The organism is Bordetella genomosp. 8 (assembly GCF_002119685.1).
Lineage (GTDB): Bacteria > Pseudomonadota > Gammaproteobacteria > Burkholderiales > Burkholderiaceae_B > Bordetella_C.
On the sequence record NZ_CP021108.1, the window covers coordinates 684,647 to 799,021 of the forward strand.

Annotated in this window: 99 protein-coding genes and 3 pseudogenes (2 of these 102 only partly in view); 42 read left to right on the forward strand and 60 right to left on the reverse strand. The window is 66.6% G+C overall.

The genetic code is table 11. The annotated features are described in order from the left end of the window. Positions 1–334 carry the start of a chaperonin GroEL gene (gene groL / locus CAL12_RS03100; protein ID WP_086063140.1) on the reverse strand. 1,310 nt of this gene lie to the left of the window's left edge, so 334 of the gene's 1,644 nt are visible here — the first part of the coding sequence; its start codon is at positions 332–334; the stop codon falls past the left edge of the window. 61 nt (positions 335–395) lie between these two features. Then, positions 396–683: a co-chaperone GroES gene (gene groES / locus CAL12_RS03105; RefSeq protein WP_086063141.1), complete on the reverse strand. Its 288-nt coding sequence runs from the start codon at positions 681–683 to the stop codon at positions 396–398. 319 nt (positions 684–1,002) lie between these two features. Here groES and CAL12_RS28710 point away from each other — a divergent pair, with 319 nt between their 5' ends. From CAL12_RS28710 to CAL12_RS03120, 3 genes are all read left to right on the forward strand, one after another. After that, positions 1,003–1,551, forward strand: coding sequence for a DUF4365 domain-containing protein (locus CAL12_RS28710; RefSeq protein ID WP_086063142.1), 549 nt, complete (start codon positions 1,003–1,005; stop codon positions 1,549–1,551). Then, the gene (locus CAL12_RS03115) at positions 1,548–2,699 is read left to right on the forward strand and encodes a hypothetical protein (RefSeq protein WP_086063143.1); all 1,152 of its coding nucleotides are present in this window, start codon (positions 1,548–1,550) and stop codon (positions 2,697–2,699) included. Before CAL12_RS28710 ends, CAL12_RS03115 begins: the two co-directional genes overlap by 4 nt. A gap of 85 nt (positions 2,700–2,784) precedes the next feature. Further along, positions 2,785–4,077, forward strand: coding sequence for an amidohydrolase family protein (locus CAL12_RS03120; protein ID WP_086063144.1), 1,293 nt, complete (start codon positions 2,785–2,787; stop codon positions 4,075–4,077). 110 nt (positions 4,078–4,187) lie between these two features. Here CAL12_RS03120 and CAL12_RS03125 read toward each other — a convergent pair whose 3' ends face one another. Further along, on the reverse strand, positions 4,188–4,916 hold the full coding sequence (locus CAL12_RS03125) for an IclR family transcriptional regulator (RefSeq protein ID WP_198298362.1): 729 nt from the start codon (positions 4,914–4,916) through the stop codon (positions 4,188–4,190). A 208-nt stretch (positions 4,917–5,124) separates the two neighbouring features. Here CAL12_RS03125 and CAL12_RS03130 point away from each other — a divergent pair, with 208 nt between their 5' ends. Further along, positions 5,125–5,967 (forward strand): TauD/TfdA dioxygenase family protein, encoded by an 843-nt coding sequence (locus CAL12_RS03130; protein WP_086063146.1) that lies wholly within the window; start codon positions 5,125–5,127, stop codon positions 5,965–5,967. A 74-nt stretch (positions 5,968–6,041) separates the two neighbouring features. Next, complete coding sequence (locus CAL12_RS03135; protein ID WP_086063147.1) at positions 6,042–7,034, forward strand: Bug family tripartite tricarboxylate transporter substrate binding protein; 993 nt, start codon at positions 6,042–6,044, stop codon at positions 7,032–7,034. A 61-nt stretch (positions 7,035–7,095) separates the two neighbouring features. Here CAL12_RS03135 and CAL12_RS03140 read toward each other — a convergent pair whose 3' ends face one another. From CAL12_RS03140 to uraD, 15 genes and pseudogenes are all read right to left on the reverse strand, one after another. Then, positions 7,096–8,115 (reverse strand): histone deacetylase family protein, encoded by a 1,020-nt coding sequence (locus CAL12_RS03140; RefSeq protein WP_086063148.1) that lies wholly within the window; start codon positions 8,113–8,115, stop codon positions 7,096–7,098. Between the two features lie 64 nt (positions 8,116–8,179). Beyond that, positions 8,180–8,884, reverse strand: coding sequence for a GntR family transcriptional regulator (locus CAL12_RS03145; protein WP_086063149.1), 705 nt, complete (start codon positions 8,882–8,884; stop codon positions 8,180–8,182). Beyond that, a complete protein-coding gene (locus CAL12_RS03150; RefSeq protein WP_086063150.1) occupies positions 8,881–9,924 on the reverse strand; it encodes a DMT family transporter in 1,044 nt (347 codons plus the stop codon). The genes CAL12_RS03145 and CAL12_RS03150 overlap by 4 nt, the downstream gene beginning before the upstream one ends. Position 9,925: 1 nt before the next feature. Beyond that, complete coding sequence (locus CAL12_RS03155; RefSeq protein ID WP_332459002.1) at positions 9,926–10,942, reverse strand: 2-hydroxyacid dehydrogenase; 1,017 nt, start codon at positions 10,940–10,942, stop codon at positions 9,926–9,928. Beyond that, on the reverse strand, positions 10,939–12,621 hold the full coding sequence (locus tag CAL12_RS03160; RefSeq protein ID WP_086063151.1) for an ABC transporter ATP-binding protein: 1,683 nt from the start codon (positions 12,619–12,621) through the stop codon (positions 10,939–10,941). Before CAL12_RS03160 ends, CAL12_RS03155 begins: the two co-directional genes overlap by 4 nt. After that, positions 12,618–13,460, reverse strand: coding sequence for an ABC transporter permease (locus CAL12_RS03165; RefSeq protein WP_086063152.1), 843 nt, complete (start codon positions 13,458–13,460; stop codon positions 12,618–12,620). Before CAL12_RS03165 ends, CAL12_RS03160 begins: the two co-directional genes overlap by 4 nt. Before the next feature lie 40 nt (positions 13,461–13,500). Continuing rightward, entirely contained in the window at positions 13,501–14,475 is a 975-nt protein-coding gene (locus CAL12_RS03170; RefSeq protein WP_086063153.1) for an ABC transporter permease, read from the reverse strand. 10 nt (positions 14,476–14,485) lie between these two features. Next, positions 14,486–16,051 (reverse strand): ABC transporter substrate-binding protein, encoded by a 1,566-nt coding sequence (locus CAL12_RS03175; protein ID WP_086063154.1) that lies wholly within the window; start codon positions 16,049–16,051, stop codon positions 14,486–14,488. 71 nt (positions 16,052–16,122) lie between these two features. Next, entirely contained in the window at positions 16,123–16,914 is a 792-nt protein-coding gene (locus tag CAL12_RS03180; protein ID WP_086063155.1) for a class II aldolase/adducin family protein, read from the reverse strand. Between the two features lie 204 nt (positions 16,915–17,118). Next, positions 17,119–17,940, reverse strand: a complete 822-nt coding sequence (locus tag CAL12_RS03185; RefSeq protein ID WP_086063156.1) for an ABC transporter permease — start codon at positions 17,938–17,940, stop codon at positions 17,119–17,121. After that, entirely contained in the window at positions 17,933–18,784 is an 852-nt protein-coding gene (locus CAL12_RS03190; protein ID WP_086063157.1) for an ABC transporter permease, read from the reverse strand. The genes CAL12_RS03185 and CAL12_RS03190 overlap by 8 nt, the downstream gene beginning before the upstream one ends. 9 nt (positions 18,785–18,793) lie before the next feature. Beyond that, positions 18,794–19,846, reverse strand: a complete 1,053-nt coding sequence (locus CAL12_RS03195; protein ID WP_157792871.1) for an ABC transporter substrate-binding protein — start codon at positions 19,844–19,846, stop codon at positions 18,794–18,796. Positions 19,847–19,885: 39 nt separating this feature from the next. Further along, the gene (locus CAL12_RS03200) at positions 19,886–20,965 is read right to left on the reverse strand and encodes an ABC transporter ATP-binding protein (protein ID WP_086063159.1); all 1,080 of its coding nucleotides are present in this window, start codon (positions 20,963–20,965) and stop codon (positions 19,886–19,888) included. Beyond that, entirely contained in the window at positions 20,966–21,319 is a 354-nt protein-coding gene (gene uraH / locus CAL12_RS28195; protein WP_198298458.1) for a hydroxyisourate hydrolase, read from the reverse strand. A 42-nt stretch (positions 21,320–21,361) separates the two neighbouring features. Beyond that, positions 21,362–21,850 (reverse strand): annotated as a pseudogene (uraD, locus tag CAL12_RS28200) (2-oxo-4-hydroxy-4-carboxy-5-ureidoimidazoline decarboxylase); the annotation flags it as partial. 105 nt (positions 21,851–21,955) lie between these two features. Between uraD and CAL12_RS03210 the strand changes: the two are divergent. Continuing rightward, positions 21,956–22,918, forward strand: a complete 963-nt coding sequence (locus CAL12_RS03210; RefSeq protein ID WP_198298363.1) for a LysR family transcriptional regulator — start codon at positions 21,956–21,958, stop codon at positions 22,916–22,918. Between the two features lie 46 nt (positions 22,919–22,964). On the opposite strand, the gene CAL12_RS03215 is transcribed toward CAL12_RS03210, so the two are convergent. The 6 genes from CAL12_RS03215 to CAL12_RS03240 all read right to left on the reverse strand — a co-directional run bounded on the left by CAL12_RS03215 (position 22,965) and on the right by CAL12_RS03240 (position 28,821). Then, entirely contained in the window at positions 22,965–23,843 is an 879-nt protein-coding gene (locus CAL12_RS03215) for a sugar phosphate isomerase/epimerase family protein (protein WP_086063162.1), read from the reverse strand. After that, positions 23,836–25,029 (reverse strand): dihydrodipicolinate synthase family protein, encoded by a 1,194-nt coding sequence (locus CAL12_RS03220; protein WP_086063163.1) that lies wholly within the window; start codon positions 25,027–25,029, stop codon positions 23,836–23,838. Before CAL12_RS03220 ends, CAL12_RS03215 begins: the two co-directional genes overlap by 8 nt. Continuing rightward, a complete protein-coding gene (locus CAL12_RS03225) occupies positions 25,026–25,856 on the reverse strand; it encodes a shikimate dehydrogenase family protein (protein ID WP_086063164.1) in 831 nt (276 codons plus the stop codon). Before CAL12_RS03225 ends, CAL12_RS03220 begins: the two co-directional genes overlap by 4 nt. Next, positions 25,853–27,457 carry an acyl CoA:acetate/3-ketoacid CoA transferase gene (locus CAL12_RS03230; protein WP_086063165.1) on the reverse strand — a complete coding sequence of 535 codons (1,605 nt, stop codon included), beginning with the start codon at positions 27,455–27,457 and terminating at the stop codon, positions 25,853–25,855. Before CAL12_RS03230 ends, CAL12_RS03225 begins: the two co-directional genes overlap by 4 nt. Positions 27,458–27,588: 131 nt before the next feature. Next, positions 27,589–28,260, reverse strand: a complete 672-nt coding sequence (locus CAL12_RS03235) for a TetR/AcrR family transcriptional regulator (protein ID WP_232464688.1) — start codon at positions 28,258–28,260, stop codon at positions 27,589–27,591. Positions 28,261–28,332: 72 nt separating this feature from the next. Further along, a complete protein-coding gene (locus tag CAL12_RS03240; RefSeq protein WP_086063167.1) occupies positions 28,333–28,821 on the reverse strand; it encodes a MaoC family dehydratase in 489 nt (162 codons plus the stop codon). A 110-nt stretch (positions 28,822–28,931) separates the two neighbouring features. Between CAL12_RS03240 and CAL12_RS03245 the strand changes: the two genes are divergently transcribed. The 5 genes from CAL12_RS03245 (at position 28,932) to CAL12_RS03265 (ending at position 33,774) form a co-directional block, all read left to right on the forward strand. Further along, positions 28,932–29,993 carry an ABC transporter ATP-binding protein gene (locus CAL12_RS03245; RefSeq protein WP_086063168.1) on the forward strand — a complete coding sequence of 354 codons (1,062 nt, stop codon included), beginning with the start codon at positions 28,932–28,934 and terminating at the stop codon, positions 29,991–29,993. Between the two features lie 135 nt (positions 29,994–30,128). After that, positions 30,129–31,379 carry an ABC transporter substrate-binding protein gene (locus tag CAL12_RS03250; protein ID WP_086063169.1) on the forward strand — a complete coding sequence of 417 codons (1,251 nt, stop codon included), beginning with the start codon at positions 30,129–30,131 and terminating at the stop codon, positions 31,377–31,379. A 60-nt stretch (positions 31,380–31,439) separates the two neighbouring features. Further along, positions 31,440–32,327, forward strand: a complete 888-nt coding sequence (locus CAL12_RS03255; protein ID WP_086063170.1) for a carbohydrate ABC transporter permease — start codon at positions 31,440–31,442, stop codon at positions 32,325–32,327. Then, a complete protein-coding gene (locus tag CAL12_RS03260) occupies positions 32,327–33,178 on the forward strand; it encodes a carbohydrate ABC transporter permease (protein ID WP_086063171.1) in 852 nt (283 codons plus the stop codon). The genes CAL12_RS03255 and CAL12_RS03260 overlap by 1 nt, the downstream gene beginning before the upstream one ends. A 140-nt stretch (positions 33,179–33,318) precedes the next feature. Beyond that, positions 33,319–33,774 (forward strand): YaiI/YqxD family protein, encoded by a 456-nt coding sequence (locus CAL12_RS03265; protein ID WP_086063172.1) that lies wholly within the window; start codon positions 33,319–33,321, stop codon positions 33,772–33,774. A gap of 122 nt (positions 33,775–33,896) precedes the next feature. Here the strand turns inward: CAL12_RS03265 and CAL12_RS03270 are convergent, their stop codons facing one another. The 6 genes from CAL12_RS03270 to CAL12_RS03295 are packed head-to-tail and all read right to left on the reverse strand — an operon-like array spanning position 33,897 to position 40,607. Continuing rightward, positions 33,897–34,733 (reverse strand): SRPBCC family protein, encoded by an 837-nt coding sequence (locus CAL12_RS03270; protein WP_198298364.1) that lies wholly within the window; start codon positions 34,731–34,733, stop codon positions 33,897–33,899. Positions 34,734–34,764: 31 nt separating this feature from the next. Next, entirely contained in the window at positions 34,765–37,194 is a 2,430-nt protein-coding gene (locus CAL12_RS03275; protein ID WP_086063173.1) for a xanthine dehydrogenase family protein molybdopterin-binding subunit, read from the reverse strand. After that, complete coding sequence (locus tag CAL12_RS03280) at positions 37,178–37,693, reverse strand: (2Fe-2S)-binding protein (protein ID WP_086063174.1); 516 nt, start codon at positions 37,691–37,693, stop codon at positions 37,178–37,180. Before CAL12_RS03280 ends, CAL12_RS03275 begins: the two co-directional genes overlap by 17 nt. Continuing rightward, positions 37,690–38,580, reverse strand: a complete 891-nt coding sequence (locus tag CAL12_RS03285) for an FAD binding domain-containing protein (protein ID WP_086063175.1) — start codon at positions 38,578–38,580, stop codon at positions 37,690–37,692. Before CAL12_RS03285 ends, CAL12_RS03280 begins: the two co-directional genes overlap by 4 nt. A gap of 9 nt (positions 38,581–38,589) precedes the next feature. Next, positions 38,590–39,585: an ABC transporter substrate-binding protein gene (locus tag CAL12_RS03290; RefSeq protein WP_086063176.1), complete on the reverse strand. Its 996-nt coding sequence runs from the start codon at positions 39,583–39,585 to the stop codon at positions 38,590–38,592. 41 nt (positions 39,586–39,626) lie between these two features. Next, on the reverse strand, positions 39,627–40,607 hold the full coding sequence (locus CAL12_RS03295; RefSeq protein WP_086063177.1) for a tripartite tricarboxylate transporter substrate binding protein: 981 nt from the start codon (positions 40,605–40,607) through the stop codon (positions 39,627–39,629). 231 nt (positions 40,608–40,838) lie between these two features. Here CAL12_RS03295 and CAL12_RS03300 point away from each other — a divergent pair, with 231 nt between their 5' ends. The 11 genes from CAL12_RS03300 to CAL12_RS03350 all read left to right on the forward strand — a co-directional run bounded on the left by CAL12_RS03300 (position 40,839) and on the right by CAL12_RS03350 (position 53,343). Beyond that, positions 40,839–41,702, forward strand: a complete 864-nt coding sequence (locus CAL12_RS03300) for a helix-turn-helix domain-containing protein (protein WP_086063178.1) — start codon at positions 40,839–40,841, stop codon at positions 41,700–41,702. A 105-nt stretch (positions 41,703–41,807) separates the two neighbouring features. Continuing rightward, positions 41,808–44,894: a xanthine dehydrogenase family protein molybdopterin-binding subunit gene (locus CAL12_RS03305; protein WP_232464689.1), complete on the forward strand. Its 3,087-nt coding sequence runs from the start codon at positions 41,808–41,810 to the stop codon at positions 44,892–44,894. After that, positions 44,891–45,709, forward strand: a complete 819-nt coding sequence (locus CAL12_RS03310) for an FAD binding domain-containing protein (RefSeq protein WP_086063180.1) — start codon at positions 44,891–44,893, stop codon at positions 45,707–45,709. The genes CAL12_RS03305 and CAL12_RS03310 overlap by 4 nt, the downstream gene beginning before the upstream one ends. Beyond that, on the forward strand, positions 45,706–46,314 hold the full coding sequence (locus CAL12_RS03315) for a (2Fe-2S)-binding protein (protein ID WP_086063181.1): 609 nt from the start codon (positions 45,706–45,708) through the stop codon (positions 46,312–46,314). The genes CAL12_RS03310 and CAL12_RS03315 overlap by 4 nt, the downstream gene beginning before the upstream one ends. Further along, positions 46,307–47,842, forward strand: coding sequence for an AMP-binding protein (locus CAL12_RS03320; protein WP_086063182.1), 1,536 nt, complete (start codon positions 46,307–46,309; stop codon positions 47,840–47,842). Before CAL12_RS03315 ends, CAL12_RS03320 begins: the two co-directional genes overlap by 8 nt. Before the next feature lie 41 nt (positions 47,843–47,883). Beyond that, positions 47,884–48,690 (forward strand): enoyl-CoA hydratase/isomerase family protein, encoded by an 807-nt coding sequence (locus CAL12_RS03325; RefSeq protein WP_086063183.1) that lies wholly within the window; start codon positions 47,884–47,886, stop codon positions 48,688–48,690. A 98-nt stretch (positions 48,691–48,788) separates the two neighbouring features. Continuing rightward, positions 48,789–49,979: an ABC transporter substrate-binding protein gene (locus CAL12_RS03330; RefSeq protein ID WP_198298365.1), complete on the forward strand. Its 1,191-nt coding sequence runs from the start codon at positions 48,789–48,791 to the stop codon at positions 49,977–49,979. A 21-nt stretch (positions 49,980–50,000) separates the two neighbouring features. Next, a complete protein-coding gene (locus CAL12_RS03335) occupies positions 50,001–50,894 on the forward strand; it encodes a branched-chain amino acid ABC transporter permease (protein ID WP_086063184.1) in 894 nt (297 codons plus the stop codon). Next, positions 50,887–51,867, forward strand: coding sequence for a branched-chain amino acid ABC transporter permease (locus CAL12_RS03340; RefSeq protein ID WP_086063185.1), 981 nt, complete (start codon positions 50,887–50,889; stop codon positions 51,865–51,867). The genes CAL12_RS03335 and CAL12_RS03340 overlap by 8 nt, the downstream gene beginning before the upstream one ends. Next, on the forward strand, positions 51,864–52,643 hold the full coding sequence (locus CAL12_RS03345; RefSeq protein ID WP_086063186.1) for an ABC transporter ATP-binding protein: 780 nt from the start codon (positions 51,864–51,866) through the stop codon (positions 52,641–52,643). Before CAL12_RS03340 ends, CAL12_RS03345 begins: the two co-directional genes overlap by 4 nt. Continuing rightward, complete coding sequence (locus CAL12_RS03350; RefSeq protein WP_086063187.1) at positions 52,636–53,343, forward strand: ABC transporter ATP-binding protein; 708 nt, start codon at positions 52,636–52,638, stop codon at positions 53,341–53,343. Before CAL12_RS03345 ends, CAL12_RS03350 begins: the two co-directional genes overlap by 8 nt. 82 nt (positions 53,344–53,425) lie before the next feature. Here CAL12_RS03350 and CAL12_RS03355 read toward each other — a convergent pair whose 3' ends face one another. The 3 genes from CAL12_RS03355 to CAL12_RS03365 form a co-directional block, all read right to left on the reverse strand. Continuing rightward, positions 53,426–54,661 (reverse strand): YbfB/YjiJ family MFS transporter, encoded by a 1,236-nt coding sequence (locus CAL12_RS03355; protein WP_232464690.1) that lies wholly within the window; start codon positions 54,659–54,661, stop codon positions 53,426–53,428. A gap of 154 nt (positions 54,662–54,815) precedes the next feature. Beyond that, positions 54,816–55,772, reverse strand: a complete 957-nt coding sequence (locus CAL12_RS03360) for a tripartite tricarboxylate transporter substrate binding protein (RefSeq protein ID WP_086063189.1) — start codon at positions 55,770–55,772, stop codon at positions 54,816–54,818. Positions 55,773–55,845: 73 nt separating this feature from the next. After that, positions 55,846–57,009, reverse strand: coding sequence for a TauD/TfdA family dioxygenase (locus tag CAL12_RS03365; protein WP_086063190.1), 1,164 nt, complete (start codon positions 57,007–57,009; stop codon positions 55,846–55,848). Between the two features lie 180 nt (positions 57,010–57,189). On the opposite strand from CAL12_RS03365, the gene CAL12_RS03370 reads away from it, so the two are divergent. Beyond that, positions 57,190–58,083: a LysR family transcriptional regulator gene (locus CAL12_RS03370; RefSeq protein WP_086063191.1), complete on the forward strand. Its 894-nt coding sequence runs from the start codon at positions 57,190–57,192 to the stop codon at positions 58,081–58,083. On the opposite strand, the gene CAL12_RS03375 is transcribed toward CAL12_RS03370, so the two are convergent. Genes CAL12_RS03375 through CAL12_RS03385 form a run of 3 tightly spaced genes read right to left on the reverse strand, consistent with a single transcriptional unit; the run spans position 58,080 to position 60,874 of the window. Continuing rightward, a complete protein-coding gene (locus CAL12_RS03375) occupies positions 58,080–59,018 on the reverse strand; it encodes a polysaccharide deacetylase family protein (RefSeq protein WP_086063192.1) in 939 nt (312 codons plus the stop codon). The two genes, CAL12_RS03370 and CAL12_RS03375, sit on opposite strands and share 4 nt — an antisense overlap. A 10-nt stretch (positions 59,019–59,028) precedes the next feature. Next, complete coding sequence (locus CAL12_RS03380) at positions 59,029–59,514, reverse strand: ureidoglycolate lyase (protein WP_086063193.1); 486 nt, start codon at positions 59,512–59,514, stop codon at positions 59,029–59,031. Next, positions 59,483–60,874 (reverse strand): MFS transporter, encoded by a 1,392-nt coding sequence (locus tag CAL12_RS03385; RefSeq protein WP_198298366.1) that lies wholly within the window; start codon positions 60,872–60,874, stop codon positions 59,483–59,485. Before CAL12_RS03385 ends, CAL12_RS03380 begins: the two co-directional genes overlap by 32 nt. Before the next feature lie 165 nt (positions 60,875–61,039). Between CAL12_RS03385 and CAL12_RS03390 the strand changes: the two genes are divergently transcribed. Beyond that, a complete protein-coding gene (locus tag CAL12_RS03390) occupies positions 61,040–61,792 on the forward strand; it encodes an IclR family transcriptional regulator (protein ID WP_198298367.1) in 753 nt (250 codons plus the stop codon). A gap of 25 nt (positions 61,793–61,817) precedes the next feature. Here CAL12_RS03390 and CAL12_RS03395 read toward each other — a convergent pair whose 3' ends face one another. Both CAL12_RS03395 and CAL12_RS03400 read right to left on the reverse strand, forming a co-directional pair. Further along, positions 61,818–62,513, reverse strand: a complete 696-nt coding sequence (locus CAL12_RS03395) for a substrate-binding domain-containing protein (RefSeq protein ID WP_086067653.1) — start codon at positions 62,511–62,513, stop codon at positions 61,818–61,820. A gap of 21 nt (positions 62,514–62,534) precedes the next feature. Continuing rightward, entirely contained in the window at positions 62,535–63,497 is a 963-nt protein-coding gene (locus CAL12_RS03400; protein ID WP_232464816.1) for a GlxA family transcriptional regulator, read from the reverse strand. Between the two features lie 200 nt (positions 63,498–63,697). Here CAL12_RS03400 and CAL12_RS03405 point away from each other — a divergent pair, with 200 nt between their 5' ends. Further along, positions 63,698–64,579, forward strand: a complete 882-nt coding sequence (locus CAL12_RS03405; RefSeq protein ID WP_086063196.1) for an NmrA family NAD(P)-binding protein — start codon at positions 63,698–63,700, stop codon at positions 64,577–64,579. Positions 64,580–64,617: 38 nt separating this feature from the next. On the opposite strand, the gene CAL12_RS03410 is transcribed toward CAL12_RS03405, so the two are convergent. Then, the gene (locus CAL12_RS03410) at positions 64,618–65,529 is read right to left on the reverse strand and encodes a LysR family transcriptional regulator (protein WP_086063197.1); all 912 of its coding nucleotides are present in this window, start codon (positions 65,527–65,529) and stop codon (positions 64,618–64,620) included. Positions 65,530–65,689: 160 nt separating this feature from the next. On the opposite strand from CAL12_RS03410, the gene CAL12_RS03415 reads away from it, so the two are divergent. From CAL12_RS03415 to CAL12_RS03425, 3 genes are all read left to right on the forward strand, one after another. Next, positions 65,690–67,123 carry an MmgE/PrpD family protein gene (locus CAL12_RS03415; RefSeq protein WP_086063198.1) on the forward strand — a complete coding sequence of 478 codons (1,434 nt, stop codon included), beginning with the start codon at positions 65,690–65,692 and terminating at the stop codon, positions 67,121–67,123. After that, entirely contained in the window at positions 67,120–68,127 is a 1,008-nt protein-coding gene (locus tag CAL12_RS03420) for a Bug family tripartite tricarboxylate transporter substrate binding protein (RefSeq protein WP_086063199.1), read from the forward strand. The genes CAL12_RS03415 and CAL12_RS03420 overlap by 4 nt, the downstream gene beginning before the upstream one ends. Positions 68,128–68,201: 74 nt before the next feature. After that, positions 68,202–69,845 carry an amidase gene (locus tag CAL12_RS03425; protein WP_232464691.1) on the forward strand — a complete coding sequence of 548 codons (1,644 nt, stop codon included), beginning with the start codon at positions 68,202–68,204 and terminating at the stop codon, positions 69,843–69,845. 15 nt (positions 69,846–69,860) lie between these two features. Here the strand turns inward: CAL12_RS03425 and CAL12_RS28000 are convergent, their stop codons facing one another. Beyond that, on the reverse strand, positions 69,861–76,592 hold the full coding sequence (locus tag CAL12_RS28000; protein WP_157792872.1) for an autotransporter outer membrane beta-barrel domain-containing protein: 6,732 nt from the start codon (positions 76,590–76,592) through the stop codon (positions 69,861–69,863). Positions 76,593–76,800: 208 nt separating this feature from the next. Continuing rightward, positions 76,801–83,658: an autotransporter outer membrane beta-barrel domain-containing protein gene (locus CAL12_RS03435; protein ID WP_157792873.1), complete on the reverse strand. Its 6,858-nt coding sequence runs from the start codon at positions 83,656–83,658 to the stop codon at positions 76,801–76,803. Between the two features lie 543 nt (positions 83,659–84,201). Here CAL12_RS03435 and CAL12_RS03440 point away from each other — a divergent pair. The 6 genes from CAL12_RS03440 (at position 84,202) to CAL12_RS03465 (ending at position 89,425) form a co-directional block, all read left to right on the forward strand. Next, a complete protein-coding gene (locus tag CAL12_RS03440) occupies positions 84,202–85,089 on the forward strand; it encodes a LysR family transcriptional regulator (RefSeq protein WP_086063202.1) in 888 nt (295 codons plus the stop codon). Between the two features lie 98 nt (positions 85,090–85,187). Next, on the forward strand, positions 85,188–86,168 hold the full coding sequence (locus CAL12_RS03445) for a Bug family tripartite tricarboxylate transporter substrate binding protein (protein ID WP_086063203.1): 981 nt from the start codon (positions 85,188–85,190) through the stop codon (positions 86,166–86,168). A 9-nt stretch (positions 86,169–86,177) separates the two neighbouring features. Further along, positions 86,178–87,308: an NAD(P)/FAD-dependent oxidoreductase gene (locus CAL12_RS03450; RefSeq protein WP_086063204.1), complete on the forward strand. Its 1,131-nt coding sequence runs from the start codon at positions 86,178–86,180 to the stop codon at positions 87,306–87,308. After that, positions 87,298–87,642 carry a (2Fe-2S)-binding protein gene (locus CAL12_RS03455; protein WP_086063205.1) on the forward strand — a complete coding sequence of 115 codons (345 nt, stop codon included), beginning with the start codon at positions 87,298–87,300 and terminating at the stop codon, positions 87,640–87,642. The genes CAL12_RS03450 and CAL12_RS03455 overlap by 11 nt, the downstream gene beginning before the upstream one ends. Before the next feature lies 1 nt (position 87,643). Further along, positions 87,644–89,035: an NAD(P)/FAD-dependent oxidoreductase gene (locus CAL12_RS03460; RefSeq protein ID WP_086063206.1), complete on the forward strand. Its 1,392-nt coding sequence runs from the start codon at positions 87,644–87,646 to the stop codon at positions 89,033–89,035. Between the two features lie 30 nt (positions 89,036–89,065). Then, complete coding sequence (locus tag CAL12_RS03465) at positions 89,066–89,425, forward strand: RidA family protein (RefSeq protein ID WP_086063207.1); 360 nt, start codon at positions 89,066–89,068, stop codon at positions 89,423–89,425. A 16-nt stretch (positions 89,426–89,441) separates the two neighbouring features. On the opposite strand, the gene CAL12_RS03470 is transcribed toward CAL12_RS03465, so the two are convergent. Further along, on the reverse strand, positions 89,442–90,806 hold the full coding sequence (locus CAL12_RS03470) for an MFS transporter (RefSeq protein WP_232464692.1): 1,365 nt from the start codon (positions 90,804–90,806) through the stop codon (positions 89,442–89,444). A 224-nt stretch (positions 90,807–91,030) separates the two neighbouring features. Between CAL12_RS03470 and CAL12_RS03475 the strand changes: the two genes are divergently transcribed. Next, on the forward strand, positions 91,031–91,969 hold the full coding sequence (locus CAL12_RS03475; protein ID WP_086063209.1) for a LysR family transcriptional regulator: 939 nt from the start codon (positions 91,031–91,033) through the stop codon (positions 91,967–91,969). Positions 91,970–91,992: 23 nt separating this feature from the next. On the opposite strand, the gene CAL12_RS03480 is transcribed toward CAL12_RS03475, so the two are convergent. The 10 genes and pseudogenes from CAL12_RS03480 to CAL12_RS03520 form a co-directional block, all read right to left on the reverse strand. After that, entirely contained in the window at positions 91,993–92,787 is a 795-nt protein-coding gene (locus CAL12_RS03480) for an SDR family NAD(P)-dependent oxidoreductase (protein WP_086063210.1), read from the reverse strand. Between the two features lie 9 nt (positions 92,788–92,796). Next, a complete protein-coding gene (locus CAL12_RS03485; RefSeq protein ID WP_086063211.1) occupies positions 92,797–93,552 on the reverse strand; it encodes an SDR family NAD(P)-dependent oxidoreductase in 756 nt (251 codons plus the stop codon). Positions 93,553–93,562: 10 nt separating this feature from the next. Continuing rightward, positions 93,563–93,997: an ester cyclase gene (locus CAL12_RS03490; protein ID WP_086063212.1), complete on the reverse strand. Its 435-nt coding sequence runs from the start codon at positions 93,995–93,997 to the stop codon at positions 93,563–93,565. Between the two features lie 37 nt (positions 93,998–94,034). Further along, positions 94,035–95,015, reverse strand: coding sequence for a Bug family tripartite tricarboxylate transporter substrate binding protein (locus tag CAL12_RS03495; RefSeq protein ID WP_086063213.1), 981 nt, complete (start codon positions 95,013–95,015; stop codon positions 94,035–94,037). Positions 95,016–95,140: 125 nt separating this feature from the next. Further along, positions 95,141–95,647, reverse strand: coding sequence for a 2,4'-dihydroxyacetophenone dioxygenase family protein (locus CAL12_RS03500; protein ID WP_086063214.1), 507 nt, complete (start codon positions 95,645–95,647; stop codon positions 95,141–95,143). Between the two features lie 73 nt (positions 95,648–95,720). Then, positions 95,721–96,788, reverse strand: coding sequence for a LacI family DNA-binding transcriptional regulator (locus CAL12_RS03505; protein ID WP_232464693.1), 1,068 nt, complete (start codon positions 96,786–96,788; stop codon positions 95,721–95,723). 112 nt (positions 96,789–96,900) lie between these two features. After that, complete coding sequence (locus CAL12_RS03510; protein WP_086063216.1) at positions 96,901–97,449, reverse strand: VOC family protein; 549 nt, start codon at positions 97,447–97,449, stop codon at positions 96,901–96,903. Between the two features lie 164 nt (positions 97,450–97,613). After that, positions 97,614–97,979 carry a GNAT family N-acetyltransferase gene (locus CAL12_RS28380; protein ID WP_332459322.1) on the reverse strand — a complete coding sequence of 122 codons (366 nt, stop codon included), beginning with the start codon at positions 97,977–97,979 and terminating at the stop codon, positions 97,614–97,616. Positions 97,980–98,129: 150 nt separating this feature from the next. After that, a pseudogene (locus tag CAL12_RS28385) lies at positions 98,130–98,651 on the reverse strand (GNAT family N-acetyltransferase); the annotation flags it as partial. 1 nt (position 98,652) lies between these two features. Then, the gene (locus CAL12_RS03520; protein ID WP_086063218.1) at positions 98,653–99,225 is read right to left on the reverse strand and encodes a helix-turn-helix domain-containing protein; all 573 of its coding nucleotides are present in this window, start codon (positions 99,223–99,225) and stop codon (positions 98,653–98,655) included. A 78-nt stretch (positions 99,226–99,303) separates the two neighbouring features. On the opposite strand from CAL12_RS03520, the gene CAL12_RS03525 reads away from it, so the two are divergent. The 4 genes from CAL12_RS03525 to CAL12_RS03540 all read left to right on the forward strand — a co-directional run bounded on the left by CAL12_RS03525 (position 99,304) and on the right by CAL12_RS03540 (position 101,771). Next, a complete protein-coding gene (locus tag CAL12_RS03525) occupies positions 99,304–99,711 on the forward strand; it encodes an NUDIX domain-containing protein (RefSeq protein ID WP_157792874.1) in 408 nt (135 codons plus the stop codon). A gap of 174 nt (positions 99,712–99,885) precedes the next feature. Beyond that, the gene (locus CAL12_RS03530; RefSeq protein WP_086063220.1) at positions 99,886–100,449 is read left to right on the forward strand and encodes an isochorismatase family protein; all 564 of its coding nucleotides are present in this window, start codon (positions 99,886–99,888) and stop codon (positions 100,447–100,449) included. 279 nt (positions 100,450–100,728) lie between these two features. Continuing rightward, positions 100,729–101,208, forward strand: coding sequence for a hypothetical protein (locus tag CAL12_RS03535; RefSeq protein ID WP_420042750.1), 480 nt, complete (start codon positions 100,729–100,731; stop codon positions 101,206–101,208). Beyond that, the gene (locus tag CAL12_RS03540; RefSeq protein WP_232464694.1) at positions 101,160–101,771 is read left to right on the forward strand and encodes a hypothetical protein; all 612 of its coding nucleotides are present in this window, start codon (positions 101,160–101,162) and stop codon (positions 101,769–101,771) included. Before CAL12_RS03535 ends, CAL12_RS03540 begins: the two co-directional genes overlap by 49 nt. A 12-nt stretch (positions 101,772–101,783) precedes the next feature. Here CAL12_RS03540 and CAL12_RS03545 read toward each other — a convergent pair whose 3' ends face one another. From CAL12_RS03545 to CAL12_RS03565, 5 genes and pseudogenes are all read right to left on the reverse strand, one after another. Further along, a complete protein-coding gene (locus CAL12_RS03545; protein WP_086067656.1) occupies positions 101,784–102,275 on the reverse strand; it encodes a hypothetical protein in 492 nt (163 codons plus the stop codon). A 92-nt stretch (positions 102,276–102,367) separates the two neighbouring features. Further along, positions 102,368–103,360 carry a zinc-dependent alcohol dehydrogenase family protein gene (locus tag CAL12_RS03550; RefSeq protein ID WP_086063221.1) on the reverse strand — a complete coding sequence of 331 codons (993 nt, stop codon included), beginning with the start codon at positions 103,358–103,360 and terminating at the stop codon, positions 102,368–102,370. 121 nt (positions 103,361–103,481) lie between these two features. Then, the gene (locus CAL12_RS03555) at positions 103,482–104,870 is read right to left on the reverse strand and encodes a tripartite tricarboxylate transporter permease (RefSeq protein WP_086063222.1); all 1,389 of its coding nucleotides are present in this window, start codon (positions 104,868–104,870) and stop codon (positions 103,482–103,484) included. Continuing rightward, the gene (locus CAL12_RS03560) at positions 104,867–105,361 is read right to left on the reverse strand and encodes a hypothetical protein (protein WP_086063223.1); all 495 of its coding nucleotides are present in this window, start codon (positions 105,359–105,361) and stop codon (positions 104,867–104,869) included. The genes CAL12_RS03555 and CAL12_RS03560 overlap by 4 nt, the downstream gene beginning before the upstream one ends. Positions 105,362–105,409: 48 nt before the next feature. Beyond that, positions 105,410–106,720 (reverse strand): annotated as a pseudogene (locus CAL12_RS03565) (hydroxymethylglutaryl-CoA reductase, degradative); the annotation flags it as partial. Between the two features lie 114 nt (positions 106,721–106,834). Between CAL12_RS03565 and CAL12_RS03570 the strand changes: the two are divergent. Next, positions 106,835–108,289: an aminotransferase-like domain-containing protein gene (locus CAL12_RS03570; RefSeq protein ID WP_086063225.1), complete on the forward strand. Its 1,455-nt coding sequence runs from the start codon at positions 106,835–106,837 to the stop codon at positions 108,287–108,289. Between the two features lie 23 nt (positions 108,290–108,312). Here CAL12_RS03570 and dbpA read toward each other — a convergent pair whose 3' ends face one another. Further along, positions 108,313–109,701 carry an ATP-dependent RNA helicase DbpA gene (gene dbpA, locus CAL12_RS03575; RefSeq protein WP_086063226.1) on the reverse strand — a complete coding sequence of 463 codons (1,389 nt, stop codon included), beginning with the start codon at positions 109,699–109,701 and terminating at the stop codon, positions 108,313–108,315. Between the two features lie 3 nt (positions 109,702–109,704). Continuing rightward, on the reverse strand, positions 109,705–111,618 hold the full coding sequence (locus CAL12_RS03580; protein ID WP_198298368.1) for a B12-binding domain-containing radical SAM protein: 1,914 nt from the start codon (positions 111,616–111,618) through the stop codon (positions 109,705–109,707). An 87-nt stretch (positions 111,619–111,705) separates the two neighbouring features. On the opposite strand from CAL12_RS03580, the gene CAL12_RS03585 reads away from it, so the two are divergent. Next, complete coding sequence (locus CAL12_RS03585; RefSeq protein WP_086063227.1) at positions 111,706–112,452, forward strand: TerC family protein; 747 nt, start codon at positions 111,706–111,708, stop codon at positions 112,450–112,452. Positions 112,453–112,476: 24 nt separating this feature from the next. Here the strand turns inward: CAL12_RS03585 and CAL12_RS03590 are convergent, their stop codons facing one another. Beyond that, entirely contained in the window at positions 112,477–113,232 is a 756-nt protein-coding gene (locus CAL12_RS03590; protein WP_198298369.1) for a class I SAM-dependent methyltransferase, read from the reverse strand. Positions 113,233–113,485: 253 nt separating this feature from the next. On the opposite strand from CAL12_RS03590, the gene CAL12_RS03595 reads away from it, so the two are divergent. Further along, positions 113,486–114,375 carry the 5' portion of a Bug family tripartite tricarboxylate transporter substrate binding protein gene (locus CAL12_RS03595; protein WP_086063229.1) on the forward strand. It continues 85 nt past the right edge of the window, so only the first 890 of its 975 coding nucleotides appear in the window; it begins with the start codon at positions 113,486–113,488; its stop codon lies beyond the right edge, outside the window.

The window sequence follows — 114,375 nt, forward strand, 5'->3', positions numbered from 1 at the left end:
TGAAGCCGGCGGCCACGTACTTCAGGCCTTCCTGGACGATGGCCTGGGCCAGCACGGTGGCGGTCGTGGTGCCGTCACCGGCGTTGTCGGAGGTCTTGGAGGCAACGTCCTTGACCAGTTGCGCGCCGATGTTCTCGAACTTGTCCTTCAGTTCGATTTCCTTGGCGACGGACACGCCGTCCTTGGTCACGGTCGGGGCGCCGAAGGAGCGCTCCAGCACGACGTTGCGGCCCTTGGGGCCCAGGGTGGTTTTGACAGCGTTGGCGAGGACATTCACGCCACGGACGATGCGCACACGGGCGTCATCGGCGAACAGGACTTGCTTGGCAGCCATAGTGGTTCCTTACTGGAATTCTGTGGGAATTCTGTCGAATTCGGTATTCGGGACGGGGGAATTACTGGATCACGGCGAGGATTTCTTCCTCGCGGATGACGAGCAGCTCTTCGCCATCGACCTTGACGGTCTGGCCGGAATACTTGCCGAAGAGCACCTTGTCACCGGCCTTCAGGTCAACCGGCAGCACCTTGCCGTCTTCCGTGCGCTTGCCGGGACCGACGGCGACGACTTCGCCTTGGTCAGGTTTTTCGGCCGCGCTGTCGGGGATGACGATGCCCGAGGCGGTTTTGCGCTCGTTGTCCAGGCGTTTGACGATCACGCGATCATTCAAAGGACGCAGGGCCATGAAGAACTCCTGTATTCAGTACGATGTGGGGTTGTCTCTAGGGACCGGCCAGAGGCTGTGTTAGCACTCATTGGCGGCGAGTGCTAATTATAGGGGCGGTTGGTTTGGCTTCAAGAGCGAGGTGGTCTGCTGTTACAAATATGTTGTGCTGGGTGTCTGCCGGCTTACAGGGGCGGATGGGAGGTCTGATCTTTGACGGGTTACAGCTGCCGCGCGATGCTTCCAGATAAGCTGCCGGCGACCTTTCCCCAGGATCCCAGCGCGACCGATAGCCCATGGCGTCCTGCTTGTATGATTCCAACCATATAGATCTGCACCCATGCGGCCCCTCAGCCCTGAAAACATCGTAGCTGAACTGAGCTATGCCTATCTACATGCGGTCGCCTCACACGCGGCTGTGGCGTGCGTGGCGGCGGGGCGTCACGAAGACAACGCCGGGGTGGACGCAAAGCTTACCGGTTGGGGGCCATTCCCGAACGGAGGGTACAGGAACGAGGTCGACATCAAGATTCAGCTCAAGGCAACGGCTCGCGAGCCGGCAATCGTAGGCAACTGCTTGTCGTACAGCTTGCACGGCATCGCCCAATACGATGATCTCCGCACTGCAGCTGTTTGCACGCCTCGCATCCTTGTGGTTTTGTTTCTTCCACCGACGCATGCCGAATGGCTGTCCCATTCAGATAAGGCGCTTTCTTTACGAAAGTGCGCATACTGGGTCAGCTTGCGCGGAGCCCCAGCGTCCGAGAACAGATCGACACAGACCGTTTATCTGCCCACGTCACAGAGATTCGATCCGGCGGGCCTGGTCGCCTTGATGGCGCGGCTATCAAGGAACGATATTCCGCTCTATCAAGGGGCAGAAGCATGACGTCAGATTGGACGGTCGGTCCTACAGACCTGCGGGATTATCTCAAGGCGCATGGCTGGTCTTTGCTCGAGGTCGCGCTATCGGACCGGTTATATGTGCTGCAAAATGGCCGCTATCCGCAGCGTCAGCTTGTTTTCCCAATGGATACGACAGCGCCGGATTACCGTGAGTCTGTCCGCATCGTCCTCGAAAAGCTTGCGGAGATGACTGGCCAGCATCCAGACCCTCTCCTTTCCAGCATTCGAGTATTGAAGGATGACGTCCTTCGCCTCAGGGTGTCCTTTGACGGAAACGATAGCGCGCTACCCCTGAGCTTTGCCGGCGCATTGGTGCAGAACACTGAAAAGCTGTTGAAGGCGGCCACGTGTACCGTCCTGAGACCCCGCCCGCATCACCCACGTTTGTCGCTGAGTGAGGCTTCCCAGCTTATTGAGAAAGCCAAGTTCCAGCAGACGGAGCAGGGCAGTTTCATTCTGAAGGTCGCATGCCCGCTCGATGCGTTGGAGGGGCAAGGTGGTTTGGAACTCGACGATACGAATCCGCCCTTCGTGCGGAATGTGACGCTTGCTTTGCAGCAAGCCATGTTCAAACTGAGAACGGCTATTGAATCCGATACTCTGGATTCGCTCGTGGACGATCTGAAAACGGACCCGGCCCCTATCATTTCTTCGAATTTATGTGAGGCAATCGCCGGAATGCATGACGAGTCGATCGATAATTCGGTCGAGTTCAGTTTCGACTGGTCTGTGCTGCATGCAGTTCCGACGCACATCTCCACAGGAACGATACGGATCCAGCGCGACTATTTTTCGCGTATTGAGGAAGTGCGCCGCGAGTTGCGCGCTGTCGACCTGGTGGTGGCGGATACATTTATCGGTACTGTCGAAAGACTCGATGGGTCGGTGGAGGCTGATGGCCGCCGTTCAGGAGATGTGATCCTCGCGGTACTTCTTCCCGATGAGGGAGAAACCATCAGGGTGAAGACCATGCTTAGCGCGGATGATTACGAAAAGGCCATCACCGCGCATAAAGTCAACGGTACGTACGTCCGCGTGACAGGTCGATTGCAGCCGGGACGGCAGCCACGCCAGATGACTCATGTGACCCAATTTCAGTTGTTGTCTCAGCGGACGGATGATGTCCGTTGACAGTGAATCCGCCGGCCGCTTGGGAATGCGCGGCCAGATCAGCTGATCTTGCGACCAGCACCGCGCTTCCGAGGAGTGCCACCGCATGCTTGATACCATCCTGAGAGACTGCAGCCTGCCGGATGGCCGTACCGGTATCGATATCGGTATCGTGGACGGGCGCATCGCGGCAGTGCAGCCGCACTTGCAGGCGCAAGCCGCGCGCGTGGTGGACGCCGCCGGCCAGTTGGTCAGCCCGCCGTTCGTCGATGCGCACTTCCACATGGACTCGACGCTGTCGTACGGCCTGCCACGCGTGAACGGCTCCGGCACGCTGCTGGAAGGCATCGCACTATGGGGCGAATTGAAGCCCCTGCTCAGCCAGGATGCGCTGGTGGACAGGGCGTTGACCTATTGCGACTGGGCCGTGGCCAAGGGCCTGTTGGCCATACGCAGCCACGTCGACGTTTGCGATCCGCGCTTGCTGGCGGTGGAGGCGCTGCTGCACGTACGCGAACTGGTGCGGCCTTACCTCGACTTGCAACTGGTGGCGTTCCCGCAGGACGGCGTGCTGCGGGCGCCGGACGCGCTGGGAAACCTGGAACGGGCACTGGATATGGGCGTCGACGTGGTGGGGGGCATCCCGCATTTCGAACGCACCATGCAGGACGGCGCGGAATCGGTACGGATACTCTGCGAACTCGCGGCGGAGCGGGGGCTGCGCGTGGACATGCACTGCGACGAAAGCGACGATCCGCTGTCGCGCCATATCGAAACGCTGGCTTTCCATACGCAGCGCCTGGGTTTGCAGGGGCGCGTGGCGGGGTCTCACCTGACGTCCATGCATTCGATGGACAACTACTACGTCTCGAAGCTGCTGCCTCTGATACGGGAGGCTGGCGTCGCGGCCATTGCCAATCCGCTCATCAACATTACGCTGCAGGGTCGCCACGACACCTATCCCAAGCGGCGCGGCATGACGCGCGTACCTGAACTGCTCGAGGCCGGCGTCCCGGTGGCCTTCGGCCACGATTGCGTCATGGATCCCTGGTACGGCCTGGGCAGTGCCGACATGCTCGAAGTCGCCCACATGGGACTGCATGTGGCGCAGATGACGGGGCAGGCGGCAATGCGCGCATGTTTCACCGCGGTCACGGATACACCAGCGCGCATCCTGGGCCTGGACGACCTGGGCATCGCGCCCGGCAAGCGGGCCGACCTGGTGCTGCTGCAGGCGCGCGACCCGGTGGAAGCCATACGCCTGCGCGCCACGCGGCTGCTGGTGATGCGGGCGGGCAATGTCATTGCGACGACACCGCCGGCGACCACGTCGCTGTTTGTACAGGGCCGCCCAGGAGCCGTGACATTCCAGTTGCCGCCACGCGACACGACGTCCTGATCCCTGGCCAGAGGGTGGATCAGCGCGGCTGCGACGGCAGTCCGCGGTCAGGAACGGCCGCGCCAGGCGCTGCCCGCGGCTCGCGCACCGCCGGTCGGTGCTGTGCCCCTTCAGCGCAGCTGCGTCACCCTCTTGCAGAGCGCCGCGACGGCGCGGCCGATGGCCTGTTCGTTGTCGATGATGCGCTCCGTGGGGCCCGCCACGACGATGGCGTAGGGCTCGCCATTGATCCATACATAGCCGCCGATGGAGGCGACGCCCGACTGGTAGCCGCCTACCGACAGATACCACCCGCGCGCCTTGCCCTCGGCCACCGCCTTTTTCAGCTTCGCCGGGCTGGTGATGGTGTTGGCCGAGTATTTGGTCAGATCGAGTTCGTCGATCAAGGCATCCCGTTCGTCATCGGGCATGGCCGCGAGCAGGCATTGGCCCGCCGCGCCGATATGCAGCTGGCGCTTTTCCCCGACGGAGGCGGCGTAACGCAAGGGTTGGTCTGACTCGACCACCTCGACGTAGTGCGACAGATGGCCTTCGCGTTTGGCAAGGTACACCGTCTCGCCGGTGGTCTCGCGCAGGCCATGCAGCAGGGATCCCATGCTGGATAGCAGGGGATCGTTCTCCGTGATGATGCGCGCCTCATTGAAGATGCGCCGCGTCGGGTAGTAGTCCTTGCCGTCGTTCAGGCGATACAGGTACCCGTTGCTCTCCAGAGTCTTCAGCAAAGCCAGGCAGCTGGACTTGGGAAGCTCCAGCCGCTTGCTGACCAGGGACAGCGGCACCGGCTGCCGCAATTCCGCGAACAACTGGAAGATCTGCACGACGCGGCGTGCGCTTTTCACGTCGGTCTCGGAGGGGTTTCTCATAACACTCCCTGAAGTCGCGGGATTCTAAAGCACATTGCGGACCGCGATCATGATGGGTATTATTCGTTCATATACAAGAATAGTCGTTCATGTATATGAACAGAAGGCTTTAGCACCGATGCCGAAACGGTTCGTCCGAAACCGTCGCGCACACCCTATCCAACCACCGATGAGACGAGGTCCCATGTATTCCCACATCCAAGTTCGACCCCTTTCGGGCGCGCTGGGCGCCGAGGTTTTCGGCGCGAGCCTGGCAGGCGAGATGCCGCAGGCCACGATCGCCGAGATCAAGCGCGCGTTCAACGAGTACCAGGTCATTTTCTTCCGCGACCAGGAAGCGTCGGATCACGATCTGGCCCGCTTTGCCCGCCACTTCGGCGATCTGGCCGTGCTGCCTCCGCATCGGCAGCACCCCGGCCAGTTTCCCGAACTGCTGGTCATCGACAAGAAGCCCGACACCGGCCTGGTTTTCGGCTGGGAATGGCACTCCGATACCACGCACCTGGAAGTTCCCCCGCTGGGGTCGGTGCTGGCCGCGCGGCAGCTGCCGCCGGTGGGTGGCGACACCATGTTCGCCAACCAATACATGGCCTATGACACCCTGTCCGACGCCATGAAGGCGATGCTGGACGGCGTCAAGGCGGTTCATTCCAACAGCCGCATCCTGGCCTCGCTGGAAGTGGACGATGTACTTGCGCCGGGGCAGGGCCTGGGCAACAAGGACGGCACCATGTCGGCCGTGCATCCCGTGGTTCGTACCCATCCCGACACCGGCCGCAAGGCGCTCTTCGTCAACAAGATGCATACCGAACGGTTCGAAGGCATGACCCTGGCCGAGAGCCAGCCCCTGCTGAATTACCTGTACGAGCACAGCACGCGGCCCGAGTTCACCTGCCGCTTCCGCTGGGAGCCGGGCTCGATCGCCTTCTGGGACAACCGCTGTTGCCAGCATCTGGCGCTAGACGACTATCCCGGCCAGCGCCGGCTGATGCACCGCGTCCAGATCCGCGGTACGCGTCCCGTCTAAGCACGACTGCCGGCACAGGCAGATGGCCGCGCATCGTCGCGGCCGCCAGAAAAACGAGAACCACGGAGGAACAAATGAAGAGACTGAATTTGCGTCCGGCGTCACGCCGGGCTTCCTGTATGGCGACACTGCTGGGGCTGGCGGCCCTGGCGACCGGCACCGACGCCACGGCGGGTGGCTATCCCGACGAACCCATACGCATGGTCGTCCCCTATGCCCCCGCCGGCGGTACGGATGAACTCGGCCGGCTGCTGGCCCAGAAAGCGTCCGCCGCGCTCGGGCAGCCCGTCATCGTGGAGAACCGTCCCGGCGCCGACGGCATGATAGGCACGGCTTACGTGGCGCAGGCCAAGCCCAACGGCTACACCGTGGCCTTCGTGTCTAGCGGCCATGCCGTCAATCCCACCCTGTACAAGAACATAAGCTTCGATACCGTAAAGGATTTGCGCTGCGTGACACAGACCGCGGTGCAGCAGATCGTGCTGGTCGTCACGCCGTCCCTGCCGGTGCGCAGCGTCAAGGAACTGATCGACTACGGCAAGCGCCATCCCAACTCGCTGTACTTCGGCACGTCCTCCAAGGCGTCGCAACTGCCGATGGAGTTGTTCGCCAGGATGACCGGCCTGAAGCTGACCGCCGTACCCTACAAGGGGTCGGGGCCGGCGCTGACCGATATGATCGCGGGGCGAGTACAGATGGGCTTCATTGCCGCCGCGTCGGCAATCCCATACATCAAGTCCGGGCATCTGCGCGCGTTGGCCATCGGCGATGACCACCGCTCTCCTTCGCTGCCCGACCTTCCCACCGTCGCGGAAGCGGGCGTGCCGGGCTTCCAGGCCAACCTGTGGTCCGGCATGTTCGTTCCCAACGGCACGCCGGCATCGGTGATCAACCGTCTGAACGAGGTGTTGGTGAAGGTGGTCAAGGACCCCGCCTTCGCGAAGACCATGGAAGACCATGGCTTCGAACCCGCCGGCACGACGCCCGCGCAGTGCGACGCCTTCATCGTGAAGGAGATCGCCAAGTGGGCGACGGTGGCCAAGGACGCGGGGATCGTCGCCGAATAGGACCGGTCAGCGCACCTGCTTCTTGGCGTCGTGCGCGACCGATATGGCTTCCCGGGTCGAATCAGCCGCCCTGCAACCCCCCGAAGAATCGCGTCGCGTTCGATTCCAGTCCCTCGATGTAGTAGCCGCCTTCCTGCACCACCAGGGTGGGCAGCTTCAGCGCGGCTACTTCGCGGCCCAGCCGCTCGAAGCCGTTCTCGGTGACCGCCACCTTGGCCTGCGGATCCTTTTCGAATATGTCGAAGCCCAGGGATAGCACCAGCACGTCGGGCTGGAAGAGTTCTATCGCGCGCCGGGCCTGGGCCAGGCGGTCGAAGAATACCGACTCGGGCGACCCATGCGGCATGGGCAGGTTGATGTTGTAGCCGTAGCCCTCGCCTTCACCGCGTTCGTCCTCGAAGCCGGCGACGGCGGGATAGAAATTTTGCGGATCGCCGTGGATGGACACGTAGAGCACGTCGCTGCGGGTGTAGAAGATTTCCTGGATGCCCTGGCCATGATGCATGTCGGTATCCAGGATCGCCACCTTGGGATACTTCGCCGTCAGGTGTTGCGCGGCGATGGCGGCATTGTTCAGGTAGCAGAAGCCGCCCGCGGCGTCCCACCGTGCATGGTGGCCGGGCGGACGGCAGATGGCGTAGGCGTGCCGATCCCCCGCGATCAGGGATTTTGCGCCCGCGATCGCGCATTGCGCGGACCAATAGGCTGAATGCCAGGTGTGCTCGCCAACCGGGCAGCTGCCATCGGCCAGGTATCGCCCGGCCTGCGCCAGCACGCCGCGCAGCGGATTGCGATCGCGCACGAAGATGGTGGACATGACTTCGTCGCCCCAGTCCTCCGGCATCTGCTTCCATTGCTGGTGCACGGATTGCAGGAAGCGCAGGTACTCCAGCGAGTGGACCGCGGCGATCGCCCCACCGCCATGATCCGCGGGCGCCAGCACATCGAAGCCCAGCTTGCGCGAGGCGCCGACCAGGCCGTCCAGGCGGGACGGGATCTCCTGAGGGTCGCGCATTTTGCCGCGCGAGAAATAGGTGCGGGGATGATGCAGTTTCTGGTCTTCGTGGAAATAGGCTTTCATGTTCGCGTGTCCTTATACGGTGTCCTTGTCCCGTGTCCCTACGGCGTGTCCTTGTTCCGCGGCCTTATGCCGGGATTCCATGTTTTTCCTGATAAAGCGCACGCACATGCAGCCGCGCGTCTTCCAGGTGCAGGCGCATCGCCGCGGATACCGCGACGACGTCTCGGCGGCGCAGGCAGTCGACGATAGGCTGATGCGTTTCGGCGACGCGTCGCGGATCCTGGTAGGCCAGCTCGATCAGCGCCATGATCATGCGCAGCTCCGTGCGCATATTCATGAACAGGCGCAGCAGGTAGCCGTTGCCGGAGAGCTCGCAGATCAAGGTATGGAATTCCAGGTCGCGCATCACCCGCTGCGTTTGGGGCGTGGTATCGGCTTCGGCCACCATGCGCGCCAGCGCGGCCTGAAGCCGCTGCATGCCGGCGTCGTCGGCGTTCTTGCAAGCGAGTTCGACGGCCTGCAGCTCCATGTGCAGGCGGACCTGGTACAGGTCGTCGATCTCGTGCGCCGTGATGGTCCGCACCATGAAGCCGTGGCGCGGACGGGCGACCACGATGCCCTGGCGTTCCAGGCGGCGCGCGGCCTCCCGGACGGGGGCGCGGCTGATGCCCATGCGCCGCGCCAGGTCGGCCTCGATGATGCGGGCGCCCGGTGGAAGACGGCCTTCGGCGATCGCGTGTATCAACTGGGCCTCCACTTCGGCCACCAGGTCGGTGGCCTCTATGGCCGCGAAGCCGTTGTCGTTGTCCGGGAGTGTGGCTGTTTTCATCGTGGGAATGCGGATTCGCTGTTGCTGGGCGCGCCGGCTGGCGCGTCGTGCCGGGGCAGGGCGGTGTGTTCGCCTGGCGCCAGGCGCTTGCCGGCGTCGCCGGCCAGGGGACGTGTCCGGCGCAACGCCAGCCACGCGCCGCTGCCCATGATCAGCGCGATGCCGGCCAGCGCGACGGTGTCGGGGGGGCGGCCGAACCAGAAGGCGCTGATCAGGACGGCCAGCAACAGCTGGATATAGTTCAGCGGCGCCAGGATGGACGCCTGCGCCCGGCGGAAGGCGGCGAGCAGCAGAAGCTGCGCAACGCCGCTGCATGTGCCCCCCGCCAGCAGCAGCAGGAGTTGCGGCCACCCGGGCCATTCGGCGGGCAGGGCGAAGGCGGCGGGCGCGCCGGTGATGACCAGGCAGACGACGGCCATATAAGCGTACTGTACCGGCGCAGCCACCAGCCCGGACAGTCGGCGGGTCAGCAGTTGGAAAAACGCATAGCTGACGGCGGCAGTGGCCATCAGCACCACGCCCGCCCAGGGCAGGTCGCCGCCGGGCCGCACGATGAGCAGCATGCCCGCGAAGCCGGCGACGACGGCCGTCCACTGCATGTAACCCACCCGTTCACCCAGCAGCCAGGGCGACAGCGCCACCATGATCAAAGGCGAGGTGAAGTAGATGGCCGTCGCTTCGGCCAGCGGCATGATGGTCAGCGCCGTCATGAAGGCGGTGGCCACGCAGGCCAGCGCCACGCTGCGCGCCAGCAGCAATCCGCGATGCGGCGTGCGCCACAGGCGCCATGGCACGCCATGGCGCGCCTCCCGCGCCAGCCACAGTATTGCGATCGTGCTGGTCGCGATGTAGCGCATGAGATTCATGAAAGGCGACGAGTACGTCGCCAGCATTTGCTTGCAGAAGGCATCGAAGGTGGCGAAGCCGCACAAGGCGACGAGAAACAGCGCGATGCCGCCGCGTACGGACGCAGCGCGGCCATCACCTCCGACAGACGCGTCACGGGCCGTCACGGGTGGGACGCGTGCGTCGGATTCCATCTCAATAACCCCGGGCCGGATCGACGGCGACCATGGCGGTATTGCCCATGGCGATCTGCGCCAGGTTGATCCGGGTCTGGCGCGCGATCGCACGCGCCGGCGTGCGCGAGGCGATGTGGGGCGTCACCCGTATGCGCGGATGCGTCCAGTAGGGATGATCCGCGGGCAGGGGTTCCTGCGTGAAGGTGTCCATGGTGGCGTAGCCCAGCTGGCCGCTGTCCAGGGCTCGCAGCAGGTCGTCTTCCACCACGTGCGCGCCGCGTCCAACGTTGATCAGATGCGCACCGCGCGGCAAGCAGGCGTAGCATTTGGCATCCAGGATGCCGTGCGTTTCCGGCGTGTAGGGCAGCAGGCATACCAGGGTATCGCAGTTGGCCAGGAAGGCCGCGCGCTGCCCATCTCCATGGAACAGCGCGATGTCGTCCGGCAGGCCGGACTTGGCGTTGCGGCTCCAGCCGCTGACACGGTAGCCGATGGCGCGCAAGGCCAGGGCGCAGCGTACGCCCAGCGCGCCCAGCCCGGCTATCCCGACACGGTGCGCGCCCGGCGCCTCCACGGCTTGTTCCTGCCACAGCCCCGCGGCGGCGGAGGCCAGATAACCGTCCATATGGCGCTGGCGGTGCGTCACTGCCCAGCATACGTAGGCCGCCATGCCCGCGGCCATGTCGGGGTCGACCATGCGGCACAGGGGCACGGCGGGCATGCTCGGGTCGCCGGTGATGTGATCGATGCCGGCGGCGATGGACTGTATCAGCTTCAGCCCGGGCATCCGGGCCAGCAGTCCGCGCGGCGGCATCCAGCACACCGCCGCATCGATCTCCCGCAGATCGCCCAGCGCGGGCTCCAGGCGGACCTCGGCTTCGGGAAACAGCTCGGCGAAGGCAGGCAGCAGATAACTCATATCGAGCTGCGTGCTGAGCAATGCGACGCGCGGTCGTCGCGTCTCGAACCCGGCAAGAGGTTCCATACTGTCCGGGCGTGCATCGCCCGCGCCGCCCGTCGCGGTCTCGGCCGTCATTGTTCCGCCTCCATGCCCGTCGCCGCCCGAGCCTGCCCGTCTTCGATGCGCTCCAGCCTGGGTATGGCGTCGATCAGCGTCCGCGTGTACGCGTGCCGCGGGTTGCCCAGGACATCCGCGCTGGCGCCGTATTCGACGACGCGGCCGCGTTGCATGACGGCGATGTGGTCGCACATTTCCCCGGCCACGCGCAGGTCGTGCGTGATGAACACCATGGCCAGCTGGAACTGCTGGCGCACGCGCGCGAACAGGTCCAGCACCTGGGCCTGGACGGACACGTCCAGCGCGGAAACGGGTTCGTCGGCGACCAGCAGTTCCGGCTCCATAGCCAGGGCCCGCGCGATGCCGATGCGCTGGCGCTGCCCGCCGGAGAACTCGTGCGGGTAGCGATCGGCGGCCTCCGGCCCGAGTCCGACCAGGCGCAGCAGTTCGATGGCCTTGGCCATGGCCTGCTTCTTCGGCACGCCCTGGGCGATGGGGCCGGCGGCGATGGCCGCGCCGATGCGATGGCGCGGGTTCAAGGATGCATAGGGGTCCTGGAACACCATCTGGATGCGGCCCTGGGACAGTTCGCGGAAGCGCGGACCGGAAAGCAGGTTCTGTCCCTTGAACAGGACGCGACCGGAATCGAAGCCATGCAGGCCGACGATGCAGCGTCCCACCGTGGACTTGCCGGAGCCGGACTCGCCCACCAGGCCCAGCGTCTGGCCACGGCGCAGCGTGAAGCTGACGTCGCTGACGGCCTGTATCTCGCGGCCGCGGTGGAACAGGCTGCCTGCCGTGACATAGGTCTTGCGCAGGTCCTGCACTTGCAGCACGTGCAGCGGATCCGGCGCGGCCTCGGCGGCGCGCGGCGTGCCGTGCGGAATGGCGGCGATCAACTGCCGCGTATAGGGCTGCCCTGGGGCCGACAAGACTTGGGCGGCGGGGCCTGACTCCACCACGTTGCCGGTTTGCATGACCACCACGTGGTCCGCGATCTCGGCGACGACCCCGAAATCGTGGGTGATGAAAAGCAGCGCGGTGCCGCGGCGCCGCTGCAAGTCCCGCATCAGCGCCAGGATCTGCGCCTGCGTCGTGACGTCCAGCGCCGTGGTCGGCTCGTCGGCGATCAGCAGCCGCGGCTCCAGCGCCAGGGCGCAGGCGATCATCACGCGCTGCCGTTGGCCGCCGGACAGGCGGAAGGGATAGGCGTCCACCAGGAGTTCCGGATCGGGCAGGCCCACATCCGCCAGGGCGGCAACGATGCGGCCGCGTTTTTCCGCCGCGGGCAGCCTGACGTGGGCGTCGAAGACCTCGGCGATCTGCTCGCCGATGCGCATCACCGGGTTCAGCGCGGACATCGGCTCCTGGAACACCATGCCCATGCGCCGGCCGCGCAGCGTGCGCAGCTGTTCTTCGTCCAGGGCCAGCAGGTCCTGCCCTTCGAACAGGATGCGGCCGGCAACGGGCTGTACGGTGGGCCGCGGCAGCAGGCCCATGACGGCATTGGCGATCATCGATTTGCCCGAGCCGGATTCGCCGACGACGCACAGCGTCTGGCCGGGCTGGATGGCGAACGAAACCTCGCGCACCGCGAGTTCGCGGTCGCCGCCCCTGGGCAGGCGGATGCTCAGGCCCCGTACATCCAGTACCGGGGCCGCATTGTCGGCCGCGCCTGGCGTCATCGCCGCGCTCATCGGCTTCTCCCATCCAGCCGGGCGTTCAGGCCGTCATTCAAGCCCTCGCCCACCAGGTTCAAGGCCAACACCGTGAGCAGGATGGCCAGTCCGGGAAACACCGCCATCCACCATGCCTGCTGCAGCACGCTGCGCGCGGAGCCCACCATATAGCCCCAGCTCATCTCATTGGGATCGCCCAGGCCGAGGAAGCTCAGGCTGGATTCCAGCAGGATGCTGGTGGCCACCATCAGCGATGCCATCACGATGATGGGCGACGCGGCGTTGGGCAGGATCTGCGTCAGGATGATGCGCGGGGTGGACTGGCCGGCCAGGCGTGCGGCGGCGACGAAATCTCGCTGCCTGAGCGTCAGGAATTCGCCGCGTACCAGGCGGGCCACCGGCGGCCAGGACACCACGCCTATCGCCGCCACGATGGAACGTACCGACGGCTGAAAGATGGCGACGAGCACGATGGCCAGCGCGAAACTGGGTATGCACTGGAAGAGTTCGGTAAAGCGCATCAGCACGGCGTCGATCCAGCGGCCGAAGTATCCGGCCACCGCGCCGATGCCCACGCCGATCAGCAGCGACACCACGGTGGACACCACGCCTATCAGCAGCGATACCCGGGCGCCATAGATGACGCCTGACAGGATGTCGCGGCCCAGCGTGTCCGTTCCCATCAGCACGCCCGGTTCGGCGCCCGGTGCCAGGAACGGCATCTGCGTCATGTCCCATGGATTGCCGGGGGCGAACATGGGACCGAAGATGGCCGCCGCCGCAGCCGCGATCAGCACCACCAGGCCGGCCACGGCGCCCTTGTTGCGGCAGAAGCGCCGCCAGAATGCACTGCTCATGGGCTTTCCCCTTTTTTCCGCCAGGGCGTGTCGGCCGCCCCTAGGTCAACTCGATACGAGGATCGACCAGCGTGTAGACGAAGTCGGTGATCAGGTTGAAGAGCACGGCCATCGCCGCCGCCACCAGGAAGCATCCCAGCAGCAGGTTGTAGTCGCGCTGCATCAAGGCATCGAACATCAGCCGGCCGATACCCGGCCAGGCGAATACGGTTTCCGTCAGGACCGCGCCGCCTATCAGGCCGCCGGCCTGGATCCCCGCCAGTGTCACCACCGGCAGCAAGGCATTGCGCAGGATGTGGGCGCGCTGGATGCGTCCCGGCCGCACGCCCTTGGCGCGCGCGGTCTTGACGAAATCCATCTGCGCGACCTCCAGCATGGAGGCGCGCGTCATGCGCGCGTAGACCGCCATATAGAACAGCGCCAGCGTCAGCGCCGGCAGGACCAGGTGCTTGGCGATATCCCAGGCCAGGGCCATGCCGTGCAGGTCCGCGCCGACGGTGAAATAGCCGAAGCCGGGCAATACGCCGAGTTTGACGGTGAATAGCAGCACCGCCATCATGGCCAGCCAGTAGAGCGGGGTGGCGTAGAACACCAGCGAGACCACGGTAACCAGGCTGTCCACCCAGCTGCCGGCGCGGCGGCTGGCTAGCGCGCCCGCCATTACGCCGAGTATCAGCGACAGCACGAAGGCGCTGCCGGTCAGCAGCAGCGTGGCCGGCAGGCGATCGACGATCAGGTCTATCACGGGCTGCTGCTGGCGGTACGAATAGCCCAGGTCCAGGTGCACGACGTGTTGCAGGTACTTGAAGAGCTGCGTGCCCAAGGGCTGGTCCAGGCCGAACTGCCCACGCAATTGCGCGACGAATTGCGCGTCGGAGGCCCCGGCTTCGCCGGCCATGACCGCCACCGGATCGCCCGGGGCGGCGCGTATCAGCAGGAAGTTGACGGTGGCGATCAGCATCAGGGCCACCAGGCCCTGTGCCAGCCGGGTCAGCATGAATTGCAGGCGTCTCATCGCTCTCGGATCAACCGATCCAGGCTCGGCTGAGGCTATCGTTCAAGCCGATGGCGGAACTGACCGGGTCATGCACCTTGGTGCGGTACAGGGTGGGGAACTCGATCTCGTGCAGCCAGGCCACCGGTACGTCCTGCAGCAGGATTTTCTGCACTTGCAGATAGATGTCGGCCCGCTGTTTCGGGTCCACGGCGCGCGCGCCGCTGGCGAACAGTTCGTCCACCTTGGGGTTGCTATAGCCCTCGACGTTGTTGAAGGGCGAGCCCTTGGCGATGGTGCTGCTGGTGTAGTTGCGGGCCACGCCCAGGGCCGGGTCGCCGTACTGGTACACGTAGGTGAACGCGATGTCGTAATCCCATTCGTTCAGGCGCTGATTCCAGCCGGCGACATCGGAGGGCGTCAGGTCGATCTTGATGCCCGCCTGCATCAGGTTCTGCCGCACGATCTCCGCCTGGCGCTGCCAGGTCTCGCCATAGGGCAGGGGCAGCAGGCGCAGCGTTTCGCCCTTGTAGCCGGATTCCGCCAGCAGCTGCTTGGCCTTGTTCAGGTCGTGCGGATACTTGGCCACATCGTCGCTGTAGTACTTGATGTGGCTGTTGAAGGGACCGGTGGCGACCTTCGCGTAGCCCTGGTAGGCGATCTTGGTCATGGCGTCGCGATTGATCGCGTACATGACGGCCTGCCGGAACTTGACGTTGTCCATCGGCGCCTTGCGGTTGTTCAGCCACAGCCAGGATTGCGGGGCAAAGAACTCCCAGCCCTTGGTCGTCACGGCGGTGCCGGGCAGCTTGGCCAGCCGCGCCACGTCGAAGAACTCCACGGCGCCACCCGGCACGATGTCCACCTTGCCGGACTCAAAGGCCGCCGCGCGCGAGGCGGCGTCGGGGATGACATGGAAATAGACGTTATCGACCAGGGGCACGTCCTTGACGTGGTACTTGTCGTTCGCCACCAGATGAATGTACGAACCCTTCACCCATTCCTTGAATTTGAAGGGACCCGTGCCGATGGGCGTGTTGTTGGCCGGGTTGGCGAGGAAGTCCGTGCCTTCGTAGATATGCTTGGGCACCATGGGCATGGAGCCGTTTTCGAACAGCCCCAGGAAAGGCCCGAAGGGGTACTTCAGCTTGAATTGGACGGTCAGCGGGTCCAGTGCCTTGATGGTGTCGACGGCATCCAGGTTGCCGCGCAGCCGCGCGTGCGTCTTGCGCAGGAAGACATCGGCCGAGAACACCACGTCATCGGCGGTGAAGGGCTTGCCGTCATGCCAGCTCACGTCGGGCTTGAGCTTGAAGGTATAGGTCAGGCCGTCGTCGCTCATGGTCCAGGACGTGGCCAGCTGCGGATGCGGATCCAGCTTCTCGTCGTAACGCAGCAGGCCTTCGTAGATATTGCCGGCCACCATCTGGGCGGGGCCGTTCTGGATGATGCCGAGCATCAGCCCGGGCGGCTCGGGCTGCACGATGACATTAAGGGTGCCACCCTTTTTGGCTTGCGCCAGCGCGGACAACGGTACCCCGGCGATGGAGATGCCCAGGCCTGCTGCGCCCAGCTTCATTAGCTCACGACGATTCATGACTGGCGGATCCTTCTGGATGGTCGGAATGGAGATGGCGCGCCCGACAACCGGGCGCTCGGGTAGGCGGTTCAGTCGCGATAGGACGCGCTGGTCGGCGGTTCCAGGCGTTGCAGCATCGCGCGCCATTCGCGCGCGTTCGGATCGGGGCGCCCCGGCAGGCGGTTGCTGTCGCCGCTTTCGTACTGCCGGGCGGTGCGTTCGGCAATTTCCTCGGAGACCGGATGTATGGCCTGGCCGGTGGCCTGTATGGCCATTTGCACGCGGCACGCGCGTTCCAGATTCAAATGAAGGATGAAGGCCTCGGCCACGGTGGAGCCCAGGGTCATCAAGCCGTGATTGCGCAGGATCATGGCGCGCGAGGTGGGCCCAAGATCCTCGATCAGTCGTTGGCGCTCGCCGTGATCGAGCGCGATGCCTTCGTACTCGTGGTAGACGACCCGGTTGTGGAACTGCAGCGCCCACTGGTTGCAGGGCTGCAGGCCGCAGGCCAGCGAGGACACCCCGACACCCGCGACGGTATGGGTATGCAGGACGCAGGTGGCATCATGGCGCGCCATATGCACGGCGCTATGGATCGTGAAGCCGGCGGGATTCACATCATGGCCGTTCGGCTCGACGATGCGGCCTTCCAGGTCGATCTTGACCAGCGAGGACGCCGTGATGTCGCGGAACAGCATGCCGAAGGGATTGATCAGGAACTGATCTTCCGTACCCGGCACGCGCGCCGAGATATGCGTATAGATGCTGTCGTCCATGCCGTAGTGGGCGACCAGCCGGTAGGCGGCCGCCAGGTCGACACGCATCTGGCGCTCTGCGTCGGACATGGAAGGCTGTCGCTGCTGCAGGGTTTGCACGGCCATGAGTGACCCTCGATCGGTGGTGGGCCCGGTCACGTGGCGGCCGGGATGCGCTGCACAACTGTCGTCTGTCGACAGCTTGCAGCGCTTGCGCAGTGCGGCAAAGAGGGATAACCCGCAGGATCAGGGTTATTGCTGAGGAGCTGACCCGGGAACATCCGCACGGGCCGGCAGGCCTGCGGGGGCGCCCTCGGGGTCGGCCTCGGGCTAGCGTCCCAGCTGGCGCGTCAGGCCCAGGAACCGTTCGGCCAGCAGCATCAGGACCAGCGTCGACAGGACGATGACCCCTGACGCCGACGCCACTCGCACGTCCAGGTTCGACGAGATCTGCTGCCACAGGTGTATCGGCAGCACTTCGGTCCGCTCGTCGGCCAGGAAGAGGGACACCGGCACGTTGTCGAACGAAGACATGAACGCGAGGAAAGCGCCGGCGCCCACGCCCTTGGCGATCAGCGGCAGGGTGACCTTGCGGAAGGTGCGACTATGGCTGGCTCCCAGGCTGCGTGAGGCGTCGCGCAGGACGGGGTCCACTTGTGACAGGGCGGCCAGGGTGGTGCGTATCACGAAAGGCACGCACACCACCGTGTGGCCCAGCACCAGCAGGGCCATATTCGGCCGCAGGCCGACGCCGTAGATGAAAACCAGCGCCGCGAAGCCGAACGCGAGGGCTGGCAGGACCAGGGGCGACATGAACAGCGTGTCGGCCGCCCGGGTCCAGCGGGATTTCGCCGCGGACAGGCCCAGCGCGGCCGCCGTGCCGAGGATCGCCGACAGCAGCATCGTCCAGAAGGCCAGCACCAGGCTGTTCCAGGCCGCCTGCCGCATCTGGTCCGCGTCCAGCAGCTCCCGGTACCAGCGCAGCGAATAGCCTTGCGGCGGGAACTGCAGCGATTCCGACGAAGTGAACGAGGTCGCCAGGATGACGAGCGTGGGCAGCACGAGCACGATCAATGCCAGGCCGGTCATCGTGCCGAACACCAGGCGCACGGAGTCGATCCTTCGCCCGAAGACGGGCGCGGGGCTAGGCATGAACGCGACTCCTCGTGAGATTCCCGATCTTGCCGGCGATGGCGATGACGGCCAGCACCGCGACCATGAAGACGATCGAAATGGCGGCGGCGTAGGGCCAGTTGTTCGCGCCCATGGCCTCCTGGTAGATCCGCAGCGGCATATACACCAGCCGGGCGCCCCCTATCAGCGTCTGCGTGACGAATGCCGTCACGGACGCGGCATAGGTCAGGATGCAGCCCGCCAGGATGCCGGGGGCCGCCAGTGGAACGACGACTCGCCGCAAGGTGCGCCAGGGCCCCGCGCCCAGTGCCTGGGAGGCGTCCAGCAGATTGGGATCCAGCTTCGACAGCACCGTCATGATGGGCAGCACCATCAGCGGCATCTGGACCTGGGCCAGGACGATGATCACGCCCGTTTCGGTGAACAGGAGGTTGACCGGGTCGTCGGCCATGCCCAGCCACTGGAGCAACTGATTGACGATGCCGTGCCGGCCCAGGATGACGATCCACGCGAACGTCCGGACGACCACGCTGGTCAGGATGGGCAGCACGATCAGCAGCGTCAGCGCGCTTTGCCAGCCGCCCCGTGCGCGCGCCGCCATCCAGGCCACTGGAAAGCCGAACAGCAGGCACACCGCGGTCACCTTGGCACCCAGCAGCAGGGTCTGCGCCAGGATGCGATCGTTGAAGCCGTCGGCGAAGAAGTCCTGGTAATGCGCGAGCGATATGCGCCCCAGCGAAAACCCCTGCGCCTCGGTCCCGGCCTGCAAGGACAGAGCCAGCAGGACGAAGAGCGGCGCGAGGAAGCAGACGACGAACAGCGCCGCGAGCGGCAAGGCCAGGCGGCTTTCCGGAATGCGCATGACGGGATCCTAGGTCTGCTGGATTTCCCGGTTGAAGCGGGCGATCAACTCGCTGCGGCGCGGATTGATCGCGGCCCAGTCGAAACCGCGGATTTTGCCCAGGTCGTCCTGGGTTTTGGCGATGGCCAGCGTCACGGGCCCTTCCAGCGCGACCTTGCGATTGGTGGGGATCACATCGTAGGGGGACTTGAGCATCGCGGCCTGGACCGCGGGGTCCAGGTGGGTGTCGATGTACTGCACGGCCAGGTCCGGTTCCACCGCATTCGCCACCAGGTGCAGGCTGGTTTTCCAGCCGGCGGCGCCGGTCGAGGGGATGGCCAGCTCCACCGGCACGCCCTTGCTCTTGAGGGTCTGCACAAAATTGAAGTTGTAGGGCGCGATGTCGATCTGTTCCTGTTGCCACAGGGTCGCGAACGCGCCCAGGTCCGCGGCCACGGCGCCCACGTTGGGCATCAGTTCGCGTATCGCCTTGAACGCCGGATCGAAGTTGTCGGCGCTGCCGCCGCGCAGGCGGTTGAGTTCGGCCAGGAAGGCGATGCCCAGCTGGCTGTTGAGCGCGGTCAAACCGACGCGCCCCTTGTACTTGGGATCCCACAGCTCGTCCCAGCTCGTGGGCGGCGTCTTGATGCGCTTGGGGTTGTAGCCGATGCCGATCACCTGCATGGAGACCGTCGGACCCCATTGGCCCTGGAAGGGCGGCAGAAGATCGGCGAAATTGGCCGACTTGGCCGCCGGGTACGGCGCCAGGATCCCGGCCTTGATGGCGTCGGGCACCTGCGGCTCATCGAACATTGCGACGTCGAAGGGCGGCTTGCCGCCCTTGGCCGCCGTCAGGCGAGCGACCTGGTCTTGCGCGAGAAGGATGGACTGCGTCACCGTGGCGCCGGTGCGCTGCTTGAAAGCGGGCGCCAGGATGGCGCGATGGGCTTCGCTCCAGGTGCCCGGAAAGGTCGCCGCGACCAGCGATCGCCCCTGGGCGAGCAGGCGTCGTGGAAGGATGGCGCTGGTCCCCAGGCCCAGGGTGGCGAACAACATGCTGCGACGGCTGCGATTCAAATGCATGGTCATTCCTTGGATCGAGAAGTGGTTTGGTTCGCGGAACTAGGCTGGTCGAGGAAAGACCAGGCAGGCCTCCGGCGACACGGGCGCAATGCGGACCCGGGCGCCTGTCGCCAAGGGCTGCTGGGTGCGCTGGCGCGGCTGGCTGACCTTGACCGAAACGCCTGTATCCAGCCGCACGCCGTATACGACCTGCGGACCGAGGGGCAGCACCGCGTCGACGCTGCCGGGCAGGCCGTCTTCACCATGGGCGTCCATGCCGCAGTGTTCGGGCCGTACCGATACCCGCACCGACGTGCCGGGGGATAGCCCATGGCCGGGTGCGAGTCGCCACGCCGCGCCGCCCGCGAGTTCGACGGCGCCGCCGTCGGCGGCGACATGCCCGTCGAGCAGGTTGGTCGCCCCGACGAAGGTGTTGACGAACGCCGTGGCCGGCTGGTCGTAGATGCCGGCGGGCGTGGCGATCTGCTCGATCGCACCCCGGTTCATCACGGCGATGCGGTCGGCCATCGACAGGGCTTCCTCCTGGTCGTGCGTGACGAGGATGGTGGTAATGCCGTACTCGCGCTGCAGGCGCTTCACTTCCATCTGCATGTCCAGCCGCAGGTTCTTGTCCAATGCGCCGAACGGCTCGTCGAGCAGCAGTATCTTGGGATCGACGGCCAGGCAACGCGCCAGGGCAATGCGCTGCTGCTGCCCGCCCGACAACTGCTTCGGCAGGCGCGCGCCATGCGCCTCCATGTGCACCATGGCCAGCATTTCGTCGACACGGGCGCCGATGCGCGCGCGCGGCCAGCCCCGGGCTTCCAGGCCATATGCGACGTTCTGCCTGACCGTCATGTGGGGGAACAGCGCGTAATTCTGGAAGACGATGCCGACGCCGCGCTTGTCCGCCGCCAGGTGATCGACCGGTACGCCATCAAACAGCACACGGCCGGAGGTCTGCCGCAGGAAGCCCGAAACGATGCGCAGCAAGGTCGATTTTCCGCAGCCCGATGGTCCCAGCAAGGCGACCAATTCGCCGGCGCCGATCTCCAGGTCGACGTCGCGTACCGCTTCGAACGCCTGGAAGCGGTGTCCGATATGTTCCAGTCGCAGGGCGTGGCCGGCGCGCTTGTCCATTCAGCTTCCCCGGTAGGTGGAATACGCCCACGGCGTGGCGGTCAGGGGGATGTGATAGTGGGCCTCAGGCTCGGCAATGCCGAAAGCGATGCCGACCACGTCCAGGAACGGCGGTTCTTCCGCGCTCAGGCCCTGCGCGCGGAAATAGTCGCCAAGATGGAAGCGCAGCTCATATTGCCCCGTGGGCAACGGCCCGCCATCCAGGAGCGGCTGTTCGGTGCGGCCTTTGCGATCGGTGTTCCGGTCGGCGAGCAGGCGCTCGGCGCCGCCGGTCTCGAAGAGCTGGACGCGGACACCCTCGGCGGGCCGGCCCGACGCGGTGTCCAGCACATGTGTGGTCAGGCGGCCGGCGATGTTCGCCAATCCGTGCCCGTCGATGCGGCCGGCCAGGCGCAAGCGTGTGATCCTGCCGATTTCGTCCAGCGCGGTCGCGAATTCCGTGTCGCGATCGTTGGCGAGACGCTTGGCGAAGATGCGCAGGGCGGAGGCCCGCGTGTGTCGCCGTACGCACAGGATGAACGGGAACTCGAACTTGTGCCGGTACGCCTGGTTCAGCTCTTCCCAGCGAGCGGCCTCGTCGACCGACAGGGCCGCAAGGGCGAGGCTCCCCTGTTCCAGGGTGGACTCGGCGCCCATGACGCCCATGCGCGCCGCCAGGCCGGCCAATTCCGGATGCAAGGTCAGGAAGTCCAGGCATTGGCTGCGAGGCAGTCCCCGGACGTGCGCCATCATGGCGGCATGCAGGGCGTCCGCATCCGCAAAGGGCCGCAGTCCGGCCACCGCGCGGGCCACCCAGGGCGCGTCTTCGAATACCGAACCCAGGAGTTCGACGAATTCCGCCTCGCTGCATGTATTGAGGGCGTCCAGGGTGACAGGGGTAGGCATGGGAGCAGGGCGATGTGGGGTTGGCACATCTTAAGAAGCCCCGACCATTGCCGTCCATCAGCGATTAAGCAACAATCCATACTCAAAATTAGTATGGAAGCGCCCATGGCCCGATCCCTGATTCCCACCGCGCTGCGCTACGTCGACCAGGTGGCGCGCTCGGGCTCCATACAGCGGGCCGCCCGAGAGCTCAATGTCGCGGCGTCCGCCATCAACCGGCAGTTGCTGCGGCTGGAAGAAGAACTGGGCGTACCGCTGTTCGAGCGGATGCCTCGCGGCATGCGGCTGACGTCATCGGGCGACGCCATCGTGTCCATGGCGCGGCGGTGGCGTAACGACGAACGCCGCGCGTCCGAGGACATCCGGAAACTGCAGGGGGTGCACCAAGGCCATGTGCGCCTGGTCGCCATGGGCAGCCATGTCGACGGATTCCTGTCGACATGGATAACGGACCTGGCCGCCCTGCACCCCAATATTTCGCTTTCGGTCGAGATCTGCAATACCGACGAGGCCAGCGCCGCCTTGCTCGATGGCACCGCCGACCTGGCGGCGGCGTTCAACCTGTCGCCGGGCCGCCATCTTCATGTCCTTTGGGAAAGCGAGCTGCCGCTGGGCTGCATCGTCGCGCCCGATCACCCGCTGGCGAACGAGGCGTCGGTCAGCCTGCAGGAAATCTGTGGGTATCCGGTTGCCTTGCAGAGCAAGAGCCTGTTCATCCGTCGCTATCTGGAATCCCACTACAGCTGGCTTTTCGGCGACAACCAGAATCGGATAGAGACCAATTCCCTGCCCCTGATCAAAAAGCTCGCGCGGACGGGACGGTACGTGTCCGTGACGTCGGAACTGGACGCGGCGCCGGAACTGCTGGACGGCCGCCTGCGCTTCGTGCCGGTGCGGGACCAGGGCGCGGAACCGCAGGTCATCCGGGTGGCCATCGATGCGCGCAAGCCTTTGTCTCCGATCGTGAAGGTGACGGCGGAAACGCTGTCGGAAAGCATCAGGCTATGCCTGGAACAGGTTCGGGGCCGTGCGCACCGCCATCCGCCGGCCATGGCCTTGAAGGACTGATCGCACGCATAGCCGGGTGGACGCCGATGCCTGTCCTGCGGCCCGATCAAACCGTGTCGTGGAATCGTTCGATGCAGGTATCGAGCACTTCGCCGCCAGGGCGATTCCACCAGTTCGTGGATGAAAAAATCTCCACTTCGGCGTGTCCCTGGTAGCCGGCGGCTTCCATCGCCGCGCGGATGCGGCGGATATCGATGATGCCGTCGCCCATCATGCCGCGGTCGTTCAGCAGGTCGCGCGTGGGCACCAGCCAGTCGCATACGTGGAAAGCGAGCAGGCGGTCGCGGCCTGCCCGGTGGATCTGTTGGTCCAGCTTGGGATCCCACCAGACGTGGTAGACATCGACCGCCACGCCGAGGATGCGGCGCGTGGTGTCGTCTGCCAACGGGTCCAGCGCATCGCAGATGTCCAGGGCGTGCTCCAGGGTATTGATGCACGCGCGGTCGGCGGCATACATGGGATGGAGCGGTTCGATCGCCAGGGGCATGTCCGCGTCGCGCGCGTGTTGCAGGACTGCTTCGATGCCGTCCACCACGTCCCGGCGTGCCGACGCAATGTCCCTGTGCGCGGCGGCGCCCGACAGCGCGCCCGGCAGGCCGCCTACCACCAGCACCAGGCAGGGGGCGTCCAAGGTCCTGGCCTCGTCGATGGCCCGGCGGGTATCGTCGATGGCCGCCTGCCTGCCCGCGCGATCCGCCGCGGGGAACATGCCGCCACGGCAATAGCCGGACAGCCCCACGCCGCTATCGCGCAGGCAACGCGCGGCATCGTCCAGCCCGATCGCCGCGACCTGGTCCCGCCAAGGGCTGATCGTCTCGATGCCGCGGCGGGCGCACTCCTCGATGATGCGGTCGAGCGGCCACTGGGCGCGCACGGTCGCCGTGTTGATGGACAACCAGCGCAGGTCGCCCGCGAAGTCACGCATTGCCGATGCCATGCGTGGCCAACAGGGCGCGCATCCGTTGCGCGGCCAGATCGGGGTCTTCCAGCAGGCCCGCGTTATCGGCCAGGCGCAGCAGCTGCGCCAGGTGGGGAAGGCTGCGCATGCTTTGCTGGCCGCCCACCATGGAAAAATGCGTCTGGTGGCCGTTCAGCCAGGCCAGGAACACGATGCCGGTCTTGTAGAAGCGGGTGGGCGCCTGGAAGATGTGGCGCGAAACCGCGACCGTGGGCTCCAGGATGGCCTTGAAACGTGCCTCGTCGCCCGTGCCGAGCGCGGCCAGCGCGGCGCTTGCCGCCGGTGCGATGGCATCGAATATGCCGAGCAGCGCGTCGCTGTGGCCGTGGTTAGGCTGGTTGCCCTGGCCGTCGCCCGCGATCAGTTCGGCATAGTTGAAATCGTCGCCCGTGAACATGCGGACGCCGGCCGGCAGCCTGCGCCGCATGGCGATTTCCTTGTCCTTGTCCAGCAGCGAGATCTTGATGCCGGTTACCTTTTCCGGATGCGCCGCGATGACGGCAAGCGCGTGGTCCATCGCCACGTCCAGGTCCGCCGTGCCCCAGTAGCCCGCGAGTGCCGGATCGAATGCCTCGCCCAGCCAGTGCAGCACCACCGGTTCGCGCGATTGCGACAGGATGCGGTCGTATACCCGCAGATAATCGTCCGGTGTTTGCGCGACGCGCGCCAAGGCGCGGCTGGCCATGATGATGAGGCGGCCGCCGAGCTTCTCGATCGCTTCCATCTGCATTTCGTAGGCGGCAATCACGTCGTCGAAGCCGCGCGCGTCGTCCGGCGACAGATGGTCCGTGCCGCAGCCCGACACGACGTCGGCGCCGGGCACGTCGCGGGCCGCCTGCAGCGTGCGATCGATCAGTTGCAGCGACGTGGGCCAATCCAGTCCCATCCCCCGCTGCGCGGTGTCCATGGCCTCGGCGACGCCCAGGCCGAGTTTCCACAGGCGCTTCCGGTATGCGATGGTCGCATCCCAGTCGACCGCGCACTGGCGGGAGGGGTCGATATCGGCGTATGGGTCGGCGACGACGTGCGCCGCCGAATAGGCGAGCCGGTTGAAGCGGCCGGCGCCCGCGCTGCCGGCGATGGCGGTGCGGCCGCTCAACCGATAGTTTTCCAGCTCGCCGTTCGGGCGGGGAAGTTGCAGTGTCAGCGTCATGCGTGTGCCTGTGGAGACGTAGCGAAGAAGAAATCCATCACGGCGTCGACCTGCCCTTCGAGCATGGCGGGGCCTTCGTGCGTGATGCAGCCCAGCCGTGCGGCGGCTTCCAGCAGAGGGGTACGGACCGGCTTCAGGATGATGTCGGCAACCACGGTATTCGCGTCCAGGCCCGAGATGTCGAGCGGCAGCGGGTCGTCCGGCTTCATGCCGACGGAAGTGCAGTTGACGATGACATCGAAGCCCGCGGCCACCGGTTCGCTGGATCCGACAGGAACGCCGGGCGAATGCGCGCCGACCGACCTGACCAGTGCGTCGCGGCGCGTGGCGTCGATATCGTAAACGCCTATGCTTGCCGCGCGCTGGTCGGCGATGGCATTGACCACCGCGCAGCCGGCGCCACCGGCGCCGATCACCAGGACCTTCCTGCCGGCCAGTTCGATGCCGCGCGCGGCCAGGCCGCGCACGAAGCCCTCGCCGTCGAAGTTGTCGCCCAGCAGCCGGCCGTCCGGCAGCTTGCGTATCGCATTGACGGCGCCCAGGCGTGCGGCGTTGCCGCCGAGGCTATCGACCATGGCCGCTGCCTGGATCTTGTGCGGCACCGTCACGATCAGGCCATCGAAATTCTTCATCGCGCGGAAGGTCGCGATCATGCCGCCCAGATCGGCGGGCGCGACGTGCATCGCCACCAGGACGGCGTCGATGCCGCGCGCCTGGAACTCGGCGTTGAACAGCCGCGGCGATCCGACCTGCGCGATCGGATCGCCGATGATGGCATAGAGCCGCGTCGTGCCGGACAAGCCCGGCGTCGCTCGCGCCGTTTTCACGCACGCGCTCCGGCCAGCGCGGCGACGCGCGGGTGGTGGCGCGGGCCTTGCGGAAGCATCTCGCCGGCGATATCCATGGGAGCTGCGCGAAACAGGCGTTCGTCCATGGTGTGCAGGTTCGTGGCGATGCGGGGCCGGAAGGCCATCTGGTCCAGGATGTCGCGTTGCAGGTCGATGCCCGGTGCGATCTCGACCAGTTCCAGGCCATCGGCGGTGTTGTGGAAGACCGCTCGCTCTGTCACCAGGACCATGACCTGGCCGCGTTGCAGTCCATAGGGACCGCTGTAGCTGGTCTGCTCCAGCTCGTTCACGAACTTCGAGTGCTTGCCCTCGTTCAGGATTTTCAGCGTCCCGTCGCCCGTCTGTATCTTCAGGCCACCCGCGGTGAACGTGCCGCCGAAGACCATCTTCTTGGCGTTCTGGCTGATGTTCACGAAACCGCCGATGCCGACCACGCGACCCGCGAAACGGCTGATGTTCACGCTGCCGCGCGCGTCCACTTCGACCGCCGAAAGGAAGGCGATGTCCAGGCCGCCGCCATCGTAGAAGTCGAACTGATAGGGCTGGTCGATCATCGCCCAGTAGTTGCGGGCCGCGCCCGCATCCAGGCCGTTGGCCGGCGCGCCGCCGGTCAGGCCTTGTTCGTTCGTGAGGATGATGCGATCCAGGAGCTTTTCTTCCGCGGCGACGATGCCGATGCCGGTGCAGATGCCGGAGCCGACGTTGCACACCGCGCCGTCGCGCAATTCCAGCGCACAGCGGCGCGCGACGATCTTGCGTTCGTCCAGCGGCAGTTGGGGAAAGGAACCCAGCGGGATGCGCATCTGTCCGGCGAATGCGGGATCGTGGTCCGTCTGGTAGGTCTGCCACTGCTTGGGCTCGACCACGACGGCGTCGACCAGCATGCCAGGTATTTTGACGGTCTTGCCGGGCAGCGCGCCGCGTTGGGCAAGGCGCTTGACCTGCACGATGACCACGCCGCCGCAGCGTCGAGTGGCCTGCGCCATGGACAGCATCTCGCCGAAGATGGCCTCATCTTCCATCGAGATATTGCCGTCCTCGTCCGCGGTGGTCCCGCGCAGGAACGCGACGTCGATGTGGAAGGGCTTGTAGAACAGCCACTCCTGGCCTCGGAATTCCACCAGCTCGACGAGATCTTCCTGGCACTTCGCGCTCTGCTTGCCGCCGCTGATGCGGGGATCCACGAATGTGTGCAGGCCGACATGCGTCATCAGTCCGGGCCGGCCGCCGGCGATCTCGCGCATCAGTTGCGACAAGGCGCCCTGGGGCAGGGTGTAGGCCTCGATCTCGTCACGCGCGGCCATGGCGGCGACGGACGGGGCATCGACCACGGTTCCGCAGACGATGCGCTTGAGCAGGCCGGGATGGCCGAAATGCGCGACGCCGCGCTGGTCGCGGTCGCCCAGGCCCACCGGGTGCAGCGACGTGATGCCGCGCGGCTGGGCGCTGGCGAGAAAGCGACGCTCCACGGCTTCTATCAGCGACTCGGGGATCGCGTGGCCGGAACCGGAACCGCCGATGAGTATGGTGTCGCCGTCATGGACGAGCTGTGCGGCCTGGTCGGCGCTTATGACTTGCATGGTCTCCATCCTGCTTGGAATCTGTGGAGGCAAGCGTACTGCCAACTTACTGATACGTCAATAAGTCAAAGAGGCGCGGAGAAGGTGCTGGAAGGAAGAGGCGCACGGCAGCCCGGCGGGCTTCGTGCGTGTCAGGCGCGTGTGGTTTTCGCGGCCGCCTTCTTCCTGGCGGCGGGCTGCTTGCCCGCATAGGCGGACAACATGACGCGGGAGAATGCGTCGAAGAACAATTCCAGCCGGTCAAAGCCGCCGGTGCCCTGCGTGAACACCGAGGAACTGTTGACGATGTTGATCAGCAGGAATGCGAGGTCATCGCGTGGCGTGTCGGCCCGCAGTTCCCCGCTGTCCGATGCCTGCTGGACCGCGGCCTGGATGGCTTCGTGTATGGAGTCGGTGAAGCGCTCCAGGTCGGCGCGGCCAGCGTCGCTGAGGACTTCGCTTTCCAGGCGCAGGCGCCCGATCAGGCTCCACGATTTCCCGCCATGGCCGGTGCGATTGAAGCGCTTGTAGCGGGAGTGGTTGTACTCCACGACCCGGCGCAGCTTTTCCGGCAGTGTCAGGTTTTCGTCCAGCCAGATTTCGCGATGGCGGCCGATCGCGGAGTCCACGTATTCCTTGACGAGTTCATCCACCAGGCTCTGCTTGTTGCCGAAGTGATAGTGGATGTTCGTCGTGGTGATATCGAGCTTGGTCGCGATGTCGCGAAAGCTCATCCCGTTATAGCCGTTCGTAATGAGCAGCGCGGTGGCGACCTCCTTGATGCGGTCGCGCATCAATGGCTGCCCGGCTGCCGGTCCGCTCACGGTCTTTTTTCTCGGCACTGTAGGCCTCTGGCGGAAAAACGTGGTTGTGATGAGCCGATATGCTACAGCAACTCAAGCGGATTCCATCATCAGCTGCGTTTCCCCTTCCTGCACGACCTCGTCCCGCTGGTTGAATACCTTCATCTCCAGCGTCACGATGCCTCGGCCAGGCTTGCGGGTGGGACGCTTGGCCTTGACGGCAAGCCGTGCATGGATACGGTCGCCGATCAGCAAGGGGGCGCGGAACGACCAGTTCCAGTTCAGCGTCGCGATGCCCTTGAGCCGGACCTTGCTGCGCGTCTTGAGGCCATCCGCCAGGGCCAGGCCCAATAGTCCATGGGCGATGCGTCCGCCGAAACCGGCTTCACGGGCGAACTCGTCGTCCATGTGGACGTCGAACAGGTCGCCCGAGATGCCGGCGAAGCCGACGACGTGCGTTTCCGTTATGGTGATGCCGGCGGTGCGATAGTGGTCACCGGGCTCCAGTGCGTCGTAGCCGTATTCGCCGGCGTCCAGCTCTCTGCCGGCCGGCTGGGAAGGTGCAACTTCGTCTTGGGGCATTGCGATTTCTCCTCGTCTCGATCTTATAATACATATTTATCGATAAGTAAGTATACTGCCCCATGTAGCGGACGGGGCAAGTACAAAAAACCGTGGAACGGAGGTAGGCAATGGCGTCGGTAAACATCGTCGATGTGCGCAAGAGCTTCGGCGAGGCACATATCCTGCGCGGGGTATCCATCGACATCGAAGACGGTGAGTTCGTCATCCTGGTCGGGCCTTCCGGCTGCGGCAAGTCCACGCTGTTGCGCACCTTGGCGGGACTGGAGAAGGCCACTGGCGGGGATATCCGCATCGACGGCAAGCCGGTCAACGACCTGCCGCCGCAGGACCGCGACATCGCCATGGTCTTCCAGAACTACGCCCTCTATCCGCACATGACCGTCGCGGAGAACATGGGGTTTTCGCTGAAGATGCGGCGCGCGCCCAAGACGCAGACGGACGAGGCCGTGCAGCGCGCGGCGCGGATCCTGGGCCTGGAGAAGCTGCTGGATCGTTATCCCAGGCAGTTGTCCGGCGGCCAGCGGCAGCGCGTGGCGATGGGGCGCGCGCTGGTGCGCAACCCCAGGGTCTTCCTGTTCGACGAACCGCTGTCTAACCTGGACGCGAAGCTGCGCGTGGCGATGCGAGCGGAGATCAAGGAACTGCATCAGCGGCTGAAGACCACGACCGTCTACGTCACCCATGACCAGATCGAAGCCATGACCATGGCCAGCAAGATCGTGGTCATGAAGGATGGCCTGATCGAACAGACGGGCGCGCCTCTGCAGCTGTACGACGAGCCTGCCAACATCTTCGTGGCGGGTTTCATCGGCTCGCCATCCATGAACTTTCTGCCGGGCGTGGCGCGCGGCGGCGCGTTCGCCGCCGATTGCGGGCTGACCTTGCCATTGGGCGACCGGCGGCTGGAGGAGGGCAGGCGTGCGGTGTATGGCGTTCGGCCTGAGCACTTCACCGTTTCGGACCAGGGCGTGCCGGTCGACGTCGTGGTCGTCGAGCCCACGGGATTGGAAACCCAGATCATGACGCACTGCGGCAAACAGGAGATCGTCTGCCTGTTCCGCGATCGCCTGCTGCCGGAGCCCGGCAGTCAGCTGCGTATCCTGCCCGACGTGAGCAGGATCCACCTGTTCGACGAAGAGAGCGGCCGCAGGCTTACGGATTCTCGCTGAACGACTCGAATAAATTACTTAGTAGTAAGTAAGTTTCGGTATTGACTTTTCGATAAGTAAGTTTATTCTTCGCTCATGCACGACCGGCTGGCGTGGGCGTCAGCACAAACAATACTTCCCAGCGAGGAGACAAGAATGTTCAAGCATGGTCTATCCATCCGTGCGTGGCTGGCGGGAGCGGCGCTCGCTTCGTCGGCGATGCTGTGCGCCGTCCAGGCGCATGCGCAGCAGACGCTGACCATCAACACGGACCGCAGCGGAACCGGCCAGAAGGCCGCCTTCAACAAGATCGTCGCGGATTTCGAGACAGCAAACCCCGGCGTCAAGGTCAACGTGAACTACAGCGATGTCGAGTCCTACAAGACGTCGATCCGCAATTTCCTGGTGACGAGTCCGCCGGACCTCGCCTTCTGGTTCACCGGGGCACGCATGCGCGCCTTCACCAAGCGCAATCTGTTCGCCGACCTGACGGGCTTTTTTGTCGAGAACAAGCTGAACGAGCCGATGAAGCCGTTCCTTGCCGCGGTCACCGACAACGGCAAGCAGTACATGATGCCGACCAATCTGACGACCTGGGGTTTCTTCTACAACAAGAAGGTGTTCGAGAGCGCCGGCATCGCGCCGCCCAAGACGTGGGACGAGTTGATGGCGGCGGCGGCCAAGTTGAAGGCAGCCGGGGTGACGCCTTTCACCATCGGCACCCGCGACCTCTGGGCCAACGACCTGTGGTTCGACTACCTGGACCTGCGCGTGAATGGCCTGGATTTCCACATGCGTCTGATGGACGGCAAGGAAAAGTACACCGACCCGCGGGTGAAGAAGGTCTTCTCCATGTGGGGCGACGCGGTCAAGAAGGGCTATTTCCAGGAGAACGCCAGTTCATACGGCTGGCAGGAAGCCATCCCCTTCCTGGCGCAGGGCAAGGCGGCCATGTATCTGCTGGGACCCTATGTTCTGACCTCGCTGCCCAAGGACGTGCACGGGAATATCGGCTTCTTCAAGTTCCCCGTCGTGGACCCGTCGGTGCCGAACTTCGAGGAACTGTCCGTCAATGGCGTCGGGATCCCCGAAGGCGCGAAGAACAAGGAATTGGCGAAGCGCTTCCTCGCTTTCCTGGCCAAGCCCGACAACATGCTGGCGTTCGCCAGGGCCGGCGCGGTCATTCCGGCGCGCACCGATGTGACGATCACGGACGATCCGTTCGCCCAGTCGCAGATCGAGCTGGTGAAGCAGGCCAAGGGTTCGTCGCAGTTCTACGATCGCGACACGGATCCGGAAATGGCGCAGATCGGTATGCGCGGATTCCAGGAATTCCTGGCGAATCCGGACCGCGAGACGGCCATCCTGGACCGCCTGGAAAAGGCCCGCGAGCGCATTTTCAAGTGATGGCCGCTTTGTAAGCATGCAGCGCAACCCGCCCCCGCGCGGGTTGCCACAGGGATTGCAATGAAAGAGTTCTGGGGCCGCAACCAGGCCTGGATAACGCCGCTACTGCTGCTGGTACTGCCCGCGGGCCTGTTCCTGCTGGTCATCGTGTCTTCCATCGTGCAGAGCATCTGGCTGAGCCTGTTCGACTGGGACGGTACTGGGCCGAAGACCTGGGTGGGGCTGGGCAACTATGTCGAGCTGTTCGGCGATCCGCAGTTCTGGGTGTCGTTGAAGAACAATGTCATCTGGCTGGTCCTGTTCCTGCTCGCGCCCGTCATCGGACTCGCGCTGGCGCTGTTCCTGAACCAGAAGCTGCCCGAGATGCGGTTCGTGAAGTCCATGTTCTTCATTCCGCTGGTACTGGCGCACGTGATCATCGGCGTGGTGTTCACCTGGTTCTACGACCCCACCTTCGGCCTGCTGGCGCTGGCGTTCAAGGCGCTCGGGTTGCAGCCGCTGGCGGTGCTTTCCGACGAGCATTTCGTGACGCTGGGCATCATCATCGCCGCCCTGTGGTCGCAGATCGCATTCTGCCTGGTGTTGTTCCTGGCCGGTCTTTCACAGATCGACCATGAACTGATCGCCGCGGCGAAAATGGACGGCGCGTCCGGATGGCGCCTGTTCCGCCATATCGTGCTGCCGCAACTGCATTCGGTGACCTTCGTCGCCGTCATCATCACGGTCATCATGTCTTTGCGCAACTTCGACATGATCGCGGTGATGACCCAGGGCGGTCCCTACGGCTCTTCCACCGTGCTGGCCTACCAGATGTACGACACCACGATTTTCAGTTTCCGCGCGGGCTACGGCGCGGCCATCGCGACCGTGCTGTTCCTGATCATGAGCATCTACATCGCCTTGTTCCTGCGGTACACCTTGCGCAACGAAGCCCGGGAGCAACTCTGATGTATCCGTCGCCCATTGCCGACCGTCCACCTGGCCAGCGCCTGGCCTACCGTGTGGCGCTATACATTGCGCTGCTGGTCTGGATCCTGCCGCTGGTGGCGGTCATGATGACGGCCCTGCGTTCGCAGGGCGACCTGCTGTCGGGCAACTACTGGGGTTGGCCCAGCCAGTTTTCGCTGGTGTCGAATTACCACGAGGTCTTCGCGTCGTCCCCGATGGGCGTGTTCTTCGTGAACAGCGTGCTCGTCACCGGCATCACCGTGTTCCTGGTGCTGGTCCTGTCGACGCTGGCGGGCGTGGCCCTGGGCAAGTACCGCTTTCGCGGCAGGACCTGGTTGTTCGCCATGTTCATCGCCGGGAACTTCGTTCCATATCAGATCCTGATGATCCCCGTGCGCAACCTGGTCGTGCACCTGGGGCTGTACGACAGCATCTGGGCATTGATTCTATTCCATACCGCCTTCCAGACGGGCTTCGCCACGCTGTTCCTGCGCAACTTCATCGCGGCGCTGCCCGAGGAATTGTTCGAGGCGGCACGCATTGAAGGTGTCAGCGAATTCCAGATCCTGCGGACCATCGTCATCCCGCTGGTGCGCCCGGCGCTGGCCGGGGTCGCCGTCCTGGTATTCACTTTTGTCTGGAACGACTATTTCTGGGCGCTGGTGCTGGTGCAGAGCGATGCGGCCAAGCCCTTGACGCTGGGGTTGGCGGGGCTGAAAGGAGAATGGCTTACGGCCTGGAACCTGATTTCGGCCGGCGCGCTGTTCGCCGCGCTGCCGCCCGTGGCCTTGTTCTTCTTCATGCAGAAGCACTTCGTGGCGGGCCTGACCGCGGGCGCGGTGCGGGGTTAAGCGGCCCTGGGGTCTCCCGGCGCCGATGCCGGGCGGGTCGGTCGCCATGCCGTCGCTTAGAATGCCCGGATCGACCATTCCATGGATATCCGGTGCAAGCGATCCATCCCGACCCAGCCGACGTAGTAGGGGCTGAACCCATGCACATCTGGGTCGACGCCGATGCCTGTCCCGCCGTCATCAAGGAAATCCTGTATCGCGCGGCGCAGCGGTGGCAGGTGTCCCTGACGCTCGTCGCCAACCAGATGCTGCGTACGCCGCCGTCGCCCTTGATCCGGGCCGTGCAGGTGCCGCGAGGCTTCGACGTGGCGGATGACTACATCGTGCAGCACGTCAAGGCAGGAGACCTGGTCATTACCGGCGATATCCCGCTGGCGGCCCAGGTCCTGGACAAGCACGCCCTGGTGCTCAGCCCGCGCGGCGAACGCTTCTCGGCCGGCACCATACGGGAGCGCCTGTCGATGCGCGACATGATGGAAGACCTGCGCAACGCCGGCGTCGATATCGGCGGACCCGCGGCGTTCAGCCAGGCCGATCGCCGCGCCTTCGGCAACGCGCTGGATCGCCTGATGCTCGCGGCCCGGCGGGACGCCTGAAGGCAGCAGGTAAGTCGGGGGCAGGGGGCCTGATTCGCAGCAGTTAAGTCGGGAACAGGGCGCCTGATTCGCCCTGCGCGCCGCGCCGCCGCCTGGATCCCGGCTCTAGCGTTGGGAACCGTTCATGGCCGGCGGCCCAGCAGACCGGCGACGCCGTAGCGGATGCGTGCCCACATCGCCTTGAGCCCGATGCTGAGCATATTGAGTTCAGCGGCCGGCGGCGCGCTTGCCGCCTTGCCGTGTTGCGCCTGCATCATGCGCGATTGGGCCAAGGCCAGGATGGCCTGGGCCTGGCCCAGTACCGCCTGCGCCTGCAGCAGCACCGTCTGGGCGTCTACTGTGCCGGCGGCGAACGCAGCAGGTGTTCCGGCAGCCCCGTTCAGCGCCGCGCCTCGCAATGCCGCGCCGCGCGCGGCCGCGGTCGCGCCTGTGTCCGGGGCCGGGCCTGAGTCCAGGCCTGTGTCCGGATCCGGGCCCATCTCCGCGCCTGCCCCGGTCCCGGCGGCCGGTGCGGCCAGCGACTGCGCCAGGTTCCGTTCGAACTGGGCCAGGATCTGCGACGCCACTTCGGTGATCATGCCGCTGCCCCGCCCGTACTGGGCGACGGAGCCGGATAGCGCCAGCTGCGTCGTGACGGTGACCTGGGTGCCTCCGGCCACCGGCGCCAGCGCAAAACTGAATTCGGATCGGGCCGAGCCACGCCCTTTCGGATCGACGCCCGACCCTTCCAGCCAGGCGATGTGGTTTTCATCGTCCTGGCGCACCAGCTGGGCCTGTCCGTCGAAGGAAAGCCGGATGGGGCCGAGCTTGACCGACACCGAGCCTTTGTATCGGTTGTCGCCCTCGACTTCGGTCAGCCGCGCGCCCGGCAGGCAGGGCAGGATGCGCGGCACGTCGAGCATCAGCTGCCAGGCCTCTTCCAGCGGCAGCGGCACGTGGAAGGTATTGGTGAACTCCATGGCTGTTCCTGAAATAGTATGAAAGCTGCGCCTAGGCGCGTCCGCCGGCCGGCGCGATATCGTCGGGGCCGTCGGCGGCGTCCAGGCACTCCAGCAGGCGCATCGGCGTCAAGGGGAATTCCGATAGCCGCACCCCCTGACCCGCCAGCGCGTGTTCGACCGCGCCGATGACCGCCGCGGCAACCGGGATGGTGGCGCATTCGCCCACGCCCTTTACGCCCAGCGGGTTGAGCGGCGTCATGGAAGGCTGGAAGATCACTTCCACGTCGGGCACCTCGGGTGCCGTCGGCAGCAGGTATTCCGCGAAAGTCGTGCTGAGCGGCTGCCCGGCGTCGTCGTAGCCCATCCATTCGAACAGGGCGTTGCCGATGCCGTGCACGACCCCACCGTGCACCTGGCCGGCCGCGAGAACAGGGTTGATGATGCGTCCGCTGTCATGCACGGCGACGTAGCGCACGATGGATACCGCGCCGGTCAGCGCATCGACCTCGACCTCGCAGGCGTGCGACGCGCCCGCATAAGCCTGCGCATCGCAATGGAAGTGGACGGTCTCGTCCAGCCCCGGGTCGCCCGGGACGGGCAGGGCATAACCCGGTACACCCTTCAGCAGCATTGCCAGCCTGGCCAGGGCCACCGATGGTCCCGTACCCGATCGGGACACCACTTCGCCATGGGCCAAGGTCAGTTCGTCCGGCAGGGTATCGAGCAGCACGGCTGCCGCGTCCAGGATACGTCGGCGCAGCCTGGCCGATGCCTGGTCCACCGCGGAGCCCGCCATGATCGCCTGGCGGCTGGCGAAGCCACCCATCCCATAGCCTATGAAGGCGGTATCGCCGGCGATGACCTGCACCGCTTCCGCCGCGACGCCGAAATGGCCGGCGCAGATCTGCGCCAGCGTGGTCTTGATGCCTTGCCCCATGGCCAGCGCGCCCGTGTACACGGATATCTGCCCGGAAGGCTGCACCCTGACGCGCGCCGATTCGAAAGGACCGCGCCCGGTCGGCTTGACGCTGTTGGCGACCGCGATGCCGCGATACAGGCCCCGCGCGCGCGATGCCTGCCTGCGGGCGTCGAAGCCGTCATAGTCGATGGCCTGCAGGGCGCGCGCCTGCAGCGCCGGGAAATCGCCGCTGTCTATGGTCAGGGGTACGCCCGCGCGCGACTTCAGCGGCTTGGTATAGGGTATCTTCGCGGCCGGAATCATGTTGCGCCGGCGGCATTCCGCCCTGTCGATGCCCAGGGTCGCGCTGATGCGGTCCAGCAGCCGTTCCATGACGAAGGCGGCCTGCGGATAGCCGGCGCCGCGCACGGTGGCGACCGGCACCTTGTTGGTATAGGCAACGGCGACGTCCAGCCGATAGGCCGGCACGACATAGGGACCGGTCATCGACGAGGCCGAGTTATAGGGCACGTTGGCGCCTTGCGGCGTGTACGCGCCATGATCGTGCACCATGCGCCCGCGCAGGCCCAGCACGCAGCCCCGTTCGTCCACGGCCACCGCCATCGACCAATACTGGTCGCGCTCTTGGATCGCGCTGACGAAATGCTCGCGCCTGTCCTCCACCCATTTGACCGGCCGGCCCAGCTTGCGCGCGGCCGCCGGCACCGCGATTTCTTCCGGATAGATCATGAACTTGACGCCGAAGCCTCCGCCGACATCGGGCGTCACGACGCGCAGCAGGTCTTCCGGATGGCCGAGCATCATCGCGATCGTGTAGTGCAGTTCGTGCGCCAGCTGGGTCGACGACCACACCGTCAATTCGCCCGATGCCGGGTCGGGCCGCGCCAGCACGCCGCGCCCTTCCATGGGATGGCCGCAGCCTCGGTGCACGTGGAAGTCTTCCTGCAGCACGGTGTGCGCATCGGCGAAAACGGCATCGCAATCGCCGTACGACAGCGTGTATTCCTGTAGCGCGTTGGACGCCAGTCCCAGCCGCACGGGCGGGGCCGCGGGTTCCAGTGCCGCACGGCAATCCGCCACGGCCGGCAGCACTTCATAGTCCACCGCGACCGCCGCGGCGGCGTCTTCCGCCGCATGGCGCGTCGACGCCACCACGATGGCGATGGCTTCGCCCACGAAGGCGACTTCGTGCGTCGCGAGCACGAACGGTGTGGTATCGGCGGGCAGGTTGGCAAGCGGAAAGCCCAGCGGCATGCGCCATTCGGTGATTTCGCCGTACAGGTCCTGCGCCGCGTACACCGCCACCACGCCCGGCATGGCGCGCGCCGCCGTGGCATCGATGGCGCGGATGCGTGCATGCGCATGCGGACTGCGCACGAAGCAGGCGTGCAGCAGCGGATCGACCTGAAGATCGTCCAGGAAGCGGGCGGTGCCGGTCAGCAGCGCTTCGTCTTCGATGCGGCGGACGGATGCCCCGATGCCGGGATTCGCCAGGGGCGCCGCGTCCGGCCGCGCGCCGGGCGCTACCTCGGGATAAGCGGGTTCAAGCGATGTGTCCATGTAGCCGCTCTTCGCGCAGTCGCCGCGCCGCTTCGAGCGCGGCGGCCACAATGTTCTGGTAGCCGGTGCAACGGCACAAATGGCCCGACAGCACATCGCGCACGGTGGCTTCGTCAGGGTCGGGGTTGTCGCGCAGCAGTTCGGCCAGCGACATCAGGATGCCGGGCGTGCAATAGCCGCATTGCAGCGCGTGCAGGTCGTGGAAGGCGGCCTGCAGCACGTGCGGCGCACCGTCGCCGGCCAGCCCTTCGATGGTCTCGACGCGGCAGCCTTCGGCCTGCACCGCCAGCATCAGGCAGGCACGGGCGGTCTGGCCATCGACCAGCACGGTACAGGCGCCGCACACGCCGTGTTCGCAGCCGATGTGCGTGCCGGTGAGCTTCAGTTCCCCGCGCAGGAAGTCCGCGAGATGGACGCGGGGTTCGGCCGCGCCCTGGCGTGGCTGGCCATTGACGACCAGCCGGATCGGCAGCGCCTCGGGGGCGTCGTCCTGGTTCATGGTGATGAGGTCTCCTCGTGCGCGACGGCCCGCGCCACGGCCTGTTCCAGCGCGCGGCGCGACAGTACCGTGGCCAGCCTGCGGCGATACCAGGCCGGCACGTAGCTGTCGGCAACGGCATCGACCTGCCCGCATGTCGCGGCGGCTAGCGCCAGCGCTTCATCGTCCGGCGCGCGGCCGAGCAGCGCCGTTTCCGCTTCGCGCATGCGCAAGGGCGCGATCGCGACTCCGCCCAGCGTCAGCGACACCCGTTCGACGAGGCCGTGCCTGTCGAGCAATACCAAGGCCGCGCACGAAACGATGGCGAAATCGCCGTGTCGGCGCGCGAATTCTACAAATGCATATCCATGGTGCCGGGGCCAGGCGGGAACGCGCACGGCGGTCACCATTTCGTCGGGTTCCATGGCGGGCGTCATATAGGCCGCCGGGAAATCCGCCATGGCGATTTCGCGCGCGCCGCGCCGGCTGCGAACCTCGACGCGCGCATCCATGGCCATGGCCACGGTGGGGATTTCGGCCGAAGGGTCCAGCTGGCAGAGACTGCCCCCCACGGTGCCCCGGTTGCGCGTCTGCCGGTGTCCCACCTGCAGCACCGCCTCGCGCCACAAGGGCAGGCGCTCCGCCACCAGCGGCGAAAACTCGACCTCCCGCTGGCGGGTCATCGCGCCGAACTCCACCATCCCGCCATCTCCGCTGGCGCGGATGTAGGCCAGCTCGGGGATGCGGTTGATGTCGATCAGGCACTCCGGAAACGCGAAGCGCATATTCAGCATGGCGACCAGCGACTGGCCGCCCGCCAGGATGCGCCCGTTCTCCGTTTCGCACAGCATGGCCAGGGCCTCGTCCACCGAACGGGGCGCCAGGTAACGCAGGGCCGGGGCTTTCATCGGCGGATGTCAGATCTTCGACAGGTCCAGCGCGGACGCGGCGAACAGTTCTTCCGGCGCGACCTTGCGCTTGGACAGGCCTTGTTCGTAGTGGTAGCGCGCAAAGGTTTCGATCGTGTGCCGGTTGGCTTCCAGTCCGTAGGGCCAGAAGTCCTCGCCCATGATGGAGCGGGCTTCGTTGTAGTGATGCACCATCCACGGCAAGGTCACCGCCAGGTGGCAGATCTCGTTCAGTTCCTTGACGGCAAGCGCCTTGGCCTTCAGGAAAGCCTTGTACACGCTGACCGGAAGCCAGGGATTCTCTTCGACCAGCGTTTTGCGGATACCCACCATATGCATGATGGGAAAGATGCCGGTGCGCCGGTAATAGTCTTTCTCGGCCTCGATGTAGTCGCCGAACAGGCGACCGACGTTGGGCGCGCCGCGCAGGAAGCAGGACGGGGCTCGCGCGCCGATGTAGCCGTCGATCTCGCCGGCTTCCAGCATGCCGGACAAGGTCTTGTCGTCCGGGATCTGCTGCAGGTCGATGTCCTTGCCAAGGTCGATGGGCGCGCGCTCGCCTCGGCCCGGTTCCTCGATGCCGCCACGGCGCCATTTGATGTCGGACGGCTTGACGCCATACTCGTCTTCCAGGATGCCGCGGATCCACACGTTGGCGGTGATCTGGTATTCCGGCACGCCTATGGTCTTGCCGCGCAGGTCCTGCGGTTTCTCGATGCCACGGTCCGTGCGGACGTAGATCCCGGACTGCCGAAAGACGCGCGAAATGAACGCCGGCACCGCGACGTAGGCGTTGTCGCCGCGCGCCGTGGTCATCATGTGGCTGCTCATGGAGATTTCGGTGACGTCGAACTCGTGGTAGCGGAAGGCGCGGTGGAAGGCTTCTTCCGGCTCGACCGGCACCGCCGCGACGTCGCATCCCTCGATGGGGGCGCGGCCGTCGAACAAGGCCGCGGTCCGATCGTACATGCCGCAGGCCAGACTGATCTTCAATTTATTGCTCATCGTGATGCTCCTGTTGGTCCCTTGCCTTGAGCCGCGCCGCGCTAATCCGCCGACAGGCCGATCTTCTGCGCCAGCGCGGTGAACTTGTCGATATCGCTGTTCACCATTTTCTGGAAAACCGCCGGCCCGTCGGAGGCGGTGTCATAACCCAGGTCCGCAAGCTTCTGTTCCACATCGGGGCGCCGCATGATCTTGGCGACGGCTTCATAGAGCTTCTGCTTGATATCCGGGGGCGTGCCGGCCGGAGCCAGCAGGCCGTGCCACTGCGTCAGTTCATAGCCGGGGTAGCCCTGTTCGGCCACCGTCGGCACATCCGGCATCAGCTTGGAGCGTTCCTTGGAGGTGACCGCCACGGCGCGCAGCTTGCCGGCCTTGATGAAGGGCAGCGCGCTGGACGCCGTGATCACCGCCAGGCCGATCTGGCCGCCCACCACGTCGTTCAGCGCCGGACCGCAGCCCTTGTACGGCACATGCACCATGTTGACCTTGGCCTGCAGCTTGAACAGCTCGCCGGCCAGATGCTGCGGCGTGCCATTGCCGCAGGACCCGAAGGAGACGTCGTTGGCCTTCGCCGCGGCCGCCGTGACGTCGGCCAGGGTCTTGTAAGGCGAACCGGGCGGCACCACCAGCACCGAGGGCACGTAGGCGATGTTGATGATGGCGTCGAAGTCCTTCTTCGGATCGAAGGGCAGGGTCTTGAAAACGCCGGGATTCACGGCGAAGGAGCTGTTGACCATCAGCAGCGAATAACCGTCCGGCGCCCGCTCCTTCACGACCCGCGCGCCGACGTTGCCGCTGGCGCCGGGACGGTTTTCGACGATGGCGGTCTTGCCTATCGCTTCCGGCATGTAATTGCCGATGAGCCGGGCCAGCATGTCCGTCCCGCCGCCTGGCGGAAACGTAACGATGATGTCCAAGGGTTTGCTCGGGAAGGAGGCCGCGTCCTCGGCGGCCAAGGCGGTTCCCGCCGCTAAAAATAGGGCCGCCGCGGCGGCTCCCGTGATCAGTTTGCCCAGCGTCATGACGAATTACCCCTTGTTTACCGGCGCCTCCTGGACGCCAAGTGAGTGGCCGATTAATCAGCCTACTGAGTTTTTTGCTCATAGTACTGATTATTTTCGCGGCGACATTTAGGGAAAATACTTATCGGCCGTACGCCGGGGCACGCGGAACCCCGCCGGAGCGCTCCGCTTCCTATAATGGCGACAAGAAGAACGACGAGAAAAGCGCCGGGTGCCTATGAGGAGGACCTTTTGTCAACGGCCATCAAAATCTTCCACGGCCGATTCGGACGGGTCGCGCTGCTCGACATGGACAAGCCGCTGATCCCGCATGCGCATCACCATTGCCATGTGCTGATCAAGGCCAGCGGGGCGGACACGTTCTTCTCGGTACGCGATCGCCTGAACCCGCTGACCGACGATACGGCGGTGCTGGTCAACGCCTGGGAGCTGCATTCCTATGAGCATCCCGGTCCCTTGGCGCCCGGCACCGTCATCCTGGCGCTGTACATAGAGCCTTCCTGGCTGGCCGATATCCAGCGCCAGCTTTGGGTTTCCGCCCATCCCCAGTTCTTCCCCAAGCCGTGCGTGGAGATCGCGCCCCGCATCCGCAAGCTTGCCGACGAACTGGCCATGGAGATGTACTTCGCCGACCAGATTTCGCCGCAGCGGCTGGAGGCGGTGCTGTTCGACCTGATGATCGCCGTCATCGATCCGTTCTCGGAATGGCGCAATCTGCGGGGATTCCCGTACAAGCACGCCACGAACGCCATGGACCCGCGCATCCGGCGCGCCATGGCGTATATGCGGGAAAACATCGGCGCGCCCGTCGACATGGCCGCGCTGGCGACCCGCAGCGGGCTGTCGCGCGCGCATTTCTTCGAGCTGTTCCGGCGCAGCACCAGCCTGACGCCCAATGTTTTCAGCAATGTGCTGCGCATGGAGGCCGCGCTGCAGGCGCTGAGCCGGCGCGACACGACGCTGACCGACCTGTCCTACCGGCTGGGTTTCTCGGCGCCCGGCCATTTCACCCGTTTCTTCCGCCAGCACATCGGCTCGGCGCCCAACGACTACCGTCGGGTCGTCCAGAGTTACGAAAATCAGACTCCAGGGTAAGTTGCCGGATTGCCCGGTAAGACGGCCGGTCCCGCTCCTGTCTAAGCTGCGTCCAAGACTATTACAAGGGCGCGCGGCGAGGGCTGCCGTCCGACGGGACGAGACTTGGATACAGGCCAGCAACGCGCCGTACGGCACGTGGGCGACGCCCGTCAGCGGATCGAAGACGATACCCTGCTGACCGGCAAGGGACGATATGCCGACGATCTGGGCACCAAGCCTGGCACGCTCCACGCGGCCGTGCTGCGGTCGCCGCATGCGCACGCGCGTCTGCTGCGGGTGGATGGCGCCAGGGCCCTGGCGCTGCCCGGGGTGCACGCCATGCTCGCAGGCGACGACGTTCGGCGCTGGACGCGGCCGTTCGTGGTCGGCGTCAAGCAACCCATGGAGCACTGGTGCCTGGCCGTCGATACGGTCCGCTATGTCGGCGAGCCGGTGGCCGTGGTGGTCGCCGAAAGCCGCGCGCTGGCGGAAGACGCCCTGGAACAGCTGGAGGTCGAGTACGAACCGCTCGATCCGGTCGTCGAGATAGACGCGGCCATCGCCGAGGATGCGCCCCTGCTGCATCAGAAGGTGGGCAGCAATATCGCCAGCGATCGCGTCTTCCGCTACGGCGATCCCGAAGCCGCCTTCGCGCGCGCCCCCCACAGCGTGCGGTTGACAGTGCGCTATCCGCGCAATTCGGGCACGCCCATCGAATGCTTCGTGGTGTCCGCCGAGCATGTGTCCGACGACGATGGTTATGAAGTCCTGTCCAATTTCCAGGGGCCGTTTTCGCTGCATGCGGTGATGGCCTTGGCCTTGCAGGTACCCGCCGCGCGCTTGCGGCTGAAGACGCCGCCCGATTCCGGCGGCAGCTACGGCGTCAAGCAGGCGGTGTTTCCGTACATCGTGTTGATGTGCCTGGCCGCGCGCAAGGCCGGCGCCCCCGTCAAATGGGTGGAGGACAGGCTGGAGCACCTGGTGGCGGCGACTTCCGCCACGGGCCGCCTGACCACGCTGCGCGCCGCGGTCGAAGCCGATGGCCGCATCACGGCCCTGGACTATGACCAGTTCGACGACGTCGGCGGCTATCTGCGCGCGCCGGAGCCGGCGACTTTCTATCGCATGCACGGTTGCCTGACCGGCGCCTACGACATTCCCAACCTGAGCGTGCGCAACCGGGTGGTGCTGACCAACAAGACGCCCGCCGGCCTGGTGCGCGGCTTCGGCGGGCCGCAGGTGTACTACGCGCTGGAGCGCCTGGTCCAGCGCATCGCCGTCGAGCTGGGGCTGGATCCGCTGGACGTGTACCGTCGCAATTTCGTGCAGCCGGGTGCCTTCCCCTACCGCGCGGCGGCCGGGGCATTGCTGGATTCGGGAGACTATCCCAAGGCGCTGGCGCTGGCGATGGAGCGGGGCGGCCTGGACGAATTGCTGGCGCGGCGCGAAGCGGCCCGCCGCGAAGGCCGCTTGTATGGGATCGGTTATGCGGCCATCGTCGAGCCGTCCATCTCCAACATGGGCTATATCACCACGGCCCTGACGCCCGAGCAGCGGGCCAAGGCCGGGCCGAAGAACGGCGCGCTGGCCACCGCGACGGTCGCCATCGATCTGCTGGGCGGGGTGACCGCCATCATCGATTCGACCCCGCAAGGGCAGGGACACCGCACGGTGGCCGCGCAGATCGTGGCCGACGTGCTGGGACTGGATCCGTCGGAGATCACCGTCAACGCCGAGCTGGATACGCAAAAGGATGCGTGGTCGGTGGCGGCGGGGAATTACTCCAGCCGCTTTGCCGGCGCGGTCGCCGGGACGCTGCATCTGGCCGCGGTGCAGGTGCGGGACAAGCTTGCGCGCATCGCGGCCGCGCAGTTCGGCTGCGCGCCGCGGGACGTACGGTTCGCCGGCGGAAAGATTTTTCCGGAAGGGCGCGCCGACAAGTCGCTGCCGTTCGCCCGCCTGTCCAGCGGCGCGCACTGGGCGCCCGCGCTGCTCCCGCCGGGAGAGGACGCCAGCCTGCGGGCGACTGTTTTCTGGACCCCCGAGCAACTGACCGCGCCGACCGAGGACGACCGCATAAATACGTCGGCCGCCTATGGATTCGTGTTCGATATCTGCGCGGTCGAGGTCGACCGGGAGACGGGGGAAGTCCGCATCGACCGCTACGTGACCTGCCATGACGCCGGCCGCATCCTGAACCCGGCGCTGGCCGACGGACAGATAAGCGGGGCCTATGCGCAGGGCCTGGGCGCGGCCTTGATGGAAGAGTTCGTCTACGGAGCGGATGGCAGCTTCCTGTCCGGCACGCTGGCGGACTATACGGTGCCGACCGCCTGCGAAGTGCCCGAGCCGGTGATCGTCCACATGGAGACGCCGTCGCCCTTCACGCCGCTGGGCGCGAAGGGGCTGGGGGAGGGTAACAACATGAGCACGCCGGTCTGCGTCGCCAATGCGGTCGCCGACGCGCTGGGCGTGGCGGACGTGCGCCTGCCGCTGAGTCCGTCCCGGGTGATGGACTTGATCGGCATGGCCGACCCCGAGCCTGCCGGCGGAGCGCCCGCGCGGGGGGCCACATCGCGGGCCGAGGAACCGTCGGCTGGCGCATCGCTGGCCGGCGGCGTGTCAGGCGCCGAGGCGGCTGGCGCGGAATCGCGCGCGGGCTCGCCCGCCGGCAAGGGCCGCGGGTTGACCGCGCGCGGCGAGGTGCGGCTGCAGGCGCCGCCGCAAGCGGTCTACGACGTGTTTCTCGATCCCGAGGCTTTGGCCCGTGTCATTCCTGGCTGCCATGCGCTGGAGCCCACCGGGCCGAACCGCTATCGCGCGGATGTGACAGTCGGCGTGGGCCTGGTCAAGGCACGCTATGCGGCGGAGATCGCGCTTTCCGAACTCGAGCCGCCGTATCGGCTGCGGCTGTCCGGATCGGGGATTTCGTCGCTGGGCACGGCGCGCGGCGACGGCAGCGTGGAGCTGGAGCCGCAGGGCTCGGGCACGTTGCTGCGCTACGACTACAGGGCGGAAGTCAGCGGCAAGGTGGCCGCGGTGGGAGGACGCATGCTGGAAGGCGCGGCCAGGATCGTGCTGGCGCAGCTGTTCGAGAAACTGGGCAGCCAGGCCGGCGGTCCTGCCGGGAGCGACGCCGCCGGCCTGCCGGTGTCGGTGTCGGTGCCGCTCTGGCGGCGCCTGCTGCGTTGGTTGGGGGTATCCAGATGAAGCCTCCCGTCTTCGATTACCGCCGTTGCGACACCGTCGACGAGGCGCTGGCCCTGCTCGACGAGCATGGTGACGACGCCCGCGTGCTGGCGGGCGGCCAGTCGCTGATGGCCGTGCTGAACATGCGTTTGGCGCAGCCGCGCGTACTGGTCGATATTTCCCGCGTGAAGGGCCTCGACTACGCGCGTCCCGAGAACGGCTTCCTGGCGATCGGCGCATCGGCCACGCAGGCCTCCGTCGAGTGGCGCGCCACACTGTCCGAGGAAGTGCCCCTGCTGGCGCTCGCCTTTCCCAGGATCTCGCATTTCCAGATCCGCAACCGGGGCACCGTATGTGGCTCGGTGGCGCATGCCGACCCCAGCGCGGAGCTGCCCCTGGCGCTGGCGGCCTTGGGCGGCAAGGTCAGGCTGCGGTCGCGCAAGGGGCGGCGCGAGCTGGAGGCCGACGCGTTCTTCCAGGGCATGCTGACCACCGCGCGACGCCACGACGAACTGCTGGAGGACGTGCACTATCCCTTGCACCGTCCGGGCACCCGCTATGCCTTTGCCGAAGTCAGCCGCAGGCATGGGGATTTCGCCATTGTGGCCTGCGCCGCCGTGGTCGGCGAACGCGAGATACGGCTGGCGGTGGGCGGCGTCTCCGACCGGCCGCGCGTGTTGACCTTGCCGCGGCTGGCGGCGAGCGAGCTGGCGAGCGCCATCAACGATTTTGCGTGGCAGCTGGATGCCCAGGACGATCCGCATGCCAGCGCGGTGTATCGCCGCCACCTGGTGCGCAACCTGGGACGGCGCGTGATAGAGGAAGCGACCCGATGAAAGCTCTGGACCGGGGACAGCGCGACACCATCGCCATCACCCTGAACGGCAAGGCGCGCACGGGCGCGTGCGACAACCGCACCTTGTTGGCGGACTTCCTGCGCCACGAACTGGGCGCGACCGGCACCCACGTCGGCTGCGAACACGGCGTCTGCGGCGCCTGCACGGTGCAGGTCGAAGGCGTGGCGGTGCGGTCCTGCATGATGCTGGCGGTGCAGGCCGAAGGCCTGAACGTGGACACCGTGGAAGGGTTGGCGCGCAAGCACGCGCGTGACGCGGCGGTGCACGCGGCGCACGGCACGAATGCCACGAATACCACGAATGCCACGAATGCCAGCAATGTCGCGGACGCGATGGGCGACCTGCAGGCCGCTTTCAAGCGGAACCACGCGCTGCAATGCGGTTTCTGCACATCCGGAATACTGATGACTTGCGATGACTTCCTGGCACGCGTACCCGATCCGACCGAGCAGCAGGTCAGGGAAACCCTGTCGGGACATCTGTGCCGGTGCACCGGCTACACCAATATCGTCCGCGCGGTGATGGAGACCGCGCGCGACCGCCTGGCCAGGCCCCGCCTTGCCGGAGGTGACGCAAATGCTTGATCTGGGACGCACCTTCCTGCAAAGCGTGGAGCGCAGTCCGACCGCCCTGGCCATCGTCGACGGCGCGGTGCGGCGCAGCTACGGCGAGTGGCATGAAGACGTGCGGGCCGCCGCCGCCGGACTGGCCGGCCTGGGACTGGCGCGCGGCGATCATCTGTTGATGGTGCTACGCAATCGCTGGGAGGCGGCCACCCTGCACTGGGCCTGCCAGTTCCTGGGCGTGATCGCGACGCCGCTGAACTGGCGCGCCAAGGGCGACGAGATCGAATACTGCCTGCGCGATTCGGGTGCCCGCGCAATCGCATACGAGAGCGTCAGCGCCGACGCGGTGGCGCTGTCGCCCGCCGCGAGCGCCTTGCCGCGCATCGTGGTGGGCGACGATGCCGGTCCGGGGCTGGCGTTCGCCGAGTTGCTGCGCGGCGGTGCTGCCGCGGCGGATGCGGACACGCCACGGGCGAGCGCCGAGGACGTATCGCTCATGCTGTATACCTCGGGGACCACCGGCAAGCCCAAGGGCGTGCCGCGCCGGCACCGCCAGGAGCGCGCCGCCGCGCTGGCACACGTCGCGCAGAATACCTACCGGGTCGGCGAACGCACGCTGGGCGTCATGCCGCTGTATCACACCATGGGCGTGCGCTCGCTGCTGTCCATGGCGCTGGTCGACGGCGTGTTCGTCTGCATACCCAGGTACGATCCCGCGGCGGTGCTGCGCGCCATCCAGGATGAAGCCATCACCACGCTGTACCTGGTCCCCACGCTGTATCACGACATCCTGGGCCACGAGGATTTTTCGCGCACCGACATATCGTCGGTGCGCAAGATCGGCTTCGCCGGCGCGCCCATGCACGACGCGCTGCTCAAGCGGCTGGACGCGGCGTTCCGGCCCACGCTGTTCGCCAATCACTACGGGTCGTCGGAGGTCTATACCTGCACGGTCAACCAGGACGCGGCGCGCAAGGCCGGCTGCGCGGGCCGTGCCGGCATCAATACCCGCATTCGCGTGGTGCGGCTGGATGCTGCCGGGCCGGACGAGCTGGCGCGCCAGGGCGAAGAAGGACAGATCATCGCCGACCTGGCCGGGGACGAAGCCTTCGAAGGCTATTGGAATCGCCCGGACGCCGATGCCAAGGCCCTGCGCGGCGGCTGGTATTTCACGGGAGATACCGGCTATCTCGACGCCGACGGCGATCTCTACGTGACCGGCCGGGTCGACGACATGATCATCTCCGGCGGCGAAAACATATCGCCCGTGGAAATCGAATCGTTGCTGTCGCTGCATCCGGCGGTCGACGAGGTCGCCGTCGTGGGCTTGCCGGACGAGCGCTGGGGCCAGCGGGTCGTCGCCTTCGTCAAGCGCCGCCAGCCGGTGGATGCCGCGGCGCTGGACGCCCATTGTCGGGAGTCCGACCTGGTCAATTTCAAACGCCCGCGCGACTACGTCTTCGTGCGGGGCATACCCAAATCGCCCGTGGGCAAAATCCTGCGCCGCCTGCTGGTGGCCGGGGAGTTCGAGCGGGATCCATCCTGATCCCGGAACCGGACCGCAACCATTCATTCAGGAGAGTATCCGTGTCTACCTTGAACCATCCGGCCCACCATCTGCTCGCCGATCTCGACGGTTTCCGCGTGGAGATCGACGAATCCCGCCAGCGCGCCGACATCGTGCTGGCGCGCCCGCCGTTCAACATCATCGCCATGCCGCAGCGCGATCAGCTGCGCCTGGTATTCGAAGCGCTGGACGAAAACGATGCGGTGCGGGTGATCGTGCTGCGGGCCGAGGGCGAGCACTTTTCCAGCGGCGGAGATATCAAGGGCTTCCTGGCGGCGTCGCCGGAACATGTCTCCCAACTGGCCTGGAATATCGCCGCGCCGGCGCGCTGCGGCAAGCCGGTGATCGCCGCCAACCGTGGCTATTGTTTCGGCGTGGGCTTCGAGATCTCCCTGGCTTGCGATTTCCGCATCGTGACCGACACCACGCGCTATGCGCTGCCCGAGCAGAAACTGGGCCAGATTCCGGGGTCCGGCGGTTCGGCCCGCTTGCAGAAGATGGTCGGCATCACGCGCACCAAGGACGTCGTCATGCGTTCGCGCCGCATCCCGGGTAAGCAGGCCTACGACTGGGGGATCGCCACGGAGTGCGTGCCCGATGCCGAACTGGAAGCCGCCACCGACCGGCTGGTCGAAGAGCTGATCGGCTTTTCGCCACTCGCCCAGCGGACGGCCAAGAAATTGTTGAACGACACGGAGGACTCCACGCTTTCCATCGCCATCGAGCTGGAGGGACACTGCTACAGCCGCCTGCGCAGCTCCGACGATTTCCGAGAAGGGGTGGAAGCCTTCCACGGCAAGCGTGCGCCGGTTTTCAAAGGCAGTTGATGGGCGCCGCCCGGTATGGGCGGCATGACGATATAACGCAGGATCGACCGGCGCGCCTCCTGGCCGCCGGCCTGCATAAAACGACAAGGAGACATCGCATGAACACCACGCAACGCAAGTTCCCCCTGCATATGGCCGCGGCCATGGTGATGGCGCTGGGCGCGCAGGGCGCACTGGCGCAGGATACGCAGCCGATACGAGTTGGCGTCGTCACCCCGCTGTCCGGCACCTACGCGCCCATCGGCGCTCAGGTGAAGATGGGCCTGGACATGGCCTTGGCCGAGATCAACGCCGCCGGCGGCATCATGGGCCGCAAGGTCGAATTGATGTATGAGGATGAAGAGGCCAATCCCCAGGTCGCGGTGCAGAAGGCCGAGAAGCTGTTCCAGCAGAGCAAGGTCGATTTCCTGACCGGCACGGTGAATTCCGGATCGACGTTGGCGGTTGGCCAGGTGGCCGAACGCAACAACAAGCTGATCGCCACGACGGTGTCCTTTTCCGACGCCATCACCGGCGACAAGTGCTCGCCCAACGTGTTCCGGGTGAACGCGAAGGCGGGCCAGCAATCGGTCGCGCTGGCCGCCTGGCTCGCCAAGGAGAAGCCGGGCGCCTCGCTGTTCCTGCTGGGACCGGACTATGAAATGGGCCGTAGCACGGTGGCGGCGTTCAAGAGCGCCGCCGAGCAGCGCGGCATCAAGCCGGTGGGCGACCTGTTCGCACCGCTCGACAGCAAGGACTATTCGAGCTACTTCGGCCAGATACGCGCGGCGCGGCCTCAGGTTTTCTACACGTCGACGGCGGGCAACGACACCGTGCGCCTGTTCAGCCAGATGAGCGAATACGGCATGAACAAGAACCTGACCATGGTCGGCGTGTCCGGCGCGATCACCGCGCAGAACATCAAGGCCATCGGCAAGAACGCGGAAGGCTTCGTCACCGGCGTCGGCTACTCGCCCGAAATCGACACGCCCGAGAACAAGCAGTTCGTCGACAAGTTCAAGCAGGCGAACAAGGTCCTGCCCGATCTGTACGGTGCCGATTCCTACGGCGTGCTGTACTTCTACAAGGCCGCCGTCGAAAAGGCACAGAGCACCGACACCGCCAAGGTCCGCAAGGCCATGGAAGGACTGGAATGGGATACGCCGCAAGGCCGCAAGACCATGCGGGCGGCCGATCACCAGGCGATCCAGGACATGTACGTGGTGCGCATCCAGAACGGCAACTTCACCATCGTCAGCAAGGTCGACGGCAAGGACGCCATCGATGCCAGCGTCTGCAAGCGCTGGTAGGCCCGGTTCACGAGGAATGCCATGAACGCCTTGTTCGAAAGCCTGCAGTTCGTCTACGCCCCGCAGGTCGTCAACGGCCTGTCGCTGGGCGTGGCCGTGATATTGATGGCGCTGGGGCTGACCATCATCTTCGGCCTGCTCGACGTCATCAATATGGCGCACGGCGAGTTCTACGCGCTGGGGGCTTACCTGGGCATGTCGCTGCTGGCGATGGGCGTGGACTTCTGGGTCGCGCTGGTACTGGTGCCGCTAGTCATGCTGCCCATCGGCTACCTGACCGAGCGTGCGCTGATCCAGCGCGTGTTCCACCACAAGGACCGCCATATCCTGACGCTGCTGCTGACCTTCGGCATGGCGATCGTGCTGGAAGACCTGTTCAAGCTGGCCTACGGTCCCAATCCCCTGCGTCCGGATGCGCCCATCACCGGCGCGACCGAGCTGTTCGGGATGATCTTCCCCACCTACCGCCTGTTCCTGATGGGCGTGGGCGTGGCGATCGTGGCGGCGGTCTGGTGGGTGGTCTACCGCACCCGCCTGGGGGCGATGGTGCGGGCCGCCGCCTACGACCGCAACATGGCCGCCTCGCTGGGTATTCCGGTGCTGCGGGTCTATGCGGCCACCTTCGCCTTCGGCGTCGCGCTGGCCGGACTGGCGGGCGTGCTGCTGGCGCCGGTGTATTCGGTGTTTCCGACCATGGGCAAGGATTTCATCCTGATGGCCTTCTCCGTGGTCATCGTGGGCGGGCTGGGCAGCATCAAGGGCGCGATCATCGCCGGCTTGCTGCTGACCCAGGTCCAGGCCTTGTCCAGCCTGTATATCTCGCCGGTGTGGTCGGATCCCTTGCTGTTCGGCATCATGGTGCTGGTCCTGATGTTCCGTCCGCAAGGTCTGTTCGGGAGGCTGGGCCATGGCTGACACGATCGCATTGCCGCGCGCGGCGAACCAGCGGGCGCGCGTGCGGCCCGGGCTGGCCCTGGTCTTCGTGGTCCTGGCCCTGGCGGGCGGCCTGGCGGGCTGGCTGACGGACAACGTCTTCTATCTGCGGCTGGCGACCGAGGCGCTGATCTTCGGCGGGCTCGCCATGGCGGTGGATCTGCTGCTGGGCATCGCGGGCCTGCTGTCGCTGGGCCAGGCGCTGTTCTTCGGGTTCGGCGCCTACGTGGCGGGCTTGCTGCTGCGCGACGCGGGCTTTTCCTTCTGGCCCATGCTGGTGGTGGTGGCGGCGAGCGGCGCGGTGGCGGGCCTGGTGGCCGGCATCATCGCCATCCGGGCGCGCGGGGTGTACTTCGCCCTGATCACTTTCGGCCTGGCGCAGATCGCGGCCAAGGCGGTCTACAACGTCCAGGCGCTGGGCGCTTCGGACGGGCTGATGGGGGTTCCGGTGGTGGCCGTCGGCGTGGGACCGTGGCAGGTTTCGGCGTCGGACCCCTTGGGATTCTTCCTGGTCGTGCTGGCCCTCGTCATGATCATGTACGGCGTGCTCAGCTACCTGCTCAATACCCCCTTCGGGCGCAATATGCAGGCGCTGCGCGCCAATCCGCAGCGCCTGTCCTTCCTGGGCTTCGATCCCTGGCGCTACAAGCTGGCGGCCTTCGTGATCGCCGCCGTCCTGGCGGCCGTGGCGGGCGCGCTGTATCCCGTGCTGCGCGGCTTTGCCTCGCCGGAGCTGCTGTACTTCCAGACGTCCGGGAATGCCGTCATCACCGTGGTGCTGGGCGGGGTCGGGACCCTGATCGGCGCGCTCTACGGCAGCGTCATCCTGTTCGGTTTGAAGTCCATCATCGGCACCTACACCGAACATCACCTGATCGTGATCGGGGTGCTGTTCATGATCGCGGTCATCTTCTTTCCCGCCGGGCTGGTGGGCGCATTGCGGAGGCGCAAGTGAGCACAACCGACCGAACGGCCGCGAGCGGCGATGCCATCCTGCGGGTCGAGCAACTGGGAGTGCGCTTCGGCGCGCTGCGGGCCGTGGACGACGTGACGCTGCAGGTCGCGCGCGGCGGCATCACGTCGCTGATCGGCCCCAACGGCGCGGGCAAGAGCACCTTGTTCAACCTCATCAGCGGCGCCCTGTGGCCGACGACGGGCAAGGTCGCCTTCGATGGCCGCGACGTCACCGGCTGGACGCCCCATGCGTTGTTGCGCGCCGGGCTGGCGCGCTCGTTCCAGATCACCAATCTGTTTTTCGAACTGTCCGTGGCCGAAAACCTGCGGCTTGCCGCGCAGGTGCTGGACGGTGGCTGGAACGGGCTGCGGCCCTTGTCGGCCTCGCGCATCGCGCAGGCCCGGGTCGACGAACTGCTGGAGGAATTCGGCTTGCAGGCCAAGGCGGCCGACCCCGCGGGTGCGCTGTCGCACGGCGAGCAGCGGCGCCTGGAGATCGCGGTCGCGCTGGCCTGCAAGCCCAGGCTGCTGCTGCTGGACGAACCCACCCAGGGGATGTCCCATGGCGACACCCAGGAAACCGCCGCGCTGATCAAGCGCCTGGCCGGCGGCCTGACGATCCTGCTCGTCGAGCATGACGTCGGGCTGGTCATGGACGTATCCGACCATGTGATCGTGCTGGCGCAGGGCCGCAAGCTGGCCGAAGGACCGCCGGCGCAGGTGCGCGCCGATCCCGCGGTCCAGGCCGCTTATTTCGGGGAGGCCGCGCATGCTTGAACTGCGCGACGTACATGTGCATTACGGGCTGAGCCATGTCCTGCAGGGTTTGACGCTGGAGGTCGGGCCGGGCGAAGTGGTCGGACTGTTCGGCCGCAACGGCGTGGGCAAGACCACGACCGTCAAGACGGTGGCGGGCTGGACGGCGGCCAGCGGCGGCGAGATCCGCTTCCGGGGCGTATCCCTGGCCGGCCTGGCGTCCGACAAAATATGCCGGCGCGGCATCGGCCTGGTGCCCGAGGACCGGCGCATCTTTCCCGGCCTGACCACCGAGGAAAACCTGGCCATGGGCTTCATGCAGTGCGCCCGCCTGGGCCGCGCCGAGGAACGCGCGCGGCTCGATGGCATCTATCGACGATTCCCGCGGTTGGCCGAGCGCCGCGCGCAGCCCGGCACCACCCTGTCGGGTGGCGAGCAACAGATGCTGGCGATCGCTCGCGTGCTGCTGGGCCAGCCCGACCTGCTGCTGATCGACGAGCCGACGGAAGGCCTGGCACCGCTGATCATCAACGACTTGTTCGAGGTCATGGCGCAGGTCAAGGCGGCCGGACAGTCCATCCTGCTGGTCGAGCAGAACGTCTCGCGGGCGCTGACCCTGTGCGACCGCTTCTACGCCCTGGAGCGCGGGCGGGTGGTGCTGAGCGGACGCGCCGACCGGCCCGAGGACGTGCAGGCGCTGATGCGGGCGATCGCGGTCTGAGCGGCGGGAACGCCCGGGCCGTCCGCCCGGCGGGTCTCCACCGAGATCGCGAAATCGGGAGACCTGATACAGCGCGAGGATATCAAGATCCAGTAGCCTGCGACGCAGGACTCCGGATCGGGAAGCGCGACGCCGCGAAGAACCAGATGGCGCCGCCGATCAACAGCGCCGCGCTGGCCGTATGCAGCGACCACGCGAAGACCTGGCGATGGCCGATGCCGCTCCTGAGCAGCGCACCGAACAGCGGCGGGCTCAGGATCTGGCCAATGGCGTAGACGGCGGTCATCAGGCCGATGACCGATGTCGACCGGTGCGGCCAGCGCCGCCTGGCCTCCCGGAAGGCGAACAGGGTCAGCGCGGTGAAGGGCGCGCCCACCAGCACGCTGCTCAGCACGAAGCCACCCACATCGGGCCACCACAGGCCCATCACCACGCCCAGCGCCTGGGTGCAGTAGCAGGCAGCCAGCAGCCGGCTGGTGTCCCAGTGGGGCGGCAGCCGCGTGGAAGCCAGGCAGCCCAATGCCGCCGACACGCCATAGATCGGCCAGATCCAGTCGACCCAGATGGAGCCCGGCAGGACTTCGCGCGCCATCACCGGCAGGAACGTCGCCGTGATGACATAGCCGAAGCCTGCCAGGCCATAGGCGAGCATCAGCCAGCCCAGTCCACGATTCTCGGCCAGCGATTCGACCAGCTCCGACGGAGACTGGGGCAGGTGGGGGACGGCACCGGCATCGCCGGCAAGGCTGCCGCGCCGCGACCCATGCAGGCGGTCGCGACGGCATTCGTATCCGATCCACAACACGAAGGCGCCCACCACGGCGCCCAGGATCTTCCAGCAGGCGCTCGAACTCCAACCCAGCGAGATGGTCGCGCTCACCAGGATCCCGCCCAGCATGATGCCGACGCCGGAGCCGCAATAAATCAAGCCCGCCAGCGACGTGCCGTTCTGCTGTGCCAGCCGGCGCAGGCACCAGCTCGACGTGAACACGAATGCGATCGCACTGGCCAGGCCCGAGAAAAAGCGCAGCCATTGCCACAGCCAGGGCCACGGCAGGGCCATCCCCAGCGTCAGCACCACCGTGGCGGCCAAGCCGGCGACGGCCAGGCGTTCGTCGGGCGCCTCGCGGCGGGTCCATCGCATCCAGGCGCCGGGAATCAGCGAACACAGGATGGCCCCGACGAAGTAGCCCAGCAGGTTGCTTTCGGCGAGCCAGCAGCCTTCCGCCAAGGTGAGCCATCCGTCCTGCAGCATGACAGGCAGGATGGGCGTGTAGGCGAAACGTCCAATGCCGATGGCAGTGGCGACAGACAACATTCCGATCAGTGCTATGCGTGTCGCGCTCTGCTCTGCCATGGCTCACCGGTGATGGGGGTTTCCGCTCGACCAGCAGATATAACGCAGTCCCGGCGGCAATGGGAGCCCGGCGTTGCTACAAAAAGCTTTAGGCACGGCCGGCGTTGGCCCAGCCTCAGCCCGCTCGGGCGCCCGACGCCTTGACGACCTGCCCCCAGCGGTTCACTTCGGTGACCAGGAACTGGCGGAAGCCGTCCGGCGTACTGCCGGTCGCGATCAGGCCTTCGTCCATCAGGCGCTTCCTGTTGGCCGGGTCCGCGAGGATGCGGCCGGTGGCCGCCGAGAGCCGGTCGGCCAGGCCGCCATCCATGCCGGCGGGGCCGAGCAGCCCATACCAGGCGTTGAAGTCATAGCCGGGCAGGGTGTCCGCGATGGGCGGGATGGCGGGCAGAATTTCCATGCGCCGGGCGCTGCTCACGCCCAATGCCTTCAAGGTCTTGCCTTCCAGTTGCGGACGCGCCAGGGCGGCGCCGGCGAACATCAGCTGTACCTGCCCGCCCAGCACGTCGGTCATCGCGGGCGCGGTTCCCTTGTAAGGCACCAGCACCAGGTCCACCTTGGTTTCCTCCTTGAGGACCTCCGCGCACAGATGGCCCGCCGAGCCGATGCCGGGCAGGGCGATGTTCAGGGTGCCGGGCCGGGCCTGCGCCAGGGCGATAAGTTCCTTCACATTGTTCGCCCGCACGGACGGGTGCGCCACCAGGATGGACGGTGCGCTCGCGACGTAGGCGATGGGCTGGAAACTCTTGACCGGATCGAAAGAGAGATTGCCGTACAGCGTGGCGTTGATGGCGTGGCTGGTATAGCAGACCAGCAGCGTGCGGCCGTCCGGTTCGGCGTGCGCCACCGCCTGCGCCGCGATGTTGCCGCCGGCGCCCGGCCGGTTGTCCACCACGTAGGTACCGGGGACGTAGTTCGCCAGTTGCGCCGCCAGCATGCGCGCGACGGTATCGGTACCGCCCCCCGGCGTCGCGCCGACGATGATGCGTGTCGGTCCGCCCTGCGCGCGCGCCAGTCCCGATGCCGCGGCCATGCCGGCGCCCAGCGCCCCCATGAAAGATCGTCTGTCCATGCTGTCTCCTGCCGGCGCTGTGCCGCGCCTGTATTGCTGCCTGCCTGGTTGGCGTGTGTGATGGGCGCGACGATCAGGCCGTTGCCGACTCGCGCGGATATGCCGCGACGATGCGGTCCATTTCTTCCTTGAGCAACTGCGGCTTCCAGGTTTCGAAAAGCATGTTCATCGCTCTGGCCTGGCGCTGTTCGTAGTCCAGGAATTCCTGCGTGATGGCGCTGCCACGGACGCCTCCACGTACGGCGCCGGCACGCACGTCGCCGTAGTATTCCTTCCAGTCGTCCGGCAGGGGCTGCGAGCCGGGCACGGACAGCCACAGGCGAAAGAGGTGGCGCTTGCGGTCAGGTTCCTCATGGTCCTCGAACGGTGTGCGCGAGTGCAGGATGACGTAGTTGTTCAGCAGTTGCATGTCGCCCTGCTCCAGGGTCATCGTGTAGCACAGCGCCTCGCTGGGCAGCAGCTCGTCCAGCAGATCCAGCGCTTCGGTCTGCGCCGGGGTCAGGCGTGGGACTTCCGGGAAATCGCGCTGCGCCGCGATGGTGTTCTTGCGGTTGGTGCGGGCGCTGAAGTAGCCGGAATCGCTGCCGAAGATGGGGCAGCGATAGTAAGGCGGCTGGCTGGGATCCTGGGTGCCCTGGTAACTGTGGAAGAAGGGCGCCTTCAGGACCGGTATCAGGTCGGGGCGGCGACGCTCGACTTCCCGGTACAGGGCGATCGAACTCACGACCTTGCTGGTGCCGCCCGACCTGGCGGTGCGCCGGCACAACAGGCCCACGACGTCGCAGGAATCCTGGTGGAAATCCAGGCCGGCGTTGGTGTTGTAGCCGCGTCCGCCCTTGACCTTGTACTCGCCGCCTTCGTCGCGGACGTCGTTCATGACCTGGCTGGCGCGATTCTGCGTGCGGCCCACGCCCATGTACAGGCTCATGCCCCAATAGGCGAGACGGGCGTCGTCCTCGCTCCAGACGTCGACCGGAAACCCCTTCAGCAGGCACATGCCCCAGCGGCCCTGGGTCGTGGCGATCGCCTGTTCCAGGATGCCGCGCGAGGCCGCCGGCAAGGGGAAGTCTTGCTGCTCCATCGTGAGCAGCGGCTTGCCCAGCTTGCGCGCATGCGCCACCGCGTGATGGAAGCCCTGGATCTGCTCCCCGGTCAGCCGCAGCACCCAGGATTGGTCCTCCCGGGCTTGCCGCGCCGTCCAGGCCTCGGGGCGTTGATGGGTTGCCATGGCGGTCATGCACGTCTCCTCTTTTGCGGTGCGGCGGCTGTCCCGCCGCCGGGCCCTGATGCGGGCCGTCCGGCATTAGTCTAGATTTTGACGGCCCATTAGAATAGTGAACTTATTTGAGCTTCTTCATAAGCATTTTTGATCATGGCTTGCGCGGGGTGGGCCGTGTGCATCGTCAAAGGAGCATGGATGAAACTGGAGACTTTCCGTACGCTGGAAGCCGTGTTGCAGACGGGCACCTTCGCTGGCGCGGCCAGGCAGACCAACGTCACGCCCAGCGCAGTCAGCATGCAGATGAAGCAGTTGGAGCGCTACATGGGCAAGCCGCTGTTCGACCGCTCGGGCCTGCAGGCCAGGCCGAACCGGCTCGCCCATGAAGTCGCGGATACCTTGCGCCAGGCAATGCATGATCTGGCGGCCTTGCGCGCGGGCCACAGCGTCGCGGTGGAGGGCGTGGTGCGCCTGGGCGTCATCGAATCGCTGCAGGCGGCCCTGCTGCCGGGCATCATCCGTTTCCTCCGTGAACGCCACCCGCGCCTGGAACTGCGGCTGGCGCGCGGGCGCAGCGCCAGCCTGACGGCGGCTGTGAAGGCGGGGGACCTCGACGCGGCGCTGGTGGCGCAACCGCCCACGGGCGGCTCGGCCCGGCTGCGCTGGACGCCGATGCTGCGCCGCGAACTCGTGTTGCTGGCCCCGCCCGCGGCCAGCGAGAACAGCGTCGTTGCGCTGTTCCGGCAGTACGACTGGATCCGCTACGATCGGAAGACCGTGACGGGCGAGTTGTCGATCCAGTATGTGGCGGCGCACGTGCGCGAAATGCGCGGCACGCTGGAGTTCGACAGCGCGCCCGCGATTGCCGCTCTCGTGAGCGCGGGGTTGGGCATTTCGCTGCTGCAGATGCCGGATGCGACGACCTTGCAGATGTGCCCGGTGCGTGTGGTCAAGCTGGGTCGCGGCGCCCCGGTGCTGACCCTGTCGCTGGCGGCGCGCAAGGCCGACGACGACAACCGGCTGGTGGACGCCGCACGGCAGGCCATGCAGGCGTCGGTCGCGACATACCAGCGCCAGTTCGCCGGCAGCTAGGCGGCGCCCGTGCCGGAGGTCCAGGGGTGGTGTTCGATCCAGTGCCGCGCGATGTCCACGCGGCGGCACAGCCAGACCTGCGGCCGCGCGCCGATGTGCCGCAGGAAGCGCTCCAGCGCCGTGGCACGGAAAGGATGGCCCGCCACGCGGCAATGCAGGCCGATCGACATCATCTTGGGTTCCGTGGCGCCTTCTTCCCACAGGGCATCGAACTGCTCGCGCAGCACGTCGAAGAAATCGGCCCCTGTGTTCAGGCCACCGCGCAGGAACTTGGCATCGTTCATCACCTGTGTGTACGGCACGACCAGGTGTGGCCGCTCGTCCACGGTGGTCCAGTAGGGCAGGTCGTCGTTGTACGCATCGCTGTCGTACAGGAAGCCGCCATGTTCCGCCACGATACGCCGCGTGTGGATGGTGGGCGCATAGCGGCAGTACCAGCCGGCGGGCGCGGCGCCGGTCAGTTGCTCGATGCCCTGGAAAGCCGTATGTATGGCCCGGGCTTCGGCTTCTGGCGTCAAGGCCTGGTGGCGCTCCCAGCGCAGGCCGTGACCGCAGACGTCGTAGCGTGATGCCGCGACGCCGTCACGGATCGCCGCCGCGATTTCGGGATTGCGTTCCAACGCCCGCGAACAGGCGAAGAATGTGGCCGGCGCGTCATGACGGCGCAGGATCTTCCACAGGCGCCAGAAGCCCGCGCGGCTGCCGTACTCGAACATCGATTCAGCGCCCAGGTCGCGTCCGGGAAAGGCCCGGCCGCCGGTTTCGATCAGGCCGACCTCGCTGTCATCATCGCCGTCGGGTACCGACGGCTCGGAGCCTTCCTCGACGTTGATGACGATGTTCACGGCGACGCGCGCGCCGCCCGGCCATTGCGGGTCCGGGGGCGTTTGTCCGTATCCCGCCAGATCGCGGGGAAGAGGTGAGCTTTGTGTCATGGCTGGAGCTTCAGTTTGCGATCGGGTCGAGCTCGATCTGGAAGGGCAGGGTGGCGAATTCCGTGTCGCTGCCATCCGGCAGGCGCCGCACCATCGACACCAGCGCGGCTTCCATCCCGTCCCCCATCAGCCCGGTATGCCAGACACCAGGGTGATAGGCGATGCCCCATCCGGCCGGCACGTGGATCGCGGCCAACTGGTCCAGCCGGGACGGCGCGGGTCCGGGCGGCGCCGCGACCACGACCAGTCGGCTGGCGCCCAGGGGAACGAAGGCCTGCACCGAATAGGGGTGGCGTTCCAGGCCGTTGAGCGGGCTTGCCGCGCGCCAGGCTCGCGCACGTATCACCGTGGCAGTGAACGCGCCGCGCGCGGATATGTCGGTGCCCAGCGGCACGGGAATGCGTTCGTCGCCCGGCGTGACGGGGAAGACCACGCCGTAGGGCTCCAGCTGTATATCCCCGGCCTCAGGCCGAACGACGATGTGCCGCAATGCCATGTGATTCCTTGGTGTTGGGGTGGCGCTCGCCGGCGGCCAGCTCGCTGTGCCAGAAGGCCCAGGTCAGCAGCGCGCCCAGTACGACGAAGGCCGCGAAGATGATGCCCGTGGCCGCGTAGCCTCCGGTCACGTCGCGGCTCCAGCCCAGCAGGGGCGGCGCCAGGATGCCGCTCAGGTTCGCCAGCGAATTGATCAGCGCCACGGCAGCGGCGGCCGCCGTGCCGGTGAGCAATGAGGTCGGCAAGGTCCACAGCATGGTGTTGGCGGCGTAGACGCCCGCCGCCGCCACGACCAGGCCGAACAGCGCGGCGGCGTGATTGCCCAGCATCAGCGTGGTGAAGACGAAGCCGACCGCCGCCAGCACGAGCGCCACGCCCAGGTGACGTATCTTCTCGCGCTTCAGGTCGGAGTGCCGCGCCCAGAGATACATGGCGCAGACCCCGCCCAGGTAGGGAAGCACGCTCAGGAATCCCACCGCCGTATTGCTGAAGCCGAAGCTCTTGATGATCTGCGGCAGGAAAAAGGCAATGCCGGTGGTGCCGAATACGATGCAGAACAGGATGCCGGCCAGCAGCAGCACGCCGGGCGAGGTGAACGCCTCCGACAGCTTGTACTTGCGCACGGCTTCCAGGCTGGCACGTTCATGGGCCAGCATGCTTTCCAGCCTGTCGCGTTCGGCCGGCGCCAGCCACGTGGCCTTGGACGGGCGATCGGTCAGCAGCCACAGGCAGGCGATGCCCAGCACCACCGCCGGCAGGGCTTCCACGATGAACATCCACTGCCAGCCCGCCAGGCCGCCGACGCCGTTCATGCCGTCCAGGATGGAACCCGAAATGGGGCTGCCGATCAGGCCGGAGACGGGGATGGACATCATGAAAATGCTGGTGAAGCGCGCCCGGTAGGACTTGGGGAACCAGTAGCTGATGTACATCACGATGCCGGGGAAGAATCCCGCCTCGGCCACGCCCAGCAGGAAGCGCAGCGCGTAGAAGCTGGTCTCGCCCTGCACGAAGGCCATGCAGCCCGACACGATGCCCCAGCTGATCATGATGCGGGCGATCCAACGCCGCGGTCCGACCTTGTCCAGCACGAGGTTGCTGGGGACTTCGAACAGGAAATAACTGACGAAGAACATGCTGGCGCCGAAGCCATAGACGGCATTCGACAGTCCCAGGTCCGCATTCATCTGCAACGCGGCGAACGAAATGTTCACGCGGTCCAGGTATGCGCACACGTACAGGATCATGATCAGCGGAATCAGGCGGCGCGCCGCCTTGCCGATGACCTGGCGATCCTCGATCGAGCCGGTGTAGGCGCCGCCGCCGTCCATGCCGGCCACGCCCTTATTGCCTTGAGCCATGACTTACCCCTTGGAATATTCGGACCATCGATATGGGTCACTTGATCGTTGCTTCGATATGGGTCGACGCGGCACGATGCTATGCTCGCGCCACATCGTGAACAATCGCGAATTTCCGGATTCCGGAATATTTGTTCTTGTTTGTGGAAATTCCCTGGGGGACGCATGGAAGAGGCGCCGATCGATAAATCGCTGGCCATCATGGAAGCCGTGGCGGGGTCGCGCCGCCCCCTGACGGTGACCGAGATCGCCGAGCTGACCGGGCTGTCCATGCCGACCACGCACCGCCTGGTCGTCCAGTTGACGGAGCGCAATGTGTTGGCCCGGCACCTCGCTTCCAAGCGGGTGATGGCCGGCGCCCGCCTGACACGCCTGGGTATCGACGCGGTGCAGGCGTCCTTGAACGCCGACCAGCCCCATGCCTTGTTGAAGTCCCTGGCGATGTCGCTGGGCGAGTTCGCCCAGATCAGCATGGTGGTGGATGGGGAGCTGGTCTGCGTGGACGCCGCCGCGGTGCGCCGGCCCGGTGGGCTGCACCTGGAGCAGGGCAACCGCGGTCCGCTGCACTGCACGTCCATCGGCAAGCTGCACCTGGCGCATATGCCTGACGACGCGCTGTCGGCGTGGCTGCGATCGTCCACGCGGCGCAAATTCACCAGCAAGACGCTGACCGGCGAGACGCGCCTGCGCGCGCACTTCAACGAGATCCGTGCCCAGGGCTGGGCATCCTGCAACGAGGAATGGAACGCGGGGGTGGTGGGCTGCGGGGTGCGGATACCGCTACGCGGCTCCGCGTTCATCGGGTTATGCGTGTCCGCGCCGACGGCGCGCATGACTTACGAAGAGATGATTGCCAACGTTCCCATCCTGCGCAAGTTCGCCGGGGACATCGCCCTGGCCTTCGACGCGTCCGCGTGACCGGTCGTGCGCCGGGTGTCGTCGCCTACCGCGCGGGGGCGGGCGCCATGCCGATCTTTTCCTTCAGCGCCGCGGTGCGGCCGGACGCAAGATAAGCCAGGAAACTCGCCGCCTCCTTGCATGCCGGAGCGGCCGCGCATACCGCGCCTGAAAAAACGGTGCTGATCTCCGCCCCTGGCGGCATGTCCCCCAGGATCCGTATGCCCGGCATGCCCAGCAGCTCGCTGCGCTGCTGCAGGCCCAGCTGCACGGTCCCGTCGGCGATCAGCTTGGCCACGGGAACGCCGGGCGGCGCCTGCACCAGCTTGGGCGCGAGCGCGTCGTGCATGCCCCATTCCTTGATCAGCGAGATCAAGGCCACGCCGCTGGGTCCTGTCGAATAGCCGATGCGCGCCGCGGAAGACATCAGCGCGCGCAGGTCGTCTGCCCGCTCGAACGCGACCGCGGGCGCGGTCTCGGCCATCGCGGCGGCGACCTGGGAAAGGGCGATGGGCGTCATCGTGGACGGCTCGACCTTGCCGGCGTTGGCCAGGGCGTCCAGCGCGTCCTGGGCCAGGATGACCACGTCGAACGGTTCGCCATCCGACACGCGTTTCGCCGCCAGGACGCCGCCCACCGACTGGAGCGTGACGGAAATTCCCGATTGGGTGTGGAAGTCCGCTGCCGCTTCTTCGAGCAGGCGTTTGGTCGCCATCGACGAAATGCAGGTGAGGTTTGCCATGATGGGGGTCGCCATGATTTTCTAAGTCTGGGTTTGCCCGATCATAAACCGCGCCGCATATTCCCTGGGCGTGACACCCGGACGCCGGAGAAATGCCTTGCGCAGCACGGCGACGCTGCTGTAGCCGCATTGCCTGGCGATGTCCTCCATCGTCTGGCCGCCCAGTTCGAGCGCCCGGCGGGCCGCTTCCAGGCGAACGTCTTCCACATACCTGGCCGGCGTGGTGTTGAGCTCTCGCCGGAACATCCTGATCGCGGTGCGTACGCTGGTGGCCAGCCTGTCCGCCAACGTTTCGGTGGAGAGATCCAAGTGCAGGTGTTCGCCTATCCACACGCATAGTTCTGCCAGCCTGGAGGCCGATCCTTGCTGGGACTGCAAGGCCACGCTGAATTGCGCCTGTCCGCCTGGCCGCCGCAGGAACAAAACCAGATTCCTCGCGATGTCGAGCGCCACCGGGTCTCCCAGATCCTCCGCCACCAGCCCGAGCGCCAAGTCGATACCGGCGGCGATCCCGGCGGAGGTATAGAACGCGCCATCCTTGATCCAGATGGGTTCGGGCTCGACCTTGACGCGCGGATAGCGTTCAGCAAGCTGACGGGTCATCCGCCAGTGCGTGGTGGCACGCCGGCCATCCAGCAGGCCAGCTTCGGCCAGGACGAAGGCGCCGACGCAGATCGCGCACACTCGCCGCGCCTCCGGCGCGACCCGTCGAAGCCAGCGCATCGCGGCGTCGGTCAGCCCCGTCAGGGGCTTGAAACCAGCCGTCACGATCAGGGTGTCGATCGGCAGGCGGGATCGTCGCACTTCGGCGAGTGTCTTGTGCGCCTTGATGGTGATGCGCGATTCCGTCTCTAGATCGGTCGTCGCCCCGGCGCTGACCAGTTCGAATCGATACGGCGAGCCTTCGTGCAGCAGGTTGGCCAGGGTGAAGACTTCCGCGGGGCCGACGACGTCAAGCGCGTCCGCCGGCTGCAGGACGAGCATCACGACGCGCCGGGGAGCGTTCCGCGGCGGTGTCGGTTTCGAACGGGTGCGTTGGGGCATGGCGGGATTCTTCGGGGCTCAACGGACTCGACTGATTCGGTCGCGACCGCTTGATTCTGGCACGAAACGACCGAAAAGAGTCATTCATGCCATGTTGTGCCTGGCTAGACTGCAAGGATCCCAACGGTGAAGGAAAGACGATGAGCCAGGCGGAATATCTCGTGAGCGGCGCGACAGGCCGCACGGGCGGCGTCGCGATCGACACGCTGCTCGACATGAACAAGCGGGTGCGCGCCTACGTGCGCAAGGACGGTGAACAAGCCGCCGCGTTACGAAACAGGGGCGTGGAGATCGCCATCGGCGACTTCACCGATATCGATGCGATCCGGACCGCCATGCAGGGGGTGCGTTCCGCCTACTTCCTGCATCCGATCAGCCCCGGCATTGTCCAGGCCAGCGCCTTTTTCGCGCAGGCCGCGAAGGAAGCGGGACTGCAGGCGATCGTCAACATGTCGCAGATATCCGCGAGGCGCGAATCGAAAAGCAATGCGGCGCGCGATCACTGGATCTCGGAACGGGTGTTCGACGCATGGGGGGTTCCCACCACGCATATCAGGCCGACGTTCTTCGCCGATTGGCTGGTGTACCCGCATTTCGCCAAGGAAATCCGGGCGCGGAAGCGGGTGGAATTTCCCTTCGGAGAGGGGCGCCACGCGCCGATCAGCACCGATGACCAGGGCCGCGTCATCGCGCACATCCTGGCCAAGCCGGCCGGCCATGAAGGCAAGATCTACACGCTGCATGGCCCGCGTGAAATGAACCATCACGAGATAGCGGCCGAAATGAGCGAGGCGTTGGGGGAAAAGATATCGTATGCGCCCCTGTCGATCGCGGAATTCCGCGAGCGTATGGAAGGCACCTATGGCTTCAATGCTTTCCTGACCCAGCATCTGGTCGAAGTGGCGCAGGACTATCAGAACGGCGTTTTTGCCGGGACCAACGATGCGGTGGAACGGATCACCGGTCAACCGGCCCTGTCAGTGCGTGAGTTCATCAGCAGGAACAGGCAGGCGTTCGCCTGAGGACAGGAGCGACAACGACCCGCCTGGCGGGTCTCTTCCTATGCATGCTCCGGCGCCAGGTCCAGTATCTGTTCGCTAATCAAGGATTGGAATTCATCGGCCAGCGCCATGGGAACGGCGTTTTCCGCGCGCATGCAGGCGTATTGCGACACCAGCCGCTCCTTCAATGGCCGTTGCACGATGCGTGGGTCGCCCTGCGGCATCGGCGTCCAGGCCGATACCAGGCCGATACCCGAAGCTTCCGCCGCCAGCCCGCAGATCAACGGTGATGTAGGCGTCTCCGCAATCACGTCCGGCGTGATGCCCTGGCGGTTGAAGGCATCGTCGATCTGGTAGCGCAGATAGCTCTGCGGGGAAGGAAGCACCAGCCGTTCGCCATCCAGGTCGCGCAACGCGATCCGCTCCGAGGCCGCCAGCCTGTGGCGCGCGGGTATGACCGCGACGATGCGACACGGCGGCAGGGCTTGCACGCTGACGCCGGACTTCGACATCGGCAGTTCGACCAGGCCGATGTCGAACTGCCGTGTCGCCACCAGTTCGGCGATCTGTGTGGATGGCAAGGTCTGCACGAAGACGCGAACCTTGGGACGCGTCTTCAGGAACGACGCGATCACCTTGGGGATGAACCAATGCGCCAGCGCGGGCAGCGTGGCGACACGCAGCGCGCCCGCGCGATGATGGCCGATGTCATATGCCACCTGCGTGATCCGCTCGATGCCGACGTACAGATGCTCCACTTCGCGATACAGCGCTTCGGCTTCCGACGTCGGCACGAGCCGCCGTCCCTTGCGCTGGAACAGCGCATAACCCAAGCGGAGTTCGAGCAGCGCGATGGTGCGGCTGACGCCGGGTTGCGTGACGTTCAGCAGCCGGGCCGCGCCCACGACGCTGCCGGAAATCATGACCGCCCGGAACGCCTCGATATGGCGCATATTCATGTCGATTTTCATATATACCTCAAAGGCATAAGCAGGCGTTGATTCTTGACTATTTTGCGCCCGGACTGCTGTCTATTATTCACGGGCTTGTTGTTGATACGTAGTGTGCCGGGAAGGATATCCGGACCACGATACCCGTGAGAATATGCTTAAAAGTGATGAATCAGGGGTCATGGGGGCGGGAACGGACGCGCCGCGCGCGCCGGCCCCGCACGGCCATCGGGTGCCGCATGCCGGGCTGGCGCTGCGGCTGGGGCGTTATGTCGCCGACCTGGATGGTCGCGCCATCGACGCACCCACCCGTGAGGCCGTGTGGCGTTGCGTGCTGGACGCGCTTGCGAGCGCGGGCGCCGCGCTGGGCTTGCCCGCGGTAATGGCGGCGCAGGAGACCGCGTTGGCGCTGTACGGCCCCGGCCATGTGCCCCTGTGGTTTACGGGCAGGCCGGCCAGCATGGCCGCGGCCCTGTTCGCCAACAGCGCGGCCACGGCGGCGCTCGACCTGGACGACGGTTATCGGCAGGCGCGCGGACACCCGGGCGCGGCGGTCATTCCCACCGCGCTCGCCCTGCTGGGCGAGGACCCGCGCCGCACCGTCGCGGACCTGGTGGCGGCGATCGTCGCCGGATATGAGGTCGGCCTGCGCCTGGCCATGGCCAGGCCAGGCTACGCCCCGTCGGGCGCGTGGTCGGGATACGCGGTGGTGGCCACGGCGGCGAAGATGCTGGGCCTGGATCCCGCGGTGATCGCGCATGCCCTGGCGATCGCCGCCCAGACGGCGCCCGCCTTGCCCGCGCTGGCGGGCATTGCCGGTTCCGACGTGAAAGAGGGCATCGCGGCCGGCGTCGCTGCCGGCTGGGCCGCGTTGCGTCTGGCGATGGCGGGGTACGAAGGTCCTGTTGCCGCGCTGGATGACGGGCGGCTGTTCGATGCCGGCATCGCGCTGCACGACTTGGGCGGCGCGCCCCTGATCCAGGGGACCTACTTCAAGCCTTACGGATGCTGCCGCCATATTCACGCGCCATTGGATGCATGGCTGCATCTGCGGGCCAGGCATGGCCTGGAGGCCGCGGATGTCGCCGGGATGCAGGTCCGCACCTATCGCGCCACGTTCAACCTGTCCAACAGCCCGACCCCGGGCACGCTGGTGGAAGCGCAGTACAGCGTTCCATATTGCCTGGCCTTGTGCGCGTTGCACGGCAGCGATGCCTTGGTCCCGCTGCAGGCGATACACCTGGGCGACCCTGGCGTACGAGACCTGGCGGCGCGGATTTCCGTCGTGCATGACGCCGGGGTAGAAGCGCTTTTTCCCGCCCGCTCACCGGCCAGCGTCACCGTCAGCCTCAAGGACGGACGGCGCCTGGCATCGCCCGTGATGGACCCGCGCGGCGACCCCGCCACGGCGCTGGAATGGGCCGATCTGGTAACCAAGTTCCGCGTAGCCACGCGCGCCGGGCTGTCGCCTGTCAGGCAGCAGGCGCTCCTGGATGCGATCGCTGAACTGCGTAACGGCGACAGCGTACCGCTGGCGGGAGCGTTGGGCGCATCGGGCGTCCTCGGTGTGCCAGGTTGGACGGACCCACAACATCGCAAGGGAGATCACCCATGACCAATACGAGCCATCGTATCGATCGCCGGCGCCGCACGGTGCTGCGCTCGGCTTTCCTGCTGGCGGCCTCGGCGGCCGCTGGCATCGGCGTTGCCCAGGACTTTCCCGTCAAGCCCATCCGGCTGATCGTACCGGCGCCGCCGGGTGGCGGCACGGATGCCATGGCGCGGCTGCTGGCCAATGCGCTGGCGGATTCGGCCAAGTGGAACGTCGTGGCGGAAAACCGTCCCGGCGGGGGTGGGAACATCGGGTTCGACCAGGCCTTCCGTTCGACGCCGGACGGCTACACGCTGGCCCTGGGCGAGTCCAGCAATATGATCGTCAACGAGTTTCTCTATCACCGCATACCGTACGACATCGAGAAAGACATGCAGCCCATCGCGCTGCTCGCGAGGGTGCCGCTGGTGTTGATCGTTGCCGCCAATGGACCCTACGGCAGCGTCGCGGACCTTGCGGCCGCCGCACGGAAAAAGAAGATCACGTTCGCCTCGTCCGGCAACGGTACCCTGGCGCATCTGATGGGCGAGCGATGGAAAGGCCAGGCCGGACTGGACATGCTGCACGTGCCTTACCGGGGCGCCGCGCCTGCCCTGACGGACCTGATCGGCGGCCAGGTCGATATGTTCTTCGCATCGGTGCCGGTGGCCTTGCCGATGATCAAGGGCGGCAAGGTTCGCGCGCTGGCCGTGACGGCGCCGCATCGGCTCGGCAGCCTGGCGGACGTGCCGACCATGGCGCAGGCGGGTTATCCCGGCATGGAAGCGAGTGTCGTGTTCGGCCTCGTCGGTCCGGCGGGCATACCCGCCCCTGTCGTCAACCAAATCAACGCCCAGGTGAACAAGGCCATGCAGGGGCCGGCGGTTGCCAACCAGTTGCTGGTCATGGGCATCGATCGCCCGCCTGGAACCTCGGGCGGAGATCCCGCTTCCTTCGCCGCGCTGTTGCGAGAGGAACGCGCGCTGTGGGCGCCGGTGGTCAAGGCTTCGGGCGCGCAGGTCGACTAGCCGGGCAGGCCTCCAGCCAGCGAACCCCGCCGCTTTCCGTTTCACCACGTCTGTTCTTGAGGAGGCATGCCATCATGCAAGCCCTGTCGAATCACGCCCCAACTTCCATGTCATGCGGTGCGCGCAGCCCGCGCAGGACGCTCGGGCTTGCCGCGGTCGCGTTAATGCTGGCCGGCGCGCATACCACCTCGTGGGCGGCGGGCATGCCCGCCGATGAAATCGTCAGCATGAGCCTGCCGCAACTGCGCACGGCGCTGGACAGCGGCACGCTGAGCGCCGAGGCGCTGGTCGGCGCTTACCTGGCCCGGATCGAAGCGGCCGATCGCGCCGAGCATGGGCCGCATGCCGTGATCGCGCTCAATCCCGGCGCCATGGCGCAGGCAAGGGCGTGGGACGCGCACCGCATCCAGCGCGGCCAGGGCAAGCCGAGCGCGCCGCTCGCTGGCATTCCCTTCCTGGCGAAGGACAACTACGATGCCGCGGGCATGCCCGCGACGGGCGGCTCGCTCGCATTGCGCACGTCGATTCCGGCCACGAACGCATTTGTGATCCAACGTCTGCTGGATCAGGGCGCCATCCTGCTGGGCAAGACCAACCTGTCCGAGCTGGCGGCGTCGTATGGCTGGTACGGGTACAGCTCGGTGGGCGGGCAGACCTTGAATCCCTACAGCCCCTTGCGCACGGCGGACGGGTCGAGCAGCGGCTCGGCCGCCGCCGTGGCCGCAAGGTTCGCGCCTTTCGCGCTGGGCACGGACACCACCGGATCCATCCGCGCCCCGGCCAGCGTCACGGGTACGGTCGGGATGCGCACGACCATGGGGCTGATCAGCCGTACGGGCATCATTCCGATGTCGCTCACCTCCGACGTGGCCGGCGTGATCACGAGAACCGTGGAAGACCAGGCCATCGTGCTCGATGCGATGCAGGGCAGGGACGATGCCGATGGCGCGACCGTCGGCGTCGCGCGGCCGTCGTCTTCGCTGGCGTCGGGCCTGGCCGGCGCGGCGCTGGCCGGCAAGTCGATCGCCGTGGTGGACAACTTCGATGGCGGCAGCCTCGATGTGGACGCGGTCAAGCGCCAGACTGTCGCCGGGTTGCGTAAGGCGGGCGCCCGCATCGTCGAAATCCACCTGCCCGAACCGTACGCGACGCTGCAACCGGACCTGCTCGGTCCGATCGGGCTCGCCGAATTCCGTCCGCAGTTCGAGGCCTATCTGGCCAAACTGCCGGCTGGGCAGCCGCACGACCTGCCGGCGTTCCTGCACGCGCTCGATGGCCCGACCGACCGGGGGACCAAGGTCATCAATCCCGGCCGCTACAAAGGCCTGGTGGAAAACCTGGAGACCCATACGACCGACTCCGCGGCGTACATCAGGATGTTGAGCGTGGTGATCCCCGACCTGAAGCGGCGTTTGCTCGCGCTGATGGACCAGGGCGGCTACGACGCGTTGGTGTTCCCCACGATCGCGTGCACGGCTCCGGTGGTGCCGGGAAAGACCGATCCGACCTTCGTCTGCAATCGCTACGCGTACGCCGCCGGCAAGATTTCGTCGGCGACCGGTTTTCCGGAGATCACGGTGAACGGAGGCTGGGCGCCAGGCAACATGCCCGTCGGCATCTCCTTCCTGGGGCGGCCGGGCGACGACGCGCAGGTACTGGCCCTGGCCGCCGCCTTCGAACGCGATCATGCCGGCAGGGCTGTATCCGAAACGAAATAGACCGCCGTCCCCGCGCTAGAACGGCGCCATCACCCGCAGCGTGCCGCTATGGCTGGCGATCCGGCCGGACAGTTCGCCGTTGTATTGGAGCCGGAAGTCCACGCCCGATCTCGTGGTGACTTGCAGGCCGGCGCCTATCCTGGCGATGACGCTGTCCGTTTCCATGGTCGTGCTGAAGGATCCGGAACCGGCGGGCGCACCCTGGAAGCTTGCGTTCGTGCGCCATTTGTCCTTGGACAGGAAGGACGCGCCGGCATAGGCATAAGGCCGCATCGTCGCGCCGTTGCCGAGCTCGGCGCGGCCGCCGATTTCCAGCATGGGCGACAAGGCCATCACGAACTGGTCGCTGCCGTCCACCGACAGGTGCAGCTCGTTGCCGGATTCCTTGTAGCCCGGCATGCGCACATAGGTTGCGTCCAGGTCCAGGTAAGGCTTCAGGTAGAAGCTGTCGGTGGGCGCGAAGGTGCGCGCCGCGCGCAGCTTGGCGCCCATGCTGTACACATCCGGATTGCCGTCCGCAGTGCTTTGCAGCCCCGGAATGCCGATATTGCGATCCAGTTCATACGAGCCGTAGCCGCCGCCCAGCGCGCCGGAGAAGGTCCACGGGCCGGCCTGGTGCTTCAGCACCACGCCCAGGTAGCCGCTGTCGCCATCGCCCGTGACGCGGCCATCCTGGCCACGCAGCTGGCTGCTTTGATAGGCGCCCGACGCGCCGATGAACCAGTCCGGGCGGAACTGGCGCTGGCCGCCGAACTGGTAGGTCATGCTGTCGTATTTCAGGTCCGCCGTGCCGCCGTTGCCATCCTGGTGCGTGCTGCGGCCGGTCACCTGGCCCCACAGGCAGTCGCGTTCGCCGGTCAACGGGCCGCTGCTGGTGAAGACCGGGCAGGACATCATGCCGTTGTTGAAGCGGGCCATGCTGGCCTGCATCTGCACCGCCGGCGCCAGCGCCACGCCGGGTGACAGGTCGGACAGGCTTTGCCGGTAGCTGTCGGCGCCCTGGCGCGAGGCCTGGTCCAAGGCGGCGAACAGCACGCCGAAGCCCGGGTTGCCACCGGCATCCCACGCCCGTTGCAGATTGTTCGCGACGGTCTCCTGGTTATGGCGCAGGCCCATCGATGGCGCCGCGAAATCGGCGCCGGCGGCGCGTACGCGAACGTCCGGTCCGGCCTGGCGCGTCGCGTAGTCGATGATCGGCGAATCCGTGGCATCGAGTTGGCCCTGCGTGGCGCCTTGGGTCGTCAGCACCGTGACCTCGCGGTCGGGCAGCAGGTTGGTCGGCGTCACATCCACCTTGCCGTCCAGGGTCGATGGCCCTTGAACCACGAGGCTGTTCGTGCGCATCTGGTCGAAGTCCGTCGTGACGCGCAGGACGCCGCTCGCCTGTTGGCGGAAGCTTCCGCTCACGCTGGTAGTGTCGTAGCGCCCGGGCGTGCCGACCACCATCAGGCCGGCGTTGTCGACGTCGGCCTGATAGATGCTCGCGTTCGCGAGCGTGCCAGTGCTCGCGTTGTTCAGGTCGGGCAGGTTGCCCGTGCAAGCCGCGTTGCCGCTCAGGTTATTGCAGATGACATTGCCCTGGATCGTGCCGTTGTTGTTGATGGTGAGGACCGATCCGAGCGAGGTCTCGTTGTTGCCGTTGTAGCGCACGGCCACGCCCGAAAGGGCCGATATGGATCCGCCCGCGCCGACGTTCAGCACGTTGTCCGTGCCGGCGGCGATCCACACGCCGCTGGCGTTGTCGCCGGTGCCGCCCTGCACGCTGCCGTTCACATTGACCGTGATGATGCCGTTGCCCGACGGACCCTGGCTTTGCGCGAAGATGCCGGTGCCGCCGCTGCCCGTCGCGTTCAAGGTGCCCGCCTGGGTGACCTGGACCGCGCCCGCCGTGCCCTGGGCCGACGGGTTGGTGTTGCCGGCGAAGCCGCTGGCGCCCGCGCCGCCCAGGCCGCCGCCGCCACCGATCGATTGCGCCAGGATGCCGAATGCGTTCGTGCCGTAGGCGTTGACGCCGCCATCGACGGAAACGGTCACGGGTCCGCCGTTGCCGCTGGCATTCGCGTCGGCGGGCTTGCCGCTCCATTGGTCGGGATCCAGCTGCAGGCTCAGCGAGCTGTCGCCCGCGATGCCGCCCCCGCCGCCGATGGATTGCGCCACGATGGCATGCGCGCCGGCGCCTGACGTGTTCAGCCGGCTGCCACTGGTCAGCGCGAGGTTGACCGAGCCGCCGTTGCCGCCGGCGCCGCCGCTGCCGCCCAGTCCCGCGCCGAGCAGGTTGCCGCTATTGCCCGCGCCGCCTATCCCGCCGCCACCGCCGATGGACTGTGCGAGCACGCCATACGCGCGCGGTCCCGTGGTCGTGAAGGCGCCACCCGTGGAAGCGTCGATGCTGCCGCCGTCCCCGGTGACGCCGCCTTTGCCGCCTACCGCCAGGGCGATTTCATGCGTGTTGAGGCCGAGCGCGGAGCTCGTGTTGCCGGCGCCGCCGATCCCGCCCCCGCCGCCGATGGATTGCATGACCAAGGCGGGCGAGTCGCTGCCCGTGGTCGAAATATTGATCCAGCTGCCGCCGGTGGGAATCGTGATCGTGCCGCCGGAGCCCGACGCGCCGCCCGCGCCGCCAGCCACGCCGCCCACCGTGATGTTGCCGCTGGCCATGTCGGAACCGTCGCCGCCCTGGCCGCCGCCGCCGCCGATGGATTGCAGCAGGACGCCATAGGCCGAATAGCCCGCGGTGGTGATCAGGTTGGCGTGGTCGTCGTCAAAGACCGCCTTGACGTTGCCGCCGTTGCCGGACACCCCGCCAGTACCGCCGACGCCGACGGTGATATTGGCATTGACCTTGCTGCCCGATGCGGTGGACGAGCCGCCAGCGCCGCCACCGCCACCGATGGATTGGGCAACATAGCCATCCGCCCAGTCGCCCTGGGTGGCGATCTGGCCGGCATGCGTGAAGGTCACCGCGCCGCCGTCGCCCCCGCCGCCGCCGCTGCCGCCGACGTTGACGGTAAGCGTGTACGTGGCGCCCGAGTCCGTGAGCCGGTTCTTGTTGTCTTCGAAGGCGGCGATGCGATCCAGGATCGGATTGGACGAGGCATCCGCGCCTATGGAGCCGCCCAGGCCGCCGCCTCCGCCTATCGATTGCAGCATGACGCCATCGGCATCGCCGCCCGCTGTGGCGATCGCGCCCGACGTCGTGGCGGTGACGGCGCCGCCGTCGCCGCCGCTGCCGCCGGTCTTGCCCACGCCCACGCTCAGGCGGCCGCCATAGCCGTTCACCGCGCCGCCCAGGTACAGCGTGCCGCCCTGCGAGTTGCCGCCGCCGCCGCCGATGGACTGCGCGGTGATGCCGCGCGAACCCGAGCCCAGCGTCTGGATGGTCTGGTTGGGGTTCTGCGTCACGTTGACCGTGCCGCCGTAGCCACCCTGGCCGCCCTGGCCGCCGAGTCCCACGGTGGCCTTGAGATTCACCAGGCCGCCTTGCGCATAGGCGTTGCTGGCGCCGACGCCGCCGTTGCCGCCGCCACCGCCGATGGATTGCGCCAGCACGCCGTTGGCGTAGTCGCCATAGGTCACGATGGTGGAGGGCGGTGGTCGCATGTCGACAGGCGGCAGTTGCAGCGCGGCGGGAATGCGGGCGTACGCGCTGCCGGCGTCGCCCAGCGTCAGGTTGACCTGGCCGCCGTTGCTACCGTTGCCGGTGTTGATGCCGCCGATGGCGATGGAGGAAGAAATCTCCACGCTGTCCGAATCGCCCAGCGTGGTCGACAGCGTGGATGCGTCGCCGCCGTTGCCGCCGCCACCGCCGATGGACTGCGCGACGACTGCGTGCGATCCGTCGCCCAGCGTCGCGACGGACGTGCCGTTCGCCAGGTTGACGGTGACCGTGTTGCCCGCGCCGCCGACGCCTCCATTGCCGCCAACGGAGGCCTGCATATTCACCGCTACCGGAACACCCGTACCCGTCGGGGCCACGAGCACGAAGTCCTTGGCGGTGGCGCTGCCGCCATTGCCGCCCCCGCCGCCTATCGATTGCGCCAGGATGCCGAAGGCGTCGTCGGGCGCGAAGGTCGAGGGATTGACGTTCGGCGGCGGCATGCCGGTCACGATGCTGCCGTTGTTCAGGTTGACCGTGGTCGTACCCGCCGAGCCGCCGGCGCCGCCGCTGCCCCCGATGGCCACGCCCGCGTTGAAGCCGATGGTCGCATTGAAGTATGACGAGTCGCCGCCGTTGCCGCCGCCGCCGCCGATGGACTGGGCCAGCACGCCGGTGGCGTGTTGGCCGCTGGTGGCGATGGACAGGAAATCCTGCTGCACCGAGACGTTGCCGCCGCTGCCGCCCGCGCCGGCCGAGCCGCCGATCTGCAGTTGCACGAACGACGCCAGGCTCACGTTGCTGGCGCTGCCGCCATTGCCGCCGCCCCCGCCGACCGACTGCGCGATCAGGCCGACGGCGTAGTCGCCCTGCGTGGTGATGACGCCGGGCAGGATGGCGGGCAGGGGCCCGCAGCTTCCCGTGTTGTCCACGCAGACCGTGCCGCCGTTCCCGCCGCCGCTGGCGCTGCCGCCGATGCCGAGCGACACGCCCGTCGAGACCGTCATGGTGTCGCCGCCGTTGCCGCCGCCGCCGCCCACCGACTGCGCCAGGGCGCCGATCGCGTAGCTGCCCGTGGTCTGTATCGTGCCCAGGTTGAACATGTTGACCGCGCCGCCGGCGCCGCCAGCCGAACCGGTACCGCCCACGCCGGCGATCCCCTTGGCGCTGCCGCCCGTGCCGCCGCCTCCGCCCACGGATTGGGCCAACAGGCCGATGGCCGCGTTGCCGCCCGTGGTGACCGCGCCCGAGTTGTAGACCTGGACCATGCCGCCGGGCGACGTCGTGCTGCCCGCGGCGTTGCCGCCGACGGCCAGCAGCCCGTTGGACGACCCCGCTGCGCCACCGCCGCCGCCGATCGACTGCGCGACGATGCCGTGGGCGGCGTAGCCGGCGGTGGTGATCGGGCCGGTGTTGGCGACCTGCGCCATGCCTGCCGTGCCGCCGCCCGCGCCGGAGCCGCCCAGCGACACCAGCGAGGACGTGTCCACGCCGCCGTTGCCGCCGCTGCCGCCCACCGACTGGGCCAGGATGCCGTAGGCATGGTCGCCGCTGGTGGTGATGCGTCCCGCAGTCTGGATGGTGACGTTGGAGGCGTCGCCGCCATTGCCGCCGTTGCCGCCGGAGCCGCCCAGCACGCCGACGAAATCGGAACCGGTGCCGCCGCCACCACCCACGGAATGGCCGACGATGGCGGCCGAATAGTTGCCGCTGGTGCTGATGGTCGTGCTGGCGTCCGTGTTCACGTACACGAGGCCGCCATTGCCGCCGAAACCGCCGCCGCCGCCCGTGCCGGCCAGCGCACCGCCGTTGCTGCCATCCCCGCCCAGGCCGCCCAGCGACTCGGCGAGTATGCCGAACATCGAGTCGCCGCGCGTGGTCACGGAGCCGCCGTTCAGCAGCTTGACCTGGGAGCCCCAGGACACGCCGCCGCTGCCGCCATATTCGTCGCTGCCGGGGCCCTTGCCACCGGCGCCGCCATGGCTCAAGGCCGCGATGGCGGCGCCCACGGCGTTCGGTGAGCCGGTGACGTCCAGCAATACGTTCGCATTCGACGACGTGACCGACGCGTATTCCGCGCTGCCGCCGCTGCCGCCACGGTCGCTGTTGTCGGTGGAGGGCAGGCCGTCGCCGCCCACCGACCTGCTGGACAGGCCGAACAGATAGCCTTCGGTCGTCGCGTTCCAGTAGACGCTGATGGGCGCCGTGTTGTTGATCACGGCGTAGCCGCCGGCGCCGGCGTTGCCGTTGTTGGGTCCGCCGCTGCCGCCGACCGATTGCGAAAGGATGGCCGCGCCCAGCGCCGTGCCTTGTACCCGGCTGCCGCTGTTGCCCAGTGCGATGCCGCCATAGTTGTTGACCGTGGCTACGCTGGCGCTGCCGCCGCCGCCGCCGAGCTGGTCGCCGAAGGCGGAGTTGTTCTGTTCGCCGCCGATGCCGCCGCGGGCGTCGGCCAATATGCCGAAGAACCCTTCCCCGGAGACGGTGCCCGTCATGCTCAATGCGGCGTTGTTGGTCACCGTCACCGTGCCGCTGTTGCCGCCCAGGCCGCCGTTGGAATTGTTGTTCTTGTTGTCCTGGCTGCCGCTGCCGCCCGCCGACAAGGCGTACAGCAGTTTCCCGGTCGGGTAGAAGCCGTTGCCCGTGCCGTTCAGGAAGGCGCTGAGCGTGCCGTTGTTGGTCAGCGTGACGGCGCCGGCCGCGCCGCCGGCGCCCTCGTCATACCCTGAGCCGCCCTCGCTGCCGCCCAATATCGCGGCCCCGCCGATGATGTTGGAAACCGAATAATTCAGCGAAAAGTTGCCATCGTTGGTGATCGATACCTGGGGTCCGGCGCTACCGTTCTTGTTGCTGCTGGTGCCGCTGGCGCCGCCATAAAACAAGGCCTGGCCCGTCGAGTACGAGCCGCTGGAGATGCTGCAGGTTTCCGTGGTGGCGCCATTGACCGTGCTTGCGCTGCACGATGCCTGCGCGACGCGCGGCAGGACGCCGATCAATCCGCATGCCACCGCGGCGGAAAGCACGGTAAACCGAGGCCATGGCGGTGCGGGCGGCGCCAACGGTCCGGCCGCGACGCTCGCATGCGTGGCACGCCGTTCAGGGCTGTCGTTCGTCGTGGTGTGCTGCTTGGGGAACCCGGCCGTTTCGTTCATCCTGCATCTGCTCCACGCAGCGGCCTCGCCTCGAACGACCGCAATGGTTCTTTGTTTCTCGGGAGCGCGCGAGTGTGCCATACGTCCTCGCGGCGCTGCGCGGTTTTTCGATGAAACGGCGGTTTTTGTCGATGAATCGCACCGCGCACGTCAGGCGCGTCCGGTCCCGGGACGGCGGGACCGGACGGTGCGCGCAGCATTCGCCATCCTAGAAGTGATAAGCGAAACGCGCGGTCGCCGACTGGCTGATGAAGTGGTTGCCGATATCGGCCGTGTATCCCGCCCTGAGTTCGTAGCCGCCCGCGCGGAACAACTGCAGGCCCAGGTCGACCTTGCCGAGCACCTCGGGCGACTTGATGTAGTCGGTGAAGGTGCCGTTGGACGAGTCCGCGTTCGAGAAGCTGGACTTCACCGTACGCGTGTTGTCGGGCCGCCAGCTTATGCCGAACGCGGCATAGGCGCGTATCGTCGTCTTCGCATCGAGGTCGCCGCGCCGCCCGAACTCGATCATCGGGGAGAACGAGACATTGGTCTGGTCGGTCGTGCGTACGTTCAGGGCATAGGGCGACGAGCCGCCTTCCTTGAAACCGGGCGCGTGCGTGTAGACCACATCCACGTCGCCGTAGGGCCGGATGTACCAATCGCCGCGATCAAACTCGTAGCCCGCGCGGAAGCGGCCGCCCGCCAGGAAGATGTTCGAATCGCTGCCCAGCGAAATCGAATCGCCGAACACGTCGACCTGCCGGTTGTTGTTGAACGATCCCGTTGCCATGGCCAGCGATCCCGCGAAATACCACGGGCCCGCCAGGTGCTTCACCGTGACGGAGCCGTCGTAGACGTCGCCGTCGCCGGACGAGCCGCCCTTGGTGCGCGCATAGGTCTGGCCCGCGGCCAGCGATCCGCCCACGTACCAGTTCGGCGCGACCTGGTGCTGCGCGCCGATGCGATAGGTGGTGCCCGACACGTGGTAGCCCTGGATGTCGTTGGTGGAGGATTGATCGGTCCAGCGGCCGTTGATCTGGCCCCAGACGCAGTTGTCCTCACCCAGCTGCACGCTGTCACCCACGAATACGGGACAGCTCATGCCGGCGCCGAGTATGGTGCCGGCCGATTCGATGACGGCCATGGACTGCGCCTGCGTCGCTTTGCTCGACAGGCTGTTCAGTGTCTTCTTGTAGGTATCGACGTCGTCGATGTGCGATAGCCCCGCGAAGGTCGTGGCAAGGCCGCGATCGACGTTGCCCCAGCCCCGGCTGTAGTAGTTCGCCAGCGAAGATTGGCTGCCGTTGAGCGCGCCGATATTCGGCGTGAAGTTCGATGGCGTCAGGGCAACGGAGTTGCCGGACGTCGTGGCATCCCAATCGAACACCAGCGAATCTTTCGCCTGCGCGGTGCTGGCGAAGCTGTTGGCGGTCAACACGGCGGGCGTGGTGCCGGGCAGCAGCGACACCGCATTCGGCACGATCACGCCGCCCAGCGTAGCGGTGCCATTCACATTGAAGTGGCTCACCTGGTTGTTCAGCGAGTCGATGACCGGACTGAGGCTGCCCGTGTCTGTCTGGATGAAGCGGCCGTGCACGTTGGTCGCCATCGCCGGGTTGTCGAACGCGATGACGCCCTGGTTGAGGATGTCGGCGCGGGCGGACGCGCCGGGCACCCAGGTGCCACGGTTGAGCAGCGCGCCGCGATCGTTCTGCAGCATGCCCTTGCTGTCCACCGGACCGGGCGTCCAGCTGGCGTTGTTGTAGTTGGTCTCGGTGGTGTCCAGGGACATCGACCCCACGATGGTGCCCAGGTTCGTGACCGCGACGCTGCCGCCGCCGGTCGCATTCACCGCCATGCCGCCGGAGCCCGACACGGTCGTCAGCACGCCGCCTTCCTGGATCTTCAGCCAGCCCTGGTTGTCGTTCGAATCGCCGCCGGGGCGATCGATCCACACGCCCACGCCGCTGCCGGAACCGCCGGTGACCGTCACGGTGTTCGTCGGGTCTCCGCTGCCGATCACGACGTTGGGCGTGGCGTTCGTCAACTGCGCGAACCCGGTCGATTGCGCGAAGATGCCGATGCCATTGGCGCCCGTGGCCGACACCGATCCGCCCAGCAACGTCACCGTGAAGTTATCGCTGCCGTTGGCCCCGGTGCCGCCGCAACGTGCCTGGCTGCACCCATCCGCCAAGGGCGTGCCCGCATACAGCGAAGATCCGTTCAGTATGAGGCCGCCGCCGCCGCCCACGCTCTGGGCGAATATGCCGATGCCTCCAGGGCCGTTGGCGCTGATGTTCGCGTACGAGGTGATGATGACGGGGCCGCCGTTGGCCGCGCTGGTGTTGGTCTGTTTCGTGAACGACGGCTGGTAGCCGGTGAACAGCGAAGGCGTCGTGCCGGTGCCGTCGTTCACGCGGATGATGCCGCCGCCGCCGCCGATGGATTGCGCCACGACCCCCATGCCGGCGGTGCCGCTGGCGCTGATGATCGAGCCGGAAGTCAGGTTGATGTAGACGCCGCCGCCATACGCGCCTCCCGACGTGCTCAGGCTGCCGAGCTGCGTCGTCGTCCCTCCCGACGCGGCCTGGTTGGCGATGATGTTGCCCCCGCCGCCGCCTATGCTCTGCGCCAGGATGCCATAGGCGCCATAGCCGGACACATTGACGAACAGCGGATAGTTCTGGAAGTTCTGGTTGATGTAGACGTTGCCGCCCGAGCCGCCCGAGTTGTTCCCGCCGCCGGCCGTCAGCTGCATGCTGCCCGACACCTGCTTCGATCCGTACTCGGCCCACACGCTGGACCCGGCGCCGGCGATGCCGCCGCCCCCGCCTATGCTTTGCGCGTTGATGCCGTCGGCGAAGGTTCCCGACGTGGTGATCGTGCTGCCCAGGTTGCCGTCCTCCTGGATGTACACGGTGCCGCCGGATCCGCCGCTTCCGCCACCGCCGCCGCCCGAGGCGCCCAGGGAAATGCGTCCGCCCAGTGCGTCGGAGCCATCGGCGCCCATGCCACCGCCGCCGCCGATACTCTGCGCGACGACGCCCGTCGCGCCATAGCCGACGGTTTGCACCACGCCGGTATCCTGCAGGTTGACCGTCACGGTCCCGCCCGAACCGCCCTGGCCGCCGGTGCCGCCCACGGCCAGGTTATAGGAGGCGTTGATCTCGGCCCAGTCGCCGCCGCGGCTGGACGCCAGGGCGGTGCCGCCCTTGCCGCCGCCGCCCCCGATGGATTGCGCCACGATGCCGTGCGCCCAGTCGCCGGAACTGGGCGCCTGGTTGCCTCCCGCGACGACCGGGTTGCCGACCGTCGCGATGGTCGAGGACAGCCACACCGTGACGGGACCGCCATCGCCGCCCGCGCCGCCTTGCCCGCCGACGTTCATGTTCAGCGTCGTGTTTTCCTGCGGCAGGGATTTGTCGTTCAGCCAGTTGGTGACGTCGCTTTCGAACTCGCGTCCCTGCATGGCTTGCAGCACCGGGTTGTCGCCCGAGCCGTCCGATCCGGACGAGCCGCCCACGCCGCCACCGCCGCCGATCGACTGCGCCACCACGCCGGTCGCATCGTTTCCATGGGTCGTGATGGGGGCCTGCACGTTCACCACCACCGTCTGGCCCGAGCCGCCGCTGGCGCTCGTCGCGTGGCCGAGCGCGAGATTCACGCCGGGTTTCACGTCGGGACCGTTATCCTGCTTGGCGGACTGCGCGAAGCTGAAGGAGCCCCCTTGCGACGTGCCACCGCCGCCGCCGATCGATTGGGCGATGATGCCCACCGCCCCGGAACCGAAGGTCTGTATGCCATTGCCCGGATACAGCGCGACCGTGGTGTTGCCGCCGTTGCCGCCCGGCGAGCCCGAACTGCCCAGGTTGATCGACAGCGAAGTGGTCGATCCGGTGCCGAAGTTCTGCGTATTGCCCGAGCCCACGCCGGCGTCGCCGCCGCCACCGCCGATGGATTGCGCCTTGATGCCGGCCGCGTAGTCGCCATAGGTCACGATGGAGGTCGGCGCCGCGCCGCTGCCGTCGCCCCAGAACCCGCCCCACTGGTCGGTGCCGCCGCCGATCGCGACCTGTACCGGACCGCCCGCACCCGCGCTGCCGCCATTGCCCGAAACGGTGGCCGTCAGGCTGATGCCTGGCGAGAAGCCTGTCGGCGCCGAATTGGACGTGTAGCCGACGGCCGCGGCCATGGCGGAAGAGTCGCCGCCATTGCCGCCGCCGCCGCCGATGCTTTGCACCAGCGCGCCGGTGGCGCCATTGCCCGCCGTGACGATCTTCGCACCGGTGGACATGGCGAACATCGCCGTCCCCCCGTTGCCGCCGCCGCCGCCATTGCCGCCGGCGCTCAGCGCCTCCGAAAGCGCCAATTGGCTGCCGTCGGGTTCGAAGGTCGTGGAAATCGCGATGGCCTGCGCGCTGGCGGCGCCGCCATGCCCGCCGCCGCCGCCGATGCTCTGCACGACGACGCCGTAGCTGTCGACCGGTTGCACATTGCAGGCACCATTGGAGGTACCAGGGCAGATGCCGGTCGCGGCCGACGACCCGTTGATCAGGCTGGGGCTCTGGCCGGTCGCAATCGAGCCACCGGTCATGTTGATCGCCGCGATGCCGCCGTAGCTCGGCGCACTGCCGCCGGCGCCGCCCACCGCGATCGAGACATCGTACAGCGGCCCGATGGACGTGCTCATCGCCGATCCGCCGGTGCCGCCGCCACCGCCGATCGACTGGGCGACCAGGCCGACGGACTTGCTGCCCGATGTCGTGATGACGGCGCCGTTCGTATTGACGGTCACCTGTCCTCCCGTTCCCGCCGCGCCGCCCGTGCCGCCGATCGCTTCGGACACGCTGATACCGGTGGCCATGGCATTGCCGCCATTGCCGCCACCGCCGCCGATGGATTGGAAGACCGCTCCATGCGCGATGTCGCCGACGGTCGTGATCGCGGTACCGCTGTTCAGGTTGGCCGTGAGGCTCCCGCCATTCGCGGAATTGCCGCCGTTGCCGCCGATCGCGACGGAAATGCCAGAGGCGCCGCCGCCATCGCCGCCACCGCCGCCGATCGATTGGCCCAGCACGCCGATGCTGCCCGCCGCGGTGGTCGACACGCTGCCGGTATTGGTGAAGTTGATCGTGCCGCCGTCGCTGCCGTTGCCGCCGTTGCCGCCTATCGCGGAGATGATGCCGGATCCCGCGCCGCCGGCGCCGCCGCCGCCGCCGATCGATTGCATCAGGATGCCTTGCGCGCTGTCGCCGGCGGTGCTGATGGCGCCGCTGTTGGTCAGGTTGATCGTGCCGGCCGCGCCGCCGGACGCGCCGGTGCCGCCGCCCGAATGGCCCAGCGACCAGCTGGATCCGCCGGTACCGCCGGCTCCTGCCATGGCCTGCGCCAATATGCCTCGCGAAGTCGGGCCCGCGGTTGAAATGGTGGCGCCGTTGGTGATCTGTATCGTGCCTACGCTGCCGCCGGCACCCGCGGTGCCGTCGTCGCCGCCGAAGCCGCCGTTCTTTCCGTTGTTGTTGCCGCCCGCGGCGCTCAGGCTCTGCGCGAATATGCCCATGGCATCCGTGCCATAGGTTGTCGTGATGGTGGAGTAGCTGTCCGTGGTGATCGTTATGCCGCCGGAGTTTCCGCCCGCGCCGCCGTCGCCGCCATAGGCCTTGCCGGTGCCCGCGTCCGCGGAGCCGCCTTCCGCGCCGACGCCGCCTTCCGAACGCGCCATGATCCCCGGCGAGTTGGAGTGATGCGTGGTGATGATGGAGTTGGTGACCGATATGGTGATGTCGCCGCCCGCGCCCCCGGCTCCGCCGTCGCCGCCATGCGCATTGCCGGCCGCCGACGTATCGGCATAGCCGCCATAGCCGCCAGCGCCACCCAGGCTCGAAGCATAGATGCCTGGAGAACTGGGCGCATCCGTGGTCAGGCCCACGAAGTTGCCGTTGCTGCCCTGGACCGTCACGTTGATGGCGCCGGCGTTGCCCCCCGCGCCGCCATCGCCGCCGTGCGAGGCCGAGAACCCGGTGTCGTGGCTGTAGCCGCCGAAGCCGCCCGCGCCGCCCACCTGTGTCGCCGCGATCGCGGGCGAAAAGCCGGCCCCCGAGGCACTGGTCGTTATCGACGCCCAACGCGAGGGGGCGCTGAAGGTAATGTTCGCGCCGTTCGTGCTCCCGCCGTTGCCGCCGTTCTGCGATGGGTTCGCGGCGCCGACCTGGGAAGACGGCGTCCCACCATTGCCGCCGGTGCCGCCGACGCCATACGCAACGAAACCTGGCAGGTAATCGTTGTTGGTCGTGATGCTGGAATCCGCATGGCTGATCGTCACCGTGCCGGCGCTTCCGCCTTGCCCGCCGGAATTGTTGTTGCCCTGGATGGCGGACCCGCCGTTGCCGCCCACGCTGGCCGCAACGGCCGCGCCGCTGGGTATGGCGGGCTGCCCGCTGGGCGGCGTCCCGGCGACATTCACGTAGATATCGCCGTAGTAGCTGAGGTTCACGATCGCCGAACCGCCGTTGCCGCCCGCGCCCCCGTTGTTGTTCGAGCTGCCGGTGTTCGTGGTGCCGCCCTGGCCGCCTTGCGACAAGGCCTGGACGCCATAGATGCCGCTATTGCCGCTGCTGGCGTTCTGCCAGGTCCAGTTGAGCCTGGCGGCCTGGTTCAGGGTCACCTGTGCCGTACCGCCACTTCCACCGCCTCCCCAGTTGCTGCCGTTGCCGCCCAGGGACATGGCCTGCACGTCGGCGAACCCGCCCGATCCGGCGCCCGTTGCGTTGAGCAGATTGTCCGAGCTGGTGATGGTGACGCCGGAGGAGGATCCACCCCCGCCGGAACTGTTCGAACTGCCGCCCTGGTCGGTTGCCCAGATCGCCGCGCCGCTCAAGGCCGGGCCGCTGGCGTTCAGTGTGATCGCGGCGGTGTTGGTGATGCTGACGCCATTGGACGTCGAGCCTCCCGTCGAGCCGTTCGATCCGGCCTGGCTCTGCCAGATGCCGAAGATATATCCATTGCTGTCGACGGCCGTCTGGTTGATGGTGGTGCTGTTGTTTATCGAGATTCCGGACTGCGCATGCGCCGCCATCGCGGGCATGACCGCAAGAAGCGCGGCGGCGAGGGCGTGTGATTCGTAGGTGTGGCCGAGGCTGCCAGGGCGCGATGGCTTCGTTTTTATGGCGTGCGCGGAACTGGATACACCGTTTTGCTTGTCTTTCCCGACCTCGGTCAACTGCTCCATCCTTGCCGTCCTCTTGGTGTTCTTCGGGCGTGGCGTCAGTCGAGTAGCCAACCGACGAGGGATTGCAACGAATTAATACAGCAACGTTGCATAGCGTTGCATCGATGTGAGATTAGCAGGCGTTTTTGAATTTCCAGTGCAGATGTTGTTGTTCGTTGGTACAAAACGACATATTGCGTGCACAACTTGCGCGCATTAGGTAACCGACGCGATCTCGTCTGGCGCGGGCCCGCGGCCATGCCCGTCGCATGCACCGGCACATACAGCTGCGCCTCCGCCGGCGTGGGCGCGGCGATCAGCGAGCGACACAGGCTCCATCCGGTGCAGGGATGAGAAAATGGCGGGAATTCTGGGCCGGCAGCGGTTCCCGGCGTCTTCTAGCGTTTTTTCACGGGATAAATGAACCAGCGGACTGTCACCTACCGGATGATCGAGGCCTTCCAGGCCGCCATGCTGCACGGAGGCATCGGCGCCGGTGCCGACGCGCTGGGAATATCGCAGCCGGCCATGAGCCGGCTGATCGCCGACCTGCAGAAATCGATAGGTTTCCCGCTGTTCGACAAGAGTGGGCGCACGGTGAAGCCCACGGATGAAGCGCAGGCCTTGATGGCGAAGGTTCAGCAGTCCTTCCTGGGCCTGGAACAGATCGTGGATTTTTCGGCCCAGCTGCGCAAGCAGAAACTGGGACAACTGAGCATCTGCGCCATACCGTCCATCGGGCACTCGATCATGCCGCGGGTGGTCGCCCAGCTCCGCAAGAAATTTCCCGATGTGCTGATCAGCCTGCAGGTCAGCTCATACGCCGACGTGGCGCGCCACGTCAAGACGCGGCAGGCCGACATAGGATTGACCGCGGACACGTTTTCGTTGGCTGGCTTGGAGACCGTGGCCGAGTTTTCGGCGGATTGCGTTTGCATCGGTACGGCGGCCTGGCTCGATCCTTGCGCCACCCATGTGGATGTGGAAGAACTGGGCCAGCTGCCCTTCATCTCGCCGACCGGTACGTTCCGGCCACGCCTGGATGCCTGGCTGCGGGCCAACGACGTGCGGGTCGACGCCATGGCGGAAGCCTCGCTTTTCCAGTCGATCAGCGATCTGTGCCTGGAAGGCCTGGGCGTCGCCGTCGTCGATCGCCTGACGGGCATCAAGCATCGGGAACGTGGCGGCTTGACCCTGCCGCTGCGGCCATCCATGGTCTACACCGTCTATGCCACGGCGATGAGCGATACCCGGATGTCGGCGCCCGCACGCGAGCTTATACGGCTGGTCGCCGCGGCGCATGGCTGAAACATAACATCCAGGTATGGGTTGATCACCTGAGGTCCATGGATGTGGACGCGCCGACTTTTTAGGATGGAGCCTCAATAAATTTCAAGGGGATCCTGATGTCCTGGAGCATCGCGCGTCGGCCGTGGATCGCGGCCGTTTCAATGGGGATAGTCTTTGCCGCATCGGCGGCGCAGGCCGACTGGCCCGAGCGGCCCATCCGGTTCATCGTCAATGCCGCCGCGGGCGGCGCGGCGGACGGTACGGCCCGCGTGCTGGCGGACGGGCTGGGCAAGCGCCTGGGCCAGCCTGTGATCGTCGAAAACAGGCCGGGCGCCTCGGGTGCGATCGGTCTGGACATCGTCGCCAAGGCCGCTCCCGATGGCTACACCATCGGCAATGCCAACCTGGCGACGTACACCGTCACCGCGTTGACCGCGACGTCGCTGCCCTATAACCCCGCGAAGGACTTCACGCCCATCGCCAGGCAATGGACGCAGCCGAATCTGCTGGGCGTCAGCCCCAAGCTGCCCGTAAAGACGGTTGCCGAGCTGGTGGACTATGCCAAGGCGCACCCGAACGCATTGTTCTACGGCTCCACTGGCACCGGCACCGCATTGCATGTGCTCGGCGCCTTGTTCGCGAATCTGTCCGGCGCGCAATTGACCCATGTTCCCTACAAGAGCGCGCCCGCGGCCGAACTCGATCTGTCCACCGGGCAGATCCAGATGATGTTCAGCAACTTCACGTCCATGGAGCCGCAGGCGCGGGCGGGCCGCATCCGCGCGTTGGCCATTACCGGGCCGAATCGCTCGCCCATGCTCCCCGACGTGCCCACCATCCGCGAAGCCGGCTACCCGGCGCTCGAGATGGAAACCTGGGGCGGTGTCGTCGGTCCGGCCAATATGCCGCCGGCCATCGTGGAAAAGCTGAATCGCGAGATAAACGCGGTGCTTGCCGATCCCGCGGTCATCAAGAAGCACGCCGCGCTGGGCGCGACGGTGGCGCCGGGCTCCATCGCGGAGTTCACGCAGATGCTGGATGCCGACAGCGCCCGCTGGGGCGAAGTGATCAGGCGCAATCACATCACGCTCGAGTAGCGAAGTCGTATGTCCTCGAATGAAATCATCGTCGTAGGCGGCGGGTTGGTCGGCGCCGCCATTGCATACGGGATAGCCCGGACCGGCGGCGCCGTGACCTTGCTGGATCAGGGCGATGTCGCCCATCGCGCCTCGCGCGGCAACTTCGGCCTGGTCTGGCTGCAAAGCAAAGGCGCCGGCTTCCCCCGCTATGCCCGGTGGAGCCGCGATGCGGTGGACCACTGGGGTCCGCTGGCCAGCGAGCTGGCCGAACTGACCGGCGTCGATGTCGACCTGCGGCAGAACGGCGGCTTCTGGATGGGTTTCAGCGAAAAGGAAATGGTCGAACGCGAGGCCATGCTGGCCGAGATCAACGCCGATGGCCGCACTCCGTTCGAGATGCTGGATCACGCGCAGCTCAAGGCGCGCCTGCCCGCCATCGGCCCGAAAGTCGTGGGCGGCAGCTGGTGCCCCCTGGACGGCCACGTGAATCCCCTGAAACTGCTGCACGCCCTGCATGCCGGGCTGAAGCTGCGTGGCGGACGCATCTGCAACGGCGTCGATATCCGCGAGGTCAAGACGCACGGGTCTTCGGGCTTCCAGGCCAGGTCGGCCGACGGACGCAGCTGGACGGGGAACAGGATCGTGCTGGCCGCGGGCTTGAGCAACGATGCGCTCGCGTCGCAGCTGGGGCTGCATGCGCCGGTCGTGGCCAACCGGGGACAGGTATTGATTACGGAGCGGCTGAAGACATTCCTGCCGTATCCGACGAACAAGGCGCGCCAGACGGCGGAAGGGACGGTCCAGCTCGGGTTCTCCGTGGAGGACGTGGGCCTGGACGACGGCACGACGGTGTCCGCCATCGAATGGATAGCAAAACGCGCCGTGACGACCTTTCCGCTGCTGGCCACCGTGAAACTGGTGCGCGCCTGGGGGGCGCTTCGTGTGATGACGCCCGATGGCGCGCCGATCTACCAGGAATCGGCGCGGTTCCCCGGCGCATTCGTGGTGACCAGCCATAGCGGCGTATCGCTGGCAGGTTCGCATGCGTTCGAAGTTGCCCCCTGGATTGCGGGCGTCAAGACGCCGCCGCCTGACCTGGAGCAGTTCGCCGGGGAGCGCTTCCTCGACCCCAACCGGAAGTTCAGCAATGCGCACTAACGATCCAGAGACCGCCATTTCCCTGTTCGTGCCGGAAGACATACGCGGCGCGAAAACTGTCCGCATCCAATTCGACGGCAAGGCCCTGGCGGTGCCGGAAGGGGTCAGCGTTGCGTCGGCCCTGTTGATGTCGGGCGTGCGCGCGTTCAGGTCCACGCCGGTGTCCGGCGCGACGCGGGCGCCTTACTGCATGATGGGTGTGTGTTTCGAATGCCTCGTGGAGATAGACGGCCGTCCCGGCCGGCAGTCCTGTCTCGTGCCGGTTCGCGACGGAATGGTGGTCAGGCGCCAGGAAGGCGCCACCGAGCTTGATACGTCGAGCGAGAAGGACTGATATGGATGCGAATGTCGAGCGATTCGACCTGGTGGTGGTCGGGGCTGGCCCGGCGGGGCTGTCCGCGGCGATAGAGGCGCGGCGCGCCGGATTGAGCGTCGTCGTGCTGGATGAACAGCAGCGCCTGGGTGGGCAGATCTACCGGTCCATCCAGGACGCGCCGGCGCACAGGCGCAAGGTCCTCGGCGCGGATTATTCCGCCGGCGCCGCCCTGGCCGAGTCCTTCGCCGCTTGCGGCGCGGTGCACCGCACCGGCGCCGCGGTCTGGAACGTCGATCGGGACAGGACGGTTTCCTATCTGCGGGAAGGCCGGGGCCAAACGGTGCGGGGGCAGGCCGTCGTGCTTGCCAGTGGCGCGATGGAGCGTCCTTTCCCCGTCCCGGGATGGACCTTGCCCGGCGTCATGGGCGCGGGTGCGGCGCAGATCCTGTACAAGGCGTCGGGTGCGATCCCGTCCGAACCTGTCGTCATCGCGGGATGCGGGCCGCTGCTGCTGCTCCTGGCCCAGCAGTACCTGGACGCGGGGCTGAAGATCAAGGCATTGGTGCAGACGACCGGCACGGCCGACTACCTGCGCGCCGCCCCGCATCTTTTCCGCGCAATGCGAGGCTGGAATGACCTGGCCAAGGGCGCGAAGATGCTCAGGGCGATACGCGCGCACGGCGTTGAAACCTACACGGGCGCAAGCGAATTTTCCATCGAAGGCGCCGACAGGGCCGAGGCCATCGCCTTCCGGCATAAGGGCAGCCGGAAGCGCATTGCCTCTTCCCTGATCCTGCTGCATCAGGGCGTGGTCCCCAATACGCAGCTGAGCTGGTCGCTACGCGCCGAACATCGGTGGGACGAGGCGCAGCTCTGCTGGATTCCGCGCACGGATCCCTACGGACAGATCGACGACACGTGCATCTATATCGCGGGCGACAGCCGGGGCATCGTGGGCGCGAAGGCATCGGCTACGCAAGGCCGCCTGGCCGCGCTGGATATCGCCCGCCGCTTGCGGCGCGCCGAACCCGAGGCGATGCAGCGGCGCAAGGCCGAACTGCAGGGCGAGTTGCGGAAGCATGTGCGTATCCGGCCCTTCCTGGACCAGCTGTATCGCCCGCTGGACGATCATCGCATTCCGCCGGACGGGAACGTCATTGTCTGCCGTTGCGAAGAGGTCAACGCCGGGAAGATCCGCAAATACGTGGAGGTCGGCTGCCTGGGACCCAACCAGACCAAGGCCTTCGGCCGCTGCGGGATGGGGCCATGCCAGGGCCGCCTTTGCGGGCTGACGGTAACCGAAGTCATCGCGGACGAGCGCAAGGTCAGCCCGCAGGACGTCGGCTATTACCGGATCCGGCCGCCGATCAAGCCCATCACCTTGGGCGAACTCGCCAATCTCGAAGAATAGTTTTTCAACCTTCCCTGAAGAGTCTCAGACATGGAAATCAAACGCATCGCGACCGACACCCGCCGCTCGCGCGCAGTGGTCTACAACAATATGGTTTTCGTGGGTGGCCAGACCGCCGACGATCGCAGCCAGGACATACGCGGCCAGACGGCCCAGACGCTGGCCAAGATAGAGAAATTCCTGGCGGAAGCCGGTACGGACAAGAGCCGCCTGCTGACCGCGCAGATCTGGATCAAGGACCTGGCGCGCGACTTCGCCGGCATGAACGAGGTCTGGGATGCCTGGACCGCGCCGAACGCGGCGCCCACCCGCGCCACCGCGCAATGCGATCTGGCCGCCAAGGACATTCTGGTCGAGATCATCGTCACCGCCGCCGTGGGCCAGGATTAGGCCGCCTGCCGGCGGGTCACCGGCGCCTGGACAGGCTGGCCACGCTGCCGCCCAGTGCGGCCAGGGCCGCGGACGCCAGCCCCCAGTGCACCGCGTCGTGCGAGGGCAGCAGCGCGAACATCAAGCTCATCAACAGGCTGCCCAGCGTCAAGCCGGTAAGCCGGGCCGTGCCTTGCGCACCGCCGGCCGCGCCGCTGCGCTCCTTGGGTGCCGACAGCAGCATGTTCTGGTTGTTCGGCGTCTGGAAAAAGCCGAAGCCCAGTCCGGCGATGCTGGTGAAAACGGCGATTGGCAGCGCCGGGTTGCCGTGCAGGGGCCACAGGGCGCACATCGCCAGACCGCTGGCGAGGCATGCGCTTCCGGCCGCGCATAGCCAGGCGCCCGGCACCCGCTGGGCCAGGCGCGCCGACAGAGGCGCGGCCAGCATCACCGCCAGCGGCCAGGGGATCATCAGCAGGCCCGCGGTCACGGCGCTCTGGTCGAGTTCGTGCTGGATGTAGAACGGCAGTGCGACGAAGGCGGCCATCTGCCCGGTGAAGCAGCACACGGACGCCACGATCGACGCCCGGAACGAGGGCACGCGCAGCAGGTCGAGCGGGATCAATGGCGCGGACTGGGACGTCTCGCGCCGCACCAACAGCACCATGCAGATCAGCGCAAAGGCCAGCAGCGCGCCACCTTGGCCCGGTTGCATGACCACCCGGTCGCTGCCCAACACGAACGAAGCGAACATGGCGGCATTCAATGCGATGCTCCAGGCATCGACGCGGCGATTCGAAGGCGCAGGCGTCGGCAGGGCCGCGCAGGCTGCGAGCACCAACATGCCTATCGGCAGGTTCACCGCGAATAGCCACGGCCAGTTTGCCGCGGACAGGATCAGCGCGCCGATAGTCGGCCCTGCTGCCGAAGCGGCAGCCACGGCGAGCGCGTTCCAGGCGATCGAGCGCGCCAGCAGGTGACGCGGATAGGTGAACCGCAACAAGGCCAGTCCCAGCGGCATGACGGCCGCGCTGCCCAGGCCCTGCAGGCAGCGCGCGGCTACCAGCCAGGGCAGCGATGGCGCCAGCGCGCACAAGACGGACGCCACGGTAAAAAGGGCGACGCCTCCGGCAAAGATACGGCGATACCCGTACCTTTCTCCCACCGCCGAAGCCGGCAACAGGAACATGACGACCGCCAGCTGATAGGCGGTGACGATCCAGATCGCATCGGCGGGCGTCGCCTGCAATTGCCGGGAGATTTCCGGCAGCGCAATATTGGCGATCGCGCCGTCCAGCACGACCAGTACGCCGCCGCCGAGCACCGCGGCAACGGCTGCGATGCGCCGCGGCAGGGGCAGGCCGTCGGTGTCCTGCGCATCGGCCGGCTGTTGGCTCGGCATGGATGATGCGATCTTGGGAGAGGGAGAGGGGACTGGGCGAGACATGGACGGCAACATGAGCGGATACCTATAGGGAGTACCTGATGGAAATGGCCTCGAGGGCGGGGTACATCGCGTCAGGTCAGCTTAGGCGCGAGCACCACGCTTGCCCAGCGCGTGGCGCGCAAGTTGTCCTTGCATGCGGCGCCTGTTCCAACCCTCGGAGGCCGTGCTAGATTCCCGCCATGCCGACCGAAGCCGACCTGAACCTATTGCTGGCGTTGAACGCGCTGCTTTCCGAGGGCAGCGTCGCCAAGGCTGCTGAACGCCTGGGCCTGAGCGAGTCGGCAATGAGCCGTGCGCTGGCACGGCTGCGCGAAGCAACCGCGGACCAGCTCCTGGTGCGGGCAGGGCGCGGCATGGTGCTCACCCCGCGTGCGCTCGTACTGCGCGACCGCGTCAGGGACCTGGTGCAGGAATCGCGCGCGGTGCTTCAGCCCGCCGGCGTGGACCTGGATCCGGGTACGCTGCAGAACCTGTTCACGATACGCGCCAACGATGGCTTCATCGAAGCATTCGCGCATCGCCTGGTGTCGCGTATCGCGCGTGTGGCGCCCGCTGTCCGCCTGCGCTTCGCGCCCAAGCCGGACAAGGATGTCCGCCCGCTGCGCGAGGGCCTGCTCGACCTGGACATCGGCGTGCTGGGTGAGGCCGGGCCGGAGGTGCTCGTGCAGGCGCTGTTCCGCGACCGCTTCATCGCGGTCGTCCGCGACGGCCACCCGCTGCTTGCCGAATCGGAGATCACGGTCGAACGCTACGCCGCCTGCGGGCATGTGGTCACCTCGCGCCATGGCCGCACCGCCGGTCCGGTGGACGACGCGCTCGCGGGCCTCGGCCTGGCGCGTAATACGGCGGTCGTGGTGCCCAGTTTCAACACTGCCTTGTCGGTGGCGGCCGCCACCGATCTGGTGGCGTCGATCCCTGCCTCTTACTTCGAGCATCTGCGCGAGCGCGGCAGCCTGCGCGCTTTTCCGCTGCCCATGCCCACCGCGGCCATCACTGTGTCGCAGATGTGGCATCCGCGCCTGGATCGGGATCCCGCGCACCGCTGGTTGCGCGGCGTGGTGCTGGACATCTGCCGTCCCCTCGACGAACCGGTGGCGCCTCCGACCGAACGGACCTGACCGCCAGGAGCGCCGTCCCGCTGCTATATCGAGGCGCCGCCATCCACCATCAGCAGCGTCCCGGTCACGTAGGTCGCGTCATCGGACGCCAGGAACAAGGCCGCGCGCGCCACATCCCAGCAGCTTCCCTGCCGACCCATCGGGCATTTTGCGTCGCGTTCCCGCATTACTTCGTCGAAGCGATCGGGGGGCAGGTGGCGGTACAGGGTGCGGATGTGGGGCGTGTCCATATATCCCGGCACCACTACGTTGCAGCGTATCTGCTGGGGCGCGTACTGGCGGGCGATGATGCGGGAGACATGGTTCAACGCCGCCTTGGACGAGTTGTAGGCCAGGTAGGGCACGCCGGCATAGCGCAGGCTGGCGGTGGACGATACGTTGATGATGCTGCCGCCGCCATGTCGCTCCATCAAGGGAATCGCCTCCTTGCAGGCGAGGAACACGCTCTTGAGGTTGACGTCGTGCACTCGGTCCCAGGCTTCTTCCGGCGTGTCCACCGGGCCGCCCAGGTATTCGATGCCGACGTTGTTGTGCAGCACGTCCAGATGTCCCCATCGTTCTGCCGCGTAGGCGATGACCTGCCTGACGTCGTCGTGCCGGCTGACGTCCGCCTGGATGGCGTGGGCCTCGCCGCCTTCCGCGCGGATCATCCGCACGGTGGCTTCGGCGGAGGCCAGCTGCAGGTCGGCCACGACCACGCTGGCGCCCTCGCGGGCAAAGGTGATCGCGACGGCCTGGCCGTTGCTGATGCCGGCCTCGGGGGCGGACGCGCCGCCACCCATGACCACGGCGATCCTGTCTTTCAATCGACCATTCATGTCGCGTCCTTACGGGCGGATGTAGGCGCCACCGTTGACGTCCAGCGTGACCCCGGTGACATAGGCGGCCAGTTCGCTGGCCAGGTAGAGGCAGGCGCCCGCGATATCGCCAGGCTGGCCCACACGGCGCAGCGGGAAGCTTCGTGCTTTCTCGTGCTTGTACTCGTCGGAGGTCCCGCCGCGCGAGAAGTCGGTCAGGATCAGTCCCGGCGCCACGCCATTGGCGCGGATGTTGTCCGGCCCAAGTTCCAGCGCCATGGCGCGGACCAATCCCAGGATGCCGGCCTTCGCAGCGCAATAGTGGCTGCCGCCGAAGACCCCGCCGCCCTGCAGCGCGGACAACGAGCTGATGCAGACGATACTGCCGCCGCCGCGCGACTTCAGCTGGGGAATCACCGCCTGCGACATATGCAGCACGCCGCGCAGATTCGTGTCCAGCACGCGCGCGTAGTCTTCGTCGGTCACCTCCATGATGCCGCGCTTCTGCGTGATGCCGGCATTGTTGACCAGCACGTCGACCCCGCCATGGCGGCGCACCACGGCCTGTATTGCGGCGTCGCACTCCTCGCGCCGCGTGACGTCGCACACCAGGCCCATGTGCGGGTCGCCGAGTTCGGCGGCGGCCTGGCGGGTCTCCTCGGGATCCAGGTCCAGGATGGCGACGCGCGCGCCGTGTTCGGCGAACAGCCGCGCCGTGGCCAGGCCTATCCCGCGCTTGCGGGCCGCGCCCGTCACGATGGCGACCTTGTCTTGAAGCAGCTTCATCGTGTTTTCCTCAAAGCAGTTGCAGGGCGATCAGCTTCGCGTCCACCGACGTATAGGGCCGTTCGCAGACGATCTTGTCGGTGCCTGGCGCGAACTCGAAGCTGGCGGCCATGCGCACGCGGAAGCTGCGGCCGGTGGGCTCGTAGCGTTGCCCGCGCGCGACCAGCGGTCCCAGGTGGGTGCCCTGCAGCCAGAACTCGACCAGCACCGTATCGCCCGTGGCGGCGATGCAGATGATGTCGTTGATCAGGTCGGGGAAGGCGGCGCGCGAGGATTCGAAGTAACCCATCACGGCGTCGGTGCCGTCATAGACGGCGCCGCTGCCGTGCATTTCATAACGGGGATGCTGGAACGTGTCCAGCACGCCGTCCCAATCCTGGACGCATTCGAGCGCCATGTGCCGCCGCACGACCTCGATGCGGGCTTCCTGCAGGGATACGGTCATGGAAATTCCTGTCTGTGGATGGTTCGCGATGCCTTCGTCATTGCATCTGGATGCGCGCTTCGTCCGCGATCTGCTTCCAGCTCGCGTAGTCGCGCTTCAGAATGTCGTGCTCCTGCGCGCTCGGGACGAAGCCCGGCTCGATGCCGAGGGAAAGCAGGCGGTCGCGGACGGATTCGTCGCGCAGCGCCGCGGCCAGCGCGTCCGACAACTTTTGCAGCACCGGCGCCGGTATGCCGGCCGGCGCGTACATCACCCAGGAGAGCGCGCGATCGAAGTCGATACCCTGGTCGACATAGCCCCCCACGCCGGGAAGGCTGGGCGACGGCTTGGTGCACAGGGCCAGCGCCTTCAGCTTGCCGCCCCGGACCTGCGGCACTGCCGTGGCCATGTCGACGAAGCCGACGGGTATCTGCCCGCCGATCAGGGCAGTGATGACTTCCGTCGTGCCGCGATAGGGCACATGCTCTATCCGCAGGCCTGCCTTGAGCGCCAGGATCTCGCCACAGAAATTGCCGGTGGAACCTGGGCCCCAGCTGCCGTACTGCAGCGGCTGCCTGCGTTTGGCTTCCAGCGCCTTCAGTTCGGCGATATTGGTGGCCGGGAAATCGTTCGCCGCCAGCATGACGATGGGGGAATTGCCTATGCCGCCGATCGGCACGAAGTCCTTGAGCGGGTCGTATTGCACGCTGTGGTTCACGATGGGCGCCAGCAGATGCGTGGTCATGCCACCGATGGTGATGGTGTAGCCATCGGGCTTGGCCCGTGCGACGTACTGCGTGCCGATGACGCCGCCGGCCCCGGGGCGGTTCTCGACGATGACGGGCTGGCCCAGGCGGCCACTGAAGTTTTCCGCCAGCATGCGGCCCAACACGTCGCCGCCGCCTCCCGCGGCGAAAGGCAGCACCAGGGTGATGGGGCGGGTAGGGTAGTCGGCCGCGCGGGCCGGCTGCGGCAGGCAGGCCAGGGTACCGCTTAACAACAGCGTCGCAAGCAGGGATCTGCGCAAGGATGCAGGCATGGGGTTGTCTCCTCGTTATTGCTATAGGTATGTCGCCGCGCGGCAGGTCCCCGTCGGGGAAGCCTGTGAATCCGTTGTGGAAACGTTTACGCAGCAGGGTAAAAAAACAGCGGAAAACGGTCGCTTCAGTCGCGGGTGAATTCCGCGCCGCCCTTGGGTCGGATATAGCGCGGGATGGGCAGCCCGGCCTGGCGCGCGGATTCGAGGATGGCATCCTCGATGAAGCCGGCGTCGCGGATACCCACGAATTCGCCGTCGATGAAATTGATATTCGCCCCGAACACGACCATAAAGCCTTCCGCGGCCTGGCTGGCGGTCTCGGGCACACAGAACGTATGCACGGACCCGCCTGGTTCGAACAGATAGCTGCCCGCCTTCTGCACGTCGTCGGGATATTCCAGGTAATGCCATTCCCCCTTGATCGTGTAGAAATGCACGACCCCGGTATGGAAGTGCGTGGGCAGGCGCGTGCCGGGCTCGAACTTGCCGTACAGCACCCAGACGCCATTCTCGCGATCGAGGAATAGCGGGATGATGGTGGAGCCGGGCGCGGAGCCCGGCAGCGCATGGCCGTCGTCGATATTGACCGACAGCAGCCGGTCCTGCCTGGTGGTGGGGGTGGGTTGCGTCATGGTGTCTCCTCTGCGCACTGGCGCGGTTTTTCTGTGGGGTGTCGGCCTGTCGGCCGCGCGGTGCCGATGCGCGCTACCGTCGCGCCGGCGCGCGCCGCGCCTCCTTGGCGGCGAACCGTTGCCCGGCTGGCGCCGCGGCGGAATCCAGGGCGGAGCAGGAATCGCGCAGCATCAGCTCCGTGGTGATCAGCACGCGTTCGCCGGCGGGCCGCCTTTCCTGGCCTTCCAGCTGTTTCAGGAGCAGGTCGGCGGCGGCCGCGCCCACGGTGCCCAGGTTCCAGGTCAAGGTGGTGATGTTCGGGCTGACCAGCTGCGAGATATCGCTATCGCCCACGCCGACCACGCTGACGTCGTCGGGTATGCCGCGCCCGCTGTGGCGGATGGCCTGCAGCACGCCCGCCATGATGCGGGTGCTCAGGCAGATGAACGCGGTGGGCGACGTGTCGGCTGACAGCAGGGCCAGCGCTTCGCTGAAGGCGAATTCCATGGCCGAGCGTTCCATGCGCACGAGGTCGGAACCGGGCTTCAGCCCCATCTGGGTATAGGCATCGCGGAAGCCCGCGATCCGCTCGCGGCCCGGACGCAGCCGGGCGCCCGGCGTGAAGAGCGCGATGCGGCGGTGCCCGAGATTGAGCAGGTATTGCGTGGCCTTCAGGGCGCCATGGTAGTGGTCGACGTGCACACCCGAGCAGTCGGCCCCGAAATCACGATCCAGCGCGACGATAGGGATATCGCCCGCCAGGCGGCTGAGCATGTCGGCCGATTCGATTTCGCAGGCGCCCAGGATCAGGCCGTCCACGCGGCGGCCCCGGAATACGTCTATCAGGTCGCGTTCGGTGGCTTGCCGGTTATGCGTGCTGGCCACCAGCAGGGAATAGCCCGCGGCCCGGAACGCCGTTTCCGCGGCGGTGATGATGGCGGCGTAGAGCGGGTTGGACAGATCCGAAACCAGGATGCCCACGACGCCGGTGCTGCGCGTGCGCATGCTGCGCGCGACGCCGTCCGGCGCGTAGCCCAGCTGGCGCGCCGCCTGCGTCACCAGCGCGATGGTGTCGTCGCTGACGCGGCCGGCGCGGTTGAGCGCCCGCGAGGCCGTGCCGATGGAGACGCCAGCCTGGCGGGCGACGTCCCGGATAGTCACTCGGGGTTTGGGAGCATTGGGCATGGTGTCGTGCGTAAGAATCCTGGTGGTGGCGCAGGGTAGCTGTGACGAGGAGCATTGCTCGAGGCTGGCGTCGCGGGCAGGCGGCAGGCTAGGGCCTGGCAAGGCCCGTGGCGGTCAGCCGGCGAACGGCATCACGGCCGTCCCAGCCCACGCTGGCGGCGCGCACGCGTTCGAAGTGTTCGCCCTTGCCACCGGTCAGCTCCGAAATCTCGATCATCGCGCTGGGCAGGTCGGCGTGCACGAAATAGCCGAAGCGGCCGCGCGTTCCCATCCGGCCGCCATGGCCTTCCACATAGCCCAGGCCCAGCAAGGTGGCCACATGTTCGTCGTAGCGATCCAGCGTCCAGTAGGCGATGTGCTGGGCCGCATCGCCGGCCTGCCGCAGCGTGTCGAGGTACAGCGACGGCGCATCGTCCCGTTGCTGGATCAGCTCCAGCTGGAGGTCGCCGGAATTGGCCAGCGCGATGGACAGGGCAGGCGGCGGCGAGTCGTCACCGTAGTAGCGGAACTCCGTGGTGCCGACGTCTTCCTTGTAGAACCACGGGCCGACGCCCAGCCTGGCCCACTGCGCCATCGCTTTTTCGATGTCCCTGACGACGTAGCCCACCTGGCGCGCGGCACCCAGCAGAAAGCTCATGATGTCTCCGTTGCTTTTTATCCGCTTGGCCGCCGTGCCAAAGAAGCCCTGGCGAGCAGGTTGCGGAAACGTTTCCGCAATTGTAGGCACGGATGGCCGGCCGTGCGCATCATGGTTTCTACTGAGAGGTGGACAAGACGCACGGTGAGGGGATCGTCCAGGGGCTACGGGACCAGCGGCTTGCGGAAGTACACCCTGTCGAATCCGTCTTCCGCGACGCGGTCGGTTATGACGAAACCCGTCTTCTGGTACAGCGCGATGTTTTCATGCATCAGCGCATTGGTGTACAGCGTCAGGGCACGCAGACCGCGCGAGCGGGCCATGCGTTCCGCGAACAGCATCAGCTCGCGTCCGTAGCCCTTGCCCTGGTCCTCGTGTCCCACGACCAGGTTGTTGACCTTCAACGCGTCACGGTCCTGTGTCAGCAGGATCGCGCCCGCGATCACGCCATGCGCGCGCAGCACGTACAGGTCGCCTGATGCCGCCAGCGCGCCGTAGTCGGCCTGCATCGGCGCCGGAAGTTTTCCCATGCGGTCGATGTACTTGGAATAGGCGCCATCCACCAGCGCCTTGATGGCGGCGGCATCGGCCGGCCGCGCCGGCTCGATGGCCTGCGCGGCATCCGCCGCGTGCGAGACGTCTGCGGTCTTCGCGCGGCCGTCGGGCGCGCCGCCGGCCGATAGCTGTTTGTAGAAGAACGTGGTGTCCGTCGCGCCACCGTGCGGCTTCAGGGCGTAGCCCGGGATGACGCCCGCGCGGATCCAGCCGGAGCGCGCATAAAGCCGTTCGCCATCGCTGCCGGTGGCGGTGTCCAGGACCAGGAGCGTCCTGCCGGCCTGGGCGGCGACCTTGTCCACTTCCGCCATCAACCTGGCTCCGACCCCCAGGCGCCGGAATTCGCGATGCACGAGCAGCTTGGAGACGTCCGCCCTGTGCGGCTGGTTTTCGGGCAGGCCGATGACGACCTGGACGGTGCCCATGATGCGTTTGCCGGACTCAGCGATCAGCAGGATGCGATCGCCTTTCGCGACGCCGTCGGCGACCTTCATCCAGAAGCGTTCGGCCTTCGGCTTATCCAGGGGCGCCATGAAGCTGACCGACGCGCCACCGGCGACGCAGTCCATCAACAACTCGGCCAGCGGCCCGGCAAGGCCTGCTGCTTCGTCCGCGCCGACGATGCGGATCCTGGTTTCGGTGGTCATCCTAGAGTCCTTTGGCAGGCGTCGTGATCGCGACCAGATAATGCGCGGTGGCGGCGCCCGGGTTGTGGAAAGCGGTAGGCACGTTGAGCGGCATCGTCAGGCAGTCGCCTTTCGCGAGCTGCCAGGTGGTTTCGCCCACCCGCACATCCATCGTTCCGCGCATCATCCACACCTGCTGCACGACGTCGGGGTTCTGCATGACCGCGTCGTAGGCGATGCTCTGGCCCGGTGGGAAGTGGATCTCGATCAACTGGGTGGGACAGGGAAAGGCCGCGGAAAGGTGCCGGCGCACGTAACCCGATGCCGGGTCTTTCCAGACCGCCTGCTGGTCGGCGCGTGAGACGGGCGAGGGGCTTGCTTCCGAAGGCGGCCGTTCGAACAGGGACGCGAGGGGGACATCGAGCGCCGAGGCGAGCTTGTCGAGGATGATGGCGGTGGGGCTGCTTTCGCCCCGCTCGATCACCGAGATGGTGGACCGGCTCACGCCGCTGCGATCGGCAAGCACGTCCAGCGACCACGCCCGCTTGTTACGCAGGTCGCGCAGGCGGGCCGCGATGAGCTGGTTGATGTCCATGGGCGTCTATAATATTGGATATATATTCTATTCTTATGGATAGTCGCCGCCGCGTCAACTGGCGGCCAGGGAGCCACCGTGATCACCAACGTCAGTATTCTCATTCGCGACGGGCAGGGCCGGACACTGCTGCAGATGCGCGACAGCAAGGCCGCCAACGGCCCGCTGGCGTGGAGCTTCTGGGGCGGAGGCGTGGAAGACGAGGACGTGGATCACCGGCACACGGCGGCGCGTGAACTGGAAGAAGAGCTCGGCATCATCGCGGCGCCCGCCGATTTCACCGAAATAGGCCGCCGCACGGGCAGCGATGGCCAGGAAGCGCCACTGATGCTGTTGCGCCGCCCCGTCGAATGGGGCGATTTCCAAGTCCTGGAAGGCGCCGGCGCGGGATACTTCGAACTCGACGAGATACGCCAACTGAGCGTCACCCGTTCCGTGGCGTGGTATCTCGGCAATAAGCCGGAAGTATTCGACATCCGCGGGTAGATCGCGGTCGGTGTTGCATCCAGTCGGCTAAACGCCGCTTGCTCAGGTGAGCTCCGACCAGAATCGCCGACTGCAGCTTAGCGCGACTCCTCACTGCCGATACAAGACATTTCGCAGCATTCGTGGTCTTGTCGGCTATAAATGACTGGAGCAGGCAATTGAACAGGAGCAGTCATGACGACGCTGGAAAATCGCGGCAATGCGGCGCTGGTTGTTATCGACATGCAGAACGGCGTGGTCGCCGAAGCATATCGACGTGATGCGGTGATCGAGGTCGTCAGGACGTTGATCGAGCATGCCCGGCGTGAGGGCATGCCCGTCATATGGGTGCAGCACACGGACGACGAGCTCGCCGAGGGCAGCGTCGCGTGGCAATTCGTCGACGGGCTCGTACCGCAAGCGCAAGAGCCGGTGGTGTACAAGCGCTATCGGGATGCGTTCGAGGACACCGGGTTCGAAGACCTCTGTTCCAGGCTGCATGCGGGCAAGCTCGTGGTGACCGGCGCGCAGACGGACATGTGCGTGCGTTCGACATTGCATGGCGCGCTGGTCCGGGGCTATGACGCGGTGCTGGTCGGTGATGGACATACGACCATCGACAGGACGCGGCAGGGCGCTCCCACGGCGGATGCGGTCATCAGGCATACCAATCTCTACTGGAGCGGGCAGCGGGCGCCCGGGAGATCGGGGGACGTGATCGCCAGTGCGGATTTTCTGATGCACATCCGTGGTGGCTAGCTCTACCATGCACCTGCGCGCGCTCGCGTAAACTCTCTGTCCTGCGCGGCACGGCCGCGCACCGCTGCTGCGTTCGGGGTGCAGCCTTGCCCCGGGCGCCGATTTGGCTACATCAGCGAGAGCATCCCTATGTCCCCTGCATCCAGCGCGTTCGAGAATTCGCAAACGCACGCGTCCTGTCCGAGTGCCGGCACACCGCTGCCCGGTCCCGATCATCCCTGTCGTGGCAGTGGGCCGCGCGGCGCCAGATGCGCGGTCGCGGTGCTGGCGGGTGCGCTCATGCTGCTCTCCGCGAGCGGGTGCAGTTCGCTGTTCAGCGAAGGTGCCGCCGCGGGCGCCGGCGTCGGGGGCGCCGCGCTGGCCAGCAAGGTCACCCGCAATCCCACGGTGGCCGCCGGCATCGGCCTGGGCGCGCTGGCCGCCGCGCAAGCCGGCGTCAAGTATGTCGAGAAGAACTACCACGAAGAGCAACAGGACCGCATCGCCTCCGTGGCCGGACCCCTGGCGATGGGCAAGACCGCCAAGTGGGAAAGCCGCCATGCCGTGGAGATCGAGCCGGACGCGCGCGGCAGGGTGACCGTGTCGCGCCAGATCAGCGCCGGCGAGCTGAACTGCAAGGAAATCGTGTTCTCGGTCGACGACGTGGTCGATGACAAGCCCCGCAGCGACTTCTATACCGCGACGATCTGCGAGCAGGCGGGACATTGGAAATGGGCATCGGCCGAGCCCGCGACGGCGCGCTGGGGATCCTTGCAGTGATGGCGCAACCGTACCCATCCTCGGGCGCGCCTGGCGAGAACGACAGCGAAGCGGGCACGCGCATGCCCTGCGCGCGCCTGGCCATCTCCGCGTGCCTGCTCGCCATCGCGCTGACCGGCTGCAGCTCGATCGGCGGCTTCACCGGCGCCGCCGCCGGTATCGCGACGGGCGCGGCGACCAGCAATCCGGCGATCGGCGTGGGCGTCGGCGTGGCGGTAAAGGCCGCCACCGATGCGGCCGTGCAGCGGGTGTACCGCAACATGCAGGACACCGAGCAGACCCTGATCGCCCGCGCCGCGGGCACGATGGCCCCCGGTGAAAAGCGCGTATGGGCGGCGCATTACTCGATCAGCTTCTTCGATGAGCACGGCGAGCTGCAAGTGCTCAATCAGACGGAGAACGCCCTCACGACATGCCGCGAAATTGCGTTTTCCGTGATCACCGGCGAGGCGGAAACCGCGAGCTCGCAATGGTTCATCACGCAGGTCTGCCGCGACAGCGACCAGCAGTGGCGCTGGGCCGCCGCGGAGCCGGCGGTCGGCCGCTGGGGAAGCTTGCAGTAATCCAGCCCCGCTTCAGCGCGGCTTACCGAACCCGCCCGCGGCCCACTCCGAGGCGCGTTGAACGCTGAGCTTGTAGGTCGGCGCCACGTTGATCTGGGCCAATTGCTCGCCGAGTTCGTCGTAGGCGCTCAACACCGCATACGGTTCGTCCTCGTCGGGCACGATATCCAGCTTGACGGTCAGGCGGCCGCCTTCAACGTCTATTTTCACGCTCTTGTGCAGGGTGGCGTGCAATTGCTGTTCGTGCCGGCGCAGGACTTCATTGGCGGTCTTGACGAGCGTGAAGAAGGCGGGCGCATCGAGGGGCTTCGGATTCTTCTTGTCGCGGCCCATCGTCCAAGGGCCGACCAGGGCCGGTTCCGCTTCGCCGTCCTTGGTCATTTCCACGGCCCAGCCGTCATCGTCTTCGTTCTTGATGACCCGGGCGGTCCAGCCGTCATCGCACCAGAGCCTGGCCTCCTGCGTCTTGCGGTCTTCGGGTGTGTCTGCGTCGTCCGCGGAAATGTCGTTCACTGCCTGGTTACTCCTGCATCGTTGCCCCGTACGGGGCGCGGCCGCAAAGTATACGCATACCCGGATACGCCAGCCGCGTCCGATCAGCCGACCGTGACCACGATCTTCCCGACCTGCTCGTTCGATTCCAGGAAACGCGTGGCCTCCTGGATCTGATCGAATGGGAAGGTCCGCGAGATCAGCGGCGACAGCGTGCCGGATTCCAGTCCCGCGTTGATGAACGCCTTCGCCTGCGCCAGCAATTCGTCGTGCGTGATGACCTCGATGTAGAGGTAGCCCTTGAAGGTCAGGCACTTGCCCAGCAGCGCGAACTGGGGGAAGGCGCCGGCGTCGGGGCTCAGGGCGCCGTATTCCAGCAGCATGCCGCCGAAGGCCATGCATTCCGCCAGCTGGGCGATGGCCGGTCCGCCGATGGGATCGAACACCAGGCGCGCGCCCTTGCCATTGGTGATCGCCATGACCCTGGCCGCCAGATCCTCCTCGGCGGTCGCGATCACGTGGTGCGCGCCGGCCTCTTTGAGCGATTGCGCCTTCCCACTGCCGCGGGTGGTCGCGATCACCGTCGCGCCGACGCTGCGGGCGATCTGTATCGCGGCGATACCGACACTGCTGGACGCGGCCGAGACGATCACGAAATCGTCGGCCCGCAGCCGTCCCTGCGCAATCAAGGCGCCCCAGGCCGTCACATACTGCATCCAAGACGCAGCGGCCTGCGCGAAGCTCAGCCGTGCCGGGTGCTTGACCACATACCTGGCGGGCACGTTGATCAGCTCCCCGTAAGTCGGCCAACGCGCCATGTCGGGGGTGGGAATCACGCTGACGGCATCTCCCTCTGCAAAGCCGGCCACGTCGTCGCCCATCGTCCGCACCACGCCCGCGGCCTCGTAACCCAGCTGGGACGGGAACGCGGCTTCCTGCAGGTAGCGGCCGGTGCGGAACATCACCTCGGCGCGATTCAGGCCGATCGCCTTGACGGCGATCTGCACCTCATCCGCGGCGGGCGCGCGGACATCGATGTCTTCGATGCGCAGCACACTCGCATCTCCGTATTCGTGAAAGCGGACAACTCGGGTCATGGACGTCTCCGTTGATATGAGGCCTCTACTCGCGCAAGCATAATCCGCGCCGGCCATTTCCCGTGAAGATCTCCGTTCCGCCCGACATGACGAAAGCCCGGGCGACGTCGCCCGGCGCCGGCTAGGTCATCAGCTTGACCAGGGCCGGCACGGTCAGCACCGCCGTGTAGTAGCCCATGAACTGCACGCCGGTGTTGAACGCGAAGAAGCGCGACAGCAGCCCGCCGATCAGCCCCATGGTCAGGATGACCAGCAGTCCCAGCAACTGTCCTTCCCACACGCTGATCACCACGATCAGGCCGACGAAGGTGGCGATGATGGCTTCGTGGCTGACCTTGCGCGACACGAACAGCGCGGCGCGGCGTGCGTAGTTCATCGCGAAGGGATAGGAAACCAGGGAGGCAATGATCACCGCCAGCATGCCGTAGCCCAGGAACTCCCAGTGGTTCAACAGGTTGTGCAGGTTGTGGGTCTGCCCCGTGGCGCTGTCCACCGTAAACCTCGGCGGCGCGTTGAACAAGGGCGCCGCGGGGCCGGCGGCGACCGGGCTCAAGGGCAAGCCGAAGGCGATGAGCGGGATCAGGGCTTCGGCGATATAGGTGGCTTCCGTCACGCCGTTGCGGGCGCTGAGCACCGTCGTCAGCCGGTGATACGCATGGCGGATACGCGCGCCGACCATCTCGCCCATCACCACCGTCATCGCCACGGGGCTGAAGACGAAGGTCGCGCTGGAGACGGCCGCGGTGGCCAGCGTCCAACGCGTCTGCGTACGGTCCAGCACCTTCAGCGGATTGGGGAAATAGCCCGACCAGCCCTTCACGTCGGGCGCCAGCGTGAGCGTATGGACCTTGTCGCGCGCCATCCGCTTGCGGCCCTGCGGCGACATGACGGCGAACAGGTCCGCGATCAGCGGGCCGATGGCGATGCCCAGGAAGTAGCTGACGCTCAGCTTGACGCCATAGCGGGCCGTCAGGCTCTGCAACGCGACGATGACCACGACGAAAGGAATCAACAGCGCGACCGCGGCCCAGCGCCCCGCGGAAAAATAGGCGATCAGCACCGCGGCCGCCAGGAATATCCAGGGCGCCGAGCGCGTGATCGCCGGCCCGAACGGCGCCAGCAGCACGGCGAACAGGACGGCCAGCGGCACGGCGACGAAGGCGGCGATGATGGCGCCGGAAATCATCTTGCGCAGGGCGATGTGCGGCACGCCCAGCTTGCGCAGCATGTTGGCGTCCTGCAGCAGCGGCGTCGCCAGCGTGTCGCCGGGGATGCCCAGCAGGGCGGTGGGCACCGCATGGGTCATGTGCTTCGCGACCGCGCCCGCCAGGAAGAAGGTGAAGACGCCGGCTGGCGGCACGCCCAGCAAGGCCACCAGCAGCGTCAGCGGCGCGATGGTGGTGGTTTCGTCGGTGCCCGAGATCAGGCCGATGGCGGCGAAGACGGCCGCGCCGACCAGGCCCATCGCGGCCGCAACCAGGATCTGGTTCAACAATACGGGATCGCTCATGCCAGCGCCTCCTTGGTCCTGGGCAAGCGCGCATCGCGCGGCTCGGGCTGTCCGTCGAACAGTTCCAGCAGGCCCAGCTCGCGCAGCTCCCGCAGCGCGGCCGGCGGCAGGTCGGCCAGCGTACCCAGTCCGCCCGGCTCGCCGGCCAGCTCGGCCAACACTTCCGCGCGCCAGGCCGGATCGGCCAGCGACGTGTCCTCGACCACCTCGCGCTTGGGCGGGAACAGGCGTGCGCAGACGACGCCGGCGATCACGCTGCCTGCCAGGCCCGCGAGCATGGCGTAGGCATGCGCGAGTTCCGCCGATGCCGCGATCCCGCCCAACCAGCGGCCGGCGGCGATGAAGGCGGCGACACTGATGACGACGCCGATGCCGATGGACCATGCCAGGTGGCGCAGGTCGACGGTGTCGCTCCAGACTTCCGCGAGCTGCCATGCGGATGCGCGATCCGGCACGGCGCGTTGCCCATGAGGGCTGATGTCGATGCTCATTGTGGTCTCCTCCTGATGGCGGCGTCCGCCGCCGTTATTGTCCCTGCGCTATGCGCTCGAGCCCGGTTCGCGCAAGGCCTTCAGCAGGGCGATGGCGCGATCGGTGCGTACGTCTTTTTCGGCGGCCATGCGTTTCGCGATGGCGTCCACTTCGGCGCCTGTCGCGCCGGCCGTCAACGCAATATTGCGGGCATGCAGCGCCATGTGCCCGCGCTGTATGCCTTCGGTCGCCAGGGCGCGCAAGGCGCCCAGGTTCTGCGCCAGGCCGACGGCCACCGCGATCTCGGCCAGTTCCTGCGCCGAGCGCACGCCCAGGATCTTCAAGGCCACCCGCGCCAGCGGATGGGTCTTGGTCGCGCCGCCCACCAGCCCTAGGGCCATGGGCATTTCGATGGATCCCACCAGCGCGCCCGAGGTGTCCTTTTCCCAGGCGGTCAGCGAGGTATAGCGGCCCGTCCGCGCGGCGTAGGCATGCGCGCCGGCTTCGATCGCGCGCCAGTCGTTGCCGGTGGCGACGACGACCGGATCGATGCCGTTCATGATGCCCTTGTTGTGCGTGGCCGCGCGGTAGGGATCGACCGCGGCGAAAGCCCAGGCGTCGAGGATGCCTTCGATGATTTCCTCGCCGCCGCGTTCGCGCGTGGCCAGCACGGCGGGCGTCAGTCTGACGCGGGCGCGCGCGAGCCGCAAGTCCGCCAGGTTGGACAGGATGCGCAGGCGCACCGATCCGCCGGTGATTTCTTCCACCACGGGGGCGACCGCTTCGGCCATGGTGTTGACCGTGTTCGCTCCCATGGCGTCGCGCACGTCGACGATCAGATGCACCACCGCCATCGGGCCGCGCGGCGTGTCGGGGAAGATATGTACCTCGATGTCGCGGCAGCCGCCGCCCAGCTCCACCAGCAGCTTGTCGCGGCTGTTGGCCAGCGCCAGGATGCGTTCTTTTTCCCGCAGCAGCGACAGGCGCGCGCCCTGGGGATCGGTCAGGCCCAGGATCTGTATCTGCGCGCGCATCACGGGCGCGCTGCTGGAGGTTTCGAAGCCGCCGCATTCGCGCGCCAGCTTGGCCATATAGGATGCCGCCGCGACCACGGAAGGCTCTTCCACCACCATGGGTACGAGCACGTCCTTGCCGTTCACCTGGAAATTCGCGGCGACGCCCATCGGCAGTTCGAACGTGCCGATGACGTTCTCGATCATGCCGTCGGCGCGGTCCAGCGCCAATGCGCCGGGGCGGGCCAGGGCCAGCCTTTCTTCGTCGCTCAGCCCGACGGCGCCGACGATGGCTTCCAGTCTTTCGGAAGGGGACAGGGCGCGGAAATTGGAAAGGCGCGAATCGACCACGATGAAATGCTCCGTTTGGGAATCAACGCGTCGATGCTAGGTAAACTGTACCGCTGTTGACAGGTACAGTTTGGGCAAACAGTACCATCGCACTGCACCAATTTTTGCGGATGCCCAAGGATCGTGGCCATGGACGACAGCAGGAAAGCGACGGCGCGGCGCGCGCCGCGCGAAGCACGCGAACCACGCGACACACGCGTCGGACGCGGCGCCCCGATCGCCGAGGGCCTGGCCCGATTGATCGGGCAGCAGATCGCCAATGGCGTATACCGCGCCGGCGACAAGCTGCCGTCGCTGCGCGAAGTGGCCCAGCTGCACCGCTACGCCAAGAACACCGTCGTGGTCGCGTTCGAGATACTGGTGGCGCAGGGCCTGGTGGAACCGCGGCGGGGTTCGGGCTTCTACGTCGCGGACCGCCACTACGTGCGCAAGCCCGCGGAAGAGGAAGCCGGGCAGTTGAGCCGGGCCATGGACATCGTGTGGCTGATGCGCGAACAGCTCAAGACCCAGCCCGACGCGGTGGCCGTCGGTGACGGCTTTCCGCCGGTGGAATGGCTGGCCGACATGCGCATGGATCGTTATCACCAGAAGGTCGTGCGTACCGGCCTGGGCAGCCTGTTCCGCTATGGCAGCCGCTTCGGCTACGCGCCGTTGCGCGAAAGCCTGGTGCGCAAGCTCGGCGACATCGGCGTGCATGCCTCCACGTCCCAGCTTGTGCTCACGCATGGCGCCAACGAGGCCATGGACCTGCTGATTCGCTATTTCGTGCCGCCGGGCGCCGCCGTGCTGGTGGACGATCCCGGCTATTACCCGCTGTTCGGCAAGCTGAAGCTGGCGGGCGCGCGCATGCTGGGCGTTCCCCGCCTGCCGGACGGGCCCGACGTCGCGGTGCTGGAACGCCTGCTGGCGCGCGACAAGCCGCGGCTGTTCTTCACGCAGTCGGTGGCACATAATCCCACGGGGTCGGATATTTCCGCGGCGAAGGCCTATCGTGTGCTGCAGCTGTGCCAGGCCCATGGCGTGACGATCGTTGAGAACGACCCGCTGGCGGATTTCAAGCCTACGTCGGCGGTGCGCCTGGCGGCGCTGGACCAGCTGGCGGGCACCATCCATATCGGCAGCTTTTCGAAGTCGTTCTCGGCGGCGCTACGCGTCGGCTTCATCGCCTGCGACGCCGCGCTGGCAAGCGATCTGGCGGACCTCAAGGCCCTGGTGCACGTAAGCAGCTCGGAATACTGCGAACGCATGGTCGACGTCATGCTGCGCGAGGGCCACTATGAACGGCATCTGTTCCGCCTGCGCCGCCGCCTGGAGGCCGCCACCGCGCGGGCGCTGGAAGTGCTGGACGAACTGGGCGCGGAGGTCTTTGCGCGACCGGCGAGTTCGCTTTATCTCTGGCCGGCCTTCCCGGGCATCGACGATACGGTGGCTTTGGCCCGCGAGCTGATGCCGGAAAAAATCCTGCTCGCACCGGGGCGGGTGTTCAGCGTCGACGCGGAGCAGCTGTCTCGATGGTCCAGATGCAATGTCGGTGCGCTGGTTGATGAGCGGTTCCGTACGGCCATGCGCGCCCGACTGCGCTGACCTTCACGGTGGACCTGGATCGATCAGAATTCTTCCAGGAACCGCATGCGGAACCGCCGCCCCTTGATATTGCTGTTCGAGACCTTGGCGTAGGCCTGCTTGGCGATCTGGCGGTTCAAGGCCACATAGGCATTGAACTCGGTAATGTTGATCTTGCCGACCTGTTCGAATGCCAGGCCGCCATCGCCGGTCAAGGCGCCCACCAGGTCTCCCGGACGCAGCTTGTCCTTCTTGCCGCCCTGTATGCACAGGGTCACCATGGGGGCCCGCAATGGGCGATCGGATTTTGCCCGCAGCGATTTCAGGTCGCCCCATTTCAGCGGAGCGCCCTGGTATTCCTCTATGAGGTTGGCCCAGCGCATTTCCTCGGGCGAGCACAGGCTGAGCGCCAGGCCCTTCTGGTCGCCGCGGCCGCTGCGGCCGATACGGTGGATGTGGACTTCCGTGTCCTTGGTCACGTCCACATTGATGACCGCGCCCAGGTTCTGGATGTCCAGCCCGCGGGCGGCGACGTCGGTCGCCACCAGCACGGCGCAGCTCTGGTTGGCGAACTGGATCAGGATCTCGTCGCGCTCGCGCTGTTCCAGGTCGCCGTTGAGCGCCTGCGCGCTGATGCCCGCCGATTGCAGGCGTTCCACCAGGTCGTGGCTGCGGACCTTGGTATTGCAGAACGCCAGCGTGGAGACCGGTCGGAAGTGGTTCAACAGCGTGACCACCGCGTCCAGGCGTTCCCTGTCGTCGATCTCATAGAAAACCTGTTCGATGTGGCTTGCGTCATGCTGCGTCTCCACCTTGATTTCGACCTGGTTGCGCAGGAAGCGGGCGCTGAGCTTGCGGATGTTGTCCGGGTAGGTGGCGGAAAACAGCAGGGTCTGCCGTTTGGCCGGACAATGCGCGGCAATGGCGACGATGTCGTCATAAAAGCCCATGTCCACCATGCGGTCCGCTTCGTCGAGCACCAAGGTCCGCAGGCCGGACAGGTCCAGGCTGCCGCGTTCGAGATGGTCCTTGATCCGGCCGGGCGTACCCACGACCAGATGCGTGCCGCCGGCCAGCGATTCCGCCTGGGGCCGCGCGGCGGCGCCGCCGCACAGCGTCAAGACCTTCACATTCGGAATCAACCGGGCCAGCCGGCGCAGTTCCTGGGCCACCTGGTCCGCCAGTTCTCGGGTCGGGCAGACGACCAGCGCCTGTGGGACCAGGCGCGCGACGTCCAGGTGCTGCAGCAGGCCCAGGCCGAACGCGGCGGTCTTGCCGCTGCCGGTCTTGGCCTGGGCGATCAGGTCGCGGCCTTCCAGGATGATGGGCAGGCTTTGCGCCTGGATAGGCGTCATCTGCGTGTAGCCCAGGCCTTGCAGATTTTCCAGCAGGGCGGGCTGCATGGGCAGCGATGAAAAAGCGTGATCGTTCATGGACTATCCCTGTTGGCTCAAGGCCCGTTCTATGCGATTGCGCTGCACCGTCGTGCGGGGCACCTTGTAAGGAAACCAGGCGCGCACGTCCTCCTCCAGGCCGATGCCGTGCATGTAGTTGTAGATGGCCTTCTTCAGGCCCCTGCCCAGGCTGTCGTGATCCACGCCCGTCGGGTCGTCGAACCCGACATCGTTCCTGGCGAAGGACGTTGGCGGCAAAGGCCGCAAGGTCACGCCGTATTCCTCGGGGTGCTTGCCGACCGGCGAATGCACGGTGCACGCGAAACGGTGGAAGAACCCGCTCTGGATGCAGCCGTTTTCGAACAGTTGCCGCACATATTCCAGCGCATCGACCGTGTCCTGCACGGTCTGCGTGGGAAAGCCGTACATCAGGTAGGCATGCACCAGGATGCCCGCATCGGTGAAGGCGCGCGTTACCCGCGCCACCTGGTCGATGGATACGCCTTTCTTCATCAGCTTCAGCAGGCGGTCGGATGCGACCTCAAGCCCGCCCGAAACCGCTATGCAGCCGCTGTCGGCCAATAGCTCGCACAGGTCCGGCGTGAAGGTCTTTTCGAAACGGATATTGCCCCACCATGAAATACCGGTGTCGCGGGCGATGAGTTCCGTGGCGAGTGCCTTCAGCGATTTGGGCGGCGCGGCTTCGTCGACGAAATGGAAGCCGGTTTGCGAGGTCTCGCGCACGATGGCTTCGATACGGTCCGCCAGCACGGTGGCGGATGCGCCCTCGTAGCGGTCGATATAGTCCAGGCTGATGTCGCAGAAGCTGCACTTCTTCCAATAACAGCCATGCGCCACCGTCAGCTTGTTCCAGCGCCCGTCGCTCCACAGCCGGTGCATGGGATTCAGCATGTCCAGCAGCGACAGGTAACGATCCAGCGGCAGCCCGTCCCAGGTCGGCGTGCCGACTTCCGCGAAGGCGACATCGGGCTCGACCATGTTCACGTAGCGGACCGCCGCCGTCTCGGCATCGCGCAGGAAGGTGCGCACCAGGCGTTGGCGCGAACGCTTGCCCTGCACGTGCTCCAGCAAGGCGAGCAGGGGGCGTTCGCCGGCATCCAGCGTGACATAGTCGAAATAATCGAATACGCGTGGATCCTTCAGCTCGCGCAGCTCGGTATTGACGAAGCCGCCGCCCAGCACCGTGACGATGCCGGGATCCCGCGCCTTGATGGTCTGCGCGATGCGGAAAGCCGCGTAGACGGCGCCGGGGAAGGGCACCGAGAGCAGCACCATGGTCGGCGCATGGCGCGCCAGCGCGTCCAGCGTCAGGTCGCGCAGCGTATCGTCCACCAGGTTGGCGGGCGCCGCCAGCGCCTCCGCCAGAGGATCGAAAGTAGGCTGGCTGCCCGCCAGCGATTCCGCGTAGCGCACGAATTCGAAACGTTCGTCGACGGCGTCGCGTATGACGTCGGCCAGATCGTTCAGGTACAGGGTGGCCAGGTGCTTTGCGCGGTCCTGCAGGCCCAGGGCGCCGAACGCCCAGCCCAGGGGATCGCCGCCTTCCTCATCCACATAGACATCCAGGGAGTCGAAGCGCGGTCCTTCGGGCAGGTAGTGGCGGCCGACGATGCGATGCGCCAGCGTCGAGTCCCGGCCTTGCAGGAAGGCGATCGCCGGGCCTATGGTCGCCAGATAGCGCGGCTGCTGCGCGACGAAGGCCTGGACCGACGCGCTGTGGGCGTGCGCCGGCAGGGCGTCGACCCGCGCCGCCACGGCACGCAGGCCCGCGGGCGACAGCAGGCGCAGCACGAGCGCCAGCGCCAGGTCCTCCTGGAACGACGGCACGCCGCGCGATCGCAGGAAGCCGGTCAGGTAGGCGGTGGATGGGTAGGGCGTATTCAGCTGCGTCATCGGCGGGATGACGGACAGCACGCGCAAGGGCAGGGCGGACATGAAGCGCGGCAGGGCGGCCGAAGAAATGGGCGGTATGTATCATAAGCCACGATGGCGCGCGGGCGCCGCACGAGCCGGAGAGCATGTATGGATTACCTGTTATCGCTGACTCAGGACCCTGCCGCCTGGATAGCCCTGGCGACCTTGATCGCGATGGAAGTCGTGCTGGGCATCGACAACCTGATCTTCATTTCCATCCTGACCAACAAGCTGCCGGCATCGCAGCAGGCGCACGGCCGGCGTATCGGTATCGGCCTGGCGCTGGTCCTGCGCCTGGCCTTGCTGGGCACGGTCGCCTTCATCGTCCAGTTGACCCAGCCGCTGTTCGAGATATTCGGACGCGGGATTTCCTGGCGCGACCTCATCCTGATCGCCGGCGGCCTGTTCCTGGTCTGGAAGGCAACTAAGGAAATCCATCACCACGTCGATCCGGATCCCGATGGCGACATGTTCGAAGGCAAGACCGCCACGATAGGCTTCGCCGCGGCCATCGGCCAGATCCTGTTGCTGGATCTGGTGTTCTCCATCGACAGCATCATCACGGTGGTGGGGATGACCGAGCACATTCCCATCATGTTCATCGCGGTCATCGTGGCCGTCCTGGTCATGCTGCTTGCCGCCGATCCGCTGGCGCGCTTCATCCAGCGCAATCCCACCGTCGTCATGCTGGCCCTGGGTTTCCTGCTGATGATAGGCATGACGCTGATCGCCGAAGGCTTCGGCGCACACGTGCCCAAGGGCTATATCTACGCCGCCATGGCATTCTCCGCCCTGATCGAGGGCCTGAACCTGATGGCGCGCCGGGCCAAGGCGCGGCGCGGCCCGCAAGGCTGAATGGCGGCCGGCGGCGGTTCGGACTCAGCCGGGCTTGCGGAACTTGAGCACGAACTGATCGGTATGGCCGCGTACCGCCGGCGCGAACACCGGGACGTCATGCGGGTCCTGCGGATTGCGCAGGATGCTGCTCTCGGCCACGAGCTGGAAGCCCGCCGCCAATGCCTGCTGCTTGACGGTTTCCGGGTCGATGCGATGCAGGGTGTGCGCGCTCTGGCCGCTGGTACCCGCATTGGCCACGTGATCGGTGACGATGAACACGCCGCCCGGCTTCAAGGCCCGGTAGACCGCGGCGTCGAGTTGCGCCGCGGCCGCCGGGCCGGCGAAGCCGTAGACATCGTGATAGTTTTCGGAAGTCCAAGCGACGTCCAGCGGTTCCGGTAGCGCCAACGTGGCCAGCGGCTGGCTGGCCACGGTCACGTTGGCATAGGCGGCGGTCGGGATGGCCTGCGCCGTGGCCAGGGACTTGGGCGCGATTGCCAGGAATTCCTGCGGCACGACGGCGTAGACATGGCCGCCGGGGCCGACGGCCTTGCTGAACAGGCGGGTGAAGTAGCCGCCGCCCGGCATCAGGTCGGCCACGCGGTCGCCCGGCTTGATGCCGGCGAACGCCAGCAACTCACCGGGTTTGCGGGCGGCATCGCGCTGCACGTCGGCGGCGGGGCGATCGGACGACGCCAGTGCGGCATCGATGGCGGCACGCGGTTGCTGGCGAGGCGGCTGGGCGCACGATGCCAGCGCCAGGCTGGCCGCGGCGAGCATTACAACGACGGGTTTCACGGTTCAGGCTCCAGTCAGTGGTCCCACGTGCGCCGCGGTGCGACAGGGGGATGCGGCGCGTTGCCGCCAGACCTTAATGCCTTGCGCCGATTGCCGCAACCGTCGCCGCCTGGATCGCCGCGGTGCGGGATGCCCGGCGCCGCGGGCCGCCGGCAGCGGCACGGCCCGCAGCGGTTAAGCTAGGCCGTGGCGGCGTTCGCGGCCAAGGCCAGGACCATCGTCGCCACGTCCATTCCAATAAGGAGACTAGTCGATGAGATTCACTCTGTTGGTGGCTGCCTGCGCCATGGCGACGATGATGGCGGTGACGCCCGCCGCGGCGGACTATCCCGAAAGGCCGGTGACGCTCATCGTTCCCTATCCGGCGGGAGGAACGACGGACATCGCCGCCCGCGCCGTGGCGCAGGCGATGGCGCCTTTCCTTGGCCAGCCGCTGGTCGTGGATAACCGCGCCGGCGCGGGCGGAAACATCGGCATGGCCGTGGTCAAGCGCGCGCAGCCGGACGGCTACACGATAGGGATGGGCACCATAGGCACGCAGGCCATCAACGAGTTCATCTACAAGGACATGGCCTACGACCCGGCCCAGGACTTCACGCCCTTGGCGCTGGTGTTCACGACGCCCAATGTGATCATGGTGCGCGCGGATTCCGGCATGAAAACGATGCAGGACCTGGTCGCTTACGCCAAGGGTAGCCGAGGCAAGCCGCTGACCTACGGTTCACCCGGGGTCGGCTCTTCCGTGCACCTGACGGGCGCCTACCTGGAGCAGATCGCCGGCATCGAGATGCTGCACGTCCCCTTTCGTGGTGTTGCCGCATCGATGCCCGCCCTGATCGGCGGGCAGATCGACGTGCTGCTGGATAACCTGCCCAGCGCGTTGGGACAGTTGAAGGATGGCACGCGGGTGCGGGCCCTGGCGGTCACCAGCGCGGAGCGCTCGCCATCGCTGCCTGACGTGCCGACGGTGTCGGATAGCGGCATCGGCAAGATGGACGTCACGGCATGGTTCGCGCTCTATGCGCCGGCGGGAATACCCGGCGCCGTTCGGGACAGGCTCATCACCGCCGCCCAGCAGGCGCTGCAGACCGACGCGGTGAAGGAGCAATTCCGTTCCGTGGGTGCGGTCCCGGGGCGGCTGGC

Bases quoted from the DNA above. Each gene is read 5' to 3' on its own strand.
- groES (WP_086063141.1), bottom strand. From the start codon at position 683: ATGGCCCTGCGTCCTTTGAATGATCGCGTGATCGTCAAACGCCTGGAC.
- CAL12_RS28710 (WP_086063142.1), top strand. From the start codon at position 1,003: ATGCGGCCCCTCAGCCCTGAAAACATCGTAGCTGAACTGAGCTATGCC.
- CAL12_RS03115 (WP_086063143.1), top strand. From the start codon at position 1,548: ATGACGTCAGATTGGACGGTCGGTCCTACAGACCTGCGGGATTATCTC.
- CAL12_RS03120 (WP_086063144.1), top strand. From the start codon at position 2,785: ATGCTTGATACCATCCTGAGAGACTGCAGCCTGCCGGATGGCCGTACC.
- CAL12_RS03130 (WP_086063146.1), top strand. From the start codon at position 5,125: ATGTATTCCCACATCCAAGTTCGACCCCTTTCGGGCGCGCTGGGCGCC.
- CAL12_RS03135 (WP_086063147.1), top strand. From the start codon at position 6,042: ATGAAGAGACTGAATTTGCGTCCGGCGTCACGCCGGGCTTCCTGTATG.
- CAL12_RS03140 (WP_086063148.1), bottom strand. From the start codon at position 8,115: ATGAAAGCCTATTTCCACGAAGACCAGAAACTGCATCATCCCCGCACC.
- CAL12_RS03145 (WP_086063149.1), bottom strand. From the start codon at position 8,884: ATGAAAACAGCCACACTCCCGGACAACGACAACGGCTTCGCGGCCATA.
- CAL12_RS03150 (WP_086063150.1), bottom strand. From the start codon at position 9,924: ATGGAATCCGACGCACGCGTCCCACCCGTGACGGCCCGTGACGCGTCT.
- CAL12_RS03155 (WP_332459002.1), bottom strand. From the start codon at position 10,942: ATGACGGCCGAGACCGCGACGGGCGGCGCGGGCGATGCACGCCCGGAC.
- CAL12_RS03160 (WP_086063151.1), bottom strand. From the start codon at position 12,621: ATGAGCGCGGCGATGACGCCAGGCGCGGCCGACAATGCGGCCCCGGTA.
- CAL12_RS03165 (WP_086063152.1), bottom strand. From the start codon at position 13,460: ATGAGCAGTGCATTCTGGCGGCGCTTCTGCCGCAACAAGGGCGCCGTG.
- CAL12_RS03170 (WP_086063153.1), bottom strand. From the start codon at position 14,475: ATGAGACGCCTGCAATTCATGCTGACCCGGCTGGCACAGGGCCTGGTG.
- CAL12_RS03175 (WP_086063154.1), bottom strand. From the start codon at position 16,051: ATGAATCGTCGTGAGCTAATGAAGCTGGGCGCAGCAGGCCTGGGCATC.
- CAL12_RS03180 (WP_086063155.1), bottom strand. From the start codon at position 16,914: ATGGCCGTGCAAACCCTGCAGCAGCGACAGCCTTCCATGTCCGACGCA.
- CAL12_RS03185 (WP_086063156.1), bottom strand. From the start codon at position 17,940: ATGCCTAGCCCCGCGCCCGTCTTCGGGCGAAGGATCGACTCCGTGCGC.
- CAL12_RS03190 (WP_086063157.1), bottom strand. From the start codon at position 18,784: ATGCGCATTCCGGAAAGCCGCCTGGCCTTGCCGCTCGCGGCGCTGTTC.
- CAL12_RS03195 (WP_157792871.1), bottom strand. From the start codon at position 19,846: ATGCATTTGAATCGCAGCCGTCGCAGCATGTTGTTCGCCACCCTGGGC.
- CAL12_RS03200 (WP_086063159.1), bottom strand. From the start codon at position 20,965: ATGGACAAGCGCGCCGGCCACGCCCTGCGACTGGAACATATCGGACAC.
- CAL12_RS03210 (WP_198298363.1), top strand. From the start codon at position 21,956: ATGGCCCGATCCCTGATTCCCACCGCGCTGCGCTACGTCGACCAGGTG.
- CAL12_RS03215 (WP_086063162.1), bottom strand. From the start codon at position 23,843: ATGCGTGACTTCGCGGGCGACCTGCGCTGGTTGTCCATCAACACGGCG.
- CAL12_RS03220 (WP_086063163.1), bottom strand. From the start codon at position 25,029: ATGACGCTGACACTGCAACTTCCCCGCCCGAACGGCGAGCTGGAAAAC.
- CAL12_RS03230 (WP_086063165.1), bottom strand. From the start codon at position 27,457: ATGCAAGTCATAAGCGCCGACCAGGCCGCACAGCTCGTCCATGACGGC.
- CAL12_RS03240 (WP_086063167.1), bottom strand. From the start codon at position 28,821: ATGCCCCAAGACGAAGTTGCACCTTCCCAGCCGGCCGGCAGAGAGCTG.
- CAL12_RS03245 (WP_086063168.1), top strand. From the start codon at position 28,932: ATGGCGTCGGTAAACATCGTCGATGTGCGCAAGAGCTTCGGCGAGGCA.
- CAL12_RS03250 (WP_086063169.1), top strand. From the start codon at position 30,129: ATGTTCAAGCATGGTCTATCCATCCGTGCGTGGCTGGCGGGAGCGGCG.
- CAL12_RS03255 (WP_086063170.1), top strand. From the start codon at position 31,440: ATGAAAGAGTTCTGGGGCCGCAACCAGGCCTGGATAACGCCGCTACTG.
- CAL12_RS03260 (WP_086063171.1), top strand. From the start codon at position 32,327: ATGTATCCGTCGCCCATTGCCGACCGTCCACCTGGCCAGCGCCTGGCC.
- CAL12_RS03265 (WP_086063172.1), top strand. From the start codon at position 33,319: ATGCACATCTGGGTCGACGCCGATGCCTGTCCCGCCGTCATCAAGGAA.
- CAL12_RS03270 (WP_198298364.1), bottom strand. From the start codon at position 34,733: ATGGAGTTCACCAATACCTTCCACGTGCCGCTGCCGCTGGAAGAGGCC.
- CAL12_RS03275 (WP_086063173.1), bottom strand. From the start codon at position 37,194: ATGGACACATCGCTTGAACCCGCTTATCCCGAGGTAGCGCCCGGCGCG.
- CAL12_RS03280 (WP_086063174.1), bottom strand. From the start codon at position 37,693: ATGAACCAGGACGACGCCCCCGAGGCGCTGCCGATCCGGCTGGTCGTC.
- CAL12_RS03285 (WP_086063175.1), bottom strand. From the start codon at position 38,580: ATGAAAGCCCCGGCCCTGCGTTACCTGGCGCCCCGTTCGGTGGACGAG.
- CAL12_RS03290 (WP_086063176.1), bottom strand. From the start codon at position 39,585: ATGAGCAATAAATTGAAGATCAGTCTGGCCTGCGGCATGTACGATCGG.
- CAL12_RS03295 (WP_086063177.1), bottom strand. From the start codon at position 40,607: ATGACGCTGGGCAAACTGATCACGGGAGCCGCCGCGGCGGCCCTATTT.
- CAL12_RS03310 (WP_086063180.1), top strand. From the start codon at position 44,891: ATGAAGCCTCCCGTCTTCGATTACCGCCGTTGCGACACCGTCGACGAG.
- CAL12_RS03315 (WP_086063181.1), top strand. From the start codon at position 45,706: ATGAAAGCTCTGGACCGGGGACAGCGCGACACCATCGCCATCACCCTG.
- CAL12_RS03320 (WP_086063182.1), top strand. From the start codon at position 46,307: ATGCTTGATCTGGGACGCACCTTCCTGCAAAGCGTGGAGCGCAGTCCG.
- CAL12_RS03330 (WP_198298365.1), top strand. From the start codon at position 48,789: ATGAACACCACGCAACGCAAGTTCCCCCTGCATATGGCCGCGGCCATG.
- CAL12_RS03335 (WP_086063184.1), top strand. From the start codon at position 50,001: ATGAACGCCTTGTTCGAAAGCCTGCAGTTCGTCTACGCCCCGCAGGTC.
- CAL12_RS03340 (WP_086063185.1), top strand. From the start codon at position 50,887: ATGGCTGACACGATCGCATTGCCGCGCGCGGCGAACCAGCGGGCGCGC.
- CAL12_RS03350 (WP_086063187.1), top strand. From the start codon at position 52,636: ATGCTTGAACTGCGCGACGTACATGTGCATTACGGGCTGAGCCATGTC.
- CAL12_RS03355 (WP_232464690.1), bottom strand. From the start codon at position 54,661: ATGTTGTCTGTCGCCACTGCCATCGGCATTGGACGTTTCGCCTACACG.
- CAL12_RS03360 (WP_086063189.1), bottom strand. From the start codon at position 55,772: ATGGACAGACGATCTTTCATGGGGGCGCTGGGCGCCGGCATGGCCGCG.
- CAL12_RS03365 (WP_086063190.1), bottom strand. From the start codon at position 57,009: ATGACCGCCATGGCAACCCATCAACGCCCCGAGGCCTGGACGGCGCGG.
- CAL12_RS03370 (WP_086063191.1), top strand. From the start codon at position 57,190: ATGAAACTGGAGACTTTCCGTACGCTGGAAGCCGTGTTGCAGACGGGC.
- CAL12_RS03375 (WP_086063192.1), bottom strand. From the start codon at position 59,018: ATGACACAAAGCTCACCTCTTCCCCGCGATCTGGCGGGATACGGACAA.
- CAL12_RS03380 (WP_086063193.1), bottom strand. From the start codon at position 59,514: ATGGCATTGCGGCACATCGTCGTTCGGCCTGAGGCCGGGGATATACAG.
- CAL12_RS03385 (WP_198298366.1), bottom strand. From the start codon at position 60,874: ATGGCTCAAGGCAATAAGGGCGTGGCCGGCATGGACGGCGGCGGCGCC.
- CAL12_RS03390 (WP_198298367.1), top strand. From the start codon at position 61,040: ATGGAAGAGGCGCCGATCGATAAATCGCTGGCCATCATGGAAGCCGTG.
- CAL12_RS03395 (WP_086067653.1), bottom strand. From the start codon at position 62,513: ATGGCAAACCTCACCTGCATTTCGTCGATGGCGACCAAACGCCTGCTC.
- CAL12_RS03400 (WP_232464816.1), bottom strand. From the start codon at position 63,497: ATGCTCGTCCTGCAGCCGGCGGACGCGCTTGACGTCGTCGGCCCCGCG.
- CAL12_RS03405 (WP_086063196.1), top strand. From the start codon at position 63,698: ATGAGCCAGGCGGAATATCTCGTGAGCGGCGCGACAGGCCGCACGGGC.
- CAL12_RS03410 (WP_086063197.1), bottom strand. From the start codon at position 65,529: ATGAAAATCGACATGAATATGCGCCATATCGAGGCGTTCCGGGCGGTC.
- CAL12_RS03415 (WP_086063198.1), top strand. From the start codon at position 65,690: ATGGGGGCGGGAACGGACGCGCCGCGCGCGCCGGCCCCGCACGGCCAT.
- CAL12_RS03420 (WP_086063199.1), top strand. From the start codon at position 67,120: ATGACCAATACGAGCCATCGTATCGATCGCCGGCGCCGCACGGTGCTG.
- CAL12_RS03425 (WP_232464691.1), top strand. From the start codon at position 68,202: ATGCAAGCCCTGTCGAATCACGCCCCAACTTCCATGTCATGCGGTGCG.
- CAL12_RS28000 (WP_157792872.1), bottom strand. From the start codon at position 76,592: ATGAACGAAACGGCCGGGTTCCCCAAGCAGCACACCACGACGAACGAC.
- CAL12_RS03435 (WP_157792873.1), bottom strand. From the start codon at position 83,658: ATGCCCGCGATGGCGGCGCATGCGCAGTCCGGAATCTCGATAAACAAC.
- CAL12_RS03440 (WP_086063202.1), top strand. From the start codon at position 84,202: ATGAACCAGCGGACTGTCACCTACCGGATGATCGAGGCCTTCCAGGCC.
- CAL12_RS03445 (WP_086063203.1), top strand. From the start codon at position 85,188: ATGTCCTGGAGCATCGCGCGTCGGCCGTGGATCGCGGCCGTTTCAATG.
- CAL12_RS03450 (WP_086063204.1), top strand. From the start codon at position 86,178: ATGTCCTCGAATGAAATCATCGTCGTAGGCGGCGGGTTGGTCGGCGCC.
- CAL12_RS03455 (WP_086063205.1), top strand. From the start codon at position 87,298: ATGCGCACTAACGATCCAGAGACCGCCATTTCCCTGTTCGTGCCGGAA.
- CAL12_RS03460 (WP_086063206.1), top strand. From the start codon at position 87,644: ATGGATGCGAATGTCGAGCGATTCGACCTGGTGGTGGTCGGGGCTGGC.
- CAL12_RS03465 (WP_086063207.1), top strand. From the start codon at position 89,066: ATGGAAATCAAACGCATCGCGACCGACACCCGCCGCTCGCGCGCAGTG.
- CAL12_RS03470 (WP_232464692.1), bottom strand. From the start codon at position 90,806: ATGCCGAGCCAACAGCCGGCCGATGCGCAGGACACCGACGGCCTGCCC.
- CAL12_RS03475 (WP_086063209.1), top strand. From the start codon at position 91,031: ATGCCGACCGAAGCCGACCTGAACCTATTGCTGGCGTTGAACGCGCTG.
- CAL12_RS03480 (WP_086063210.1), bottom strand. From the start codon at position 92,787: ATGAATGGTCGATTGAAAGACAGGATCGCCGTGGTCATGGGTGGCGGC.
- CAL12_RS03485 (WP_086063211.1), bottom strand. From the start codon at position 93,552: ATGAAGCTGCTTCAAGACAAGGTCGCCATCGTGACGGGCGCGGCCCGC.
- CAL12_RS03490 (WP_086063212.1), bottom strand. From the start codon at position 93,997: ATGACCGTATCCCTGCAGGAAGCCCGCATCGAGGTCGTGCGGCGGCAC.
- CAL12_RS03495 (WP_086063213.1), bottom strand. From the start codon at position 95,015: ATGCCTGCATCCTTGCGCAGATCCCTGCTTGCGACGCTGTTGTTAAGC.
- CAL12_RS03500 (WP_086063214.1), bottom strand. From the start codon at position 95,647: ATGACGCAACCCACCCCCACCACCAGGCAGGACCGGCTGCTGTCGGTC.
- CAL12_RS03510 (WP_086063216.1), bottom strand. From the start codon at position 97,449: ATGAGCTTTCTGCTGGGTGCCGCGCGCCAGGTGGGCTACGTCGTCAGG.
- CAL12_RS28380 (WP_332459322.1), bottom strand. From the start codon at position 97,979: ATGGGAAAACTTCCGGCGCCGATGCAGGCCGACTACGGCGCGCTGGCG.
- CAL12_RS03520 (WP_086063218.1), bottom strand. From the start codon at position 99,225: ATGGACATCAACCAGCTCATCGCGGCCCGCCTGCGCGACCTGCGTAAC.
- CAL12_RS03530 (WP_086063220.1), top strand. From the start codon at position 99,886: ATGACGACGCTGGAAAATCGCGGCAATGCGGCGCTGGTTGTTATCGAC.
- CAL12_RS03535 (WP_420042750.1), top strand. From the start codon at position 100,729: ATGCTGCTCTCCGCGAGCGGGTGCAGTTCGCTGTTCAGCGAAGGTGCC.
- CAL12_RS03540 (WP_232464694.1), top strand. From the start codon at position 101,160: ATGGGCATCGGCCGAGCCCGCGACGGCGCGCTGGGGATCCTTGCAGTG.
- CAL12_RS03550 (WP_086063221.1), bottom strand. From the start codon at position 103,360: ATGACCCGAGTTGTCCGCTTTCACGAATACGGAGATGCGAGTGTGCTG.
- CAL12_RS03555 (WP_086063222.1), bottom strand. From the start codon at position 104,870: ATGAGCGATCCCGTATTGTTGAACCAGATCCTGGTTGCGGCCGCGATG.
- CAL12_RS03560 (WP_086063223.1), bottom strand. From the start codon at position 105,361: ATGAGCATCGACATCAGCCCTCATGGGCAACGCGCCGTGCCGGATCGC.
- CAL12_RS03570 (WP_086063225.1), top strand. From the start codon at position 106,835: ATGGACGACAGCAGGAAAGCGACGGCGCGGCGCGCGCCGCGCGAAGCA.
- dbpA (WP_086063226.1), bottom strand. From the start codon at position 109,701: ATGAACGATCACGCTTTTTCATCGCTGCCCATGCAGCCCGCCCTGCTG.
- CAL12_RS03580 (WP_198298368.1), bottom strand. From the start codon at position 111,618: ATGTCCGCCCTGCCCTTGCGCGTGCTGTCCGTCATCCCGCCGATGACG.
- CAL12_RS03585 (WP_086063227.1), top strand. From the start codon at position 111,706: ATGGATTACCTGTTATCGCTGACTCAGGACCCTGCCGCCTGGATAGCC.